Source organism: Sporomusa rhizae, assembly GCF_041428845.1.
GTDB classification, from domain to species: Bacteria; Bacillota; Negativicutes; order Sporomusales; family Sporomusaceae; genus Sporomusa; species Sporomusa rhizae.
The window spans coordinates 1,315,001-1,430,343 of sequence record NZ_CP156925.1 but is presented as its reverse complement, the minus strand read 5'-3'; the positions used below and the strand labels follow the sequence as shown (position 1 = coordinate 1,430,343).

Genomic DNA, 115,343 nt, shown 5'->3' with positions numbered 1-115,343 from the left:
ATAGCCTGGCGGTAGCTTTAGCATTAGCCATTGTAATCAACGCGTTTGTCTTTCAACCTACCCGGGTGGTAGGCAGCTCCATGGAACCTAACTTACACAATAATGATTATGTAATTGTATCTAAGCTTAACCATACATTTGCCGGCACTCCCGACTATAATAACGTAGTAATTATCGACAGCCGGGTTTTCCGGGATCGCAGCATAAAGGATGATATTGCCGATCCGGTATCCACGTATTTAAGTGTCTTAAAACTGGCTGAAGTTGATAATCATATCTGGATTAAACGCGTTATCGGCAAACCAGGTGATACCATTGAAATTAAAGAAGGTAAAGTCTATCGCAATGATACCCTCCTTGAGGAACCATATATTAAAGAAGCGATGCGGCCAACCACGCCGAAAAAAGTTGTAGTACCGCCTAATCAGGTGTATGTAATGGGAGATAACCGTAATAACTCCAGTGACAGCCGGTATATCGGCCCGGTCCCTGTCAGCCATGTCCTCGGAAAAGTAGTTGTAACATTATAAACAAAACTAAAAAAACAAACGGGTAAGAAGCGTATGCTTCTACCCGTATTTTTATTTTGCAATCTATTTCAATATAAGACCAGGAGCTCCTACATACGGAGTTAATCCCTAACCTTTATCATAGTCCACACTCCAACACCAAGCAGCACAAAAGTATAAACAGCTAAAATTCCAACCGACAGCCACGGTGTTTCCAAACCGCTGCCGATAGCCCGCAAGGCATAGGTAGCATGGGTTAACGGCAACAAATCAATAAACCACCGCAAAAGCAGCGGCAAGCGGTCGGTCGAGAAAAACGTAGCACATAAAAATGACATCGGCAAAAGTACATAGGTATTGAAACTAGCCATATCTTCGTGGGAATTAATCAGCATAGCGGCTACCAGCCCCATAGCTGCAAACAGCAGACACGTCAGCGCTAACGTCAGGAGAAACCCGATGCTCACTGCCAGCTTCGCACCAAATAAATAGGCCAGTATAAAAATTACAGCACAGGAAATGAGACCCCTGAGTGCTCCGGCCAACACTTTACCGGTTACAAAAGAACCCGGACTGATCGGTGCAATCAGGTATTCTTCCAGTGTTTTATGATATAAGCGGCTCATATTGAGAGGCGAACCAACCGCGCTAAAGCTGATATTCATAGCATTAAGCGCCATAATACCTGGCAAAATAAAATCCAAATAGCTGCCGCCATTTACGGCCATACCCCGGCCCAAGCCCCAGCCAAAAGCCACCAAATATAAAACCGGACTAATCATGCGTGATAGAACAAATTTAACAAGCCTCCTGTTTAATACAACCCAGTCCCGCCAAAAAACCGTACATATATCTTCCAATCGCAACTCTCTTCCAGCCCTTTCCTTCTTGTCTAAGCATTAAATATCTTTTCTATTACTATTGTTTAACAACTCTTAGGATTCGCCCAGAAATACTAAATATCCTGTGTTAAAGTTTGCTTTATGCAAAAATAAACTTGCCGCAGAGATTTCTCTCTTTGGCAAGTTTGTTTATTATTATTTTGTTGCTGCCAGCGCTTGCTCCAAATCAGCAATTAAATCGGCTGCATCTTCAATGCCAATAGAAAGACGAACCATATCATCGGAAACTCCGGCTCCGGTCCTTTGCTCACTGCTTAATTGCGAGTGAGTTGTGCTCGCCGGATGGATTACTAAAGATTTTGCATCACCAACATTCGCCAGGAGTGAGAATAGGCGAAGAGTGTTAATGAACTTGCGGCCCGCCTCCAGGCCGCCCTTGACGCCAAATGTCAGAATAGCGCCTGCACCTTTCGGAAGATACTTCTTAGCCAAAGCATAATCACTGTGGCTTTCTAAACCGGGATAACTGACCCAGGATACCAATTCGTGACTTTCCAGATACTTAGCAACTGCCAAAGCATTCTGGCTATGACGTTCCATTCTTAAATGCAGTGTTTCCAACCCTTGCAGAAACATAAAGCTGTTAAACGGACTTAAGCAAGCTCCCATATCTCTTAATACCTGCACTCTTAGCCTGATGATATAAGCAAGCTTGCCAAGCGCTTCGGTATACCGAAGGTCATGGTAGCTGGGATCCGGTTCTGACAGCAGTGGGAACTTGCCGTTTCCCCAGTCAAACTTGCCGCCGTCAATTACTACCCCACCCATTGAAGTTCCATGACCGCCAATAAATTTAGTGGCCGAATGTACGACAATATCTGCGCCAAATTCCAGCGGCCGGCAAAGATATGGTGACGCAAACGTGCTGTCAATAATCAGCGGTAATCCATGCTGATGGGCGACAGCGGCTACATTTTCAATGTCCAGCACGTCAATCTTGGGGTTACCGATAATTTCTGCATATAGTGCTTTGGTATTGGGTGTGATAGCAGCCGCGAAGTTTTCCGGTTTAACAGGGTCTACAAACTTGACCTTAATCCCTAGTCGCGGCAGAGTATGGGCAAACATGTTATAAGTACCGCCATACAAGGTCGATGAGCTGACTATCTCATCACCGGCTTGGGCAATATTAATAATAGCGGCTGTAATTGCAGCATGGCCGGAAGCAAACGCCAAAGCGCCAACGCCTCCTTCTAAGGCGGCGATACGCTGTTCAAATACATCACTTGTCGGATTCATTATCCGGGAGTAAATATTGCCACTCTCTTTTAAGCCGAACAAATCGGCAGCATGGTCGGCATCCCGGAAATTGTAAGCGGTGGTCATATATAAAGGAACCGCACGTGAGCCTGTTGCCGGGTCAGGCTGCTGCCCGGCATGCACAGCTAAAGTATCAAAACGTAAGTTTTCAGGTAATGTCATGTCAAATCCCCCTTAAATTTTAATAAGAAATTATTTTACTTTTGCCGAACGCTGTAAAATTAGATATAATAGGCCTCCTTGCAGTAAACATCCGGCACTAACCGGGCACCCAGATACGCTAAACTGGACGCGCGGAATTTGAACCATTGTCTAAACGGCTCCGATGCAGGAGCAGGCAACACCTTATTGATAAATCTTGTTAGTAACGGCCGCAATAGCTGAAAGTCAATCAGAAACCCGTCATGGCCGTGAGGACTGTCAATAATGGCAAAGTCGGTACAAACCCCTACGCTTTTCAGAATTTTAGCCAACTCCTGCTGTTGATAGGCCGGGTATAAGATGTCTGAGCTGACCCCTACCACCAGTACCTTGGCGTCGATTCTCGCCAAGGCCTCTTCACACGAGGAATATCCAGCGCTAATATCAAACAAATCCAGTGCCCGCAGTAAGTATAAATACGAGTTGGCATCAAACCGTTTAGCAATACTTTCTCCCTGATAATCAAGATAGTTTTCTACTTCAAACTGCCCCTCGCGGGTACGGCGGCCAAACTTGTAAGCCATAGACATTTCGCTTTGATAAGTAATCATTCCTAATGCCCTGGCGGCCGCAAACCCTCTGACTGGTCCAGGCCCACCGTAATAATCACCGTTTTTCCAATCAGGATCAAGGGTAACTGCCTGACGCCCCACCCGGTTATAAGCAATGGCTTGCGGTGCGGAATAGCCCGGAGCGGCAATAACAACAGCAGCATCGATAAACCCCGGGTAATCAACCGCCCATTGCAAAGTCTGCATGCCGCCCATGGAACCGCCAATTACCATCGCTAAATGGTCAATACCCAAAACCTCTAACAATCGTTTTTGCACACGAACGATGTCCCTGACAGTAATCTCCGGGAAACGCATACCATACGGGTTACCGCTGGCAGGGTCAATGGAAGCCGGTCCGGTAGTACCCTGGCAGCCGCCCAGGACGTTAGCGCAAATAATGTAAAAGCGATTAGTATCAAGCGGCCGGTCCGGCCCAATTAACGGTTCCCACCAACCTTTTTCATCATACAGATCATGGGCTGCCGGATGACTGTCACCTGTAAGTGCATGTGCCAGTAAAATTACATTGTCACGGGCTTCCGACATGTTGCCATAAGTTTCATAGGCAACTGTTATTTCTGACAAACTGTCTCCCTGCACTAAATCCATAGGATTTTCCGGTGTGGCAACCTGCGCCAGCTTGAGTTGCGGTCGCCATTTAAAACCGGGAAAACAAGTAACTACCATAGGGCATCCTCCTTTAAACTAACAAATATAAACCAAAAGCCCCCTCAATAAGAGGGGGCCTACTATTATACGCCTAATCCCTCTCATCTCCCAGGATGTTTATCCTGCTGGAATTAGCACCACTGCGTTGTACGCCGGTTGCCGGGTGTCATCGGGCCAGTCCCTCGACCTCTCTGGATAAGAGTTAAGTATTTAATTATTTGGTAGATGTATACATGATACCTAAACAAAATACATTTGTCAAGTATATCTTACTTGCATTTTACAAATTAGCCCATCATTTCAAGAAATGCTTGAACTCTTGTTTTAATTTGTTCTACGTCGCCTTGCGAATAGTCAGTTTCTATCTGCATAAACGGAGTATCTCCGTTCTGTTTTAAAAACTCCTTCACAACCCGGCTTTCAACATTATAGGTATGACAGCCTTGCCAGGTAATATCAACAATTCCATCTGCCTTGTAATCCTTAACAAGTTGGGCAAGGATTTGCAAGCGGGTAGGATTAGGACTCATACAGGAACAAGGAGTTGCCAGATACTTTTCTGCAATAGCCTCAAGCGGTGGTTTGTTTTCATCAACAAGCGTTACAAACTGTTTCATGCCTGAGCAGTTCTCGATATAAACAACAGCCGCGCCGCAGTCCTCAATAATCTTAATCACTTTTTCGGAACCTATGCCGGTAGGTACACCGGTTACTATAATCCGTTTAGCGCCTTTTGGCATAGCAGCTTCGCCTTTGGCAACGGAGTCAGCTACATCACTGATAACCGACTTCAGTTGTTCCGCAAACTCGGCCCGGTCGGTTACGAAGTTTCGCCCCCACATTAATTTCAAAAAGTCTTGTCCGGTTAGAGGAACCGGGTCGTGTTTCATGTATTCGGCCAGTTGCTGCATGAGTAACCGCTCCTTATTAAGAACCTTAATTGCTTCACGCAATTTATCTTCAGTTATCTCTGCATCAAGCTCTTTTTCCAAAACATCTTTTAAAACTTTTACCTCGCTTAACCAGTAGGCTTTATCATTATCGTCCAGGTAGCTCTGCGGCAGTTTCATGACATGTACAGGTTTAAATTCCTTCATTAGTTCAAACATTTTCTTCTTACCGTCGCAAGTTGTCTCACCAATGATGAGGTCAGAATACAAAAAGTACGGACACTTGTCGGTTACAGCGAAGCCATAGGACGACTTGATAAGCGGACAAAAATTCCGTGGCAGCGTTTTTTCACCGGCCGGGATAGCCTCTTCTTTGGTAGCACACAAAGCAAATCCCAGTGCATCGGCTGCTAAAACCAGCTCCTGCGGGGCAAAGACACAATAAAAGCCTACTACTTTTTTACCTGTTTCTTTAATCTCTTTCAACATTGTAAAAGCATCTGACATAGCTTTACTCCCCCCACTTTTAAAATCATCATTTCACATTATCCCAGGCAAACAGTGCGGCCCCTATAGAGCCGGCAAATACCGCTTGCTCATGTGTAACCATCTCCAAACCCAGTTTGGCAGCCAGTTGTCGCCGCAAAGCCTTATTCTGGGCCAAACCGCCCGTAAACATAACTGGTGATGATGGCTGGATACCTGATGTCATTACCGCTACCCGTCCGGCAATAGAACGATATAACGCCGCAATAATTGCTTGACGGGAAACGCCCCGGTTTACCATGCCAATTACCTCAGACTCGGCAAACACTGTACACATAGAATTTATTGTGCATTCTTCCCCAGCAGCATCTGCCTCAATATCACCAATTCTTGTTATATCAAGTCCCAGCGCATTAGCCATGACCTGCAAAAACCGGCCTGTGCCGGCAGCACACTTGTCATTCATGACGAAATCCTGAACTTTTCCCTGCTCATCCACCCGGATGGCTTTGGCATCCTGGCCGCCGATGTCAATAATACTCCTGGTTTCCGGCACTAAATAAACCGCACCGCGGCCATGACAGGTTATCTCCGTCATGGCTTTAGTAACACAAGGCAGATTTAACCGTCCGTAACCGGTTCCTACAATAAAGGCCGCATTGCTAGCGCCATAACTCTTTAGCGCCGTTTTAAGCAACCCGTCGGCCTGCTCCCGTGGATTCCAGCCAGAAGGGCAAATAAAATTTTCATTCCTTTTTCCATCATATAAGGTGAGCTTAACCGCGGAAGAGCCAGCGTCAATACCCACAACAACTTTACCGTCCATACTTCACCTGTTAAAAGTTTATTAAAGAATAATTTTATCACTCTAGTATAAATATTCTATCATTATATTCGCTGCCGCCTTTTTTATTCCTGCTGCAAAAAAAAGGTATTTTAACTATGTCTCCATAGTTAAAATACCTTTTAAATTAATTGCCTTTAAAATTTTATTCTTCCCCAAACAGAGCGGTGGATAAATACCGTTCACCGGTGTCCGGCAGGATAACAATAATATTTTTACCCTTGTTTTCCGGGCGTTTGGCCAGTTCTGTTGCAGCGTGAAGCGCCGCTCCGCTCGAAATACCCACAAGCAGCCCTTCCGTAGCAGCTACTTCCCGCGAAGCATTAAAAGCTTCCTCTGTTTTGACAGTGATAATCTCATCAATAATATCGCGATTAAGGACCGCAGGCACAAAGCCGGCGCCAATCCCCTGCAGTTTATGTGGTCCGGGTTTGCCGCCCGAAAGAACCGGCGAATCGGTTGGTTCAACAGCTACTGCCTTTATGCTGCCTTTGCGTTGTTTAAGCACTTCGGCAATCCCGGTAATGGTTCCACCTGTTCCAACACCGGATACGATAATATCCACTTGTCCGTCGGTATCAGTCCAAATTTCTTCGGCAGTAGTTTGGCGATGGATTGCAGAGTTAGCAGGATTGGTAAACTGTTGAGGTATCCAGGCATTAGGCATTGTTGCCAAAAGTTCCTCAGCCCGTTCAATTGCGCCTTTCATACCTTTTTCACCAGGAGTAAGTTCTACCTGCACTCCAAGTGCTTTCACCAGTTTGCGGCGCTCAACACTCATGGTCTCAGGCATGGTCAAAATTAGTTTGTAGCCACGGGCGGCAGCAACAAACGCCAAGCCAACACCGGTATTACCGCTAGTCGGCTCAACAATAACCGTATCTTTATTGATGATACCTCTGTCTTCGGCGTCCTTTATCATAGCATAGCCAACGCGGTCTTTGACGCTGCCCAGCGGGTTAAAGTATTCCAATTTGGCAATAACCTTACCGCCTAAATTGTTTTTACCCGAATATCTTTTAAGTTCGATAAGCGGTGTGTTTCCGATGAGTTCTGTCAGACTTCCGTAAATTTTTGCCATTGTAATCATCCTCTCATTTTTTATTATTAGTATTTTATCCGATGACTAACCCTCTCTAAACGCCCTCTTCGCCAAGCGTTAAAGAGCGGCTAAGTCCCTGGATAAGGGCGACTAACCTTCAGATGAGGTTAAAACCCCTTCTGAAACTAAGTCTACTTTATCCTTTTTCTTATCAGAACAAGTAAATATTCTGTCAAGCCAGAAAAATAAAAGGAGGCAACCGCGACTGTGCCAGCCGCCGATTGCCTCCGGTTTTCCGGTCAGCAACAATATTTATGTTAGTATCATGGTAGCATATATTTTATCTGACTGTCAACCGTTTAACTTAATAATTATAGCTTAGGAGTAATTTTTTCTTTAAACATTTGTTTGCCGTCTTTCATTTCAATAACAACGGCACTCTTTATTGGATTATGGTTGGTGTCAACAGACATTATACCTGTTGTGAGCTGCAGATTTTGAGTTTGTTCTAACGCTTGGCGAATCTTCTCCGGTTCAGTGCTATTTGCCCGCTTGATAGCGTCAATCAACAACAGACCAGCGTCATAACCCAGAGCGGAAAACACGCTAGGCTCTTGGTTGTACTCTTTTTTATAGGCTTCGATGAATTTTACTACATTGGGATCAGTATCCTGTGAGGAATAGTGGCTGCTGAAGTATGTATTGTTGAGCGGAGCAGCACCGGCAATTTCTACCACCTTGGAATCATCCCAGCCGTCGGTTCCCAGGAACGGCATGTTCATTCCCATTTCCCGGGCCTGCTTTAGAATTTTACCCACTTCCTCGTAATAGGCCGGTAAAAATACTACATCGGGGTTCATTGCTTTAATCTTAGTAAGAGTAGATTTAAAATCCTGGTCTTTTTGCAGGAAAGCTTCTTTTCCTATCACTTGACCGCCGTTTTGCGTAAATACGTTTTCAAAAGACTGAGAAAGTCCTTTAGAATAATCGGAGCTGCTGTCAATAAAAATGGCAGCTGTTTTAGCTTTTAATGTATTGCTGGCAAAGTTAGCCATAATTGTTCCTTGCAGCGGATCAATGAAACAAGACCGGAATGCATAAGGCCTGGTTTTACCATTATCAACAGTAATTTTTTCATTTGTTCCTGTGGGAGTGATGATTGGCACTTTGTTGTCCTGAGATACTTGCACTGCAGCCAGCGTATTGGAGCTGGTTGCCGGTCCTAAAACTGCTACAACTTTATCTTGGGTTATCAGCTTGGTAATAGCATTGGTTGCCTCGGCAGCCTCGGACTTATTATCAGCCAAGACTAAAGTAATTTGTTTACCCAATACACCACCTGACGCATTGGCTTGTTTAATGGCTAGTTGAATACCATTAACTGCCTGTTTGCCATAGTTGGCAACACCGCCGGTCAGCTCAAAGTCCCCGCCGATCTTAATTTCGTTGGTTGCCTGCTTAGTACCGCCACAACCGGCCAGCGCACCAGCCATCAGCAATGTGCTCATAGCTATCGCTATAAATTTTTTCTGCATTTTTTCTCCTATCCTTTCTGTTTCCCCTAGTACCTACCATCGGTGTTACATGAATTATAATGACAGTTTCCGCCCGGAATTTTTTTTGCACTGAGGAATTTGTATTTTGTGTTCATATCAAACTATACATCTTTACAAATTTATTGTCAATATGTTATTTAATGTATTTTATATAGGTACATATGTACATAGTATTGTGACATTTCTATTGTTTTCACACATAAAAAGCCGCTTCCTTAAAACCTGAAGAATAGTTACCCATCACTCGCCGTTGCGTATCCTAAACGCACTCAATAAGAAAAATCGTTTTGGGGCAATGCCAAAAGTAAGACCCCCTCACCATTCCTCCTGCTCAGCCTCTGAAAACTTATACTTTCTTATCTTATAAATAAAGAGATGAACCAATTGGTTCATCTCTTTATTTTAAATACCATCACCGTTAAGTCCGGTCAGCTTACCTACCCGGTATTTTTCCGTTCTTTCTACCTGAGTGATTTTACCAGACTGAATCTGGATAACGACTTTCCCATATTCCAAACCACTTACTGATTGTACAATCCGCGTTCTAATTCCATTACCCGGCCCTGTTTTGTTCTCCGGTTTAGGCAGCTCAGTCAGCCTGATTTTCTCCAGTTTTTCCATTTGAATTAGCCGAAAATCCTGGACTATCAAAGTTATCGAGCCAAAGCTTATATCCCGTACAGCCTGTTCAATATAAGCAAGTATTTGCTCTGAGATATTTGCCCCCATTTATCCAACTCCTTCACCGCCGCTACGCGCGCTTAATCCGAAATCCATGCGTTTCAGCTACTTTACGGCCAATTCCCCGAATCTTACCGGTTATACAGGAACGGCAGTGCGCCGGGGTGTCATTGATACAGATTTTCCCGGGATATATCAGATACATCTGACGATAGTCGCCTTCAGTAACGTTAGGCATTACTACATTAGCGCCTCGCTGCAATGCCAGTATCCTGCCCTGCGGGTTTAGGGTTTCCATAGCTGTGGTCGCCGGTATATTAATATCCGGCAACAATAACCGCGTCATCGCCATAACTTTAGTACTTAGGTCAAATGTGCCGCCGGCTTCCTCAGCCAGCGGGGTGTCCGGATTGGGAATAAACGGACCTACCCCGATCATATCGGCATCAATACTCTTAAAGAAAAGAATATCATCGGCCAAAGACTCCAGCGATTGCCCCGGTATCTCAACAAGACAGCCTGTTCCCAATTCAAAACCCAGCTCTTTCAAGTCCTTTAAGCATCTCACCCTATTATCCCAGCTCATGCCTGGATCGAGCTGTTCATATAACGCTTTGTCAGTTGTCTCAATTCTTAATAAGTAGCGATCGGCGCCGGCATCGCGGTAGGCCTGATATACTTCACGGGTTTTCTCGCCCACGCTGAGAGTTATTGCTAAACCAAGTTCTTTGATCTTTTTTATTATGTCGACCATGGTATCTACACTAAACCATTCATCCTCACCCGACTGCAGTACTACGGTACGATAACCATAAGATTTAGCCTTAACCGCAAAATCTAAGACAGTGTCGGGTTCCAACCGGTAACGGTTTACTTTTTTATTATCTCGCCTAAGACCACAGTACAGACAGTTTTGCTTACAAATGTTAGAGAACTCGATTAATCCCCGCAGATGGACTTCATCGCCCACATACTTCTGCCGTACCCTGTCAGCGGCTGCAAAAAACTCGTCTTGGTATTGGGTATCTGCCAGCAGCGTGACAATTTCATCTTTAGAAAGTATATGTGTTGCTTCGGCTTTTTCAATCAACGCCCTAATATCCTTATTGTCAGTCATGATATCACTGCCTCTCCAATAATAAAACAGTTGTTCTTTGAAATCATCATAAATGGTTTTTTTACTATCGTCAACAAAAAAGAATATAGATACGTATTTCTTATTAGCCGATATTATCTTTACTTTGCAGAATGGTTTAAATAGGAAAAGCGCCGCAATGGGCGCTAAGTCTTAATGTCTATTTTGGACTTCTGACATAACTCTTTGTCTAATTTATCTTTAAAAGACTTATCAGGCTTATTTCGTAAGGAATACGGATCAATATACTTTTCATGTAAAAAGCCTTTCGCAACAGGGTATACCGGGCTAACCTTAGTAACCTTCATAGCAATCACCCTTCGAAAAAAAATTGCCTTGGCTTTTATATTATATGCATTTATTCCTAAGAAAAGCACAACACTGAAACCAGAAGCCAATGGCTTGTTTATCCCCTGTGTTTCTGGATAAATCTAACCATCGGATTCAAGTTGATTTTTACGCTTCCGGCGGAAAAACTACGCTAAAGGAGGTGATTTAATGCGTAAAGAAGAAACTGAGATGAAAAAATTTCTCGATGAGTATGCAATGAGTGCCGGTGACAATGCGTTATCCCGCGAGCATATCAATAACTCTATTGTTTCGGAAGCCATGACTAATGAACATAAACACCGGGAAGCATTTGAAGAGTTTTTTAAAGACATGGAAAGTAAATAAATTAAACCGGCGGCTTTCGTCGCCCACAAAATAAACTACAGGGTTCGCAATTAACTGCAAACCCTGTAGTTTATTTTAGAGTGATTCTTTGTTATCGTAAAAATTTTATTGTAATATCCGGCAAGTATTTAACAAGCGTATTTAACATATCTGTATTAAAACCTTCGTCGCTAATCATTTTTTCAATAACACTCTTTTCGATAACACCGTAGGGCTTAACAATGCCCAAAAAAGGGTGATTGATTCCCGAATCAAGTTTTCCCATATCCACGTTTTCAACGTGAATACCTTCCAGATGAAAGGTATACTCCCCTACAACCTTACCATTATCAGATACTTGCAGCCCGGCCATGTTTTTGCGACCCGTAAGCATGTTATTAGCGATTGAGTAAAAATATGGATGTTTCTCTTTTAGTACACCAAGTATCTTCTCACGAAATGGTAAAACCTGCTCTTTAATAAGCCTATCGGTATCAGTCATATTTTTTACCTCCACTTATTTAGTCACGATAGTATTATATCCTCATCACTGATAGATAATCATGTATCGTAGTCCCTGACCACCAGTTTTAATTGAAGCAATCATTCTCATGTCTTTGTTTACTACTGTACAAGAGCCTTATAATTCAGGGATTTTTGACATAAGATAACATTAGAAATTTGGTGTTAAGCTGCTTACGCCGGGGCATTGCCTTATATATTAATCTGCCATAAGGAGATACTAAATTGGAGTGAACTCATGAGGATACTTTTCACGGTTACATAGATATGGGCGGCTGGGCGGTGGTCAGATCGGAGAAATTGAGAGAGGTACGTATGAACGGTTTTCCAAGTGATGAACAAATCGCGGAGATGACGAAAGAACTGACAAAGGCGCGTATTGAGAACTGGCTGGCAACCGACCTGTTTACATGGCAATGGTGGCTTATTCTCGCTGTATTTGTAATTCCCTGGGTTGTCTTTTACTATAAAGTAGATAGAAAACAGTTACCCAAGTTGTTATTATAGGGTACCCTTATTATGCTATTAACAATCACTATTGATCTTAGGTTTTGAAGATGGACTTTGGTACTATCCTTTTAAAATACTGCCGTTTGGTCCTCTGATTGCTTATATTGATGTTAGTCCGCTGCCAATTATATATATGCTAGAATATCAGTATTTCCCAAAATGGAAGGACTTTATTAAGGTATCGCTTGTAACTGGTTTTGTATTTGCTTTCTGTTTTGAACCTATTTTTGAAGCATTAGGGCTATATATCCCCGTTCGATGGACACACTTCTATAGCTTACCCGTCTACGTCCTTATGCCTATCCTAATAAGACTGATAGTTGAAAAAATATATTTATCTTCAAAGACACAGTAAAAAAAGATAATCAAGAAAAAAATTGAAAGTAGTCATATGGTAATTGAATATAAAAATTTAAAAGGCTTCCAGTACTCTGGAAGCCTTAAGTTTACTATGGTGACCCACCACAGAATCGAACTGTGAACCTATTGATTAAGAGTCAATTGCTCTGCCAGTTGAGCTAGTGGGTCGACATATAGGAAGTTCCGCGCTGTCGCTTGGAACTAAGCGATTCGCACAAGTTTCCGCGTCGCTATAGCTCCTAAAAACTTGGCTCTCTGCTTATCTGCTTATGCTTATATGGCTGGGGCGCTAGGACTCGAACCTAGGAATGCGGGAGTCAGAGTCCCGTGCCTTACCAGCTTGGCGACGCCCCAATCTAATAGACAAAATCTTTGGATACAATAATTATTATATATATCAATTAAAGATTTGTCAAATTTTTTAGGCCGTAATTGCTTTTTCTTCTAGTTTTACTTCTGAATTTTTGATCCATTTACCACAGTGTTTGCAATAGACGACTGCATCAGGCAACGTCCATGCCAATAGTTTTCCACACTTTTCGCAGATAAAAGGAACTAACATTGCTTGTATTTGATTATCCGTAGAAAACCCTCCTTTGTATCAATTGTTCCCATTACCTTTTATTTCCATGCAAATTTTAATTTTCCTGCAATTTAACGTAAATACACTGCAACTTATGAAAACTAGATTTGGGGAATATATAAAAAACAGCCGGCAAATACCAGTTGGTACTTGTCGACCGCTGAAAAACCATTATATTATATTTCTTTAAATATCTCTAAAATATAAAGATGCTCCTGATTTTCATATTATCAGGCAGTGTACTAGTATCGCCACCACTCAACCAATCCAGAGGCATCGCATCGGAACTAATATCTAATTCATAACGCATCTTAGTATCACGAACAATTGCATATAGTGAATCAGTATATTGAATTGAGCTTATTTTTTCCGAGTTTTTTAACTCCCCTAAAGTAGCGCCAACCCCAATTCCACTGGCCGTTTTATACCGGGAATCATACACCCGGATGGCAGATATAACTTTATCCTGTCCCTGTTTGCTGTTCGCAAAAAAAACAGTAAGTGAGGGCAAACCATTTCCTTTTTCGTATGCCCTTACAACCGGATATGTCCGTCCGGCAAAAAATTCTTCTCCATCCGCAACGGACTGATTACCAAAACGCTGGTACAGACTATTAATTGGCTTCCCCACTCCGATTGCACCTGCATATCCGGTCGCTAGAGTAAACTCGCCAGCCGGTTGAACCGCTGGCGATGAAGTCCTAAAATTACCTGAAGTTGCAGCAGGTGCCGAAACTGATTTAGAAGCTTGCACCTTGGCATCGTTTGCATTGGGGGCCTTAGCTGTCTTACCGGGAGCAGAAAGTGCTTTATCCAAGGCTTCTTTAAGCTCATTAATTCCGGCTTTTACTAAGGCATCAAGTACTCGCTTGTCATTTTTGGTCTTGGCCATACTTATAACATTATTGCCCTTGATATCACTAACGGTAAAGGTTGCACCTCGTTGCAGCAGGGTCGAAACGACATCCGCATGATTATTCCAAACAGCTTTCATCAAAGCTGTTTGTCCGTCTTTATCACGGGCATTAATATCGGCACCTTTATCTAAAAGCTGCCGCACCACAGATGCCTTACCATAAGCGGCGGCGGCATGAAGTGGCGTAAACCCGTCATTTTGCCGGTAAGAATCAGGAGACATACCGGCTTCCATAAATAGCGCCGTAATTTCTTTTTCTCCCCGCCCTGCATATTTGACAAAATCGTCGGCATTAAAGTTCACACCCATACGGATCAATTGGTTTTCCGGAAGATTGACAGCCTCCAATTTTGCTTTACTGTCCGCTATTCCGCAAAAAACGCCTAAACCTACGATAGCAGGTAAAAGAATTAACGCGAAATATATTAAATGTTTCGCTTCAATGTGCTTGACAAACCGTCCTAACACATCTTTTGTATCTAAAGATACTTTTGCCAAATCCGGTTTAGGAACCGCTGACAACTTTACTTGCTTGACTTGTCCTGTGAACTCAGTCATTTTATTTTTAAAGTTCGCCCACATATTACACTCCGCAAATAAATTAATTAATTCTTACTTAATATATTCGTCGAATAAGTACTTTTTCCCTTTTATCATTACAATTAACAAGAGAAACTTACCATATTTCATTAATAAACCTGTCGAATCATGTACATAAATATCGAAAAAGCTGAAGATAGCCATTGGTGAAATGTTAATATATAACCTTTTAATGTAAACGAATAGCTTGTGTAATGATGGCACATACTATACACATGCTCTTAAAAAAACAATTGCTGGAGGTGGCTAATATATGGGTAAGGTTATGTCAGAAGAAACGAAAAATAAATTAGCTCACGATCTTGGCTTCGGCGACAAGGTCGAAGACGGTGATTGGTCCGATGTAACCACGGGCGAAGTTGGTTCCATGGTCAGAGAGGCGATCAAACGTGGAGAACAGGCAATAGCCAACGACACGACAATGAATGGAGAGGCTCATCAACACGCTAAATAAACATGACCCCCGAAAATATCAAGTGATATTTCGGGGTCATTTTTTTCTATAGATCTATTATATGACAGTGGTGCCAGGTTCATATAGTACGTGCCGCTGGCTGTTTTAATGAGTTCCTAATTTTGTTTTAATCTACTAAAGATTTCATTATAGCCGCTTAGCGCCTCTTAGCTTAAGCGTAACCTTACTTTTTGTTCTTAAATTTTGCCCGATAAACTCTGCGCGCTTGCGTTCATTTGATATTCAATTAATTCCTTATATTTCTGCCCAATATCCGATATTGGGTTGACAAATACCTGTGAAGGCTTCCCTTCCTCTACGATCTTCCCTTTATCCATAAGCACAATTCTATCTGCAACCCGTAATGCAAAAGATAGCTCATGAGTTACCACTATCATAGTGCTGGCCCGATACCGTGCCAGTTCTTCCATAACGACCAATACTTCCCGAACCAAAATCGGGTCTAGCGATGCTGTCGGTTCGTCCCACATCATTAATTCCGGTTCATAAGCCAATGCTCTGGCAATGCCCACACGCTGCTGTTGACCGCCTGACAACTGAGCTGGCTTATGGTCTAAATGTCCTTCCATGCCAACCTTAGCTAGCGCATCGTTCGCTTTATTTTGAGCAGTTTCACGATCCATTCCGCTCATTACCAAACCAAACATTACGTTTTCCAAAGCAGTTAATCGACTAATCAAATTAAAATGCTGAAAAACAAAGCCGATACGCTTTCGCAGTTTTTGCAGCTCATCCGGTTCCATTGAAAGAATATTCGTGTCATGAAACAGAATTGTACCCTGATCTGGTTCTATCAGCCGATTTATCGTTCGAATCGTTGTAGATTTGCCGCAGCCTGACGGCCCCATCAAAACAAGAATTTCCCCGGTGTTAACTGACAAACTTAACCCATCAATAGCTCTTAAATTACCGAATTGTTTATGTAAGTCTTGTATGACAAGCATGTTAGCACCTGCTTATTTAAACTTGAGTTTTCGGCGGTTTAGCTTTTGCAGTAGGCCGGGACGGGCGTTAGGAATTACAATTTCACGCATAATTTCATCAAAAGATAATCCTAATGCTTCACCCGCACTAACTTCTTCACTGGCAATGGGGTTAATTTTTTCTGCATTATTCGCGATAAATAAACCCAGTGCTGCTCCCAGCATAGGTACTCCTATCCATGGCACATACGGAATACCTCCACCCGATAAAGCAAACATTGCCGTGAGAAGCAATGCACCAATGCCCATACCGTATAGGCATTCCGGGGCTGCAAAAACATTTTTAATACCATGCATTAGTCTTTTCCAGCCTTTGACTGGCTGCTTTCGAATTACTGTGCGCTGCCTCCGAATAACAGTTGCGACAGCAGTGTGGTCTAAGGTTAAGAAAGCAACTGTTGCAACCAACGAGACCAACGCGGCTAGAACGGCTTTTACCTGAGTCAAAATCATCATAACTTCGGCACGGGGATCAGGTTCTATGATCCCCAGTGGTGATGTATACAACGATGCGTTCGTATGTCCAATTACTCGATAGATTATTGGTGCTGCCAATTCGGTGGTGACATTACTCTTGGTTAGTATTTGCAGGCGCTGACTGGGTATAACCTGTCCGGCAATGAACCGATCCATAAGCTGGATAGACCGGCTAATCTCTTCATCACTTAAATTAGGTACGGCAGCACCAAGATACTGTAGCTGCGCCTCCACAAGCGGTGTATTAAACTGTTGCAATTGCCCCAGACGCCCCCCAGTTGTATTTAGGGTCTGCCGCGCCCCTGCGGTATCAAAATTACGTAAGCTTGCAACTGTACTATTACCGTTAGCCACGATACTGTCTATGGCAGTCCGAGCCCGCCGGGCATCAGCAGCGACACTATCCAGCGCACGCAGCCGTGTTTGAAGATTAGTAAGATTTTGCTGCATAGTACTCAATTCATTAATAGAAGACGCTACATCAGGACTTACCAGTCGAACCACTTGCAACGTTTTCACCAGACTCCCCATAGCCTGGGCTGAAGTGCCTACCTGCAATTGTATTGCACTGGTATCTAAACCCGCTAAACCGCTGGTCGCTGCCTGGATAGTAGCTCCGGCATTGTCTAAACTGGTTAAAGTCTGTTCAACTGCTCCCAAACTGGTGTTATAGTTATCAAGCGATGTATTGGCGATTCCAATCATACTTTTCGCATCTTGTGCAAATCCCGGTATTTGAGCGACTAGCTTGGATGTCTCTCCTAACGCATTGCCGAGATCACTCCGGGGATTACGAAAACTGGCGGTTCCAACAAGTGCTCCAATAGCAGAGTTGCTAACCAAAAATCCCTGGCTTCCGGACGACTGTCTTGTGTCGCCCTGAACGACCATGCCTTCTGCTGTTCCATCGCCCTTTACAGCCGTTACTTGCACCAAAACATTAGCCGGATCAACTGCTGCCCCAGGGACGACACCACTTGGTGCAGTTCCCTGAAATGCAATTACATCACCAGTATGCAAGGTCACCCCTGCAGCTAATCGAATTACAGTTTTTGTTGCATAAGCAGTCAGAAACTTTTTTAGTTCAATCATAGTACTTACAAAATAAGCCGTATCATTGCGTTTGGTATCCGCGGACACACTTTGGGCAAAACCAACTGCCCTATCGCCCCGAAGTGTATCAGCAAGCTGTTCCCCTAAACGGATGGGATTGTCTGGTTCACTGCCTACAGGAAAGGCTATATCAATTAACTGATATTGGGCTAGAAGACGCCCTATATCAGCATTTACGGTAGATGCTTGTTCCAACGACTGTACCAAGACAGTGACCGAACCCCCGTCCCGGAAAGCAAATAGAACCCCATTTATTTGCATGACCTGATCAATGACCAAGTCTTTGGCTCCATCGGGTACAGCTTTTAGGGTTATCCGTGGTTCAGTCATAATACTAATCCCTGCCCGCCCGGGAACGCTGCCAAAAATTTGATCAAGGGTCTCATAAGTTTGTTTTGTTTTGTATTCAGCAGGTATGCCAACCAAAAAACTTGTCAGTCCCGTTAAGGTTGGGCCTTCCTTTAGCCGGGCCCCGGGAAACACCTGATTAATGATGTTTTCAATCTGTGCCCGTCCGTCTTCTTTTACCTCCTCCCTCACATTAATCAGAAGATCAAATTCTCCGTATTTACCCACAAGGGAAGTTATGGTTTCCGAAAAATAGGTATTCGCCGTCATGGCCAGAGCTCCAGCCATTGCCCCTCCGATAGCAATGCTAACTATCAAGAGTATCACGACATCACGATTAAAAGAGTTTCGAAAAAAGGTACGAACAACCTGTTTTGGTAAAGAAGCGAAGGCTTTCGGCATAAGTACTAAACTCCTCCCAATGCAAATAAAACAGTCCTGCAATTACTTCTAAGTATCTGCAGGACTGCTTATTTTAGTCATCTAGTTCAACCTGAGCTTCCAAAACGAAGCCCTCTTCTTGTAATTTCTTCTACTGTGTTAGCGCTTTTCCAGTCTCTTTTGCTTTTTTGCCTGTTTTAAAAAGCTTGATTTTGCCGTTTTGAAGATCATCAAAGATTGTATAGACAACAGGTACCACAACCAGTGTCAAAACGGTCGAGGTGATCAGTCCGCCAATAATGGCATGTGCCATGGGAGCGCGAGCTTCAGCGCCGGGTCCAATCCCCAAAGCCAGCGGAATCATACCCGCAATCATCGCTACTGTTGTCATAATAATAGGACGCATCCGCTGAATGGCTGCCTGAACAAGCGCTTCTGTGCGTTCCAGTCCTTCGGCGCGCCGCTGCTTGGTAAAGTCGATCAGCAAGATCGCGTTCTTCGTTACCAGACCCATCAACATGATGATCCCAATCAACGACATTATGCTCAAATCACTGCCCATCAGCAGCAGGCCACCGATGGCGCCAATAACAGCCAAGGGCAAGGCAATCATAATCGCAAAAGGTTCCAAGTAGCTTTCAAACTGAGCAGCGAGAACGAAGAATACAAACAGTACCGCCATGCCTAATGCAAGGATCATACTACTGAAAGCCTCGTTCATAGACTTAGCTTGACCGGTAGCTATAAATTTATAGCCATCAGGCATTTTTATTTCTGCTGCTTTTTTATTAAACTCTTTGTTAAACTCACCAATCGTAATACCTTTTAAGTTTGCCGAAACCGTGATTTGCTGCTGACCGTCATAGCGCTTAATCTGAGCCGGACTGGTAGCATATACCGTATCTGTTATCTGCGACAGAGGAATCATTACGGCTTGCCCAGTCTTACTGCGAGCAGTACTTGCCAAATACACATTGCTTACATCGCTCAAAGCACGACGGTCATTGGGATCCTGGATGACTCGTACATCATAGGAGTCGTTACCTTCCTTGTATTGCGTAACGAGTTTTCCGTTAAACATCGTTTGAAGTGTATCGGCAATGCTGGCGGCAGAAATGCCAAGGTCGGCAGCCCGATCACGATTTACAATAATTTGAGCGTCCGGGTTACCTGCTTCATAACTGGAACTAACTTCTATCGCTCCGGGAACGCTAGCTACTGCTGAATGGACTTGCTCGGCAATGTCACTCAAGGCTTCCAGCGATGGACCTTGAATTACTAGTGAGACTGGCTTATTGCCTGAAAGACCTGATTCTTTAGAAACACTAATAGCAGCCCCCGGAATATCACTCAGTTTTTGACGCACTTGCTCAACGATCGCAGTATCACTTATAGTACGTTGATTTTTAGGTGTCAGTTTAGTAAAGATTGTAATATTCTTGGCATCTGCAACACTGTAAGTCATAGTAACGTTCGGGATGCTATGGATAATTTGTTCCATCTCATCTGCGAGGCTATCTACTGCGGCTACATTCATACCAGGGTCCACAATGGCTGATACAGTAAATTCCCCATTATCCGCGTCAGGGACAAAGGTTGAACCAAGGAGAGGCAGAAGCCCTAAGCTGCCGACGAATAATAGGACAGCTACCAAAACTACTGTACGGCGCTTTGCCAAGGCGATACGCAGAAAATTACCATATCGCAACGTCCATTCATCAAACTTGGCATTAAACGTGTTCCAGGCTTTGCCGAATTTACTGTCACTTTTCACTTCTTCATGCCCCAGATACTTTGCTGACATCATCGGCGTCAACGTAAGAGCAACGAATAAGGAAACAAGCACACTGGCTGCTACTGTTAGGCCAAATTCCTTGAAAAATTGTCCAACCATACCATTCATCATGCCTACTGGTACGAAAACGGCAACTAAAGTAAAGGTCGTAGCCATAACTGCCAAACCAATTTCCGACGTGCCTTCTAACGCCGCGGTAACCTTATCTTTTCCCATTTCCAGATGGCGAACGATATTCTCAATAACCACGATGGCATCGTCAATTAATAGACCTACAGCGAGGGACAACGCCAGCAAGGACAGGGTATTGAGGCTGAAGTTTAGCAACTTCATTGCTGCAAATGCAGTAATAACAGAAACAGGGATGGCGATACCGGCGATGACAGTGCTGCGCCAGTTACCTAAGAATAGGAATATGACGGCAATTGCCAGCACGCCACCAACAATGAGGTTAAATTCAACATCATCTACAGATTCTTGGATGTTTTTCGAGTTATCGCGGACCACTACCAAGTCAACGCCGGAAGGCAAGTCTTTCTTAATAGATTCCATCTGGCGCTTAATGTCTTCCGCTACTTTAACAGTATTGCTGCCCGATTGCTTCATGATATCCACACCAAGAGCTGCTTGACCATTTACTTTCGTGATGGTGCTTACTTCTTGAGTCGTATCTTTAACCGCAGCAATATTTTTCACGTATAGCTGAACGCCATCACGTTGGCCAACGGGAATATTCAGAAACTGGTTTACTGTAGGCACACTAGCAGCAGTCCTTAAGTTAGTATCCCGCTGACCATCCGTCACTTTGCCCCCTGGTGCGTCAATGTTTTCATTACGGAGACTATTTAGTACTTCTGGTATCGTCAAACTGTAGGCGGACATTTGCCGACTATCCAGTAAAATTTGAATTTCCCGATCCAATCCACCTTTAATATCTGCCGCAGCTACTCCATTCACGGCCTTAAGACGCTTAACAAGCACGTCTTCTGCTAGTACAGTTAAGTCACGCTGGCTCATATTCCCGGTTAGCGCAACGGACATTATGGGTGTATCAGACGGGTCAAAACGGGAAATTACAGGTGATTTTGCGTCTTCTGGCAGCGTTGCCTGGAGACCGCCTAACTTGTCACGTACTTCCTGAGCGGCAGTGTCGGAGTTGGTCTCCGCAGTGAATTGAATTACAGTGGAAGACACACCTTCACTAACGGTGGAGGTAACGTGTTCTACACCAGATACAACACTTACGGCATCTTCCACCTTTTGCGTAACTTTAGATTCTACCTGGTCAGGAGATGCTCCCGGATATATGACAGTTACAGCTACAACAGGTATTTCCACACTTGGGTATTGGTCTACATTAAGCTTTGTGTAACTCACGAAGCCCAGGACTACTAAGGCCAAAATAATGACCGTCGCAAAAACCGGACGTTTGATACTAATTTCCGTAAGCTTCATGCTTTATCCTCCAAACTCAGGCACTACCTTAACAGCAACGCCATCATTTAACCGGTTCACACTAGTTGCAATGACCTGTGCTCCGGTTTCTAATCCAGCTTTTACTTCAATTATACTGCCTGTTACTTGCCCAACTTCAATTTGCTTGCGAACTGCTTTGCCATCTTGAACTTGGAAAACGTAATATTGTCCTTGCTTTTGAACAACTGCCGACTGCGGTACTGTCAAGACTTTTACGCTCTCTCCGGTGAGCAAGGCTATATTAGCAAACATACCTGGCTTTAATTCGTGAGTAGTGTTATCCAATTTAATTTTAGTACGGAACATACGGCTGCTTGATTCGGCTTCCGGGTTCATCACTTCCACGGTTCCTTCAAATATCTTATCTGGATAAGCATCGATAGTTACCTGTGCTTTCTGTCCTTCCTTCACAACCCCTAAGTTCTTTTGTTCCACATTGATAACGGCATACATTTGACTTATATTTTGAACCGTTAGCAGCGATGATCCAGGCGATACTACCTGACCGATGGTGGCCGTTTTGTTTGCGACTATGCCATCCACAGGGGCAGTAATCACAGTATTAGCTAGTTGCTGTTCCGCATTGCCCTGGCTTGCGGCAGCACTGGACAAATCGGCCTCAGCAATTTGGAATTTACCAAGTGCATCTTCTAACTGCTGTGCTGATATAGCTCCTTTTTGATACAAAGAGTGATAACGATCATAATTATTCTTTGCTATGTCATAAGTGATCTGAGCTTTCCGTACCGCTTCACTGGCCTGGCGAGCCGAGTTCGATAATTCAACAGTCTCCAGGCGAATTAGCGAATCCCCTGCCCTGACCTGCTGACCTTCCTGCACCAGCACTTCGGCGATGCGGCCTGAAATTTTAGCACTTATCGCTGCCGATGTCTGGCCTTCTAAGGAGCCGTTAAACGATAAACTAGGTGTCGAGTCAGTATATTGTACTGGCGCAACCTTTACACTGATTGCAGTTCCAGCTGTAGCCTGCGTGTTATCCTCGGCCGATATACCAGAGCGAAATACCATCGTCAAACCAACTAGAAGTAGTATAGGGATAGCTAGGTATTTCCACTTTTGCTTCTTCATTGAATAACCCCCAATTTGTTAATCAACACATACCTACCGGTAGGTATGTAAATATCAAAAGAAAATGCGCTCTCGCGCTAGACCCGAATTAAGCTCCAGATGCTGTCCACCATCCGTTGTTTCATGCTTACAGACTGATAACCTTGCCCGTTCAGCAAAGCGATTATAATAGCGGCGAAAGCATCAACATCCGTGTCCTCCCGGATCTCTTCTTTTTCAACTGCCTGTTGTATCTTTACTGCAATGGCCTCACACAACAATTCTTGGTTTTCCCGAATCCTTTTGCTTATCTCAGGAAAAAGCTGCATAACTTCAATGGTAAAGTGAACATGATATGTGCAATCCGCACTATTTCCACCTAGCAGCTCCATTACGTAGGTTGCTAATGCATCTTCGACTAAAATAGCCTGGAGCACATCCCGCAAACTGGTAGAGCTGTTGAGCAGTTTTTTATACTTGGTCTCAATATGCTCAATAAGGAAATTGAAGGCGACTTGCAATAGCTCATCCTTACTTGAAAAATAATGGTAAATCCCGCCCTTGGTAACACCAACTTCAGTTGCAACATCAATAAGAGAGACTGACTTATACCCGCGCGTTAAAAATAAGCGCAAAGCGGCGGTAATAATGTTTTCCTTGGTCATACTATCATCTGCTCTCCGCTGGATTCCACCGACCTTCCGGTCGGTATGTTTATCATAGTATTTTTTCGTCTCATTGTCAATAGTAATCCTGGACAATCAATGGGCCGCTGTAATTGTGCGGGACTGCCTCTCGTAGGTGTTAAACTTATGGGAGGCAGCCCCGAAGGTTATAATTCTATATACTCTTTCAACCTGGCAGCATAGGCCCTTCCTACCGGGACTTCCGAGTTCTTTCCGGCTTTGTTTTTCTGCAGAATTAAAATATACCCTTTATTAAACCATGTGGCAATCTCTTTGATTTGATTAACATTTACTATATAGTTTCTATGGCAGCGAAAAAATTTATCGTCCGGCAGTTTAGCTTCGAAGTCATGTAATGTCAATTTGGTTCGATAGATTTCCCCGTCCAGCGTTTTAAGGTAAACAAGCCGATCTTTCGCATATACCAGCTCAATTTTATCGCTGTCAATAACCTCCATCCGATCGCCCTTTTCCACAGAAAACTTTCGGACACTAGGAGATTTTGCGCCTTCTTTACGTAAGGAAGTGCGCGGGTGGACGGCGGCCCCATCCAGCATTTTTTCGAATTTTCCCATGACCCGCTGAATATCGGCTTCATCGTAAGGCTTCAAAATATAATCCATCGCGTTTACTGAAAATGCTTTTAGCGCGTATTCATCATAGGCAGTAGCAAACACAATGGCCGGCGGCTCTTCGCAGCCAATCAGTTTTTTAGCCACTTCCAGCCCCGTCAGCCCGGGCATCTGAATATCCAGAAAAGCGATATCCGGCTTATGCTGTTTTATTAGCGAGAACGCGGCTTCCCCATCCGAGGCTACGCCTATAATCTTAAGATCGGGGTAGCTTTCATGTAATAGGGTCTGCAATTCTTCCGCCATCAACCTTTCGTCATCGGCAATAATGACTTTTACACCCTTAAATCTTGTCATCACCTGCGCCCCCTTCCTGTACAGGTAAACATATGGATACACACGTACCTTCGCCGAGCTTACTCTCTATCGATAAGCCATATTGCTTCCCGAATAATCGCTGGATACGGGCATGCACATTACTGAGCCCAATACCTATGCCTCCCGACATTTGTGAAACAGTGGGCATTTCTATGAAGTCCGTCAGCCGCTCTTCGGGAATACCCACGCCATTATCCCGCACCTGAATATGAACCTGATCCTTTTCCCGCCAAACACGAATCTCCACAATACCGCCGTCTTTTTTTGGTGTCAACCCGTGTTTAATGGCATTCTCCACAAGAACTTGTACGGCGAATACCGGTACAATTTGATTATAGCTCACCGGGTCGATTACTTTAATCACTTGGATGCGATCTCCGAACCGGGCTTGTTCCAGATAAATATAGTTATCAATAAAATCAAGTTCTTCTTGTAAAGTATTAACTTCTTTGCCTGGTTTAATATGCCGCCTGATCATATCTGAGAGATGTTTGATCAAAACCCGGGCTTTTTCCGGTTCGGACCGGATAGTGGCCCGTATAGTTCCCAAAATATTAAAGATAAAGTGCGGGTGAATCTGGGCCCGTAGTGAATTATATTCGGCTTGCGACAAGAGTACCGTTTGTACTTCCAGTTCTGAGTGGAGCAACTGTAAGCTGAGGAAATCAGCAATACCTTGCACCAGTTCTGCTTCGTACGGCAAAATGACACCGTTTCCTGTCTTGTAGACTTTAATGCTCCCCTGAAAGCGATTATTAACAATCATGGGTGCATCAATAACCGCACTTAACGGACAATCCTCATGCGGGCAGCCAATTTCTTTCTTGGTATTGGCAATAAGGCTTTGCCGGGTTTGATAGGCCCGTTTTGTCGCCTCCGTTATAAACGGTTGTCCAACAATATGATGATCGTCCCCTTTGCCGATAAAGGCGAGAACTTTATCGTTATCGGTCACGGCAACGGCATCGGCATCCACTTCGGTATATATCGTGGCTGCAATTCGCTGGGCTGATTCCTGAGTTAGTCCTTGCCGTAACATATTGTTGGTTTTTTGAATAACCCGCATGGCCTGTTGGGCGGATTTCGCCTGCGCTTTGTCCTGCTCTTGGTATACATCCCGAACAATATACACAAACAGCATAACTCCAAGGCTATTAGCCACTATGGTAGGAACGGCAATGACTCGTTCAAGCTCCCAAGCAGCCTCAAAAGACGCGGAAAGAGTAAGCACCATAAATTTCAGCAAAAACTCAGCGCCAAGACCGACAAGGAACGCTTTGCCAATTCCAATCTTACGGGCGCCATAGTGAGCGTATACCAATCCACTGAGATATCCTACCAATATATTTGCACTAGCGGCGGGAATCATAGTAAACCCACCCATAAAATACCGCGGTACAGCCCCAATAAGCCCTGCTCCCAACCCTACGGCCGGTCCTCCCAGCAAACCGCCGACGACAGCGCCAACAATTCTGGTATTGGCTAGCGAACCTAATACAGGTATCCCTAAATAATTGCCTACTGCCGAAAAAAAGCCAAAAATCAAAATTAAAATAGCTTTATCCTGCCAACGGTAATGCAGCTGATTCAAAGCCCTGCGGAACGGTGGTACTTGAGTGGTTAAATAAGCGGCTACCCCTAATACAGCAATATTTTTAATAACAATTTCCATCAAGCTTATATCCACAATATCACCTCCGTGTCCATGAAAACTTCCTACTTTAATTGTATCATAAAACATATTTGAACTCATAAAAATCGATATATACTGCATAAATATTCCTTTTAAGGAAATTAACAGTAGTATATCCATATTATAGTTTAAATAAGTGCACCGAATTTTGAAGCTCTTCCGCCAACAGAGCCAGACTATGGCTTGCAGCGGATATTTCCTGCATGGAACCTGACTGTTCTGTTGTCTTGACAGATACACCGTGCACCAATTGGTTTACCTCTATGCCGGCTTGTTCAATGTCCCGCACCTTATTGACCACTTGTTCACTGCCTTCGGCCATTTCAGCAATTGAAGCAGATATTTCGGTAATCCGCTCCGAAACCTGCCCGACAAGCTGGGTTATCTCACCAAAAGAACTCCCTGCTTGATTAACCATTATAATGCCTTGTTTAACATCGCCGCTTCCAGTATGCATTAATGACACGGCATTTATTATGTTTGATTGATTTTCCCCGATTAATCCGGTAATCTGTTTGGCTGCTTCCTGGGTTTGCTCAGCAAGTTTTCTTACCTCGTCAGCGACAACGGCAAAACCCCGTCCTTGTTCACCGGCACGGGCCGCTTCGATAGCTGCGTTTAAAGCCAATAAATTGGTTTGCCCTGCGATATCGGCAATTACGTTTACAATTTCATTAATTTGCGTGGAGCTGCTAGCCAGCCTCTCTATCGCTTGCTGTACACTATGCGTAGCCTCAGCAATTTTATTCATCTGCTCTACGGATTGCCCAACCGCCTCGCTGCCGGATACAATTTTTCCTGATGTTTGATCGGCTAACCGTGAGGCTGCAGAAGCCCCGCTGCTAATTTCCTGAATCCGTGCAGAAAGCTTTTCGACACCCCCGGTAGATTCCCGCAATCCCTTATGCTGCTTTTCCGTTGTCAGCGTTATTTTACTAGCATCGTTGGCAACACGACCGGCCGCAGCCGCTGACTGCTCAGCACTGGCTGTCAGTTCTTCCGAGGCAGCGGCTACCTGCTCTGCCGACTGAATTACCTTGCGGATTATGGCTCTGGTATTTGCAGTCATTGTAGTAAAAGCGACAGCTAACACCCCCAGTTCGTCCTTGGAATTAATTCTGACTTCGGGTACAGACAAATCCCCTTGTGAAAACCGATCTGCCATTAAGCTTAATTTTTGCAGCGGTTTTGCCAACGTGCGGGCAAATAAAAAACTTATTATTCCGCCAATTCCTAATACAATAAACAAGGTTATAAAAAAGACAGTTTTAAAAGAACTAAGCTTTGCCAAAACTTCGGCCGCGGGAATATTTACCGCCAAACTCCAGGAAGTTCCGCTAACAGGTGCGTACGCTAAGTATTTGGGTGTTCCCTGGAATAGATAATCCCCCGTACCACGCTCTCCTTTCGCCATTTTTTCTGTAAGTAGCCGCAGCCGTGGATCGACATTAGTATCATTCAAAAAGTTAGCTTTCATGACCAGCTCTTTCTCAGGATGTATAATGACAAGCCCATTGTCTTGAATAACATAGGCATGACCGGTCATGCCGGCCTTTAACGTCAATATCCTGTCGATAAGTTCATCAATACTTACCGTCCCCCCCAGCATACCAATCGTCTTGCCGTTGTTTTTTAACGGAGCAGCGACTACCACTACCATTTTTCCGTCGACCTTAGAAATAACCGGATTGGCAACAAAAGTTTCTCCCGTTGCCATAACCTTTTGGTAAAAGTCCCGGTCACTTACATTGGCCTGTGTATGGTTTGTGTAAATAGCGTTGCCTTTATCATCCACCAGAAAAAAACGAGAATATATTTTGTTTTTACTGCTCTCTTCCATCAGGTAGCTGATAGCCCTGTCCCGCTCTCCTTGTAAAAGGGGCGAATTGGCTAACATAATTATTTCGGCACGACGGGCCTCAAACCATAAACCTACTTCATTGGCCGCTCCCACTGCCGTTAACGTAAGTTCTTCTTCGGCGTCTTGCGTAATTAGACGGTGAACCTGTAAGTAGTTTACAGATCCTAAAATTCCTAGGGCCAAGACCAAGAGTCCACAAATTATAGTTGTCAATTTTGCCCGGATTTTCATATTTACTTTCTCCCCACCTCTATAAAATTGTCTATTTTTGAATATAACAACAACCCCTGACGTATACGAACGCCAGAGGCTGCTATTTTTCTTATTTGCTAACGGCTTGATAACCTACCTGCAAAGCTAATTTATTCATCTCTTCCGTACCCTTAGGCACTCGGGCAAGCACAGCCTTTTCCAAGGCTTCAAAAGTGACAGCACCCGTAAGCCTGGTTATTGCACCGAGAGCCACAATATTAGCGAATAATTCCCGTCCGCACTTTTCCTTGGCCAGCTGGGTTATCGGAACCGCGTACACTCTTTTAAAGCTCGGCGGCACGTCCCGGACAAAAGCCGTATCGGTAATGACAACCCCCTCCGGCTTTAAATCGGCCCCGTACTTATTGAGCGCTTCCTGGGTCATTGCCAGCAAAAGGTCCGGGGCTGTTACTTTAGGATAGTGAATACGTCCGTCGCTGATAATTACTTCCGACTTACTGGAGCCACCGCGCGCCTCAGGACCATAAGACTGGGATTGTACGGCTTCCCGTCCATCTCCAATGGCGGCTTCGGCGAGGATTATACCGGCAAGGATTAACCCTTGTCCCCCTGAGCCGCTTAATCTGACTTGCATCATATTAGCGCCCTCCTTCCATCGCTTGTTTGATTACCTTACCATATTCGACAGTATATTCAGGTGCGACTTGCTGATATAAGACACCTGTTACAAGTTTACCGGCCAACTGCTCGGGGGTCAGCTTAGCGACAGCCTCAACCGGCACGGTGTTGTCCCGCTGCCAAGCTAAGAGGGCCGCCGGTTTTCCTAACTTATTTTGCCGGCCGTAAGAAATCGGGCAACCGGTAATCGCCTCTACTACCGAAAACCCCGAATGGGCTATGGCTTTGGCCACAAGATCAGCGAGCTGCTTAGCATGATAGGTGGTCGATCTGGCTACAAAAGTGGCGCCGGCGCCTTTAGCTAACTCGGCCAAATCAAACGCCCGGTCAATATTACCGTACGGAGCGGTAGTAGCTTTGGCCATATGCGGCGTCAGGGGCGAATACTGACCGCCGGTCATGCCGTAGATATTGTTATTAAATACAATAACCGTAAGGTCAATATTGCGTCTGGCAGCATGAATAAAGTGGTTGCCGCCGATTGCCGTGGCATCCCCGTCACCTGTGATTACCAGTACTTTGTGTTCGGGTTTACTAAGCTTAATCCCGGTGGCAAACGGCAAAGCCCGTCCATGAGCTGTGTGGAGTGTATCAAAATTAAGATAACCAGGAGCCCGGGACGAACAGCCAATGCCGGAAACAATGGTTGTCTTGTCTTGATCAAGTCCAAGTTTATCAATGGCTCTGACTATTGCGGCTGTGACAATGCCGTTGCCGCAGCCAGGACACCAGATGTGCGGCAGTTTAGGCCGAAAATATTTCTCAATTAATTTTTCCATGATATTCCCTCCTCCTGTCTAACGGCTTGCCTCGGTAATAGCTGCAAGCATTTCCTGGGGTGTAATGGGATCATTGTTCCATTTGGCTAAGGAAACTACTTGTGCCTGGCCGGCAACAATGCGTTCGATTTCATCGACATACTGCCCATAATTAAGCTCTGCAACAATAATGGTTTTGACTTTCTTGGCCAAGGCCTTTATTTGTTCTTCGGGTGACGGCCAAATGGTGATGGGCCGGAACAGACCGGCTTTGATCCCTTGCCCGCGGGCCATTTCAACAGCGGCATACGCCGTACGGGCTGTCCCGCCAAAGGCAATTACGGCGACTTCAGCGTCTTCCAGACACTGTTCTTCAAAGTAAATAATCTCTGCCAGGTGATCGGTAATCTTGGTATGAAGCCTGGCAATTAGTTCATGCGAGGTACTGTTTGCGCCGCTGGGGAAACCGGTATAATCATGCGCCAGGCCGGTAACATGGAACCGGTAACCGTCCCCATAAGCAGGCATAGGCGGCACACCATCGGCATCTGGTTTATAAGGAAGAAATTCTCCCGGTGGTAATGCAGGTTTCTTACGATTAACTATAGTTAAACTTTCAGTGTCAGGAACTTCAATTTTTTCCCGCATATGACCAATGATTTCATCAAGCAAGAGTACTACTGGTGTACGGTACTTCTCGGCAAGATTAAAGGCTTCTACCGTAAGACTGAAGCACTCCGGTACACTAGACGGACTCAGGGCAATCACTCCCCGGTCACCGTGAGAACCCCAGCGGGCCTGCATGATGTCTGCCTGGGCCGGCGAAGTGGGTTGGCCGGTACTGGGACCTACCCGCTGCACGTTTACGATTACGCAAGGTACCTCGGCCATGGAAGCATAGCCAATAAGTTCTTGTTTTAGAGAAAAACCGGGTCCGCTTGTGGCTGTCAGAGATTTAACACCTGTCAGGGCCGCGCCAATCGTTGCCGCCATGCCGGCGATTTCATCTTCCATCTGGATAAAGGTTCCACCAACTTGCGGTAAGCGTTTGGCTAACAGCTCCGCAACCTCGGTAGACGGAGTTATCGGATAACCGGCAAAAAACCGGGCTCCGGCAGCAAGCGCGCCTTCCGCGCAAGCATGATTTCCCTGCATTAGTACTGCTTTTGCCATGATACATTCCTCCGTTCATTAACTTCCTAATCTGCAGTCACAAAGATAGCATAGTCTGGACAGCGCAATTCACACAGCCCACAGGCCACACAGGCTTCGGCGTCGGCAATCTGAACCTTGCCAAGGTCATCCAGCTCGAGTACCTTTTTAGGACAAAACTCTATACAAATTCCACAACCCTTACAAAGTTCTTTACAAAGCTTAGGACTGGTTTTTAGCATCTTTTTTCCTCCTCCAATGTAATAACAGAAACTTTGGCCTTAGTGCAGCGGTAACCGGAACCGGTTTTCGGAATCAAATTCCATTGGCTCAGGCTCTCCGACAATACTGATTTCCTCCCGGGAGGTCAGTTCCTTAGCCACAGCTTCCGATACCATGCATTCTGTCAAAAATAAAGTATTGGGAATTACTACTACCCTTAGTTCTTCCGGCGGGATGCTGCTTAGGCTGTACTGTATGGCTTCAAAAAGTTTGCGGTCATCCTCATAATAAATCGGCGTAGCCGCTCGCATAACAAAGGTGCTTGTCAAACAGTTAAGATACGTGGCCTGCCGGTCCATCTTATCAACCAGTCGTTGGGTGACAAAGTCCGCCAGTCCGATTCCGGTAGCATTGCCATGGGATTCTTCCGATAAATCCAGCACAGCAATTCGTTTTACTGCCGGCCGGGAAGGTTCCGGCACCCCTTGAATGCGTATCCTTCCGATAATATTGGTATCAATCCCCGTACCGCTGAAATTCTTTCCCATCTGGCCAATGATAAGGATATCGATATTATCAATCGGCAGCGAGGGCATCAGTGATTTAGAGTACACTAACAGCTCGCTTTCCTCCTGAATAAAATCATTTTTGGTTACCCCTTTAATAAGTGCAGTTTCTTCATAAGCATTTTCGATGATGGCCAGGCCACCCAGGATAGGCAGCTTTGATAAAATTACCTCACCAATCTCAACAAGCAGGCGGGGCAATTCTTCACTGCCAAAACCGTGAAACTGCTGGGCTCCCTGCGGCCCGCCCAGGCCTACAACCAGCTTTTTAACCAAGCCGCTTTCCACCTTGCCTTTAAAAGAAGTATGAGTCTTGACTCGGTTAACCACCAGAATGCCGTCTAGCGTCAATGCTGACTTTACAATATAGGCCGGAATACCTTCCCGGGTTTTCCCGATAACCTCACTTTCGGCACAGGTTATAACCGGAGCACCTACCTGCTCTTCGGTAAGGCCTAAACTGTCCAGCACTTCTTTTTGCCCGTCCGCCGTCCCGCCGCCATGACTGCCCATGGCCGCCAACAAAAAGGGCTCTCCACCATGCTGTCTAACATATTGCACTACTTGCCGAAGTATTGTTACGATATTTTGAATACCCCGGCTTCCGGCAGTAATCCCGATACGTTTACCGGCTACTTGTCCCGATAAATTCAACTTTTCCAGTTCAGCCAGGACCGAGCCCTCTACATCACTGACAAGCGGCCGGGAAAAAGTTTGCTTAATTCTTACCAGTTTGGGAAAAGCCATACCACATCCCCCTTATATTCAAGCTAATGCTAACTGATTTAGAGTAAACCGATCCACTTCCACCAGGTTAAGGCTGTGATAATCCACAATCCCCAGATAATCAGCCCCAGGATAATGGACGACTTCAACTGCTCAGTTACCGTATAATAGCCTGTTCCAAACATAATGATATTTCCCATGGTATTGAAAGGCAGAAACAGTGCGTAGGCCATCATAATCGCCAGCGGCATAACAAATGCAACAATATCGAAACCGAGAGTTTTGGCTAACCCGATATAGATTGGAATCATTACTCCGGTCATAGCGGTGGTTGTTGACCAAATGACATGACTGAATATACTAAAGCCCATCAAAATAATCAGCAAAGGCAGCAATGCTACGCTTTTCAACCCGAGTACGCCAAGCAGCGCCTTAATAATCCATTCAAAAGCTTTTGTTTTCATTAAAGCATCACTTAATGTCAGCACTCCGCCAAAGTACACAAACAGTTCCCAGGGCAGTGATTTTTCGGTCTCTTTCCAGTCCATAACACCGATACGGGGCATAAATATCAATAGGGAAACAAAGAAGGCAACCATTGTAGAATTGAATTTATGCAGCGCATCTGTTGACCAAAGAACAAGAGCTAACACAAAGTACAGAATAGCCTTTTTTTCGCGGTCTGACATCGGCCCCATTGCCAAGAGTTCCTGTTTGATATACTCAACTCCGCCCGGTAAGGCCTTAACCTCAGAAGGATATAGCTTTAGCAGCAGCCAACCGGTTATGGCGAGAATGATCACGTTGGTCGGAAGTGCTGCCAAAGCCCAGTAACTCCAGGTCGTATAAACCGAAAGTCCGGCTGCAGCGGCAATCATACCGATAGAAACGGGATTAGGAATAGTTCCGGTTAAAAAAGCCGAACCTGTGATATTTGAAGTAAAGGTACTGGCCAGCATAAGCGCTTTTCCGAAGTTACTCTGCCCCGGCTTAGCCTTATACGCTTCGGCAATACCTTCCACAATGGGCAGCATAGCTGCCGTCCGGGCTGTGTTCGAAGGTGTCAGGGGAGCAATGATAAAATTGGCTAACATGGAAGCGTATATAGCCCCTGAGGGTGTCCGCCCGAGTATTTTCATCATTTGCAAGGCCAGCCGTTTGGCTACCCCGGATTTAGTCATAGCAATCGATAAGACGAAACCGGTAACCAATAACCACAATGAAGCCGAGGAAAAACCACCTACAGCAAAATCGGCGCTGCGGATTAACTGCCCAAATTGATCTACCTTGCCGTCAGGATTCCCTACCCAGAAATATAAGAGTGTTACTACAAAGAAGGTGCTTACAGCGAAATTAATCCCAATTGTTATCCACGCGATCACGGCGCCACCAAAGATGGCCAAAAGCTTGTGTTGCGTTACTGTCATAGTTTCGGGGGTGGGCATTGCCCAGATGACTATACCGGTAAGAATCGCCAAAAGTAAACCGTATTTTCTTCCCCATTCTTCAATCATGCTTGTATTCGCCTTAGAATTGACAGCTACGTTTGGGTTTGCCACAGCATTCACTCCCTCTCTATAAATCAAACATTTTTCCTGGGTTTAGTATCCCTTGTTGATCCACTGTATCTTTCAATTTTTTCCCAACGGCGAAACCTATTTCACCTGTCTCCCATTTTAGAAAAGGGGCTTTCATATACCCGATACCATGTTCGCCGGACAATGTTCCACCAAGATCCAGAGCAGCTTGGAAAAGTTCTTCTACCGCTTGCTCTACCCGGGCCATTTCTTCCTGGTTATGCTTATTGCTTAAAATGTTAGGATGAAGGTTTCCGTCACCGGCATGTCCAAAAATAACCATCTTTAAATCATACTTTTTGGCAATTTCCCGCAGGCGGCGAACCATAGCGGGAATCTGGCTGCGGGGAACCGTGGCGTCTTCCGAAATTTTCGTCGGATTGATCTTGCCGCAAGCCGGCGAAATAGCCTTGCGGGCCCGCCACAATTTATCAATGTCTTCCGGTGTGGAAGCAGCCTGGATTGCGGTTGCTCCACACTTTTTGCATACCCGCATAACATGCTCGGCCTGTTTGCCGATCGAAGCCATACTTCCGTCAACTTCAATCAAGAGAATTGCCTCTGCTGTAACAGGCAGCCCGACTTTGAGGAATTCTTCTACTGCCCGGATAGTGAGATTATCCATAATCTCAAGCGTAGTGGGAATTGTGCCGGAAGCTATCATATCACTGACTGTTTGCGCGGCATCATCCAAGCTGCTAAAAATGGCAAGCAAGGTTTGTTTAGCGTTCGGTTTATCAATGAGTTTCAGATAGACTTTGGTGACGATTCCCAGCGTTCCTTCCGATCCGACCAGCAGCATTCCCCAGTCCGGGCCGGCCATCTCGCTGTCAAACTTATTCCCCAGTTCCACTACGCTGCCGTCTGGCAAAACTACTTCCATGCCCAGCACATAGTCACGGGTAATACCATACTTTACACCCCTGGGTCCGCCGGCACATTCGGCTACATTGCCGCCAATTGTGGAAGTTTTGGCACTCGCCGGGTCAGGAGGAAAAAACAGCCCGGCCTGATTTACGGCAGTAACAAGATCTTCGGTAATTACCCCGGTCTCGACAATAGCCAGCCGGTTGGCCGTATCTATTTCAATGATCTTGTTCAGGCGGGTTAACACCAGGCTGATTCCCCCCTTTACCGGAACTGCGCCGCCGGATAAGCCGGTTGCCGCCCCCCGGGCGGTTACCGGAACCTGGTAACGATTGGCCAGCTTAACGATAGCTGCCACTTCCCCGACACTGCCGGGTTTGACAACCACATCAGGCGGAAAGTCCCGGAAGGTTGCGTCAAAGGAATAACATATCCGATCTTCCAATCCATCCATAACATAAGAGGAACCCACGATCTGTCTCAACTCTGCTACCATTTGCTGCTTCATTTGTCTCACCCCCTAATCCAGGCCATAAGCCTTGGCTATTACTTCCGCAGTATGCAATACCTTCATAGAACTGCCTTTTTGTCCCAACCCATCGGTAATATGCATCCGGCAGGCAGAGCAGCCTGTTGCCAGTATGTCGGCTCCGGTTTTTTCGGCATTATCCAGCTTCCAATCGTTAATGGTCCGGGAGATGTCGTAGTAGACCATGCTAAAGGTTCCGCCGGCGCCGCAGCATTTGGCGGCATCCTTCATTTCCACATATTTCAATCCCGGAATAGCTTTCAATATTTGTCTGGGTTCTTTCGTAATCCCCATGCCGCGGACCATGTGGCAAGGATCGTGATACGTAAGCGTTGCCTTTACTTCCCGTAAATTATCTTTCAGGCCTAAACCAACCAGGAACTGGGTGATATCCTTTACTTTTCCGGACAACTCTTCCCACATTTTCTTCACCTTATCGTCTTCGATGATTGTCCCATATTCGTGCTGCAGGGCAGCGCCGCAGGAAGCACATCCGGTTATGATGGCGTCATAATTTCCCGCTGCCAGCACCCTGACGTTCTCTTCGGCTAAGTACCGCCCTACCTGATAATCACCGGAAGTAAAAGCCGGTGTACCACAGCAGCTCTGCCGTGAAGGTATAATTACTTCGATGTCATGCGCTTTAAGAATTTTTACAATGGCTTCACCGGCTTCCGGGTAAATATAATTCAGCATACAGCCTGTATAAAAGGCCACTCTGCCCTTTGGCGAAGCCACCTGGTTTCTCTCCGGCAGCCTACTTCTGAGCGGAGATGACGCCAATGGCGGTATGATTCTTCTTTGACTGAGTCCGGCACCAGGCAAGGGAAAACGAGCCAGCTTGCCTCTGCCGTTTGGGGCGTCCTTAAATACCATGCCCTGGAAGGTTGCCCCCATTTTTAATCCCAAATCAAACAACCGGCGATAGGTTAATCCGGTAAAAGCCAATTTCTTAGCTAGCGGTAAACCGTTCTTAGCCGCTAATTCACGCCTTGCACTTAAAAACAATTCATCGGTCCTCACACCGGAAGGACAGCCTGGCACACACGCTTTGCACAGCAAGCATTTTGACATTCTGGTCTGAAGTTCAGGGGTTAGCGCCAATTTGCCTTCGGTCACCGACTCCAGCAATTTCACCTTGCCCCTGGCGGTGGTATTTTCGTTATCGGCCGCTTGAAATACCGGGCAGACAGAGCGGCAAGTACCACAGCGAATACACTTTACCAATTGCTTTTGCCATTCGGCATATGATTTTTCCACTTTACTTCACCTCCCTTGGTCAGCGGTTTAGTATCATTTTAGGATCAAGCGCGATTTTAGCACGGTGTTCCAATTCTGCCAGTATCCCGGCCGGCCGCTTACCTGTAAGCCGTCCATACTTTCCGGAACTGACTCCCCCAGCCTGTTCCACAGCTTCGATAATATTCTCTATAAACGTATCCTGCGGATAGTTCTCGGCAAAAACTATATTTAACTTACCCTCGGCCAGTTGGCCGAATAGACTGGCCTTAACCCGGCTAGCTTTGGCTTTTTCGTAAAATATCTTGTAAAACTCTCCTTGCGCGGTAAACGGCATTTTGATTTCCTCGGTAAGCACATACTTATCGGTAGTCCGGTATAAACAGCTCCACTTACTTGCCATCTCACTGCATCCGTCACTAACCTCGTAAATAGCTCCTTTGTACTTCTTGATGAAGATCTCGGTATTTTTCCATTGCTCAGAAACTTCTTCACTTAAGCCGTCAAACTCCATCATGACCAGCTGACCGGAAGAGTCTGTGCGAAAAACACTTTGCTCACCTAGATCAACCCATAATAAATACGCAGGAACAATATGACTGGCTTTCAAATCTTTGATAAACGCCAGCAATTCTGCTATGCCTTTGAACGAAACGCTAACTGATTTCCGAGTTTCAGGCACCGGCAGCAGCTTAAGCAAATACTTCGCGGTAATACCAAAATCCGTGTACGGGGCATTAAAGAAGCGGGTAAAATCGTAGCCGGTCACATTTTTAACCGTTTTACCACCTGTTTTGAGGATTTCGCCGGAAGGTAACACAACTTCCGAACCCATAAGAAAATGCTTGGTACACCCGTACTTTAAACTGGAAATGGTAGAACAGCCCTCATAAAACAGTTCGCCTACGGTCTTATCCTGATAAAACAACGTATCAGCCGGAATAAACCTAAGTCCCTGTTCCGCTAATTTCTTAGCAAGTGCCCCAAGTTTTACTCCGGGTTCCACTGTCGCAACCAGGTTAGCTGGATCGATTTCGATAATTTCATTGAGCTTCGACAAATCAATAATTACTCCATCCTGTGGACCCTCGCGGTATACATACACCGGGTAATCAGAATCCGCTGCCGTCCAAAGCAAATGCTGCAATTCCTTGATGGACTGAGGCAATACCGATTGACTCACGTCACGCCCTCCTCCATTTACTATTTATACCGCTATACTAACTTCTCTCTGTGGGGTTACACATGCACTTTACGACCAAACGCAGGAATTGACTGACGAACCTGCGGAAATTGAATACGAAATTAAAAATCATCAGTATTATCTGAAAAAATAAAACCAATAGATAAACGAGCTACAATATTCGAGCTCGTTTATCTATTGGTTGACTATAAAAAGTTGATTGTAACTATCCCCCTTGGAAAATAATCGCAATAGAGCAAAGCAATAAAATATGTATGGTACACGGGAGCAAAGGATACGCTAAATTCAAGCACACCCGATTTAAGCAGGGAGGAATTTATATGGACGAAAACAAACAAAGTTCGGGAAGCATCATGACAAAAAATGCGGAAACAACTACCCCCGCCGACTATCAAGAAGGTACCGATATTGATAATGCGGGTGCCTTATATCAGGAAAGCGGTCTTGACGCTACGCAAGATACCCTCCGCAGAAGTGACCTTAAAGCTGGCAATAAGCATGCAACCAATAGCTTGGTTGCCAGAATGTTGTGGGGACACGAAGAAAAAGTCAGTCTAAATGCCCGGGTATCTGATGAGGGTACCTTGGACTTGAATGATGATGTACGCTAAATCAGGCCGCTCAGGCCTGTTTTTTATCAGGATAAAAAACTGTGACCTCTGTCACAGCGTAATGTGTAGTTACTTGGTAAACTTATACTAAAAAGGGAGGGTTACTCATGGAAAAACAATTTATAAAGAATATTGAGTTCAGTAAAGCTCTGGATTTGGTTAATTTAGTAGATTATCAACCGGGAAAAGTGGTAAGTCTGACTTTATCTCAAAATAAAACTTTAAGTATGACCCTGTTTGCTTTTGCCAAAGGCGAAGCTATCAGCAGTCACTCTGCTCCCGGTGATGCAATGGTGTATATCCTGGATGGCAAAGCAGAAATTACCATTGGCAACGAAACGATTACTGCAACCACCGGACAAGTGGTTGTCATGCCTGCCGATGTGTCGCATGCACTTGACGCCGTAGAAAATTTCAAAATGCTGCTTATACTTGTTATGTAACCTTAAAATGTATTTTCTGTATAAAATCCGATGATTAGACAAAATCCCGCATTATTTCCCTGGAAATAATGCGGGATTTCTTTCAACACGCTTGCAAGACGGCTGATGTTACTTAGATAATACGTCAGCCAACCGGTATAGTTCAGGATCAATTTCTTTTTTCTTGCCAACCGCATCGGCAATAGGAACCTCGACACACTGGTTATTACGGAACCCGATCATAATATCTGTTTTTCCCGCCATAAGAGCTCTAACAGCGGTCTCTGCCAGGCGGCTTGCGAGTAGCCGGTCAAAAGCTGTCGGTGCTCCCCCCCGTTGGATATGACCAAGAACGGAAACCCGTGTTTCCAACCCGGAATTGGCCCGAATATACTGGCCCAGCTCCAAAGCACTGCCTGCACCTTCGGCGACCACAATAATACTGTATTGCTTCCCCTTCGCCCTTGATTCCAACAGTTTTTTGCTGATATCTTCCTGATTAAAAGGTTCTTCGGGGACAAGAATAATCTCCGCGCCGCCGGCCAGTCCGGCTGTAAGAGCAATCCAGCCGCAATGCCTGCCCATGACTTCCACTAGAATGACACGCCCATGGGAAGATGCCGTATCCCTTAGCTTATTGATGGCATCAAGTGCAGTATTAACTGCTGTATCAAAACCGATTGTGAAATCAGTACCCCAAATGTCATTATCAATCGTTCCTGGTAAACCCACAAATTTAATACCTAATTCGCTTAACAGCTTGGCACCCGTAAGAGAGCCGTCACCACCGGTAACAATCAGACCTTCAATGCCACGGGAGTGCAAATTTTCGGCAGCTTTCTGCCTTCCGGTTAAGGTCTTAAACTCTTCACTGCGGGCCGTCCCTAAAAAAGTGCCGCCTTTTTGAATAATATCCCCGACTGAACGCGAATCCAACCTTATCATGTCGTCGGCAATCATGCCGGCATAACCATTTCTAATTCCCCAAACTTCAACCCCCTGGGCTAAAGCGACACGTACCGCCGCCCGGATAGCAGCATTCATCCCGGGAGAATCGCCACCGCTGGTAATAACCGCAATCTTTTTCACACTACCCCTGCCTCTCTACGCAAAAGTATATATATCAAGTTAGGAATTTTGTACTATTTCGGCAAATAATTCTAATTGCCTGCTAACTATTTTGGAAAATTATATACTGGATATTTACTAGAATTCCACCTGAAGCCAGTCTACTTTATATTAAAAACATCGCAACAAGGGTAGTTACCACAAGTCCCGATAATACCGGAATCAAATTACGGCGGGCAAGTTCAAACGGACTTACCCCGCAAATCGCGGCAGCCGGAATAAGCGCCCAAGGCACAAGCGTTCCGCCGCCAACCCAAATAGCCGCTATTTGTCCTAATGCCGTTAAAGTAGCAATTCCAGATCCAAGAGCCGCAGCAAACAAACGAGCAATCGATCCGGCCAAAGATATTCCCGAGAATCCTGATCCATCCAGCCCTGTTACCGCGCCAACAATTGCTAGTGTTGCCGCACTGACTCCGGCATTAAGCGGTACTACTCCGGCAATAGCCAAGCCAATGTCGTTAACCAGCCCCTGAGAGCCTTGAGGCAAAACATTACCCATAATTTGATTAATGCCTACATCGCCTAAATAAAAGAAAGCGGCAATAGGAATAACCGGTCCGAAGACAGTGAAACCAAACTTAAAGCCTTCTATTGAGTACGAAGTAATCTTTTCCAGCCCTTGGGTTTTATGGGCCAATAAAGCAATCAAAGCCAATATAAGTACAGCAGTTCCTCCGACTAAGGCAGTTGCGTCACCGCCTTGCAAGCCGGCAGCATACATAACTCCCACATCCGCCAGGAATAAGCATGGCACTGCTATCGCCATAAACTTCTTCATAGTATCCGGCAGTATATTCTCTATTTGCTCACAGCTTGCCTGATCATACAGCGAAACGGTATCACTGACAATCGCGGCTTCCAAGTTAGTATTACCCGTTTTTGCATTTAGCTCCCGTAGTAACAGCCAATAAGCTGTTACTGTAGCAACAAGCCCCATAACAAATACCAGCGGCATGCTGGCGCTAACAACATCATGCACGGGAATCCCGGCTGCAGCTGCCGTGAGTTTCGGCGCTCCCTGAATAACAAAATCTCCGGACAGCGCAATCCCATGTCCAAATAGATTCATAGCCACTGCCACACCAATGGCTGGTAATCCTGCTCTGATGGCTACCGGTACAAGTACGGCGCCAATCAAAGCAACCGCGGGGGAAGGCCAAAAAAACCAAGAAATAACCATCATTAATAGGCCTGTAATCCAATAGGCCTGCGATGGTGTACGTATAAGTTTGGCTACCGGTGAAACCATGGCTTCATTAATACCGGTAACCAAAAGAACCCGGCTCATAGCAACAATAATCGAGATAATCAAAATAGTTCCAAGTAATTCCGTAATCGCAAAAATAAAGCTGTTAAAAATACTGCTGATAGCCTGATATATTGAGCCCTTAACCATAAGACCAATAACAAAAATGCCGATAATGCATACAAGCGAGGTATCCCGCCGCAGCAACATTACTCCTAAAATCAAGAAAATAAATAATAAGTATACGTAGTGCAACGCAATAAGCTCTACTCCCATGCCACTTCCCCCTATCCTCAGGTTTGCTACAGGATATGCAGAAGCGTATTCGTTAGGCACTATGACTTCAATATTTACATCACTTCCCATTATAATGATCCCACAACTCCATTTGCCGCGGCGCTTTTTGCTTTTGCCTGCGGTTCTTTTTTTAACTCATTTTTGCATATTTATCTACAGCAGGGTTCGTAGAAATGGGGAATGGAATCATGTTCTTGATTTATGCTTTGGCCGGTGTTTTCTGTTTAGGATTGGCTCCCCTATTTGGAAAAGCAGTTTTAAACAGTGTAAATCCTATTACCGCCTTTGTATTACGTACAATGATTGCAGCCCTTATTATGGGGACCTGGTTTCTTAGCTCCCGAGGCTATGACGAATTTCTAACAATATCCCCTACGCTATGGATCATCATCACCATTGAAGCTGTATTGGCAGCCTTACTCGGAGACTTAGCCTACTTTTGTGCGTTAAAAGACGGCAACATTAATGAAGTTTCCCTTATCATGTCATGTGCGCCATTAATAACGGTAATTTTAAGTTATTTTATTTTTAACGAAATTGTCACAAGCTATCAGATTCTTGGCGCCTTTTTTATAACCCTCGGGTTGGTGCTTATCAGTTTATAATAGCAGCAGGTGTCAGTGAAATGGAAAAATGCGCGGCAAATGTCGCGCATTTTTCATTTCTAGATTGTTATGACTTGCCTGCACCGTTCATGAACCAGCAGTATTGAACTAAAAAGCAGGAACTGGCAACTTCCAATCCCTGCTTTCTGTAATCATTACCGTATTTTAAACCTATTTACTTGAGTAGTTAACTGTTCGGCAAGGTTAGATAACGCCAGGCAAGAAGACGCAATTTCTTGTACCGAAGCCGATTGTTCTTGTACGGCCGCGGATACATTCTGCAACTCACCGGTTGTCTCCTGACACGTTGTTTCCACCGCATTGACCGACAGGACAATTTGCTGGCTGCCTGCTGCCAACTGCTCTAAGGTTTGGGAAATAACTTCAACATATCTGGCAACTTCAGAGACAAAACCTGTTATTTGGGAAAACTCTGCATCAGCGGAATTTACCACGGCAACACCGTCATTAACATTCGTGATAGCAGTCTCTATAGAGGAAACTACATTATTTATGCCTTGATTATTTTGACGAATTAATTCAGTAATTTGTTGTGCCGCCTGGTCTGACTGCTCTGCCAGCCTTCTTACTTCTTCGGCCACTACTGCAAACCCGCGTCCCTGTTCTCCCGCTCTGGCCGCCTCAATCGCTGCATTGAGCGCCAAAAGATTTGTCTGTCCGGCAATGTTCGAAATAAGTTCTACGATTTCGCCAATCTGCTTAGACCCTCTTTCCATTTCACCGGAAGTTTCCTTAGCCTTATTGGCAGCATCGACCATATTATCCATTTGTGTTACCGCTTTGTGGACGGCGTCTCGTCCACTCGCTGTTGCGGCGGTGGCACTTTCCGTAACGTTAGCCATATTATTGGCAGTTGCTACAAGTTCTTCAATATTTGCCGACATTTTTTCGACTACGGCGGAAACTTGTTTCAGCGCAGTAACCTGTGCTTCTGCCCCCTGCGTTACTGTAGAGATAGACGCGGCTACACTGCAAGCCGTTTGCGCCGATTGCTGAGAGTTTTCGCTAAACTGTTCCGCTGAATCAGCCACTTGTTTGGCAGAACGCTGCACATGCGAAATCAGATTACACAAATTATTCGTCATATCCCGGAATTTTTGCTGCAAACTGCCAATTTCATCGCCGACGCCGGCCTTTATATTACCACCGGCGGCTACCGTCAAGTCACCATTGGCAATTCTTCCGGCCATGTCGTCCAATTCCCTGATTCGTTTAACGATGGCAAGCGTGCTTAACAGAATAATAAGCCCTAATATTACTAAACCGGTTATACCGGAAATAAGCGAGTTTCTTCCCAGTATATTTACTTGTTCAAACAGTTCGGCTTTGGGCACGAAAACAAGGAACGTCCAGCCACTCTTACCAATTGGAGTTGACGCTATCAGGGTTTCAACCCCGCCTACCATCCCTGTTTGCACAAGAGTCCTGCTTTCCCGGATGCCTTTTACATATTCTGCGAACATGCCATTTTCGACTTGGGAGATATTATCTTTTAAACCGTAGCTGGGATGAGACAAAAAGTTCCCCTTCTCATCCAGTATAACCGCAAAACCGCTCTTACCAATTTTAAATTCTTGCGCTAGCTGCTGTATGGGTTTTATATCCATATCAATCCCGGCTACCCCGGTAAGTTTGCCACTATGCATGATTTTCTTAGTCACACTGACAGATAATTCTTTCGTCAGAGAAGCTTCATACACTTCGGTATAACCAACCCCATCGGAGGCAACACCGGTCTTGTACCAGCCGCGGCTGCGCGGATCATACCCTTTGGCTTTCTCCTTTTCGGTAACTCCCTGCGAGTCGGCACAAGTCAAGTTTTCATGTCCGGTAAAAGCCGACTTGACCCCCGGCGTGGAAGCCTTTATCTGTTTAAGAAATTCGACTTCTTCCGGTTGTGCTATCTCTTTGGCTCCCAGAACTTCAGCAACCACAGCTACTAATACTTCCTTTTCCTTTAGCGAAGAGTAAATGGTATTGCTTTTGCTTTCTACTATGTAACTTGCTGTTTCCAGTATCTGATCATTAAGCATATTGTGCGATCTGTAATATGAATACAAATTGGTGCCGGCAAGAATAATCAGCATTGGGATTATAAGCATGATCAGCATTTTCGTCCGCAGCTGTAATGATTTCCACATAGTACCTCCCCCGCACTCTAAACATAACTCCCTAGAACGCTTCCTTATAGCAGCTGATTTAGACAGTAATAATTTCTTTAACGGTTTGTAGCAAAGAATGCTCTCCGTTCACTACCCATTCTTGATGCAGACGTTTTACGCTTACTTGTGAAAACAAATAATTACGGAAGGCGTTAAACGGCTTACTTTTAAGATCAGCTTCAGACATTTTATACTCTTGTTTGGCAATCTCGCCGAGTTTGGCTGCCATCCATTGGGCAGCCGGGGCGGTAAGTACATAGTCATGGTCACCCAAATGGACAATAAATCCTTCTTGTCGCCGCGGCAACGGCAAGGTTTTGCCATCTGCGGCCAATAAGCCGAGTTTGACGGGATCCTTATTATCGGCCAGGATACAAGCCGCTTTAATCCAGCCGATCACCTGGGCCTCATCGGCGGCAAAACCGGGATGATTGTGGGAGCAGGCAATAGCAACAATTAATTCAGGCGGCATCTCCCGGTAAATACTTTCAGCAATAGCTAACGTATGATGTACCCCCGTACCGGCAACACCTACTTCCGGCAAACAGGTCCCATCTTCCTTCCACTGGAATACCCACGGCTTATGAGTATCATGAATGAGTATCGCTGCCATAAGTAAATCTTTATCCATATGGTATCCATAAATATCGTAATAGGAATCGTAAATCCCCAAGGCGGTCTGCATATCAACAGCAACATGCGTTACCAGTCCGCCAGGATAGGCATGGTGGCTCGACCAACCGCTGCCGGGAGCCGACCAAAAAGGCTGGACATTTTTGTTAGGGCTGATGCAGGGAGGCAAGAACTGGTCATAGGCAGCGTCGGCCTTCAAATAACCGGCATCTACCAGTCTCTGTCTGGCAATCTCCTTTTCAGCATTGGAAGGATACAGTTCCATAAGCCTGGGTACAGGATTTTTTACACTTTCATAAGCAAAACTGCGATAACTGCTGTTAGAAATCTGGTTTGCACATTTTAAAAGGTAATTGTACCCTTTTTTGACCATCGCGGACTTTTCGGCCATAGCGGCCGGAGTAAGTTTTATACATTCATTCAGTGAGATTTTGTTTGCACCGTCAGACGCCGCTTTCGCTGCGGCGGTAGCCGGCAGCAGGGGGCTTACCGTCAACGTAGCCGCAGCCCCTGCAGACATGCGTAAAAAATCTCTGCGGTCAAATTCCTTTTCAAATAAACTGTTCTTCCCCATTTACCTCACCCATCCAACTACTATTTTTTATACTTGACTAACCATGAATCACATCACTAAATTCGTCAAAAATAGTTAACCTGTCTAACGGCTCAAAGCCGACAGCTCCCTCATAATGTCCGCGTTCCCAGTCAACGCGGGTTGCCCAGCCAAACTCGGCCATAGCATACTCAGCAGTCGCCTTAATGCTATATTCGTGCAATTCCGGTATATCGGTTGCGTCTGGTGTAATAGCAGCAGCAAATTCGCTTACGATACGGATATATTGCGCTTGCGGCAAACCGGTGATGTCAATCGACTGGGTTCCATTTTGCAAGCGAACTCGCTTAATACCCTTTATAGTTTCACCGTCATCGGAAACCTCTACCATAGCTTGTATGGAAGCCGAACCAGGAATAGTAGCTTTGGCCGTTAACACGTTAAAACTCCAACGCCGTTTTTCCGCTTTATAGGCAGGTTTAAAATCGACAGGCCGCCGCCATTCGGTCTTATGGATGCCCCGCGTTTCAATATCCCTGAAATCAAGCCAGACCAGTAGATCTTGCTCGTGCGAACCCTTTGCCTCCGGGTGTTCATAAATATACGCGAGTTCTTCCTGACTGAGTTTTGCTTTGTAAAAGCGTACCTGTCCAATTTGCGCCGGCAGATGGGTAAAATATTTCGGCCTGCCGATTTCCGGAATAACATGTCCAATATACGAATAGCCGACAAACAGCGGAAACCCTTCCCAATTACGCAGCACTTCATTTTCTGCTATCCCGGCAATTTGGGCTACCTGTTGACAGTCGACGTAGGATGCACCGCCGGTCTGTTTATCAAAGACTGACGTATATTGGGCCCAATCTCCCTGTTTGATTTTTCCCCCTTGCCAAGTATATTCATTACTGCCATGGCAAGTACCCCATTTCAAGCCGCCACTTCTTTCCACAGCCATCCGCAAAAGATACGTTGCCCCCCAGCCGATGGAAGCACCTTTTAACAAAAGAGGGTTATGCCCCATCTCCTCTTCGGTTGCCAGCCGGGTAATATTAGCCCAGACCACCCCGGTGTAACCGTCAGTTACCCGCAGGTTTTCACTGTCCGGAATCTCAATATAATCACCGTAGTCAGCCAAGGTTACGGTTACTCCATCCTTACCGCTGGCTATTCGCGGTGCTCCGCGTAACCAGGCATGGTTGCCTCTGCCTGATTTGTCCCGAATGACCGGGCATCCTTTTAACGTACCCTGTATTTTTACTTCCCGTGGTTCTAAATGTGCAACTCGCAGTTGATAAACGCCACCCCGGCAAAACTGGTAAACAAACTGTATAACCCGTTTTTCATAGGGTAGTAATTCTAACTTTTTACAATCGGCCCTGTTATCATCAATATAAAGATCGATTTCCGCCATCGTTACCGTATTATGGTTATTTGTCACAACTGCCGAGACAAACACACAATCACTATGCGGCCCCTGACCGACTTTGACCTTGCAATTTTCTAAGAAAAATGGTTCCAGACGCTTAACCTCGATGGTTTTCGTTACGCCGCCAACAGAGATTGTATGCTTCCCGGCGCCGGTAAAGTTATACCCGGTTTGCACCCTTTTTTCTTCCCCGGGATTTAGAACAACAACACGTTCTTTACCGCTAACCCCAAACAGATTCTGGACGGTAACCTTATCATTATCCCTAATCGCAAGCGTAACGGCAGCCAATCCCTGTCCTTGGTTGCTTGCTGTTCCCTCAATCAGGACAGTATTACTTTGTTCATCAGCCGAATTTCGGATCGCAATATCTGTAAACACCACTTGCGGCTCTTGTTTGACAAGTATAACCTCATCAACAAGTTTACTTTCATGCGTAGCAGTAAAACCGTACGTTTTAAATACAAGTTTTTCTCCCGAAATGCAAATACTGCCGTAGTTGGTGGTTCCGGTAGCTACTATTTCGGGGAAATCGGGCAATATCCGTTCACCCGCGGTACCGTAGTCAATCGTACACCCGGGATCGTGCGGGCTTCCCTGCGTAATATAGACAGTTTTTGCACCAACGTCCGGATTAACAGATATATTTTTTATATAATAATGGAGATGACCGGCCACAACTAAATCGACATTATGCTCTTCCACCACGCTGACAATCCGTTTGTTAGTGAACTCGTCTGTATAAGGGTGATGCAGAACAACAATCCGCCAGGTTGAATTTTGCGCATCCACGGACTGTAAATCCTCGTGCAACCAAGTAATGGTGTCGTCAATAATACTCTGCGTCACTTCACCCACCGGATAGTTGGAACCAATTGCATTCATTTCATAAAAGCCCCACGGATTACTGTTAAGCATCGTAATATGGGTATTACCATACGTGAAGGAAAAATTGCGCCCTGTTCTATCGGTATGGTAGGTGTCTTTTTGGGGCTTTAGCAGCATGTCATCAAAATAAGGCCCTTCATCATGATTTCCGTAAATATATACAACAGGTATGTGCTTTAAAAAGTTGGCGCCTTTTTGAAACCAATTGTTGTTATATTGTTCTTTTTGAAAACCAGTACCCATGGAAATGTCACCCGAATGGACGATAAAATCCGGCTGATACTCTATAGCGGCCCTGGTGAAATCCTCACAGGTAGTGAACAAATGCGAATCGCTCAAGGTAACTATCCGTATTTCGCCCGGATTTTCCTGTAATGTTTTAAAACTTCCTATCCGGCTTTCTCCCGACTCTAATTCGATTTTATAGGAATAGGATGTAGCCGGCAGTAAATTGGTAAGAGTTGCCCGGTACATGGCTATTCCGGCAGGACTGTCTTTCCAGTGAGCCCCTTGCTGACACGGCACGGTCATCTCATTACTAAAACTTTCCTGTACCCCGTATAATAGTTTGGCTCTAACAGGTATATTGGTTTCCCAGGTTATGGTTAAACCCGTGGCAGTAGGTGCTAATAAATAGGGCCCGTTCACTATTGCGGATAAGCTATTCACTGCTACTCCTCCATTTAAAAAAAGCAAGATAAACTCATACTTAATGGCATTAATGAGTTTTAATAGTCATGTTTTTTAGCCCAATCTGACCAGCTCATAGGTAAATTGTCCGGGCTTTGTCTTACGTAATCATAAAAATGCTTGATAAATTGGGCACGTTCAATATACGCTTTGCGTTTCCAATTCTTTTTAGTTGGCGAAACTTCACGCAAATCGACAATACCAATCAGTGCCTGCCGCTTCATAATATCGTCAAAACTGACTTTTTTGGCATTTTTCAATATATCAGCCATAGCCATAAAAATAGTGGTACGGCCCATGCCGGCATAGCAGTGGAAATGCAGCCACGTATCTTTAGGTAATTGTTTATAAAACTGCAAAAACTTATCTACTTCCGCATCGTCCGGACGAAAATGATCCGCTAATGCCAGGCGGTAATAACCTGCCCCATGCGCTCTGACCACTTCTTCTTCTGTACGGACGCTGTTCACAGTCAGTTGAAAGGGTTCTCCCAATTTATCAGTGGAATCATTATATTTGTAAATAGATACCGGCGAATTAGCCAGGGCCTCCTGTAATAAAGCCCGCTCAATGGGTATGACCTGTTCCAGCGTTTTGCCGTCATTTCCCCAGTTGTTATCGGCAAACCAACTTACTGCCATCCCATCTAAATAGCCGTGAGATTCTTGCCGCAAATCGACTACGATCACTTTTTTACTGGGGATCTTCGCTAACAGTTGTGTTAATTCCAATTCGGAAAATATACTGCTGCCGGAGATATGTAAGTCGGCTAAGCCTTCCTGGGAAGGCAGTTTAGTCTCTTTCGTCGTGACTTTAAAAGGATCAGCGGATGTTCTAAAGTTTCTTGGTAACTGTAAAATATCTTCGCGGTCAACTTTTAAAACAGGAGCTTTCGACATTTCGTTGGCCATCGCTGCTAACGAAACCTGACAAAGTAAAATACCTGTCAAAAACAAGGTACAAAGCAAGGTTTTGAATGACACTCTTCGCATAATTCTCTTCCCCCTTAAAGCGGCTCATTACCGGTTATTGCTACGCATGCTTACAGCTTCCATACAGCGAATGGTTATTCGCAGTATGGAAGCTATAATTTAGTCTAGGAATTCCGGTTCAAATGGGCCATAATCTTTTCCATTGAACTGTTAATTACGTTTTCTAGCGGATACCCGCATTCTGCCAACATCTCGCAGGCATAATCAAACCGTCCTACCACCATATGATAGTGCGCATCTGAACCTACAGCCAGCTTAGCCCCCCAGCGCTTGGCATAGTGGATAATTTCAGCACAAATTTCGCGGCTGCCCGGGCGGGCCGCCGGTGAACTGTTGTTAATCTCCAAAGCAACTCTATATTCGGCTGCGGCTCTCACAACCTCTTCCACATCGATGGGATACAGCGGCGCATCCGGATGCCCAATGATATCCACATGCGGATTAATAATGGCTCCGATATACATTGCCGTATTTTGATCAATAGTGCCTACCGGTGTGCATTCTTTGTGGCAGCTGGCAATGACCACATCCAGCTGAGCCAGCCGGCTTTGCTCCATATCCAGCTCACCACGAAAGTTCATGATATTAGCCTCCGCACCCTTTAACACTGTTATCCCAAACATCTCAGAGGGAATATCGCGGTAGGTATTAAAATAAGCGTCTTTCACACTGCCGGGATAGCCAGGTCCGTGTTCTGTTAAAGCTACTGCCTGCAGCTTACTATCAGCGGCAGCCCGGATTACCTCGGTAACTGTGCTAAATCCATGTCCACAACTCAAAGTATGTGTATGCAAATCAGCAACAAAACCCATATACCTCACTCCAAATTAGTGTCCGCAGCTAACAGACTGCTCAGCAGTTTTTTCTTTTTTCTTCGCCCATAAGGTGGGGATAAGTAAAACAATCATAATAGCAACCGAGCCCATCCAGAACATCATAATGTTATCAAAATTATATACTGCCTTGCCATTTACTATCGTTTTGCTGGCGTCCATCAGCCAGCCGTTAGCAATGTCCTGGATTGCTGCTCCGGCATAAGCCAGTAAACCTACTGTCCCCATAGCTGCCCCGGCTGCTTTTTGTGAGCAAAGGTCAACGGCCAGCATACCGCCAACAAAGCAGAGGATAACACCTAACCCAAACCCGAAGGTCGCAACCCAAACGGTATCCAGCAAGTGGTTCCCGGGAGGAGTTAAACAGAAGCCGACAATGCCGGCCAGCATAACAAAGCCGAAGAATATGGTTGTTAACGCATGGTATGATTTGAAAATCTTGTCAGAGATAAAACCGGAGGCAAAGGATCCCAAGCCACCCATCAGTGGTGTTACAGCCAATACACTGCCTGCGGCCACTAAGTCATAACCCTTACACTCTTGCAGGAAGATTACGCCCCAGCTGTTAATCGAGTAACGGGCAACACCCATAAAGGCAGCGCTCAATGCAATTAACCAAATATACGGATTTTTGATTACTTCGAGCTGCGCATCTCTTGTAGTCTTAACTTTTTCTTTCTTTACCTCTGCAACTTCACCCTTGAACTCATTAGCGGTAGGCAAACCATAGGCCTCAGGGCGGTCCCACATGAATTTATACATGAGGTAAGAAAGGAATATGCAAGCTAGTCCAGGATACAAGAAGGCCGATTGCCAACCAAAGTGAACGATTAGCATGGCGGAAAAGATAAAGGTTGCTCCTTCGCCAATATAGTGGGCAATACTAAATACCCCGTATTGCGTTGCTACTTCTTTCTTAGAAAACCATTGGGTTATGGAAACAATACACGGCGCCGAACCCATCGACTGAAACCAACCATTAACAAACCACAGAACTAAAAATGCATAGAAATAAGGGGTAAACCCAAGGATAACATTCACTATCGCACAGCCTAACAGACCAACCGGCACTAACTTTTTAACATTACAACGGTCACCAATAAATCCATGAAAAAACTTACCAAAAGCATAAGCAATAAGTAGTCCGGCACCGATTTGACCGAGCTCCGTGGCAGTAAAACCTGCTTGAATCATTGGTTTCTTAGCAACACCTAAGGTCATTTTCACTACATAATACATGCCATAACCGATAATCATGGCCGTCATTGCCTGCCATCGCGCCTTGGTAAACATCTGTTTAATTGTTTCGGGATCTTCAATGCGCGGTTTGGCTTCGCCAGTTAAAAACCACTTGAAAATGTTCATACCGTACTCTCCTCTTGAGATATATTTTCGGCCCAATAAGTATTTATTGTATGTTGTTCACAGAATTTTCCAAAAATACTCATTGTGCTGAATTCCCTGTCAGTCAGTCTTTTCCGAAAATTTCTCTTAAACCATAGCCAGTATAGACAATCTTTTATTGGGAGTACCATCCGGACGCAGCGTCCGGATGGTACCGCCACAGTTAGCTTAATTATGCGCAGGCTATTCTTGTAATGTAACGGGTCTGCCTTCTTCATATGACTTCTTGGCAGCAAGGCCGATAAGTACCGGTTTTAAACCGTCAATACCGGAAACCACGGTATCTTTGTCGTTAACCACACTATTAAAGAATTCTTTCATTTCAGTTTCAAAAGACTCCATATATCTTTCCAGGAAGAAATACTTAGGTTTGTCGGCAGTTACCGCAGTTTCTGTGCTCAACACAACAGTAGTGGGGGCATCATTGGATACGGAGATACCGCCTTTAGTTCCCAGTATTTCTACGCGTTGGTCATAGCCATATACCGCTTGCCGGCAATTATCAATTACACCAATCGCCCCATTCTTGAATTTAAGGCTGATCAGGGCCGTGTCCACGTCACCGGCTTCTCCAATGGCTTTGTCAACAAGTACGGCAGCATTGGTATACACTTCGGTAACTTCGCTGCCAGTCAGATATCTGACCATATCAAAGTCATGGATGGTCATATCGAGGAACATACCGCCCGAAACTTTGACATATTCAGCAGGGGGCGGAGCCGGATCGCGGGAGATCACTTTGACAATTTGCAGTTCACCAATGGAACCGTTCTGAATAAGTTCTCTAACTTTTTTGAAGTTATGGTCAAACCGCCGGTTAAAGCCGACCTGGAACTTAACCCCGGCTTTCTTAACTGCGTCAAGGGCTTGATGGATGCGGTCAACATCGTAGTCGATCGGCTTTTCGCAGAATATATGCTTGCCGGCCTGAGCGGCTTCGATCGTAATTTGAGAATGGGTGTCGGTGGAAGAACAAATAATTACAGCATCAATCTCTTTATCCTCAATAATCTTTTTATAATCGCTGTACACATGCTGAATTCCTAAGCCGGCCGCCCAGTCTTTGACCTGCTCGGCATAAATATCCGCAACGGCTTTGACCTCGACATCCGGGAAGTTCTTAACAATGTTGCTTGCGTGAATTTTACCGATTCTACCGGCTCCAATCACACCTACCTGAATTTTTTTCTTCATATTCCGGCCTCCTTATAGACTTGTTTTTTCTTTGATATATTGTCTTGCTTTGATCGCATATTCAAGCGGATTGGCAACAGCCGGATCCTGCTCTGCTTCTACGATAAACCAGCCTTTATAATTGTGTTTACCAAGTTCGGCAAATAGCGGGGCAAAATCAATCATGCCATCCCCCGGTACTGTAAAGACACCGGCTTTTACCGCTTGCAGGAAGCTCATTTTCTCCGTTTTTACTTTGGCTAACACTGCTTGGCGGATATCTTTTAAATGAACATGTTTAATGCGTGCAGCGTATTTTTTAAGCACAGTCTCCGGATTTTCGCCGGAAAAAGTTAAGTGGCCGGTATCAAATAACAGATACACAAGAGTAGGGTTGGTTAATTCCATCAGCTTATCAATTTCAGCGGTCGTTTGCACCCCGGTACCCATATGATGATGGTAAACAATGTTCATTCCTTTTTCTTGCGCCAGTTTCCCCAGCTTTTCCAAGCCTTCGGCCAGCTTCTTCCATTCTTCTTCCGTAAAGACCGGCTTAGCGTCGAACACCGGAGTATCCATCATGCCCTGAATGCTGTGGCCTTGTTCCGCAACTACAATAACTTTTGCCCCCATAGCATTGAGGAAATCACGGTGCTGAATAAAGGCGGCTGCGGTCTCTTCAAAGGGCCTAGTAGTCAGGAAGGAGCTGAACCAAGCGCTGGCAATGCGAATCCCGCGTAATTCTAACGCTTTTTTCAATACAGCAGTGTCTTTGGGATACTTGTTGCCAACCTCGCTGCCGGTAAATCCGGCGAGTGCCATCTCGCTTACGCATTGTTCAAAGGTGTTTTCTCCTCCAAGTTCGGGCAAATCATCATTGGTCCAGGCAATCGGGGCAATACCTAAATGTACTTCGGCTTTATCAAACATCTACTTGTCCTCCTGACTAAAATTTTCTGGTCTTAGCAATTTCTTGCACTAATTCAGCATGGGCTTTTACCACAGCCAGGTTCTCCGAAACTTCCGGCACTCCAACCCGCCACCACGCTTCGTAGCCTCCGGTCATGGTTTTAGGCAGTACCTTAATGTCAATAATGGTAGATACCGTATCTTTTTTCGCATTTTCCAGCGCCTCAGCCAATTCAGCTGCTGTTCTCGCCGTATAGCCTTTGGCACCATACCCTTTGGCCAAAGCCGCATAATCTACTGGTACATCCGGTCCTGTCAGCCGTCCGGTGGCAGCATCCCGGAACTTAGTTTGGGTGCAAAAAGAAGGAATGCCTTGTGAGTTCTGCAGGTTTTCGATACAACCGAAACCGCAGTTATCAAATAAAAGAATGTTAATTTTATGACCTTCCTGAATACTGGTTACTAATTCGGAGTGCAGCATTTGGAAACTGCCGTCCCCCACCATGGAGTAGACTTCCCGTGACGGTTCAGCCATCTTGACCCCTAACGCGGCGTTAACCTCGTAACCCATGCAGGAGAAACCGTATTCCATATGATAAGTCTTGGGCTTCACCGGGCGCCAGAGCCGCTGCAAATCACCAGGCAGACTGCCTGAGGCACCCACTACCACAGCATCGTCACCAATCCTTTTGGCGATTTCCCCCAAGGCCCGTGTCTGAGATAGTCCCTCCGCCTCAAGGCAGAACAAACGGTCAACTTCTTTGTCCCATTCAGCCTTAGCAGCCGCTGCTTCTCCGGCATAGCCCGACTTATAACCGGTTTTCTCCAGTTGCGCACCAAGGGCTTGGAACGTTACTTTTGCGTCGGCAATAACTGTTGCGGCATTCATCTTATATGCGTCAAAAGAATTGACGTTAATCGCCAGTAACTCGGCCTCCTGGTTTTGGAACAACCATTTGGATGATGTGGTAAAGTCGGATAGTCTTGTACCAACCGCGATAATTAGATCAGCCTCGGCCGCAAGTTTGTTGGCAGCTAAGCCGCCGGTAACCCCCACTCCGCCGAGGTTTAAACGGTGATTCCAGGGAACAGCGCCCTTACCGGCTTGGGTTTCACAAATAGGTATGTTAAACTTTTCGGCAAATTGGATAAGTTCGTTGCCGGCTTCCGAATATACAACACCGCCGCCGCAGATGATAATAGGCTTTTTCTTGCGGGTAAGCTTGGCAGCGGCCCGTTCAATTTCGCCCCGTGAGGGCAGACGGCGCTCTATATAGTGAATCCGTTTGGCAAAGAATTCAACCGGATAATCGTAGGCTTCGCCCTCTACATCCTGGGGCAGGCAAATAGTTACAGCCCCCGTTTCGGCCGGATCTGTCAGCACCCTCATCGCGTTCAGCATGGCCGTCATCAATTGCTCCGGCCGGGAAACTCTGTCCCAATAACGGGATACCGGCTTAAACGCATCATTAGCGGTAATAGACAGGCTGGCCGGATTCTCCAGCTGCTGCAATACGGGATCCGGTTGTCTGCAGGCAAACGTATCGCCTGGCAATAACAACAGCGGAATACGGTTTACAGTTGCGGTACCGGCGGCAGTAACCATATTTAGAGCACCAGGCCCAATCGAAGAAGAGCAGGCGATGATTTCCCGGCGATTCTTTTGCTTAGCAAAACCAGTCGCTGCATGAGCCATACCCTGTTCATTTTTGCCCTGGTAAATCACCATGTCGCCCTGGTACTGTTCCAGTGCCTCACCAAACCCCACGACAATGCCATGACCAAAAATAGTAAACACGCCTTTTACAAACTTGTTGACTACCCCGTCAAATTCCACATATTGATTATCAAGAAACCTTAGTAGTGCTTGCCCCATGGTAAGCCGAACTGTTTTCATCACGCGATCCTCCTTGCCGGGTTATTTATCTGGCCACATTTTCGCATTTTTATCGGTAACCCACAGATGTTCCGGTACAAACACGGGGTATTCCGGATTTTTATAGGGATTGCCGTCAAGATGGCGGATGACCCAAATGTAGTACATGGCATAACCAGGTGCGGTTGTTTGCGGGTGTGTAGCATTATCCAATATTTTGGTAGTATCGTTATGCTTGACTTTTACTACATCCTCACCCAATTCACAGAAACCGTAGCCGTTTTCCGGATTAAATTTATAGAAATAAATTTCGGGCTGAGGGTGATAATGCGGCGGATAACTCGACCATTTTCCCGGAAAATCAACGACTTCACCAACTACCAGATTGGAATAAGGTGCATTGCTGTAATCAAATACCGTACGGACAATCCGGGTAGAGCATTCCTTAAGCGTTCCTTTGCCGCGTTCCTCGGACCGGCATTCTTCCGGCGTATAGAGTTTAGCTGTAAACGTATTTGCATTAGTTGTTTTGGTAATATTCAATTCTGAATCAGGGGCTACGCCAGTGATCGTAACCGTTACATTTTTCGGCACATGCAGCACCCAAGGATCAGCGTCAAAACAGGAGCTTCTGGCAATCGTTTTTTCCTGCCCGTTCCAGCCCAGCGTAACTTCGCCCTGCAGCAGCAATATGGCGCTTTCTTTTTCGGCCTCAAAGAGAGTTTCGACCTGTCCTTGTGCCATACGTAATATCCCAAAATCCATCATTGTATTTGCCTGGGTTTCATCCATCGTAGTGATTGGATTATAACCATATTTGAATTCTTGCTCTTGCCTGATTCTTAACATTTGCCGCCCTCCAAACCACTTACCTTTTCTTTTCTTGCCAGACCCGCTAAGCTCTGGCTACCATTTCCCCGAATTCGGCTTTTTTCTGCCGGATGAATTCCTGTATTTCCTCCACCCTGGGCATGGCATCCGAGCAACTGTGACTGGATACTAGCATCGAAGCTGCGCCGCTGCCAAATTCCAGGCAGTCAACAATCGGCCATCCGGCCATTAATCCGTAGAGAAAGGCCGAAGCATAGGCATCGCCGCCGCCAAAAGATTTTAATGACTGTACAGGGAAAGGCTTAATTTTGTATACACCGCCATCATGAGAATAGGCAGTTGAACCGGCCTTACCATGTTTGATTACAATAATCTTATTGCCACAGGCCAGCCATCTGTCAGCCGTTTGCTGATCTGTGCTGCCTGGATTACTTTCCATAAAATCAAATTCTTCCCGTGATCCCAGGATGATATCACTGGAACGAGCCACCATAGAATAATAAACAAGCAGTTCTTCTGTGGCCTTCCAGGTATAGCTGCGATAATCGATATCAAAAATTACTACCGTTTTATGACGTTTGGCATATTCCAAAGCGAGCAGCGCCGCTTCGCGTGATGGGCTGGCAGCTAAGGCCGTGCCTGAAATGATAATAGCCTTAGCATTTTTTATATACTCTTCCTGAATATCTTCCGTCGCAAGCGCCAGATCGGCTACACCATTTCTATACATAAGAATGCTGCTCTCGCTTGGACTGAGGATTTCTGTAAACGTCAGCCCCAATGATTCCCCGTTTTGGGCAACGGCAATATTGGAAGTATCTATGCCTTCTTTTTTAAAATAGTTAGTAACAAATCTTCCAAACTGGTCATCAGACACTTTGCCAATAAACCCTACCCGTTTACCAAGTCTGGCCATGCCGACCGCAATATTAGCCGGTGATCCTCCCAGATATTTTTTAAAAGTAGTACTCTCTTCCAGCGGTTTATTCAAATCTACCGGATTAAAATCAATGGCAACCCTGCCAAGAGGGATGATATCCAACCTTCTCGTATTATCAAACTCAATGACCGCCACTAAAGTCACTTCCTTTACGCGTGATTATTGCTCTGAAATGCTTCAATATGATGTTTTACACTTACATAGGCTGCATCTATTATGGAATGATGATATGTAAAATAGTCTACTTGTTTATTTAGCTGTAAAAGTTGTTTTACCTGTTCGACTATGTTAGTTAAAGTGGCCGTTTGCACATTTATCTTTTTTATGCCGCATTGTATGCATTGTCGAAAGTCATCAACTGTTATTCCCGATCCTCCATGCAATACCAAGGGCGCTGCTACTACACCATCAATTTCCCTTATTCTTTGAAATTGCAACCGTGGTTTGCTTTTGTATATACCATGAACATTGCCGATGGCAATGGCCAGCGCGTCTACCCCGGTGCCCTCGTAGAATTGTTGCGCATCACACACTTGGGTTGTCACCATTTCAATATCTTCGGAGTTATCTTCACTGCCGCCAACTCTACCAATCTCAGCTTCTACCGAAGCACCGTAATTTCTGGCTAGTTTGACCACTTTTAGCGTCTCCGCGATATTTTTCTCCAGTGGCAGGTGTGAACCGTCAAACATGACTGAAGTAAAGCCAAGATCTAACGCTTGTTTTATGACTGCCAAATCTGTACCGTGATCAAGATGAACAGCTACCGGTACCAGCGCCCGTTTGGCCGCTTCCAGCATCATGGGACCAAGCAGATGCAGCGGCGAATGCTTTAATCGTACTTGTGCCGCTTGCATAATTATAGGGGATCTGGTTTCTTCAGCCGCCTTGATTGTTCCGATTATCGTTTCCATATTAACAACATTAAAAGATCCTACCCCATAACCTGACTGGTCTGCTTCTTGCAAAATTTGTTTTAACGTAACCAATGCCACCGGACCTACACCCCTTTAAAAAGCTTCTATTTCCAAAGTTTTTTATAAATCTCAATAATATCTTCTTTACTTACATCTCTCTGGGTATTCGCCGGACTGCCACTGACCAGAGCGTCGTTAGCCATTTTGTCTATATTCTCAAAAAACGCTGCGCGGTCAACTCCGAACTCAGCTAAGGTGGGTATATGAATATCAGCACACAACTTAACCACTTGGGCTACCAAAGTTTCAGCAGCCGCCATTTCACTCGTGCCCTCCTGACAAAGGCCAACCTCTTTCGCAATAACCGCAAATCTTTCCGGTGCACCGGGCGCTGCAAACTGTAAGCACTCTCCCATAAGCATTGCATTCGAAACCCCGTGCGGTACATGAAACAATGCTCCTATTGGCCGGCTCATGCCATGAATGATAGTTACCGACGAATTATTGAAGGCAATTCCTGCTTCTAATGATGCGATTGACATTTGCTGTCTGGCCTCCAAGTCACTGCCGTCAGAATAAGCTTTCTGCAAATTAGCAAAGATTCGCTTGCAAGCGGAAAGAGCAAAAGTATCTGACAGGGGCTGCGCTTTTTTGGAAGTATACGCTTCAATAGCGTGGGTCAACGCATCAATACCTGTGGCCGCAGTTACTTTCGGCGGAGCGGATACTGTGAGCTCCGGGTCGACTACAGCCAAAGCCGGCAGCAATACTGCGCCCTTTAACAACATTTTTACATTTTGTTTCGTGTCCGAAATTATGGTAAATTGGGTAGCTTCCGAACCGGTACCTGCCGTTGTCGGAATTGCTACCATGCCAGGGAGAGGATTCTTTATTTCTTTTCCCATGTATTCATTAAGCTGTCCCTGATTTGTTGTCATAGCTCCGATTGCTTTCATAGCATCAATGGGACTGCCTCCGCCCAAAGCGATCAAAAAGTCACAATTAGCTTGGGTGTAAAGTATTACTCCCTGATAAACCATTTCGTCGGTAGGTTCATTATTTATTTCAGAAAATAATTCATAGTTAACTTCGTGTTTGTCTAATACGTCAGTTAACTTTTTTACATTTCCGGTGCCTACCATCACAGCATCTGTTACAATTAAAGCTTTCTTACCAAGTTCTCTTATGTAACTGCCTGATTTATCCAGTGAATTGATTCCCGTGATGATTTTCTGAGGAGTCAGAAATAAATTTGCCAAAAACAACACATCCTCCCTAATTTATAGTTTACGATATAACCATATCTTTCATATCATGGTTACATTTTGGAGATTTTTTGATTATGTTTTGCTTACATTTTTATTATATTACGCTTTTCTGATAATTTCAATATTGTTTTTTTCAAAATCGCAATAATTTTATATACATTTTATTGCGTTTTGGTCATATTACTTGTATGTCTTGGCACATGTTACTTATTTTTTAGATACATATTATATTTTTTTGATTATTTGATTTGTTATTTACTTGTATTTATTATATAATATAACTATTCATAGCCTGGATAACTTAAAAATAACATGTATTGCTAACCAAAAAATATATAGTAGGTGAAAATTTGAAAGAAGATAGAATTCAAAAATTAAAGAACTATATACTCTCCAACGAGCGAGCATCCATAGAAGAATTATGTAATGTATTTACTGTTTCAAAAAACACCATGCGCCGCGATATTAATGAGCTGGAAAAGCAAGGAACGATAAAGAAGGTCTATGGCGGTATTGTCCTGAACGACAAAAAAACAACCGAACCTTTTGAGTCCAGAGAAGAAAAAAACACCAGCGCCAAACAGGTCATAGCTAAACTAGCCTGTGATTTTGTCCAGGACGGTGACATCATTTATATAGATTCCGGTACCACGACCATGCATATGTTACCGCATCTGGCAGAGCTGAGAAATCTTACGATCATTACCAATAATCTTAATGTCATCCTTAGTTCGTTGCCTTATTTGCATCTCAATGTGTTATGTACAGGCGGGACTCTATTCCGAACAACCAACTCCTTTGTCGATATGGATGCCATTAACTTTCTAAAGAAATATAACATCGCCAAAGCTTTTATGGCGTCCACCGGTATCTCTATTTCTAAGGGAATTACCAACTCATCCTCATTTGAGTATGATATCAAAAAATATATGGTGGATAATTGCGACATGGTTGTTCTGTTAGCCGACGAGACCAAGATCGGCCGGGTTTCGTTAACAACGTATTGCGACTTAAAAGATATCAATGTATTTGTAACGAATGCTAAGCCAGACGATGAATACGTTGACTTCTTTGACAAAAATAATATTAAATTAATAACCCCTCAATAAAGAAAACACGGCTTACACCGAGCCTTTGGCGAAAGTGGAAGTCGATGTTGCCCTTATCCAGGCGAAAGTTATACTTTCTATCAGGATAAAAGATACCTGCCTTAAGTCAACCTAAGGCAGGTATATCTATTCTTCCAGCAACACTTAGGCACACCGGCTTAGTACTACGGGTCGGCACTCCCACCAATTATGGCGAAAAAAGAGGTCATCTTTGTTATAAAAACTAACAAAGAATGACCTCTTTTTTATTAAAATTACTTGCCGGTAAAAGCAGCCTTGCGTTTTACTCAGCTCTTGTTCTTTTTAAAATTTCCTGTTTGGAATGCTTTAATGCTGGCAAGTATAGCCCATAAAATCATCATAAAGCCAATTACTAAGAATGGGAATACCATGTTCATTCCGAGAATTTCTCCAAGTTGAGGATCAACATTACCTACTGTCACAACAATTATCAACGCCAATACAATCGCTATCCCCGTAATAATTGGATGCTCTAAAAAGAGTGAAAACATAGTACACCCCTCCCATTATACTATGCCGCAACATAGCAAGGATTCAAGCTTTAGTCGGTACATGCCGTTGCTTCTCCCGCCACGAAACACTATCCCTGTCCCCTGTGTTTCTATGATGCACCCTTCATTTGGTGTACAGCCTGCCCCTATGATCCCCTTATCGTTTTTTGTATCAGGAAGCAAAATTAGCGTCCCCTTTCTTCTGTAAAACCATCAAATGATAATTCCCCGTAGGAGAAACAGGCTTTCAAGAGCGCCGCGGCCTCCTTATGCTCGACATTTGCGCGCGCGCACCAATGTTGAGAACCGTCCTGCTTCGTACAAAGCAACAGCAGCTTCATCCGGCTTCGTTCTTCCGCGCGGCAGAGAAGCAACTTGGCCTTCCCCTCCGGGATTTCGATCGGCGAAAGGAATTCCAGCCCTGCCGATTCGCCCTCACGCAAAGCGTAAAGTGCCTTCTGCACGTCATCCCAGGTAAAATTCGACGTCGGCACGCCGTCCACGCTGATGAAATTGAAAGGTTGTGCGGAAGCGGCGGCCATAGCACGTGTCGGCGGCTGTACCTCAGAAAGGCACGCGAGCAACTCTTGCTCGTTCTTTGATACGAGCAATGGGAGATCCGTTATGTCGCCGACAAATGCGTTCGGCAGCCGCCCGGAGAGATAATCAGCCGCATCGTCGAGATCAGACTCATATGTCATTAGATTGCACTGCAAATTGTTGTCTTGATCCATAAGATACAAATGATAGATGCTACGCGGTGAAGAACCGACTAAAAAAATCGTCTCCCTAAAAATCCCGCATACGCGGTCAAGACGCATCGCCTCATCGCCCATGACCCATACGCTTCCAACGCGCAGTTTACCGAACGCCACAACGTTTTGCGCGAGATCGGCGTCGATTTCGGCGAAAAGTTCTTCGGCCTTTTGTTTGCGGTCGGTTCGCTGTGAAAGCACCGATTGCGTCAGTTTGCCGCTCTCACTGAAAAAAGCGCGGTAAAACGACAATGCGGCACGCCAACCACCCCCGATACACATCAGTACCAGCAGAGTGGTAATTCCAATGTCCATTGCTGAAAAACGTATCTTGCCGTCCAGGACTTCATACAGAGTGCCTAAGCTGCCAAAAAAGCCTATCAGCGCCAGCATTAGCCAGGCGACGCCGCGGCCGAAGTAACGCAGCCGTTCTTTTCGTATATATGCTTTTATCGTTTGCTCCATTTATACTCCTTTCCTATCGACGCGTCCACTTGCGAGAAAAGAAACTTTTTTTGAACCTGGCCCGCTGCGCTTGGGCGTAGCTGTCCCAGTCTGCGACGACGTCGTAATACGCGATCGCTTTCTCGTAGTCCTGATTCACGACAATACCATCGGCGTAGACGTCGCCGAGGTCACCGCATAAAATACCGCGTATCTCTTGTGAGAAGAGATACCGCCCCTTTTTCTCATATTCCTGCGCGTCGTGTTTTTGCGCGGTGAGTAACAAATCAAGCCCCTTCTTTTCGTCTTTCTGCGTTCCCTCGCCGCGCAGCAAAACGTGGCCGAGCAATACGTACGCCTCCTTGTCATCCCCTTCCACGACCGCACGCTGCGCCCAATAAAACACTTTAGCGGAGTCCTTTTGGACCCCCTTGCCCTGATAATAGAGCAGCGCCGTCATATATTGAGCGTCAGTGAGACCCGACCTTGCGCCGTTTTCATAGCAGCGCAACGCCGCCGCGCGATCCTCCGGAACGCCGTTTCCATTCAAATATTGGTTTCCCAATATAATCCATGCGCTCGCTTGCCCCATGCCGGCGGCGCGCTGCAAATATTTATGGGATTCCGCGTAGCATCCGTTATGATCCAAATCCCAGCCGTAATTGTACATCCATACCGGGAATCCCGCCTCGGCGCCGCGCCTCGCAATTTCAAGCTGCTGCGACTTGTTCTCTGGATAACCATTTGTGCCGTCATAAAGCGCATACCAATTGTTTACCGCACTCTCAAGACCGCCTGCGGCCGCTCGTTCGAACCACGGTTCCGCTAACTGAGCCATCGCGAGTTCCGCGTTTTCCATCGTCTGATACTTTTGGACCGCCTTCGTTCCTTCGATCTCAAAAATATCCCACCAAAAATAGGTATTACCGATGATATACTGGCAGAACGGATGCCCTGCTTCGGCTTTTTTATATACAATATCCCAGGCTTCCTTAAGCGACGCGAACGGCATCGATCGACGCTCATACAGTGTGAGTACACCGCAGCGCATCGCAATCAATACGCCGCACGCGCTGCCCCTTTGAATGCTCTCGCGCAGCAGCTTCTCCGCCCGGTCATCATCCTCGTCCAAACCGCTGTATTGCCATACGTATTGAGCACCCATATACGTACGCGCCAAAAAACAAAGCGCATCGGCGTCGCCCTCTTTGGCAGCCTCTGTCAAAAGCTGCCGTCCCTCAAGCATTTTTTCTCTGTCATGTTGCATCCACACAAAATCAATGCCCCGTTCCGTCTTATCGGAAAAATATCTGCCCAACACAAACACCCCTTATAATATGTGCTCTCACCCACATTCTCGAACGGACCGCATCGTAAAATTTTTTCACTAATTATTTCTTTGGTTTTACAAAATTCCCTTTAAAATGCAGTCATGTAATACTTATTCCTTTTTTGTAATTATTTTCAATTTTCTGAGGAGACCACTTTAAAAAACAAACCTTCCAGTCTTTCTGTTTCTTTGATGCATTCAGGCCCCCATAGAAGAAAAGAAGCCAACGGATTTTTGTCCGTTGACTCCTTTTATTTAGACGGAGATGTTGTCTTGCCGTAGTCCGGGCACTGGTCTTGGGCCAGACGGTTCAGGTTGTCATAGGCATATTCGGGTCGAAATGAACAAGGGACAGAGAATTGACTTACCTCAATGTCATAATTGCCCGGCCATCATGGCAAACTTTAGGCCTTCATAAAAACCCTTAGTATAATTCAGATAGCTGATAGTTAGTTGTAATGTTTCTGCAGCCTCTCTAATATCATCAGCTAGCATTTGATCGGTAAGTTTATCAAGCAAAACGCCTAATTTAAAATCCTGCTTTCGATACTCACTCGATAAGCCCTGCATGACTAATTTCGTCTCTAAATTTTCCTGACGACTGAATATAAACTCTTGCCAAGCATGTTGAAAATCCCCAACCGGTAATTCCCGGCCGGTTCTTACATCAGTAATAGAACTTTGGCGCAAAAATTCTTCGATATCGCACTTATTCATATAATTCTCTCCCAGCCATCATTTATATTTTCCTTGCCGCACGACCGTTTTTCATATCAAAATACCGCCTTTTTACCATCCGGAGGCTCTCTATGCCCTCCTGCAAATACCCATGAATGGATTTTTACAGGAGGAAATTAAAAGGATCACATATGCAGGAGTTATTCACCCTACACATGCGATCCAATCGTTCGTTGTACACTATCAAGATACAGGAAAACACCCTAGAAGAACACGTCAGCGTGTCCCGCTAAACCATATCAAGATATACTCAAGCGAATAATGCATGCAGTCGCTCAGCCCCTGCCTTATACGCCAATCCTTATACCCGAATTGTAAACTTGTACTCAAGATAACAAATAGGTATAATAAAATTGTCGTCGTGGACAGTTCGCTGTTACGTGTAGGTGCCTGTTCACCTGCTCGTGCCTATAGGTGTTCCACCACCTATGTGACTCGGCGACTTTATTTTTTTAAAAATTCCATCTATTCCTAATAATAGTATCTTTTTACATGAATTGCAAGTACTTATGGTAAATATTGATTTGCTATCAAGAACACTTCTAGCATCGGTTTACAAACTAAAGAGGCAGCCGGTTAGAGGATTAATCCCCCACCGGCTGCTTCTTACTTTTGCACATACTATTTCCGGTATTAAAGAACCAAAAGACACGATATTGTTGCAGTTACCAATACTATGAAAACCTACTGAGCTATTCTTCCATACCGTGGCTCTTCTTCCACCCGCACCACCTGATCAATATAGGTAAATTGCGGCTGCGCCCCGCCCTCACGCGTTACAGCATACAAATATTGCTGGCCCCAATCGTTTATGAGTAAATACTCTTCCCCATTTTCCGTAATGAGCATTGTTAATTTGATTGGCCTAACTTCGGCACATTCAATTTCTTTATCCGCGATATGCAGCGTCACCATAATGAATACCCCTCCCTTTTTACCCTACGGAGGCTCTATGCCCCTCCTGCAAAAAACCATGAATGGGTTTTTACAGGAGGAAATTAAAAAGGATCACATACGCAGGATTATTCACCCTACACATGCGATCCATCGTTTATTGCTACAGAATCAAGATACAGGAAACACACTAGCAGAACCCGTAAACGCGTCCCGCCAGACCGGTATCAAGATATATTCAAGCGAGTAGTGCATGCAGTCGCTCAGCCCCTGCTCTATACGCCAATCTTTATATCCTATTTGCCAAAACTTGTAATCAAGATAGCAAGCAGGTATAATAAGATTGTCGTCGTGGACAGCTCGCTGTTGCGTGTAGGTGCTCGGTCACCTGCTCGTGCCTATAGGTGTGTCAGCACCTATAGGACACGGCGACTTTACTTTTTAATTTCCACCTATTCCTAATAATAGTATCTTCTTACATCAATTGCAAGTAGATAAGGCAAAAAATATTAATTTGTTATCAGGACACTTCTATATCTCTTACAAGCTATAAAAGCAGCCGTTAGGCGGAGTTAATCCCCAACCGGCTGCTTTCGCGCATACTATGCTCAGAGTGACGCGGATGGGGTAAGGAGTTACGTTGAAAAACGATCGGCGATAGGGTAGGACACTCACTTTTTTACATATTTTTTTATCGCCAGTGTCCCTCCCATCACAACACCAAAAAATACAAATGTAGCGAAGTACATAATGCCTTTCATGATAATGCTCCAAAAAGATGGTAGCATAGCAAAGCTCTTCATGGCTTTTCCTTCATAATACGCAGCCAGTCCCTGACTGATTGGAATATTCTCTTTGTAATCTACAACTGCCCCAATTGAGAACCAAATTCCATAAACAATATGAAAAAGACAGCTTGCGAAAAAAAACAGCAATAAACGCCTTTTTAAGGGAAAGCTTACTGTTACCATTGCCCCCCAGATGGTTATTACAAGCATAAAAATTTGGAATCTACTTTGCTTTGCCGGATCAGAAAATACAATCACATCATTCCAAACATCTACTCTATGTAAAACGATGAGGAAGAACCCAACGGCAATAAACAGTACAATTTTTATTATTTCTCTCATTTTCATCATACCTTAGGCAGTGCGTCATAAATATTATAGCTGTACTCAACCTGGTTGCCGTATCTTTTTTCTCCTGTGGGATCGGTGATTTCCTTTAGCTTGTTAATGAGATTGTCAGTCTTGAATTGAAAGATTATTTATGTCTATAGCAATAGCGGAATGGCAGCGCACTAACAAATGATACAGAAGAACTATGCCCTTGTATCCTACTAGTCGACATTACTACTAATACTTCTTTTGCTTTTACATATCGCATACAGCGAAACTACCATCCATATTAAAGTAAAAATAACTGCTGGTAAACATATAAAAAAGCCAAAAACATTACCTTCCATTCCGTTAAGTAATAAGACGGGTAATATGACTCCGCCAACTGATAATGGAAACAAACTCCTACTTATTTCTCCAAAGCAGTCCATTATATTTTCTTTTCTTTTGATAAGCATTCTAAACATAACACATACCCCAAGATATAGATATCCAAAAATAACTAAGACAATTAATCCAAATAACGAAATCTGATGAATATTATCACCTAAATTATTAAAAGTTCCTGGCCCATGCCCAAATAACAATGTGAAAAATGCAATTGGATTACCAATACTCGCTATCAAGCTTTTGATATAAATCATTGTTCTGCCCTCCCCTGACATGATCCCTCTAAGGCATTGGAAAAACCCATAATTTGATTATAAATACAAATTACTTTCTCATATTCCTCATTACTCATAGTTTCACCCCAACCACTATCACTTGCATTTTCTATATCCTTCTTGTTAAAAACATCATTAATGTCCGGAATTTCGACACCACTAGATTGAACTATTTTAATACATTCTAACAAAAAGCTCAAAGGCTCATCTGATAAAGCACCATACATATCAACAATGCCAACTTCAATAGCACATTCAATAAGAAGATAAAAAACATCATAGATATCTTCTGATAAAATAGCCTTTATACTATCAGGAAGCGGATCTCCCCTTCCCGGTATTTCTAAACTACACCCCTCATTTTCCCACTTTACCAGGTTTTCTTTAATTAAAATTGAAAGAAGATGTTCTATCAGTTCTTTAATTCCCTGATGAAATATTTGCTTTTTGGCACAAAAACTAGCCAAACATAATGCTGCATATGCCTGTTTTTTTCGAATAGACATATGCCGTAATAAATTTATCATTTAAATCTTTCTCCTGGATTTGTACGGATTATAATTATTGGCCTAAATTTACTATATTTCCCTTTACCTTAATGTTATATAAATTTATTGCCAATGTTAACGATTGATTTAATTGTCTAATAATATCAAAAACAGGATCAAGGTTTTCGCTAATCCCTTCACAGAATAAATCAATATGAAATCTTAAAGTATTCCCCAATTGTTTTCCATAGGGGGTTTCAGGTGGAAGAGCAAAAGGTGTTAATTGAATTTTTTTACCTCCCCTCGCACAGTCACGTATAAACCACGCTATAAACTCTAATGCTTTTAATCCATCTGTAGATTTATCTATTACAAATCTAAACTGAGCCATTAGTTCAGTTGGCTTTCCACCTTCTGTTCTTAAAAGAGCAGCAATTGGTAAGTGTGCATACTCCACCGTTGAAAGGAGTTGAGAATCTACATCTGACAAATCACAAATTCCACTTTCAACATTAGAAATGCCGACTATATTATATATAGCATCTTGAAAATTCTGAATATCTATCGGATAATCCACTTAAACAATCTCCTTTTAGGACTAGGGGAAGTGGTACTGTCTTGTTGACTCAAATCAAGATAGCACCATCAACCCCTTGTCTTTTAACTAATCTCATTTTTCTTTGCTTGTCCAAATGTCGCAAAAACAATGAACAGAGAACCTTTTTTCTTAGGATGGGACTTGGGAACACCGACCACCATCACCACATCTTCATATCAGCAACATTGCCAGTTATATTCAACTTTAGAAAAATCCAGATTTCGCAGTTCTTCTTTTGCAATTAGAAACGTGCAGTTGCCAGTATCTCCAAACATAATTCCACATTCATCCTCTATATCCAATTGCAGAAGCATTACGTCACAAACCCCATCATCGTAATAAGCCGGAGCAATTTGCGTGAAATGTGGATACCCTCCAATTCTGCTGCCAGAAGCATAGCAAAGATCATAGAGTGCGTTCCATTGTTCTTCTGGTACGATATTATAGGGAAAATGTTCTATAAACTTTCCACACTCGGTACCTACTGGCATTTCACGATTAGAAAACTGCATTTTGCCGCTACGTTCAAAAGGTTCATATCCCTGGTAGTTCTTTTGATAAGGATTTTCCGTAATAAATCCATACTCGTCCCTATGATACTGCTGAAGATAGCGCACATAGCATCCTCCGTCGCTTCCATAACAATCATCATCGACAATATAGAACTGCAAAAGTCCTTTTGACGGAAAGTCAGGAAGATGCGGCATTTCTTCGAAATTAATTTGTGCCAAGAACATCATCGGCCTGCCCTTTTCATCAAGCGGATAGTCCTTCAAATCTTCTAAATAGGGGCAACCGCCCAGTTTGCTTTCCCAAGGCTTCGTACTTTGCGCTTTGAAAATAATTTCATTGCAGGGTTTATAAGTTGATAACAAAAACTCTTCGTGCTCTTTTAGAATTACGGGTATGTCCTTGCCTTCGTTCATAAACTTAGCCTCCATATCGTTGTGGTCTATAAATCAAAGACGTAACTTGAAATTTGCATTACTTCTTGCAGGACTAGGTACGGTGGTACTGTCTTACTTAGTTACTACATTTTGCTTACAAATAAGACTTTATACGCTTCATATCTGTAACCAAGTACGGGTTATCTTTTTTCATGTTTTCATAAAGTACACTTGCTTGTGTATGGTCCTCTTTCAGTACTTCCAGTTCCCTTTGTGTAATTCCAACAAATTGCATAAACTCTACTCTGCCGTGAACAGTATCAATTCCATTGCATTCAGTATCCTTTACAACAAAAAGTGCTGTAATGGCAGATTCAATACCAATATGAATCGATGTGCCGTTACCAGCAATAAATTGCATTGGTTCAAAGAACTTTTCCTTGGTATAGGTATATCGAGCAAGATTAGATAGCATATCTATCGCCCATTTACAATTCTCCACCGAATCCTCATTCAGTTTTATAGTCATTTCATAACCCCATCGGCTCCACTCACCACCAAACGCTTCTTCGTCTACGTAAAGTTCTGTCATTCCATAAGTCAATACATGCATGTAGCCATTTGATGATTGATAAATGCTATAGCCATCAACATATTCATCTCCGCCGAATATGGCACGGCTTGTCAATACAGCACCGAAATGTGCAGGTTCCTGATCAGGATATATTTTCTCAAACTCCTCGTCAATTGCATCCCATCCCGGTGCCCAATCTTCCTCTTCTGACGCACGCTTTTTATATTCGTCTAAAGTCATATGTGCCCCCATAACCTTGTTATTTGTTCAATAGCTGTCGAGTCAGGTTGATACATCCACATCATCCCAATCGTCATTCCCACTGCCGATGAGCCAGTTAAGGCATTTATGCCGCTCCATTACCACGCCGCCCTCTAGATTCCGCGGCATGGGGAGGCCCTTAATTCGAGCGTCCACACAGCCCCAATCCATCCGGTAGATCAGATCGGCTTCGTCCAGCAGTTCTTCATGGGTACGAAGGATAGAGGCTCCCACCAGCTTATCCATTGAGTCATATTGCCTAATAATCCGCACAGCAGCTCCCACATCGCAGATTTGGTCGGGGAAGGAGAGCTTGTCAATATGCCCCAGCGCCCACAACATGACATACAGGCATTCATACTGCCAGGAGAAGTGGATGCCCTCCTTTTGCTCCGGTGCATTGTTTTCCAGAAAAGCCTTCTCTTGGGGTGAAAAGGCTTCCCCGCAGCCGTAGGTTTCGATCACGCTATCACTGTAGGAGCGTGCCTCCAGGACATCCATGTTTTGGGTCATGAGCACCTCGGCGTGCAAGGACACTGCCAGTAAAGCGGCGGCACGCAGCGCCACTTCTTCCACACTGCGGAAATTTGCTTCCGCCTCGCCTTCAATAAGTGGCAGCCATCCGGTCACATAGATACCCTGTTGGCGTAGAAAGCTCACGCTGCAGTTGCGGCGCTCGACCCGCTCTAGCGGTGCGCCCTCAAAGAAATCCTGGGGAAGCTTCCGCTCCGCCGGAAAGAACCTTTCCACCTCGCTATCGCCCTTATCAGAAAGGACCAGCCGTAAATCCTTATCCAATAGGTGCGTTCCATCGCCGGTGAGCAGCAGGCCATCCAGACGTCGCAATATGTCCGCCATCCGGTTCAACATAACCTTCTCTTGGGTTACGTCATCATCCGCATAGACATGGTCCACGATCACCAAGGCACCGCTTGCATGAATCTGATACAGCACATTCAGCTTATGGTCGGTAAGATCCGTCTGCACACCATAAAAATGCTCCCAGACAGATTGAAGCTGCTGCTGAAAAAAGTCCTGCGCTTCCGCCATTTCTTTGGTAGTAACTGTGACCGATACATCCAATTTGCCGTTGCCCGCCCGAATGGAATTCCCGCCTCCTCTATTTTCCAGGCCAAAGACTTCGCAGAACGCCCCGATAACAGGCTCCAGTTCTTGCTCTATAAGCAGCAAATATAGTCTCTTTTCCATCCTTATTTCCTCCCCACGGGTGACTCTATGACACCCTCATGTACATTGACTTTGGTTCGCAGGCGATCAGGGTGGACAGTTGTTATAGTCCACCGAAACAGGCTGCCGTCTCGCTGCATAAAGCTCAAATTTTCTGCGTTCTTAACGCCGTTTACCGAAAATGCGCAGGAGATAAAGAAAGAGATTGATGAAGTCCAGATAGAGGTCAAGCGCACCAAATACGGCAAACTTGCCAACTGTCTCTTCATCATCCTCCAGGCTATAGGCCATTTTCTTAAGCTGCTGCATATCATAAGCGGTTAGCCCGACAAAGATCAACACACCGGCATACGTCAGCACCCACATCATGGCAGCACTTTTCAGAAACATATTAACCAGGGAAGCTAGGATAAGACCGATTAAAGCCATAAAGAGAATATTGCCCCACTTGCTTAAGTCGGCTTTGGTCAGATAGCCGTAGGCGGCTGTTGCGCCAAATGTGCCGGCGGTGATAAAAAAGACAGCAGCAATCGATTCATGCGTGTACACCATCAAGATGGACGCCAGCGTCAACCCGTTCAACGCCGAGTAGAGAAAAAAGAGGAAGCTGGCTGCTGTCGCGCTAAGAGACTCGATCCAATGGCTGATAGCAAATACGAGCCCCAAATTGGTCAATAGCAAGCCGTAGAAAACCATTTTATCGCCAAAAATCAATTTGAGCAGAGACGGCGAATGGGCGGTATAATAGGCAATAATGCCTGTTACTAAAAGACCGAAGGTCATCCAGCTGTAAACCTGCCGGAAAAAACCTTGCGCAATCGCCGTGTTTTTGCTGTTATCCGCATACAGATTCGTGGGTGGAATAGGCTGCTCAGGGCGGCGCATGGGTTCATCTGTGGAAGATGTATTTTTCATCATTGTAAACAACTCCTATCTGTTAAAAGTAAAATTGCTCCAGGTAATTCAGCTGCTGCTGTAAGATTGCTGCCGCCAAAATTTTGTTGTTCTTGGGTGAGAACCATGTTTTCCATCGTAAACTTTTTCCACTGATTATTTCTTTGGTTTTATAAAATTCCCTTTAAAATGGATTTATGTAATAATTGTTCCTTTTTTGTAAATATTTGCAATTCTTATTAACCTGATTGTGCTAGTCCAGCTTTCGGCTGACAATCCCTTACTAATATTTAACTAAATTCCAGTTCTTCTGTTCTTCTATGCAGTTAAGACTGTCCTTAGAATAACAGAAGTCAACGGATTTTTGTCCGTTGACCTCTGTTATTTAGAAAGAGATGTTGTCCTATTCTGTCCCCTGTAACCCTTTGTAAGATATATAACTAACTCACCCAAAAATCATAATTGCCCAGCTCTCCTGGCAAACTTTACGTCTTCAATTGCCTAACTTAAAAAGTATCGAAATTATACGATATATTATGTAGACAATTCTTCTAGCTGAAGTGATACTTTGCGACAAAGAGTTAACGACAAGTCGCGAGAGAATCTGGGGCCGCTTACTGGCACAAGTTCTGGCCGTTTTTCATATGAGTTACAGTATAATGATATCAGTGTTTATCGGAAATGGGGGATACGCAATGTTCTGCAAGAAACAATCCTCGCCTAAAGAAGAAACTGTGCAAAACACCGATTCGACGGAAAGCATTCTCCGTCAGGATCTTAGTGAAAAAGCCAGCCATTCCGGCGTATACATGATGTGGCTGCTATTCCGGGAAAAGGTTCCCATGCCGTCTGCCGCTACCCTTTTGGAGAAGCTTCAGACCCGCTTCGGTGCCGTAGACGTAGTCTCCGGCAAAGGCGGCATTGCCTCCTTTGCCCTGACCAACCACCCAGTCACCTATGCGGACGGTCAACAGGTGCCCTCCCAAGTGATGCTGACCGAGTGTACTCCTGTGAAGGAGCCTTTGGGTGACACAATTGCCCGCACCCAGTTCTGGGACTGCCCCAACGGCGTAGAACTGCTGGATTCCTGCCACTGGCAGGTAATGGCCTCCGACTTTTTGGCGAGAGGGCTTCCGCCACTGGAGCGGGCGGACATCCTGGCCGACTGGCTGGAAATCGTCCTTGAACTCTATCCCCATTGTGTGGCGGTCTATTTTGCCCCCAGCGGAAAGCTGCTGACTACCGAGAGTGTCCGTGAAAATCCCTATTCCGGACCGTTACGTTTTTTTCACGGCGGAGTCAATGTACGGTTTTTCAATATTCAGGGTACCACTGACATGCTGGTGGACAGCCTGGGCATGTACGCCCTTGGTCTACCGGATGTACAGTACCACTTCCACGGTCTCGACCCCAATGAAGTAGTACTGCATGCCTACAATACAGCGTTGTATCAGTTTGAAAACGATGCACCCATTGAATCCGGGCATACCATTGGCGGCATCGAACCGGAATCCAAATGGCGGTGCCAATACGAGCGCGCTCTGATCCAGCCTGATCGGGATGTGCTGGATATTGCAGCCGGTGAATACGCCTCCGGTAACCGGGAATAGGCCAGACCTTGGACAAAATCCGCCGCCTATCTCCTTAACTTTTTCATCCTATTAAAAATAATGGAGACTACCAGTGGAATTGCTATATAAATAATCCCAAGCGTACCAAGGCATAGGATCGCACTATCCATAAATTCTTTGTTTCCAGAGTCAGTTGACACTGCAAATAAAAACAAGGCCATAAAAGGATAAAAGATATACCCGATCCCAACTGCAATTTCAAAATAACCGAAGATAATTTTCGATACTATTAAACCAACTAAAAACCAACAAATAACAACTGTATAATTGAAGTTAGTAAACACTTGCTGTCCTCCCGAAAGTTATCGACACACAACTAAAGACATCATATGGTTAAGGAGTTCATCATACCTTAGGCAGATTTTCCGCCTCCAGGGCGGCTTCGTTGCAACCATCGTCCCCTGTAAGATAGAGTCGTTCTATAATGGAACCAATACATTTTTTGAGTTAATTAGACATTTTTACTACATATTTCTTTTATATACATTAATTCCCTTTGAAAATAATATCTTCTTTTGCATAAAAAATGCTTCCCACTTATCCTGCTCCTAATAAAAATGAGACAATTTATATTGATAGCCCCAAAAAAGCCAAAACTAAAACGGGACAAGAAATCTGTCCCGCCATCATATAAATTTAATAATCCAAGATTAACACTAGCTGGCTTTGAGTGAGTCAAAGCATATCCCAAATAAGTGACTTTATTACCACAAAGTATTCACGAAAATAGTAATATATCTTCCAGTCGATTGTACTTGGTGCGCAAATCCCAATAGTAAAAGGAATTCCCGCCCGCCAAGCCAATAATTTGGCTCTAAACATATGAAAGTCGCTTGTTATAATGAGAATGTTATCTTGATCTAAATCCACTTTACGTTCTAAGATTTTTTTTGAAAATAACATATTTTCATATGTATTAGTAGACTTGTCCTCAATAATGATTTGGTTCACATCAACGCCGTTAGAGACTAAGTAACGCTTCATGGCCTCAGCCTCTGATATGGATTCATCGCGGCCTTGGCCGCCTGATACAATAATATTCGTATCAGGGTATGTTTTAAGATACTTAAGACATGTATCCAAACGGTTTCGCAAAGTTGGAGACACTTGATCCCCTTGTAACCCTGAACCTAAAACAATAATACATTTTACTCGGTAATTTTCTTTAAGGTCATCGGAATGCCATATCAAGCCTTCTATGATTAAGAATGAACATAATAGCGTGGTAAAAATGATTTTGGCAGTAGATCCTTTTAACTTCATCACTTTTATTATGTTACTCTTTAAGTACCATAATACTATTCCAATTAACGATGCTAGTACTGTCAGTATTACGATAAATGATACACCCAATAATCCAGTCCATAGACTCTGTCCTTGTTCAAAGCTAAAGAACCAACATGTCTTCTCAAAATAGTGGTACATTATGCAAGCAATAGCACCAACGGTTAATCCCGTTATCATATTTTTCTTAAATATTTCACTAGGCTTATTCTCATTGAATAACACACTGCACACATATATAGAAATATTTAACAAATATGTGTAATACCAATCAAATGTCATAGCTGTAGTAAAATTATTTACTATACTAATCAAGAACGATATCACCACTATTACAGCAATATATACAAAAAAAAGAGACTTATTTGTTCCAATCAATCAGTTCATCCCTTCATACCGCTATGAGGTCAGTGCGTCATAGATATTATAGCTGTACTCGACCTGGTTGCCGTTGCGGTCGGTGTAGAGTTTCAGCCGGCCCTCGGTGTCGTAGAGGACAGTATCTTTTTCTCCTATGGGATCGGTGATTTCCTTTAGCTTGTTAATGAGATTGTCAGTCTTGAATTGAAAGATTATTTGTGTCTATGGCAATAGCGGAATGGCGGCGCAATAATTAATAACTTTGCCCCTTCAGGATCATCAATATAAGAATCCATAAAACCTAATGCGCTCCAAAAGTTACAGCTATACTTTTCCATGATAATTTTCATTGTTAGACCTTCCACGTTAAAGTTAGACGATATTGTACGATCAACTAGATAAACATCCAATACGGGTTGCAATTTTTTACTAATTTTATTGAACCTATTGAGTTTTATTGTTATATCATCTTCTTCGTAACCATCTTCAAGAAGCATCTTTCTTACAACTTCTTTATCAAAGGTAAGCACGGCCTTCGTTTCTTTTTCCTTGGCATTATCCTGTATTTTTTGCTCGTTATCTGTTGGCGCGGACTCGCAGACAACAGGTACGGAGTTAAGCATATATACAGCCAGCAGCAGTATGATACCTGTATTTTTGAACATATCTACTCCTCCGTTTAGTCGTTTTTCTATGTTATTTATTTAGAACACTTGAGTTAACAAAAAAGCAGTGGCGTTGTATGTCTTTAAACCATGCAATACCACTGTTTTTTGTATTTCCGTAAAGATTTAATTTTACTCCATGGCATTTGTTATCATTTATATAAACAATATAGCATCAAGAATTAAGTTTTATAAATCATTTGTCCCGTACTTATCTATTACACTTGAAATTCCTGGCCCGCCACCTATTCCTCCTAATTCCCCCATACTAGAACCTTTATCAGCTTTTACCTGAGGTACTCTGTCTGCTTTCTGCCTTAAAACCAAAGCAAATTCACCAACACCTGCAGTATCAGTATATCTTTCATTATAATCAACAACAAAAGCATTAGGGAAATCTATTTTCCTAAAGATTGCACCACTAGTTTCTACCTCTACAGTCACATCACGATACGCATCTGCACTTTGCGCTGGAACTAACGCCCAGTTAAACAAACCCAAGGTATCACTACTACCAGACCCTGGTGACAAAAGTTTTCCTGTTACCCACATGGTAGCAGCAACATCAGTGGACTTAGCCTTCGAATCGCTTGGCGTGCTTACATCCACATGCACATGGGTAATAACTTCTTTACCATAACTTAAAGAATCTTGTCCTTTAACAATTAATTTAAATCCCATTAGAAAAACCTCCCTTTAAATTGTATCCTTAGCCGCTTGTCTAAACTATCACATTATTTTAACCTATCAAAATACATTCGCATCTTAATATAACCTTTCTTAGCCCCCAAAGTTATAAACATTATAGCAATGCAATAAAGAAAAGGTATTATCAGTAATGCAATGTCCCTAGGTGCAAATCCACTAGACATTTTATAAATCTCTAAAGCTTTAAGAAAAAAAGGTATACTCTCTGTTATTGGAATACGGGCATACTCTACCATGTCATAGATTATAGGCCAAATAGCAACATTAATTCCTGAGAAAACAGTTAAATTGAAAAAGAGTATTAGCCGTTCTATAAGAGATAAACGCAGAGTTGCAATAACACATAAAATAATATGGCATATTAGAAAAACATAAATTCGCGTATCTATGGATGGATCACGCATAATAATTGAACCAGTCGAAAATTCCACTTTGAGTATAACTATCAGAAAGGTACCCACTATAGTAAATAGAGTTATCCTGCCTAGACTTATCATCCACATCTTTTTATTTAGCATATATTATCACTATCAGAGTTTGACCATGTATTAGGGTATTTTGTTACTGTTACTAAAATGGAATCATTACTTTTCATGATTAAGGGAAAAAGTTCTACATCATTGTCTCCAACATCTATGCAGCCTGCTGAGCCGAAGCTTGAACCCCCATGTAAAAAGAAATCTTGTCGTGGGCCGTCGTAGCCACTAACATCAGTACCTGGATTGGGATGTAATGGCACCCTATATTTACCCCAATCCCCAAAATAACTCCATATTATGCTTCTCCCATATATTCCAACAGAGACTTCCTTAGGATATAAAGTATATTTACCCGATGGAATTGGTCCACTATTGTTATGCTTAGGATCTGTATTTCCCACTCTTCCTGTTGTCGCATTATAATAATAACTCTTTCCATCTTCATCATTAAATGTCAAAATTCCCTTATTCAATCTTAATTCTCTCCCCATTATACTCCTCCTTTAGCGTACTATTTCTAAAGCGCGGCAGATTAAGAAATTATACTAAAACAGTTCTTAAATATACTGCTAATTGTAATTCTGCATTATAAAAAAACATAAACCGAAGATCTAACTCTCAAGTATTTTGATCTCGCTTACAAAATACCATTTTGTAAGCACTCCAACTGTTTCCTCCTACTATTTTTGATAATTTAATCCACACAAGCATACACTCTTTTGGAGTATTTACACATCTTTACTATATATTTCTTTTATATACATTAATTCCCTTTGAAAATTTTATCTTCTTTTTTCCTATAATTTCGCACAAAAAAGTCCCACTCATCAGGTGGGACTCAGGGACAGTGAACCATATTGGATTACGCGGATAGAGATAATTTGCCGCTTTATAATGCAGTGAGTCGCATCAACTTTTGTAGTAACTTGGATACTACATCTAAAATTACCAATAACTCATAACATAGCCTAGGACGATGACGGCTATGTATATATATCCTTACTTTTTCAAGGTCTATAATTTTCAATTATTTTTTTTGCTTGAATATATTTATCTGCCATTTCAATATTTCCATCTTTTTTACATATCTCAATTTCAAAATCTAATGCTCCAAGCATTTCGTCTTTGCTTATTATTTTATAATTTCTTTCGAGTTCTTCATCACCTGGATAATTTACAGGAAATGTCCAATCAAGATAATATTCATTTTCCTTTGTTATGCCATAAATAATTACTTCTATTGGCCCTACACAACATTTACTTATAATTTCTCTGTTTCCATCTTCATTTGGTTCAAAATTAGGATCTCTATAGAAAAATTCTCCCATTATAAGCCTCCTATAATAATATATTTCTATGCTTTACTTATTTCCTATCATACGTATTCTATTTACCAATTTTATATGTATGATAATAATCATCATATAAACCAGTGCAATCACCGGACTAGGAGTACCATCCTATATTATTCTATAAGACACTACCTCCGTCCCTTGTCTTCTGGTTGTCCCGCTCAATTTAAAGCTCTTTAATTAGCTGGTCTAGTAAGATAAGCGTAGTCGTTATATAACGGAACCAATATATTTTTTGGGTTAATTAGCATTTTTACTATATATTTCTTTTATATACATTAATTCCCTTGGAAGATTATATCTTCTTTTGTATAAAAAAATGTGTCCCACTTATCCTGCTCCTAATAAAAATGAGACAATTTATATTGATAGCCCCAAAAAAGCCAAAACTAAAACGAGACAGAAAATCTGTCCCGTTCACTTTAAAGCTCTTTAATTAGCTGGTGTTTGTCTTTTGCAGTTAAAGCAATAAACATTCTCCGTTTTCATTAATCAATCTCTTCCTAACTTTTTATTCCACGCTCTTTCTTTTAACAGAATAGCATTATCTGATTCTGTTGGTTCTAGCTTTTCAAAAATGAGATCCCCTTTTTTATCCCATTCTTTACAACTTAAACAAATTCCGAATTCATACTCTGCTACAGATTTAATTTCTCCACTTTCATACCAGGTCTCTTCCTTGCCTCTAATTGTCCCATATTTCATATATTGTCTGCTTTTTATATTACCATTTTTGTAAAACTCAATATAATCACCATGTTTAAATCCATCCACAAAATAGCAATAATGTGTCAACATCCCATTATCATACAGTTCATACGACAGACCTGTAAATGGTTTTCCCTCATCATCTTCCGCATTATCTAAAACCTCATCGCTCTTGGATGAAAACCACAAATCTTCAAAATCAACGCCATTAGCTATTACATATTCTTTTTTATGTACATTATTTCCCATACTTCAATACCTCCGGGAAAGATCTTGCACCGTCTGTTATTTCCTCTAATGTAAGACACTTCCATCGTCCCCTGTCTTTTTTCGCATAACTCAAGCCTGACCCCCAAGCTCTCCCCTCGCCGATGGTGAGTTCTTGATAGCTTTCCACTTCGAAGTTGGTGTATTCGTTAGCGATGAGGTCTGGGTTGTATGTCCAGTCTCGATTGTAGGAGGCAATGTCTTTGCCGCTTTTGTAGTTGATATTTTCCGGCAGGGTTTTCTTACTTAATTTCGCCAACTGATAGCCAAACGATAAAATAAAAGCTAAAGCGGAACAATGTACCTGTCCCGCTGTCCCATCTGATAGCGGATTTGACCGTCTTCTTTTCTGACCGGTATTCTTTTTTCGGTCAGCCAGCCCAAGCAGTTGTATTGGTACAATATGCCGGGTCTTGTTTGGTTGGTTTGTCCTGGCTGTAGCCTTCGGCGTCGATTTCTTTGATGATGTTGCCTGTCAGGTTATAAACGTAGGCTTTTTCTACCTGGTCCTCGGGGTTGGTGATTTTCGTCAGGCGGTTCATTTCGTTCAACTTCATCTCAATTTAGTTCTTAAACCCCATAATATGGATATTAGCTTTCATTCGCGTGTCGATTATCAAGCTACATCCAGATAATCAAGCTAAACTCATTGATTAGAAGCTATTAACAGAATTTGATTCTGCTTGCAAAATTTTCTCATGTGTTTATGGTTTGTATGTCCATTGAATAATTTTTATTGCCACAAATAGTATTACTAAGATCATATCAATAAAAATAAGTATCCAAAATATCCCACCAAGGGCAATATCTATTCCAAAATACTTTTTTTCATGCTCGCTTTCCATAGACATTTGTAGATGTACTGGAATTTTCGCCGCTTCCGGCACATCTTGCAAAACATAAGCAATAACTTTATAATCTCCCTCTTCTATAAACTGTTCTGAAGAAGCGATAATTCTCTCGTAGTATTCAAACAAATTTCTTCCCTGAGTTCCTGTCACGTTTTCTTTAAGTACTACAGGCTTATGATCTGGCATGGAATACATCTCTAAGTGGATAGGGATAGATAATTGTGACTTTCGTAATTTTGTAGCTTCGTCCTTATCATCAAGAAATATAAGCCTGAACTCATAGGGCGCTTTCATACCAATATGGACAACGCTTTCCACATATCCCGGCGGCGATAGGGATATCGGCTCATCCAATCTGCATTCAAAGTTTTGCCCATATACTTCGCGTAAATCGGCAAATAGCATGTCAATCCTAAAAACACTATAAGCAGGACTGTTAGTAAGCGGTTTACTATTACCATATAACTTTTTGCCTCCATAAAGTAAGACACCTTTCTCTCCAGCTTAAACTGGCGATTAAACCTAATTATTTCGCTGCTAACTTAGGACATTAGGACACCTTACGGGCTTACCTATACTCAGAATGACGCAGATGACTCAAGCCTATCTGCTTTTTTTCATCCTATCAAATGAGACATTAGGGACAGGTTGAAACCACTGAAAAAGTCAAACTACATCCACCATATTGTATAATTAAGGAGAGAAATTTATTAAGAAAGTGGTGGTTGGGTGTGCTTAAATCTAAATCAAAACAACTAACCTTATATTCTATTCTTTATGACAAAATACCCGATAACCATATACTTAGAAATATAGAAAAAGCAGTAGATTTTAGTTTTATAAATAAGCTGTTAGAGAAATCTTATAGCAAACGCTTTGGTCGTCCAGCTAAGGAACCAGAAACGATGGCGAAACTTCTAATATTGCAATATCTGTATAATTTATCCGATGTAAAAATAATAGAAGAAGCCTCATTGAATCTAGCTTACATGTGGTTCATCGGTATAAATCCAGATGAGGATTTACCAGATCCAAGCTTGCTTGCCAAATTTAGAACACAAAGACTTAAAGATAATAGTGTTGATGATATTATCAAAGAAGTAGTACGTCAATGTATTGAACAAAATATTATTAAAGGTACAGGAGTTAGCATAGATGCTACTCATGCGGCAGCTAATACAACAAAATTAGTTCCTGAACGAATTATGGCACGCTTGGCAAAGACGATATTGAAAAATGTAGTGAAAGAGTCCGGAGAAATTCCATCTGGAATAAATTCGAACATACCTGATTATAAAGTAATTGAAGATACTAAAGAGGCTAAACGAGTTATGAAAGACTATTTAGAAGGTATGATGGCGCAACTCGAAAATACCGTCAACACTTCTAATATGCTAGAGACAGAACAAGCAATAACGGAAGCAAGAGAAATATTAGGTGACGAAAAATTTATAATACAAAAAGGAATACGCTCCCTTGTAGATAAAGATGCACGTGTGGGTTATAAATCAAAAACCGATAGCTTTTATGGTTATAAGATCGAATTTGCAATGATGCCGGAAGAACGAATTATTACGGCCATTGAAACATGTGATGGCGCTTATGTAGATGGAAATAAGTTTGACAAGTTGTATAACCGCAGTAAAGAATGCGGCGTCACAATAAAAGAAGTTTATGGTGACAAGGCTTATTTTCGTAAACCTATACTTGATATTTTAAGAACTGACAAAGTTGAAGCAATAATACCAATAAGTGCATCTGTATATAAAATTGACGAAAGTACTTTTAGCTACAATAAAGATAGCGACCAATGGTTTTGTAGGATGGGAAACTACACAATTGATAAAAAACATAAAAAGTGCGGGAAAGGTAGTTGGGCTCCAGATAATTTAAGATATATATTTGATAAAGCAATATGTATGGGATGTCCGCACAAAATGGAATGTGCCGGAAAAGCTGCATCAGCAAAACGATTAGATGTTGGAATTAATACAGCAGACTATTATGAACATAGTCAACGAGCGCAAACCCAGGAATTCAAAGAAAAGTATAAAAAGCGTGCAAGCCACGAATGGAAAAACGGCGAAATGAAGCGTTTCCATGGATTAGACCGTGCCCGAGGGTATGGTCTAAGAAGCATGAGTATGCAAGCTAAATTAACTGCTTTAGCAGTTAATTTAAAGAGGATAGCCGCCCTGGTATCCTTATATCTTAGGATTTGGGGGCGAATTTCATCAAAAGTACCATATTGGAAAATTAAACTGCCGGTATACGCTTTTTAAAAACGGTTTTTCGGGTGTATCCCTGATTTTGTGTAAACTCCAATTGGTGTAAAAAGAGCAAATTAGTTTAGGGGGCAAAACAGTCAATTAGGCTGGTTGCCCCTTTGCTTGCATTATACTAAAAAAGCACTAGCTGTCAACTTAATCCAGTCGGTCAGCAAAGAATATTTCCAACTGAGAATGAATTAGTCCCCAATCCTTGCGGCGACCTGTCCATTTTTTCGTAATATCTATCATAGCTAAGTACAACATCTTTAATAGACTATCGTCAGTTGGAAAAACAGATTTAGCCTTAGTAACTTTACGCAGTTGACGGTTGAAGTTTTCTATTGCATTTGTGGTATAAACCAGTGTCCGCACTTCCTGCGGGTACTTGAAATAGCTAGATAAATTGGTCCAATTTGCCCTCCAGGAAAGAGCAATCTTCGGATATTTTCCCCTCCACTTTTCATCATATAGGGCTGTCTGTTCATCCGCAGCAGCGTATACCATTTTAAGATCAGCCATTAGTGCTTTAATATCCTTGTATGAAACGTATTTGGTTGAGTTGCGAATCTGATGAATTACGCATTGTTGGATTTCGGTCTTAGGAAAAACAGCCTCAATGGCATTGGCAAAACCGGTAAGGCCATCTACGCAAGCAATTAAAATATCATTTACGCCTCGGTTTTTCAGGCTGTTTAAAATTCCAAGCCAGAACTTAGCACTTTCGTTTTCTCCGACCCACATACCTAGAACATCGCGAATACCGTCCATCTGAACGCCAATGGCAATATAGACAGCTTTTTTTACAATTTGTCCTTCGCTTCGGACATGAAAGTGGATAGCGTCCATGAATACAACAGCATAGATGCTCTCTAAAGGCCGTATTTGCCATTCCCTTACTACGGGAAGAATTTTATCGGTGACACGACTGATGGTACTGTCAGATACCTCAATACCGTAAATATCTCGAATATGACCTTCAATATCACTAGTGGTCATACCTTTCGCATACATGGATAAAATCTTTTCTTCGATATCGCCACTTAGCGTGGTTTGGTTTTTCTTTACGATTTGCGGCTCGAAATCCCCTTTGCGATCTCTTGGAACAGCAACTTCTATGTCGCCAAGGCTAGTCTTTAGCGTTTTTTCGCTATATCCGTTACGGCTATTATCGGTGTCCTTATTCCTATAATCGTATTTGCTATAGCCTAGCTCGTCTTCTAATTCGCCTTCTAGGCCATTTTCTAGAACAGTACCTACCATTTCCTTGAATAGTTCCTGCACTCCAGCAACATCATTAATTCCGGCTCCCTGCAGCAATTCCAGCAGTTTTTTACGTTGTTCTCTTCGTTCGGGGGTAATTTTTCTTCGTGCCATAATTAAAACCTCCAAGTTGATGCTTCTATTTTACACCAACTTGGAGGTTTACACAGTTTTTGGGATAGTCTCGTTTTTTCAGTGGTTTCTACCTGTCCCGCTGTCCCACTCGAGAACTGTCAAGATAATCTTTGTCTCCCTGCAGCAGTTTTAATAATGTCTTTGTTCTCGGCGCTCCGGGGTAATTTTTTCTTTTTGCCATAGTAAAACCTCCAAGATGCTTTACACTATCTTGGAGGTTTACACAGTTTTTGAGATAGTCTCTCCCTTTTACTTTCAACCCAATGGGGTTTTCACACGGTCTGCCGTTCCCTGACCCCCGTGCCTAAAAAAATAATTATTTTAATTTTCTCCATTTAGTCGTCCAATAAATTTTTCTACCATTTCATATATATCTCTATTGCGTGCAAGACATTGCAACCACGTATTAGGAATAGAACTAATCCCATAAAAAATACCTGACACGCCTCCAATTATTGCTGCGATTGTGTCTGTGTCTCCGCCTAGATTAATTCCTTTTAATATCGCTTCCTTATAGTCATTAGTTGTCATAAACGCCCATAATGAAGCTTCCAAGGTATCCACTACATATCCTGTAGAATTTATATCCCCTTCCCTTAATGAAGCGATATTTCCTTTTAATATTCTTCTGAAATTGTATAGTTCTTCTTTATAGTCTTCATGACAATATTTTTCTACAAAGTTTATTGTTTGCCCATAAGCATCACTTTTATTATTCCCGTTAATTAAGTTTATAGCATATTCGACATATATTATACAAGCCAATTTCGCACGACTATGTGCATGAGTTAATGAAGAAACCTCTTCAATTATTTTTTTCTTTTTCATTGGCGGCATCTTTTTTAAGTAAAATGCTAACGGTAATACTCGCATTAACGAACCATTTCCATTATCCATTTCTGTATTGCCGCCGCATTTTTCAGGAGTTTCTCCTTGTATCATTTTTTCTATTGCTACTCTAGTAGCATTTCCAATGTCAAACACTTCTCCAAATGGTGTTAAATATCCATTCATATAATACCGTATAAATTTTTCAGCTAATCGATCTAAAGAATATCCTTCCGTAATATTCTCCAACAAACATAATGTTAATGATGTATCATCTGACCACGTTCCATACGGTTGATGATACGTTCCATACGCTCTCATTTCATTAACAAAATCAATTTTTCTTTCTTCTCTCGTACAAAATTCTACTGGAACTCCCATAGCATCGCCAACTATAAAACCCAATATTCCTGCATAGACTATTTCATTTTCCTTTAAATCAAATTTGAAGGATATTGGATTTAAATGTTCAAATTCGGGGCATTCTTTTTTAGGAAAAATAACATACTCAGGTTTTTCATTAATACCTTTATACTTCTCACAGTGAAATACATTTCCTTTAATGAAATTTTTGCAAATTTCACACATGGGAGCGGATGTCAAGCTCCCTCCTTTTTTATAGGACTCTATATCATATTTCCATTTCTCACCTAACGTCAGTTGTCGTCCTTTCTGCCCCACGTATCTCTCACTCCTATTTTTTTAATCTAACACCGATATTTAATACACCATTCTGAACTTTTGCGTCAGTTATAACCATTTCTTGTCCAGCTTGCAGGAGACAAGGGGACGGTGGTAATGTCTTATTTTATTTTTTCAATACTTCCCTTGCTAACACCCGTTACTCTGGAAATTTGCCGTATTGATAACCCCTTTTCCCTCAACTTTTTAATATACTGATTCCTCTTGTTTATTTCCATACCAGCAATTTCACTACTACTTACGCTATATGTTTCTTTTATCATTCGTACCGCTTCATTATCTGTTATTCTGAAATTATCTTCGCTAATATCCAAAATGTTATCCTTAATTACCCTTTTATGTAATTCTACAAATTGTTCTTTTGTTATCATTCCTAATACAAATTCAACATTGACTAAACTACTTGGCTCCATATATTCTTCATAACTACTCCATCGATATTCTGATGCTTTTTTACTCATTCCTGCTTGGACTGGGTTATTATGAATGTAACTTAATACTGTTAATAAATAGCTTTCATCTTTAATTGGTTCACTTTTAAATCTATCCTGAAATAAGTGCCCTACTCTCTTATATTTCTGATTAAAATAATACACATACCTAGCGCCTATTCTCTTGAATATTTGCTCTAAACTTTCTTTGCCTTCTTTGATTAATAGATGAATATGATTTCCTAAAAAACAATACGCATATATTTCATATCCACATAGTTCTCTACATTCTTGTAATACTGTTTTTAGCTTTTGATTATCTTCTTCATCTTCTAAAATTAACTGCTTATTTATTCCTCTAATCATTACATGGTATATACCGCTCTCACCTTTTATCCGCGCCGCTCTTGCCACTTTTAACACCTCAAGGTAATCTTATCAGCTTATTTCCTTTAGTGCAAGACACTTCCACCGTCCCCTTGTCTTCTTCTTAACACCTCAAGGTAATCTTATCAGCTTATTTCCTTTAGTGCAAGACACTTCCACCGTCCCCTTGTCTTCTTCTTAACACCTCAAGGTAATCTTATCAGCTTATTTCCTTTAGTGCAAGACACTTCCACCGTCCCCTTGTCTTCTTCCTAGGGGACGGTGGAACTGTCAACTCTTTTCAATAAACACAACCACCGTCCCCAGTAAGATAAGTATAGTCGTTATATAATGGAAGCAATATATTTTTTGGGCTAATTACGCATTTTTACTACATATTTCTTTTTCATACATTAATTCCCTTTGAAGATAATATCTTCTCTTGCATAAAAAAATAGTTGTCACTTATCCTGCTCTTAATAAAAAATAAAAAGCCAAAACTAAAACGGGGCAAGAAATCTGTCCCGCAATTTAAAGCTCTTTAATTAGATGGTTTTTGTTTTCTGCTAGCGATGATCTCCCGTTTTTGTTGGTGAAGGAAACAGTCGGAACCGTCCCCCTTGTATCATTTATAGCTACTAGCGTTTCCTTATCATAAATGCGAATTTCGCCTATATATCCTTTTACAGTAAGAATACGGCCAGGGTAAGTAACAGGTACGGAGTACTGGTTTTTGTCAAAAGCAATGAGACTGTAGTGGTTAACCTTAGCCTCTTTGCGGGAGCAACAGTCAAACGTGTGTTTAGACAACGGCAGTAGTTTTGCTCGTTCCTCTTCGAATCGCTCCTGGAAGCTAATCTTATGTTTTCCTCTTGGTCGAGCGTTGAGAGTCTGGCAGCGAACGATTAGCCATTCATTCAAAGCCTCAATGGAGGAAAACTCGGGTACCGGGGTAAAGGCATGGGCTTTGATGTAGCGGGCGAGACCCTCGATGATTCCTTTTTCATTCCCTTTAGCGGGATTACAGAATTGGCTGTCAAAGCCGTGATGCGCTCGAAATTTGAGGAATGAAGCCTGTTCTTCTCGCTTTCGACCGACTAGAACCTTCTTAACAGCCGTTTTCAAATTGTCGTAAAGAATCTGCTCAGGGATACCATTAAAAAAGGAGAAGGCATGTTCGTGTGCGTCAAAAAATGCTTCCTGGCGCTGATGGGGATAAAACCGAACGAAGAAAACTTTGCTATGGCTGAAACGAAGGAGAAAAAGCTCCCCATGAACATCTTGACCGTCAATCCGAGCCATTGCTGGCGTCCAATCACACTGAGCATATCCTAGCGGGTCATGCTCTAACGGCATAAATGCATCGATACTTTCTAAGTCGAGCGCGCGTCTGAGGTCACGAACCCAGCCTCTAACTGTAGAGCTGCCACCGATAAAATCATATTCATCTTGCAAGCGTTCAAAAATCCGCTGGCTATTGTGCCGCTGCTTGCGGGGACTTGATTGATCATCGAGTAGCCATTGTTTAATAATCGGCTCAAACTGGTTTCGTAGTGGAGCCTGAGGCTCTGACTTACGCTTGTAACTTGTTGTTTCTTCCACAGAACCGTAGAGTATTTTTCGTATGGTTTGCCTGGAAAGTCCCACTTCACGCGATATTTGCCGAATAGATTTGCGTTCCTTTACGTGAAGGTCTTTGATATACTTATAGGTGTCCACTTTGATCATCCTTTTTTACCTGCTTTGCTTTGTCTAGTCAACTCTAGCTTAGCAGGTTTAATGATCAAGGTGGTCAACTTTTTCTCTAGCGTTTTGCTCGTTAGTGGTCAAGTTTTATGATAGCAAAATCACCCCTACTTAGGACAATATTCCTTTCTTCTTCATAGATTGGTATAAGCGAATAGAAATTGATTATTTTACCTTTAGGCGTTACAAACCTCTTCATCTCCGCTTCTTTAGGCTTACATACCATAATGCAAGAAAGCTTTGTATTCGAAGCGAAGGGCATTGGAGGCTCGCCGTTCGGTAGAATAATCTCTGCTTCCAATACCCCATCATAGAGGTGAGGGATATGGGCTGTTTGTCGTAACCACCCTAATGGCCAGTAGTTTTTCTCATCTTTCATTTTTTTTTGTTCCATCGGCCAATCTGCGGGTAACTTAATTAATAACTCGGCATATGCGGTTTCGCCTGCTTCTTCCGCCTCATCCATAGGGTAATCGCTCATGCCAGTTGTAACGAGTGTTATGTAGTTGCGCTCTTTCGACGCTGGAATAATGTGGAGATTAACTGTCACTCTACTACCTGGTACAATTTCGCTGATCGTCTGACTAATTTTACCGCAGTTTTTTGATATGTATTTTAAAATCTCATCATGTTGCCCCTGGTTATCATCTTCGATATCAACATTCTGTTGTTTTGCTATTGATCTTTGCCCCATAGCAATCCGTAGTAGGTCAGCGATCTCGTTTTGTCCTCTTTCAATTGCATAAGCAAGTGCGTCTCTACCATTATCGTATTTCACATAAATATCGATTCCAGTGTCTATCAAGAGTTTTACAATGTCTACATGTCCGTCAGTAATAGCATCAAACAAGGGATTTCTTACGGGATCACTTACATCCATCTCTGCACCACAGGACAACAAATACTTTACAATTTCGATGTGTCCATATGTAATAGCTTGATTTATGGCATAACTATCAGAAATACCACCACGTCTATTTACGTCCATTCCTGACTTTATAAGGTACTTCACAATGTTGAGCTTTCCTCTTTTTGCCGCAATATGCAACCATGTACCAAATACACTGGTAGTAAAATTCAAGCGTTCTTTATCTGAACCGATTAGTTTATCGACTTTTTCGAGATCTCCTGCCTCAACAGCTGTAAGAATTTCCTTAGCAATCTGCATATCCATTTATGTTCCTCCCCTCACGGTAAACACAACCACCGTCTCCAGTAAGATAAGTATAGTCGTTATATAACGGAACCAATATATTTTTTGGGTTAATTAGCATTTTTACTATATATTTCTTCTATATACATTAATTTCCTTGGAAGATTATATCTTCTTTTGTATAAAAAAAATGCACTTATCCTGCGCCTAATAAAAATGAGACAATTTATATTGATAGCCCCAAAAAAGCCAAAACTAAAGCGAGACAATATACCTGTCCCGCTTTCCCATTGGATGCCTACTAGTTTTTACACAATTTTTATTGAGCCGCTGTTTCTTCTTTAAATCGTTCCCTTAGTATATGAGTTTCCAAATCTGCTAATCTTACAGGTATCGGAAGTTTACTTTTATTATTTATTAAATTCATTGCGATTCTGTAACTAGATTCTAAATCAATATAATTTCCACAAGATAAAAATATTGGTTTAACATTTTTTTGTGTTCGTAACGCTCTACCATAAATTTCTCCATCAATTACTATATCAGTATAAGCTCCAACTTCATTAGCTGGCATTTTAAATTCTACTCGATTGATTTTCAAGTAGCTTTTTGCAATTCCTATCGTTGGCTTATTTAGAAAAAAGGAAGAATGGGTAGCAATCCCCATATGATTATAGTGAAGATATCCATTACCATCAAATAAAAATACATCTGGTTCCAAGCTGAGTTTCTCTGCTGCTTCGATAATTAACGGTAATTCTCTAAACGCCAAAAACCCTGCAACATATGGCACTTCTATTTTCCCAGAACTAAAAACCTTTTCTAATACCTCTGTTGTGTTATAGTCTAAAACAACAATACTACATGCGCCAAAGGTTTCACCAGCATCTTCCCAATAAGCTATATCTACGCCTGCACAAATCCTTATTTTACTTTCGTCAATATTACATAGATCAATCTTTGATTTTAATTTATTTTGTATTTGTACGAATTCGTCCTCTCCATTTAAGTTAAAGATATGAACATTCTCCGTTTTCATTAATCAATCTCTTCCTAACTTTTATTCCGCTCTTTTCCACGTAATAATCGTTTTTTTTCATTCTCAGTAGGTTCTATCTTTTCATTAATTAGCTTTCCGTCTTCATCCCATTCCTTATAATTTAAGCAAACTCCAAATTCATACTCTGCTAAGGACTTAATTTTTCCACTTTCATACCATATCTGTTCCTTACCTCTAATTCTTCCATACTTCATAGTTTGTTTACTTTTTATCTTACTATTCTTATAAAACTCTATATAATCTCCATCTTCAAATCCATATTTATAAAAACAATAATATGCCAAATTTCCATTATCATATAACTCATAAGTCAACCCTGTAAATGGTTTCCCTCCTTCATCTTCTGCATTGTCTAGAACCTCGTCACTAAAGGATGAATACCATAAATGTTCAAAATTAACGCCATTGTCTACTACATATTTTAAGTCATATGTGTTATTCTCCATACTACTGAGAGAGGACTGATTCCAATTGTCTTTACCAAATACATTCATATCCATTATCTTTGCCTCGACCTATAGGGAAAAGGTGGTGCATCAATTAAACGCTTTGCTCTCTCCGGATCATCGATATAGGAATCCATAAAACTTAATGCGTTCCAAAAGTTACAGCTATACTTTTCCATGATAATCTTCATTGTTAGACCTTCCACGTTAAAATCCGAGGATATTGTTCTATCAATTAGATAAGCATTCAATACCAGTTGTAATTTTTGGTTGATTTTACTGAATCTATTGAGCTCAATCTTGATCTCATTTTCTTTGTAGCCGTCTTCCAACAGCATCTTTCTTACGACTTCTTTATCAAAGGTAAGCACGGCCTTCGCCTCCTTTGCCTTGGCATTATCCTGTATTTTTTTCTCGTTATCTGTTGGCGCGGACTCGCAGACAACAGGCACAGAGTTAAGCAGATATACAGCTAGCAGCAATATGACACCCGTTTTTTTGAGCATATCCCGTCCTCCGCTTAGCCTTACTGGCCATCGTTTTCTACTGTTATACATCCGCAAAACTAAAGCTAAAGCGGGACAATGTACCTGTCCCGCTGTCCCATTCCTAATCAATGCAATAAGTCAAAAGCAAGCATAACTCAAGCCTGACCCTCAAGATCGTCCCAGATTAGGTGTTCATCATACCGAATTTCACTATCTTTCAGGACGGCTTTTTTATTATGCCTTTTTTACCTTATTTTAGCAACTTCCTCTTGACAATGCTTTACAGGTTTAATTAGCTTTGGTCTCTTCTTTTCTCTGACACTACTTCCTTTTTCCTACCGCCTTACGTATCAAAACCAATTACAATCCATTCATCTACAAAATCCCAAAAATTAATATTGTATTTTGGCTGAGTTTTCGCTGACCATAAAGTAGCATTATTGTTATCGCAATTGTTATAATCAATAGCCACATAAGTGCCCATTCCATTACTAAAAAAACCAAAAGATGTATTTAAATCAATCTGCATTGGCTCTTCTAAATCGTCAATGATATTCCAATCAAAATCATCCTCACCCAAATAAGTTACATTTTCTAAAGGTACTAAACCCATAGCCCCACTTGCATAATAATAAAATCCATTATGAATATTCTCATAAAATGCCTGAATCGAAGCGGGAATTTTTTTCCATGATTCTTCTAATTTTTCATTATTAAAATTTTCGTGAGGCCTTCTGCCTTCATAATAAAATACTTCACCTTTAGAATTTTTAATAGTATACAAAATCGAAAATCTGTCGTTTATTTCCATTAACTCAACATCTATTGTATACTGCCTGAGATAAGATATGGTATTGCTGAGTTCGGTAGACAGATACTTATTCCAAATCTCAAAAAGTGTATTAATTTTCTTTTTTTTATCTTTTTCTTTAAAAATTTCATACCAAGTATTAGGCAATGAATTAATTTTGGGAATTTCATCAAACGGAATAAGACGTACATAACCATTTTTTCTCATAGTATACTTTTTTAAATATTCAAGCTTTTGAAGCATATAATTAATCCTCTCTATCAATGTTATTCATTCTGTTTATTAAAATCATCAATTTGATTTTGTAATTTTCCTTCCAAGTCCTTTTCCTTTTCCATCATTCTTTTTCTGAAGGCAGGATCAACTTCAATTTCGTCTGGCTTGCCTTTCTTATAGTGTGTCCACTCTTCATAAGATTTATCTTGTTTTGAACCATTTGCCGATCTACTTAATCCTTCGATATTATCCTGATTATTTATAACTTTAAGTCTTTGCTCTGGTGTCAATTTTTCAAAACCATCCATCCGAGTTATTTTTTCATATGATACAATGTGATCCGGTTCTAACCTATTTGTAATCGTTTTGCCAGGAAGAGCTGGATCATCCATTGGCAGTTGAACACCTTCATTGACCTTATCTTGAAGTTCTTTAGTCGGTGTTTTTTGTCTTAATTCATTATATTCTTTATCTGAAATTTTTCTCTCTCCATACCTAGCCTTACCCGACCCCACATTTTTCGCCGCAGCTCCTGCTCGTCCAGGCTTAGTAATTCCTCCACCGAAAAGGCCCAGAGCCGTTGCCAATCCCATATTTTTGTAATCTATATTGCCATCATTAAATAGCACATCATTCAGCCCAGAAGAGAAAGCCCCTCCCAAACCAGATAAGCCTACATATGGCCACGTAGGTGTCCACTTCGAAGCTACTGCCAATAAGGGGCCGAATATTGCGCCGGTAATCGCCCCAACTATCGCGGCTTTAACCGCCGCTTCTACCATTTCACCTAAATCCGCAGTTTTCCCTTCCTGCAGTGCTACCGTACTCATGCCGGCTATTGTACCTACCGCAGCGCTAATGGCACCAAAAGCTGCTCCCGTAGCTGCTGCAGCAAATCCTGTTGTTAGACCTGCCATCGCAACACCTGCAGCAATATATGGCGCCGCAACTATGCATACTGCTATACCAGCAGCTACACCCACTGCCAAAGCTGCCCAGTTTACGCTACTCTCTTGCTTATTCTCCTGTTTTTGCTCTGCTGCCTTTTCCTCTTTTTGCTCCGGCTGCTCAACCTCGGGTAAGGGAGCTTCATCAGTACAGTCGATATGAGTCTGCGCCGCTCGGAAATGTGTCTCATTCTCTAAGGATATAGCAGCGGTAGGGGTCGCTATGAGTACTTGACTTGCTCCGTTTAGAGATACTGTGTTTTGGGATTTTATTATGATTTCTTGCTCGGCTTCCAGTTTCATCTCTTTATGACTGGATAATTTAACTCCCTCGTTATCATCAAAGTTTGCAACTAAGTTACTCAGTCCTGCAGTTATATATACGCCGCCGGGAGCTATTTTTAGTTCTTGTCCATATTCTGTACCTAGATAGCGGGTATTGGGGTCGCCTGTTCTTTCACATGTGCCACCGTTTGAGCGAAGATTACCTTTTATAATAGCGTTTTGTTCTTTTAGTCCGGGTATGTATAGGCTGGCATTTGTGTTTAGCTGCGGCATGAGGTACATCATATCGGTGGTTGGTGGTACGAAGGGATACCAGTAGGCGGTTCCCTCATCTTGTTCTTGGTCAATTTGAAGATGAAGCTTTATTTCTTGATTCTGTAAAGCTAAGACTTTTCCTTCCAGGCTGACTCCCTGGATTTTTTCATTATAAATGGGATTTTGCCGGATGGTCATTTGGCGAACGAGTTTGGCATGAAAAGTTAATATGCTGTTTTTTAGTCTGATGGTAACAGCACTTACATATAATTCATACCCTTGAAAAGTCACTTTATCGCCGATGGTGAGTTCCTGATAGCTTTCCACTTCGAAGTAGGTGTATTCGTTGGCGATGAGGTCTGGGTTATAGGTCCAGTCTCTATTGTAGGCGGCAATGTCTTTGCCGCTTTTGTAGTTGATATTTTCCGGCAGGGTTTTGACCCCGCCTGCCGGGTAGCCAAAGGAGAAAACTATTTCATCTAGGGTTACATCTGGTACTATGACGGCTTCTTGATACGAAGCTATGCGTTTGATGAACTGCCAGTCGGTTTCTTGATATTGAATTAATGGGCCGTTAATCTGCGTTTTGTCGGCAGTAAGTTCAATGCTTTTTCCGGAGTAGTCTGCCATTATTTTAGAAACGATGTCGTTATAGGTAAGGCTGGTATCTTGAAAGGAACGGCTTTTTTCCTGGCTGTCGAGCACCGAGGAATGGGAGAGGAAGGTTGCACTTAAGACATAGAGTCCGCCGTCCTGGTGGATGCCGACTTGGTTTAGCCGCCCTTTGAAGAGGTATTTTTTCTCGGTTTTTCCGTCGCTTGTTTCTTCTGTATAGAGTTTTACTATATCGTCTGGCGTTTCTTGTTGTCCGGCTTTTTTTCCGCCTTCTTCTGTAAGAAGCGCTGTAATTTCTAGTTTAGCATGCTGGTTTAGTGTTTTGGTTATTGTCAGGTCGTAGATCGACTGTATTTCCCAGGGGCTTTCTATTTTTAGTTTGTCATAGGTGATTGCATTTGTTGCAACTTCTTCTTTAGTTGAGGACGGGTGTGGTGTATTTATAATTCTTGCTACGTTCTTGTCTTTATTCTGTAGTTCTCTTAGCATCCGTGCCTTTTCAGCCACTTCAGCATCAATTTTTTGTAAATAGTCTTTTCCTAAGGCTGATTCAGCTGCTAACTGAAATCCCTTAGTATAGTCCTCCATTATCTGCTCATATTGAATATATATACCTTCCTCGCCAGGCATTGCTTTAAAAATGTTTCCCATTTCACTTGTTGTATAATCATATGCATCTCTTTCGAGAGCTTGAAACCTATATTTGTACAAATTTTGAGGATCTGCCTTAATATATCCAAGGTCATTTTCTCTCCACTTTTCTTCTTCAATCTTATTGGGATGTTTCCCTGGATGCTCGATTGCATAGCTCTGGTAAGCATGTCTTCCTTCATGAATAACTGTATCTATAACCTGATATCGTTTACCCGAGTCACCACTAACTAATATTTCATTATTTATTTTTAGTGTATTACTAATCGGATTAAACGAACCAGCATCGTCTAATTTGGTAAATTGGAGAATTATTGGATTTCTCCCCTGTTGTGCTGCGTAATGGTTTTCAAGATTTTGAAGTGCCTGTTTCTTATCGCCGAGAGAGGACTGATTCCAATTGTCTTTACCAAATACATTCATATCCATTATCTTTGCCTCGACCTATAGGGAAAAGGTGGTGCATCAATTAAACGCTTTGCTCTCTCCGGATCATCGATATAGGAATCCATAAAACTTAATGCGTTCCAAAAGTTACAGCTATACTTTTCCATGATAATTTTCATTGTTAGACCTTCCACGTTAAAATCCGAGGATATTGTTCTATCAATTAGATAAGCATCCAATACCATTTGTAATTTTTTATTGATTTTACTGAATCTATTGAGCTCTATCTCTATCTCATTTTCTTCGTAACCATCTTCAAGAAGCATCTTTCTTACAATTTCTTTATCAAAGGTAAGCACGGCCTTCGCCTCCTTTTCCTTGGCATTATCCTGTATTTTTTTCTCGTTATCTGTTGGCGCAGACTCGCAGACAACAGGCACAGAGTTAAGCATATATACAGCTAGCAGCAGTATGACACTTGTTTTTTTGAACATATCCCGTCCTCCGCTTAGCCTTGCTGGCCATCGTTTTCGACTGTTATACATCCGCCGACATTACAGCTTAAGGTGGAGTCGGCGATTACCGCCGGACAGCCGCTGACAAGGGTATCTATTTGGGTTCCTTTCCAAGTACCGGCTGGGGCAGGTGAACAGGGGCCATCGAGAACGCTGCATTTCCCAAAGGGCTTTATATTGGCTCCGGCTGCTGTGTCGCTATCATTGACAATGGGTTTGCCGTTAACATACTTACCATGACTTCGCGGCATGTTTAGCCGGCTTGACGAGCTTCCTGAGCTGCAGCTGAGGGTCGCGCCTCGCACTACATAGCGAATACCCATGTTAATTCCTCCTTATCTTTATTCGATTTGGATTCGTTCGAGTTTGACCCCGCGAAAGTTTCTTCTAAGTATGCTTTCGGCAGCATCCAGCCGGGCGACAATTATGGTTTCCTGGCTATGCTTTACCCGAAAGAGCCCTTTCTTGGGTATCAACGCTTTTTGAAGCACTAACTGCCTGACTATACTCTTATCAGGAGTCATTATGCTTTGTTCGGAAAGGCATTCTACATGCTCAAAGATTGGCAAGTAATAGGTTTGTTGCATTTTTTTATCTTGGTGGGTTAGGAAGACCATTTTAAATTGCAGCTTGGGCAAGTAGAGAACGAAGGTTTGTTTTAGTAATTCGGTAACTAAGAACAACTGTCTGGACAATAGGTCGATAAAATCCGGCGTTTCCTTTCCAGATAAACGAAAGACTGTATGTTCGTTAATTCGATGAGCCTCATTCGGTACGGTATAGCGCCGGTCGATTTTTTGGATAGCATCTGAAAATACTGGGGCTTCGAGAAAATCAGGATCTTGTGTTAGCCGGAAATATTGCATAAGGCCTCATCCTTTTGTTTAGCATCGCATTGCCATTCATATAGCGCCACACTGTAGTCTTGGTACTCGCCCATCAACAGAGTCATGACGGCTGCCAGATTTATGCCAGCAGTATCCAGTTGTTGGACGGCTTCGGGAATAATCGTCCCGGTTAGCAGTATAGCCGCTTGTTGATATTGCTCCGCCATTGTTTGCCTGATTTGGTTAATGTGATAGGAACGGATTTTGTTGGCGTACAGGCTATGCCGGATTGTCTCCATAAGCTGATTCATGCGCCGTTGTAATAGTTGCCAGATAAAGTCGAATTCCCAAGATTCCGTACATTCGATGGGATCTAGGTAGAATCTTTCATCATAAAGGTCTAGCCGGTATTGCCAGTTATCGTCAAGGAGGTTTGTTCTGAGAAACGAAATGCACAAATACGCTGCCGGACCTTTGTTTGTTGTTTGCTGTAATTCATAACCCTGTTGACAAATCCGGGTTAACACGCCAGCAAGGCTGGCGGTTATTTGTTCTCTGTGAAGAGGAAATTCTTGCTCAATTATTTTCAAATCTTCTTGCAGCCAATCTGTTGTTTGGTTTAGGATAAACTCCTGTATGTGCTGTTCTTGCATCATGGCTGTATCTTCACTTCGTGTCCGCTTACTTCGATATTGTCTTTAATGACGATGTTACCGCCCCCCTGGCTAAGGCTAATTTCATTCTTACCTTTTACTTCTACCCGGCTTTGACTGCTAATCGAAATATCTCCTACGGCATCCAGGATAATCTTCTTATCACTATTAATGGTCAAACCACCGTCATCTGTCAGGGTCATTAACAAATTGCCGTTGGCAATAATCTGAATACCGCCCGGGGTCAGGATTATTTGTTTGCCGTGCACGGTACTGATAATTTTAGTGTCCGGATCTGATCTTTCGCCCCGTTTGGACGGGGTAAGGTTGACGGAACTAACAGCTACGGTTTCGGCTTCTTTGCGGTTAGGGAAGTAGATACGTACGCTGTCGCCGATTTCGGGCATGCAGTACCAGCCGCTGCCGTCGGGTGAGGAGTAGATGGTAGTATAGGGGAAAAACCAGGTAGCCCCGTCATCCCATTCCTGGTCAATTTGGCAGATATGTACCCGAACCTGGTCTTTGACGACTTCTTTTACTGTGCCACTGAGTGATACTCCCGGCATTTGGGTGTTATAGAGATCGTCCTGCATTAGACCTGGCTGAGTGGTAAGGGTATAGATGTTATGGATTACTCCGTCAACCATTATGGTTTGAATTGCTCTGATATACCAAGTAAGATCGAGGAAAGATACTTTTTGCCCCAGGTGCAGGATATCCAGGGAGCGTGCTTCACAGTAAGTAAAGTCGTTTTCACTAAAGGTCTGTTGGCTGTTGCTTCGCCGGTTGCCGGTGGAAACTGCATAGGTTGCTGTCTCCCGGCGAATTCGGTAATTGGATACGCAGAGTTCCGGGCCTTTGGCTTCTTCTGTTTGGCCGTCTTGGCCGCTTTCGCTCTGGTTTCTTGGTTGTTCTGGTTGCTGTGGTTCTGGTGGCAAGCCGAAATAGATTTTGGGACTGTCAAGGGTGACGTCGGGAAATAAGCCGATGTTGAAATGAGAGGCCATCCGTTTTAAGAAGGTCCAGTCGGTTTCCCTATACTGAATGATGAGTTTTTCCGTTATTTTATTGGCTTCCGTATCCTGGGCTGACAGAGCATCACCGGTAAGTTCCGGTACATATTCACGGGCTGAATTGTTAATCCGTTCAAATATATAGCTGTATGGTTCCTGGTGCCGCTGGAAGGAGCGGCTCAATTTTTTTACGTCCAGAAGATAGCTGAAGCTATAGGCTTCGATTTCAAGGCATTTCAGTTCGGCGGTAGTTTGCTGACTGATGCTTGTGACCACACCTTGGAACAGGTACTGTTGGGCTCCTTGCTGGTCGGTGTATTGCAATGAGACGGGTGTGTATTGTCCGGTTTGTTGGATATAGTCGGGGGGCTGGCCCTCTGGCGGATCGGTAAGTGTTCCCCGAATATGCAGGCGGGCATGCTGGTTGATTTCTTGCGTGATTTTGAACTCAAGAATATCTTTAAAGGAATATGGCGAGAAGGTTAGTTTGTGCCAGGTTATGGCTTTGCCTGCATCGGCCGGCTGACTTTCTTTTCCTTGCTGAGTTTCGTTACCGGCAGGCTTTTTGTGTGATGATAAAAATCCTGCTTCTCTGGCTATTTTTACTGCCGTCACCACTTTTTCCGGAATGTTGGTATTGTTGATGCCGAGATTTTTCGCCGAATGCAATAGGGTAAGCACTTGGGAAGGGTCTTTGAGATTTTGCGCTAACGTTCCGTTGGAGCACAAGGTATTGACGATTTCGTCGACAGCTTGCATGTCGGTTTTGCCTGGCGCCAAGACTCCGGCACCGGCAGCAGTCCGGAGCACTGTCTCAAGTTTTTTCGTATCCTGCCCGGTTTCGTCTAAGAGGCCAAGGTTAACGGATGAATTAGTAAAAGAGGTTATATTGCGAATGTCATTCATCCCTTTGGTGTTTAAAAAGCTCATACCCCTTCACCTCCTGTTCCTAGGCATTCAGCGGCATTACCCTGTTGAGGAATGACTTGAATCGATTCCATAATCTGTCTGGCAATCGGCCGCCACTCCCGGTAATCTTCATAGGGACAGTTGAAAACCCCTAAGATTACATCACGGTCAAGGGTGACTACAAACATCAGGTTAAACAAGGGTTTATCAAGGGTAGGACTCTTGAACTCGAAGAAGCCCACTTGTTTTTCGTTAACTGTTTCTACTCCCTCTTCAAAAAAGAGATAAGAGGGATTTAACCGCTTTAGAATAGTTTTTAGCCCGTCTTTTACTTCGGGAATTTGATCTTCACAAACGTTATTAGTAATCCTGTTTAAGGTAATATTAATGCTGCCGGTGTCCTCGGTTCTGATAATCTGCGGGCGGTCTCCGGACGGATATTTGATCCGCGCTAAGTTTAGCGGCATATCAAAAAAGGCGGTAGGCATCTGTATTTTAAACTGATCGTCAAAAAAGGCCATTTCCTGGAACTCATAGTACCTGCCGTTTATAGTAATGCCTTCATAAATACTCTGACTGTTGATTCTCTCTTGTTCTTCCGCCTGGTTTATTACGCTACGGATTCTTTCGTCTAAATAACTTTTTCCCATGGGTTACCTCCTTTTCCCTACAACATGTGTGGTGTATGGTATCAGTCCACCAGTATCCGGCGAGCGCCGCCCCGTCCGCTTCTTGTTGCCATTTCTTTGCCGAGGCGGATGTCATCGAGGATTTTTGCAAGATGACGGTGCAAATCCTGGTTGGCGGCGCCTTTGGCGACAATCCCCAGACGGGCTGAAGTATAAGCGACTATTACGTTACGGGCTACCGGTTCGCCTTGGGCGCACAGACTGATGAAGACGTAATCAAAGGCGTGCGATGGACGGCCTGCCCAGGCTTCTTCAGCAAAACGCCGGGTCAGGATTGGGGACAAAGTGCTCTCATAGGGAGCAGCATAGGGTGCGCTGACGATGTTGACTGTATCATAGGCAGTAGAATAATCGGCAAAATCGAGATATTCGGCCCGTAGTCTGGCGCCGGTTTTTAGTTTAAAGCGGCATAATTCCAACTCGTTTTCTGCGACTTTTATCCCTGGAACGCTGATTATATCGCCGCTGGATAGAATATAGTCGCCGCTTTTCTTTTCTTTGCTAAAATGGATTTTGACTATGGTATCCTGCCCTGTGGCAGAATAGGGCACTAGAACCGGTTGGCTCAGGGTATAGAGTTTCCCCTTATGCCGAACCAGGCCGGGCGCTATCTGAATGGCTTCACTGGTTACTTCGAGGTTGCAGCCAGCCAGAACACCCTCGCTATAGTGGCTGTACATGATAGTAACGTAGTCCCGGGGATAATCCCGCAGAGCATTAAGCATATCGTATTTTAATACCCGTCCGGCAGTGAATGTAGGAAATTTGTCTAGAAACATGGTTTATATACTCCTCGATCATTTATTTCAATCCGTCAAAGAAATTAGTCTCCCATTGGTCATTTTCGAAGGCAAACAGCTCTTCCCGCCCCAGGTAAAGGTTGCCGTTTTGCCTTAGTACGGGTACAACGACAAATCCCCAGTAACTTTCCCTGGGCCAGACGAAAAACTTGACTTCATTTTCGATGATATTGTCTGTTTCATCCTGAATAATGTTGTCACCGTACTTTTCTGCAATTTGTTCATAGGTCATCTGCCGGAAATCACTATGCTGGTTTTCATACACATAGGTAAAGCGTTCGTTTCCTGTCAGATCTTTGAGATGTAGTTTCAAGGCCACCCCTTCGACAAACCGCGAGATATGCCCGCCGGTATTTTGATCGCCATGTCTGGCTATAAGCGTTTTTTCGTCGCCGAGATGGGTGGCGGCAGTGATGGTATAAGGCAGTGCGGCAGGCTGATTCCGCATGGTCACTTCGGCGTAGCCACCTTTTTTGGCTTTGAGATATTTGATAGCACCGCGAAGACAGGACAACTTGAGTTCCTGTCCATAGGTGCCTTCTTGTCCACCGAACTCAATAATTCGCCCAGGAATAAATTCTTTTAGAGAGTCTTTGAATAGGCCTATTTTACAGGACTGTCCTGTCAGTTTTATGACGCTGTAGTCCATAAGCAAACCCCGGTTATAAGGCTCTTCAACAAACTTACTGACAATTTCATAGATATCTGCTTTTAGAATTAGGTCAATATCGCTGGCTGTAAAGCAGATAAGAGGAATATCCCGCACGGTTTTCAGCACGGCACCGTCCTGGATGGACATACGCCAACGGCCGATTTGCATGACCTTGTCGTATTTGTGATGGACGCTTAGATCCTGACTGTCGAGAACTACTCTCTGAAAACGCTGGCCGGCAAACATCGCGGTTTTGATTTGCTCCGCCAGTTGAAATAGAAAATAAAAGTTATTTTTTACTTTAAAATATTCCTTGGGGCTGCCGCTTTCATAGTGCTTAAAGCGGGTGGGGATAAGCCTCTCCGCTTCTTCATAGGCTGTATCGAGCGCCGCATAGACTTTGGCAACACCCTCTTGATCCACCCGTCGATACAAGTCACTATCCAGTCCGTCTAAAATTGCCTGAACCTTATTAATTCCTTGATTTAACAGGTTTTCGGCAATGGCTATTTTGATAAGCTGCATGATGCGAAACGTCAAGTTATTGCCGCCGAAATCGGTATCACCGTTTTCATAGGTGGTTTCGATATCGATTTTGTAAGACACTCGGTGACTTTCTATGCTAAACAAGCAAGAAGACAAGTCGGTAGTACCGCCGCCACAGTCAACCACCAATGCCAGATGTTCTTCTTTGTCCATATACCGCCCCGGATTTTTCTCAATAAAGGTGTCAATGGTATTAAAGAGTACGGCTGCGCCTTCATCCAGCATGTTTTCCGTTTCCAGCTGCCACTGGGAAAGTATCTCGCCAAACAGCGCTAAGAACCGTTGTTTCTCTTTTACCGGTGAGGATAAATGCAGGGTTTTGAAGCGGCATTTAAAGCGCTGCTCGGCAATCGAAATAACATGTTCAAGAAACGCCTTGATAATCTCTTTGCGTTTTTTATAAATTCGCCGACCTGTTAGGTCAATCAGTTCTTCCTGTCGTTCATAGTCTCTAATCCATCTTTTGATATCAAAGAAAACACAGAAACCTTCATGAATATAGTTGGTATGGGCCAGTTTTACGGCCTCATGGCCAAATATATATTCGACATTATCTTCGTCGCCGTCGGAGATGTTCCATATTCCTGCAACGGTAGGAATGAGCGGGGTAAGTACCTCCCCTGCCTCTGTCTGGTTAAAAACCTCGACAAGGTTGATCTCTTCCGGTTTTAGCAGGTTCTCTTCTGCCCCGCTTTTGTCAATGCTGTTATAGAGTTCGCGATCAAGATATATTCCTGCTGTGGTATTGGCTGTGCCAAAGTCAATCGCCAGGGTCTGGGCTGTCTCCATCGGCTGGCGGATGTTGAAGTTAAGAAGCGGCAGTTTATAACATTTCAGGTTTTTAGGCAAAGGCACATCTTCCTCTTGATAAACGTGATACAGAAGCTCTGATTCCATTTTGCCAAAGTATAATAAGCTGTAATGTTTATGCTTTGACTCTCTGGCCGGTAGACTTCCTTTGCGGGTAAGATAAAAGCGACCGGGATTATTGGGGTCGGCAATCAGGTTAAAAACGGCACATAGCTCCTTAGCGCCGCTGACCAGTAGTACATTGGACTCTTCTAAGAGTCCGGGAGCTGTTACCACATAGCGGTCATATTTATCGGTATCCAAGCCGTCATAAATGACGATGCGTGAAGGATTTTTTATCGTCTTGTTATCGTCCAGGTATTTGTCAATCCGGCTGGCCAGTTTTTCCAACCGCTCTTGCCCGCCGGGAACATATTCGTTTATCAGCAAGTTTTCCGTCAAACCCCGATAGCGCATAATGAGTTCGACTAATTCATACCGTTCCAGACTTCCGAGCATGCTTTTTACTAATTTTTCTTTAATGCAAATTTCCCGCAGCTGATGGGTGGTCATAAGTTCAAGTTCTTTGCGGACATATTGTCTGGCCGGCGGGATATCTTTCTGGTCGTTTATATACAGTTTGTAGGTATAGCTTGCCATAGTTATCTCACCCTTCGTTAGTAGATCACAATGTTGTTGATGCCCATAGTCTGATCCATGCCAATAATACCGAAATGTTTTTCCCAGTATAGGCGATAAGCAAAGCCGAGTGGCAAAAAGAAGGTTAGTATGGTATCGATTTTCCGGCGGGTTGCGGCCGTCTCAGCGGTACCCAGGTATATGAGTACCTCCGACGTATCTTCACTGCGATAGTAAATAATACTGTTTACGAAGATTTGACGTATAACCAGCTTAAGCAGATGCACTGATGCCCCGGTATAGTTCAATGAAATCAGCCCGCTCAGAAAGATGTGGCGTTCATCCAGGGTAAAGACCTCTACATTCTGTTGAACCGACTGACCAAAAACACCATTTTTTATATCATTAAGGATAAATTTTCCGTAATACTCTCGTTTGCAAAGACCTTGATGGCGGTCTATGAAAAGTAAATAATGGGTAATAATATCGAAGAATACTGTTTGAATCTCTTCATGCTCTCTAAAATTGACGTCAAGAAAGTTTTTAAAAATATCACAAAAGCGATAATAAGGATTAACTTCTACTACTGTATCCGGTTCTAATAAAGCAGTATTTATGTCTTCAAAAGCCAGTTCCATATATGGACTGCACTTTTTACTGTGTACAAAGGTAATGGCTTCCGGTGTTATATCCTGACGAAGAGCTTTTATTGCCATGTCCCAAATGTAATTCATACTATAAATCCCTCGCACCTGAAGTCGGGATAGTGCAGCTGTATTTCGGAAACTACAAAGCTTATACGGTCGCAGGCAAGAAAACTGTCTTTATCGGCAACAGTAAAGTACAAAGCCAGCCGGTACTGACAATCCGCCCGGCGGATTTCATCCTGTATAAAAAAATTCATAGCGTAACTTGCTGCCGGCTCTGTATTTTCCTGACTGCAGGGCATAATCGCTATATGGGAAAGGCTAAGTTCATTTGCCGCAGCAAATGAACTTATTAGCCGTTTGAGTTCGGCTTCGGTGCGAATGACCCGCAAGCTTTTTTGCGCCAATATGTCACTAAAAGCCTGACGCTTAGCATTAGACACCAAGGGATATATGTACTTGTCCGTTTTTTTACTGGCAGGATAAATGATGCGCATGATCTCCCACACATCTTTTAATTCGGATGGAGCTACAATAACCAGCGACTGCTTGGTTCGCCGGACATAGCTAATATTTTTATTTTGAAAGGCCGCCAAGTAACCGTGTTCCACTCCCAGTGCGTCCAATGCAACGGTATGCTCAAAGTTAATTTTGTCCTCACAGGGTAACGGAAACCCTGTACTTTTAAGTTTTAGCATTTCTATATTCCACAAGGGTACTATGTCATAGTGTACATATTGCCCGTACTCAGCAAAATCCACCTTGATTTCTGTGACGGTTTCACCATCATTAAGTGACCGCTGACAGCTTTCTAACATTACTTCCGCGAAACGGAAAGCATAGGGATTGTTTACGGTTTTCCAGGGAATATTGTTGTTTATAAAGGTTTCGTACAGATTCTTTATTTGCTCTTGATACCTTATGTCTTCCCGCAACACAAAATCGGCTTCGATGCTGCCTTCGTTAGTAGTAATCGTGCCGTGAAAAGTCCTATCTTCCTTCATTAAGTAAGCAAATATCCGGTAATCACAACTGAAAAACACTTGCAGTAAAGGCTCATTTCTTGCACCTGCCATAGCGAGTTCGTCCAGACTAAATTGTTTTTCTTCCAAATCCTCCGCCCGCATCGGCCGCAGAAAATAATGCACTGGATCAACGTGCTGCCGTGGAGCTGCAGTGATGTACACATCATAACTGTCAGATACGCCGGCCGTCTCAACAAAAACCCTGTTCTCCAACTGCTGGTACATGCTCTCACTGTGATCATAGAGATTAAGAAATACATCATTCAAAATATCTTTTAATATTAATCTGTCTTCAAGACTAGTTATATTGTTTAGTTTGGCAGCGATTTGATCTTTCACGGCAGTTCTCCTCTCAGCTGGCTATACTTTACCGTTAGACAGTTTGCTTATTACTTTAATTTTTTCTTTTACTTTATTTTCTTCCGAGGTTAAGCCTAATTGGCGGTAAATATCACTGGCTAAAATAAGCAGGTATTTAGCCTGAACATACTCACCGGTTTGGACTTTACTGTCAGCTTCGGCTACATAGGAATCAGCCTTACTTTTTTGACGTTCAAATCCGGTAACTTGCACAGCAAGTAAATCTATCTTTTTCTGAATACGGGCAACTTCGGTAGATACTCCAGCCATCCCGTAAAGCTGTTGGGCACAGGTGTAGTTGTATTTGGCCTCTTCCATTTGTAATCCGGCGGCTTGCCTGTCGCCTTCCCGTTCCGCTTCCGCGGCGCGCCTTTGTAAGTCCGTTTTTTCGATGTTCTGTTTGCGTTGGTTAATATTATCGATTTTCTTTTGCAATAACGCGGCTTTCTCTTTTTTATCGCTTTCGTTATACAACCCCATGGCCAGACCATACATTTCCATGGCTCCGGCCAAGTCGCCCTGCTCGTCTGCCAATTGGTCGCCTTGTTTTTCATATTTGCTGGCTTCGCTCAGCAGTTTAGTAAACAATTCATTCTTTTCCGCCGCCGTCATACGATCTTCAATAGCACTAATTTTCTTTTGTATTCCAGGTACTTTGTCCGATTTACCACTTTGATCATACATGCCTTCGGCAATGCTTAGCATGCTAATCGCATCCTGATATTCTCCACGTTGTGCAAGCCTGTCCCCCTGCTGCTCATAGGTAGCGGCTTCCAACGCCATAGCTTTTTGCCCGTCTGCTATAGACTTTTTCCCCTCTTCTATCAGTTGGGCATCTATTTTAGCCAGTTTTTCCGCCGCCTCTTTGCGCCCATCATTATAAAAAATTCGCGCAGAGATAACTTTTGCTTCCAGATAGGATTTTTGGGCTCCAGGATAATCTTTACGTTCCAGTTTCTGATCGCCAATTTGCAGCCATTCAATAATGCTCATGTAATCTCCGGTCAATCGCTGTTGTTTAATTATATAGCCTTGACCGAGCAAATCGGATACATAGGATGATTCCAGCGCCGCTCGATACAGATCAGCGGCTTTAGCAAACTCTTTTTGTTGCAATGCCATATCAGCCGACATAATTAAACTGGCTGTCTTATACCATCTTTCTATATTTTCTTCCTGACTTTTCAATTTCAATTGTTGAGCAAGAGCCAGAGCCGCTTTGTATTCCTCTGTGGATCTGGGATAATTGCCCTCTTCGGACAGCATTTGCGCCTGCCGAAGATGTGACTCCATACTGGCCAAACGCTCTTTCCTATTGGCCTCGCTGAAATGGAAATATAGTAATAATCCGATAAGAATTATCAGTATCGGGATAGAAGCAAAAAATATTTTTTTTAGCAATGCTTTGCGCTTGCCGGGGTCAATATAGACCTTATCGACAAAAATAGTTACTAATGTATAGTTTTCTAAGACTTCCGGCTGCCGCGCCATGAGTAAGTCTTCTACATTATCAAGCGCCTCTTGTGGTTCCTTGGTATCCTTAATGGCATCCGCCATTTCCCCTTCGTCGACGTTTTCCCAGATGCCGCGGGTAAAAAGGGTAATGGTATCGCCATCCGTCAACTTGATTCGCGAAGATATTTCCGGATTGAATTCATCCGGCTGACCCAAATAACAATATAAATTATGCCGTTCTAAATGAGTGGACATTTTATCCAACGGAAGGTTGCCTTGTTCTGTAAGTTCCTTACTTAAAGATTGATCCATGCTCTTATGAATTAGCGCGCCTTCCTGGAAAAGGTTGATCCTGGTATTACCTGCCAAACCATATATCATACTGGCATAGTCGGTAACTAAAACTAAAACGGAAGCCTTGAGGCGCATGGCATGGCTGTGCTCCAAAAGTTCCTGGTTGGCTACCTTCAGCCAATTCTTTATATCGCTTTTTTTCATGGAAGGCGCATTCGTAAATTGCCTGATGATACTAGTAACCGCAAGGTTTGCGCTCTCTTTTTCCAGCTCATCATCTATACCATCAGCGATAACATAGCACGCAAAATCGTCTAATTCTACAAACGCAAAATAATCTTTATTTTGTAGGAAACTGCCTCCTTCGGATATGAAGGCGGTCCTAAATGACGCATTGTTCTTTTTCATGAATGGTTCCTCCGCACTTTATCTTCCGGTATACCGCATGACAAATAAGCTGCCATTTCCTTTGTCTTGACTTGTTGTTTTATTAAATCGCTCTATAATTTGTTCGGCCATCTTTTCGCAAGAACAGGAATCTGACAAATAATTTTCTAATTCAACCCAGGAAAGGCACTGGTACAGCCCGCGGGTCATTACTATAATGACATCGTTGCCCACTAGTTTGATGCCCTGTATATCCATCTCAATGTTTTTGAAACCGTCCCGGCCGATGTAATTGCTTCGGCATTTTTTCTGGCTGATTGCCAGCGCTTGTTCCCTGTCTAACAGTCCTTGCGCAAATCCTTTGGCCGCTGCTGTCTGCATTGTTTGCCCGTCATTTACCGGAATAAGTTCCCTGGATCTGAGTAACGCAATTTTGACATCCCCTACTGCAGCATAATAAAGGTAACCTTTAGTTACAAGAACAGCTGCAGCTACCGCGCCCCCTTTGTTGCCCTGCAAATACTCCACTATTTTCTTATTGCTCAGATTAAACGCCTGGGTAAAATAATACTGAAGATTGCCAGTAATATCACTACCAGTAAAAAGTTCTATACACGACTTAACAGTTACTTGTGATGCCATCTTACCGGAGCGCCCTTTCCCCATACCATCGGCTAAAACAGCTAGTGTACCCCATGCGGTTTCTACCGCCCCGGCAGCATCTTCCTGAGTTTCTTTGCTGCCCATAGAACATTCTTCGGCAATCTCCAGGGTAGAGTTACTAGTAATTTTTTTTTCCCAATATCGCTGGCAACTTAGCAATAGGATCACTATGCCAATTAAAAGGGTAGCCCACAAATTTTGACCAGACAGCCCTATCCATTCCATTTTTCTGCCGTTTACTCCTTATCATTATCTTTCCATTCAAAATGCTCCCCGCAAAATGGAATGAATAAGAATTTGCTTTTTCCTAATTCAATGATGTCGTAGGCTACCAGTTCCTGCGGTATATATACCGCACTACCGTTCAAATAGGCGATACCCGAGGATTCTCCCGGCAATAAAACTGAGTTACGCTTTTTGGGATCATAGACTAAGATAGCATGATTCCGCCGGGAAATTGTGTTATCACCCAATAATTGAATATCCATATCATCGCCGCGGCCAATGAAGTTTTTACCTGTATGAATCTTATAGTCCATTCCCCGCTGCGCACCTTCAATACATACTAACCAGCCACAAACAGGTTCAATTTCTTCGTAATATAAATCTTCTTCGACTTCTGCATCTTTAATTTTCAGATTCTGTCTAGCCTTGGTAGCTGTTTCAATATTACAGTAAGGGCAAACAGTTCCATATCGTCTGGAACTGAACATATGCCCGTTTTGGCACCGAATGAGGCTCAATATATCTTCACTCCCTATTTCTATTTGATCATTAACCGTGTATTCGCAATATATATAATGTCACCTGACGCCAATTTACATGGTTTGGATCCGGTTAGTCGATAACGAACCTGGTCGCCTGCTTTTCTGATACTAACATTGCTTGGTACATGCAAACCTTCTAAATACCAATTATTCCTAGCATAATTAAGAACGGCATGTTCAGAATAAATTAACGCATCATACATGCTTGCACTTAAATCGATATCTACGTCTTTATTTTTTTTGTTTTTACCAATAAGTAAGGACACTTTTCCGTGAATATCCCATTGTCTTATTACTTTTCCACTATCGTTGAGCATAAGAACAGCGCTAATATTATTGTCTTCGGCCAAGGGCTGATTGCTTATTCGCCACAATTTTGTCGAATAATATATAGCGATAATCCCAAAAACGCTTATTATAATAAATTTTTGTATGATATCTTCGTTATTTAAATACTGGTAAGCAAAAATACACAGAACCACTGCCAGAAAGGCAATACTCCCGTCTAAATACTGCAGGTACTCTCGCTGTGAAGAGACTTGTGTTGCCGGAAAATCAAATTCCTTGATTTCACTGTGATTTTTCAAAAAACCAACCCCATTAATTCTTTTTCGGCTTGAAAAAATCTTCAAAAATTCCTGAAACATCTAACGGGCCCTTCTTGCCTTGATTAGCACCAGTACTGGTTTTCCTTTTCTCACCGGTTTGGGGATCAAAGCCGAAAAATTTTTCAAACTGGATGTTGACATTGTTAATATTGAATTCTCCCGGGGAATATTGGGGCTGCTCTGTAGTTTCCCGCTTTTGGAAATTCTCATTTTTACCGGGTTCACGTAGTTTTCCATCGTAATTAGCCCGCTCCTCTGGATTTGATAATACCGAATAGGCTTCTGTGATCTCTTTAAATTTAGATTCAGTTTCTTTATTGCCAGGATGTAAATCCGGATGATACTGCTTAGATAATCTGCGGTAATTTTTCTTTATTTCCTCCTGACTTGCATCTCGTGCTACAGCCAGAATGTCATAGTAATTTTTCATGTTTAAAACCCTTTTTTAATAGTAGATGATATAGGGAAGGGGGTATCCCCCTTCCGATAATAACTATACGTTGTATCCGCCTTCAATTTTTACAGCCGGCAATTTGTCTTTTTTCTGTTTTAGCATCAATTCAAATACGCCGGTACCTTCCAGATCAGCATAATCCTCTACATAATCGACGACAAATGCGTTAGGGAAACTGTATTTTCTAACTATCTGATCTGCGGCAATTACCTCTACGTACAATTGGCGGTAGCAATCAGCTTTTTCAGCCGGAACTAATGACCATTTTGTCAGCTTCATCGTATCATCAGCGATGCCGCCATCAACGGCAGCCAATATTTTCCCTTTGATGGTGATTGTTACCCCTAAGTCAGTAGATCTGGCATTTGAATCATCAGGAGTATCAGTTTTAAACTGAACGGTTTTGATAATCGCCTTTGGTAAATCAATTGTTTCATTACCAATGATTTTTACGTTAAATCCCACTACACTCCATCCTTTCTACCTAAATTTTTAATAGTTGGCTTCATAACCGCCTTCAACTTTGACATCCGGCATTTTGTCTTTCTTTTGTTTCATGTGTAAATAAAAAGTACCTACACCTTCTACATCACCAAAAGTTTCTGTATAGTCTACTACGAATGCATTGGGGAAAGTTACTTTTCTTACTATCTGGTCGGCAGCAATTGTCTCAATCGTTAATCGACGGTAGCAATCTGCCTTTTCAGCCGGAACCAAAGACCAGGTTGCAATTTTCATCGTCCCGTCGGCTTCTTCCCCGTTTACGGCTGCCAATACCTTGCCTGTCACAATAACCGATGTCCCCAAGTCAGTTGACCGGGCGTTAGAATCTTTAGGCGTATCGGTTATGAACTTTACTGTTTCGATGCTTTTAACGCCTAAGTCAATTGTCTCCAGTCCTTCGATTTTGAGTTTAAATCCCATAAATATGCCTCCTTATTTTAGATTAGGTATTATTTTACGGCCTCAATGGCGGTTGTTTGATTGAGGCCGGATACCTCAATTAGGGTATTCTTACTATTTGCCTACTACTTTCTTGGTAATTTCTACTTCGAGGTTTTTGATATTGCCGTTGAAAGTTAAATCAATATTGCAGACTCCATTTTTTTCATCAATTGTATAGTTGATGTCATCGCCCTCTTGAATGATGGAATTAACATAGCCGCGGGAATCCAGCCACGCACTTTTCTGGCTTGTAGGGTTTTTGCTAAAGAAATAAACAATATTATCCTGTTTGAAATCATTACTAGTAAAGCGTAAAATTCTTTCAATGTAGGTACTGACTGTTGTTTTGTAAATTGCCTCAAAATCATCGCCGTCTGTGGCAAGGCTTCTAGCTTTGTATACCGTAATTTTTTTAATATCTTTGCCTTGAACCTGTGCGTTTTCTGAAGAAAATACAAAACCGAAATTCCGCTTATTAATGGCATTTTTGATGTTATTCGTAAAACCTGATATTTCTTTAGCAAGTGTAGTAGTTACCCGTAAGGAGTTGTCGGCAGCTTCCAGGTCGAAGCGTACGCCTGGGAAGAGTTTGTTGACATCTTTAAAAGCTGAACGTAAAAATTCAGGGCACTGACAGGCTGCCATAACGCCTGCAGCAACATATGAGCTGCCAATATACACGCCATCAATCCAAAGTTTCATGATATTCTCTTTTTCTTTTGATAACTCGGCTGCTCCCAGTTCGTTGATGGTCATTTTGTTGTCAAGAATAACGCCGGATTTATTTTTAGGTATAATGGTAAAATTTGGTATACACGGAATAGCAAATTCACTATAGTCTTTACGAATTAACATTGAGCATTTATCTATAAACCGCTCAATCCCGGCCGTAGCTATATAATTAAATGTTGTTTCTTCTTTGCACTCAAAACTGAAGAAAGTCTGGATTTTGTAGTCTTTAATTGCGTTTAGGAGTGTTACCAACGCTTCCATGGAATTGACGTCTTCCCGGTCATTGTCATTCTCATTTCCTTTAAACCGCTGCCGGCTAAGTTTGTTTTTTGCTGCAGCCTCCATACTGACTGAAGGAACAATCCCAAACCAAATTGTATTTGTAAAATCGTTCTTGGCATTTATGGTATTAAGGAAGGTATCCAATCGGGGAAGGTTATTACTTTTCACAATCATGTCTAGTTTGGCGTTGGTTACAAGCAAGCTGGGAGCCATTCCCTTATTTTTCACAGCATACTGGTCAAAGAACATTTTTACGCCGATAATTTTTTCCACAAGCGGTTTTACTGTTTTAATAAAATCATCTTTAGCATTCTTATAGAATTCTAGGTAGGTATTGTAATTTTGTACTTCTGTTGTCACATCTACTTCACTTTGCATTGTAGACGGCAAAGGGCAAAAAGTTCTGACAACAAGACTTCTAACATAACTCGAAGGTCCTTCGGTAATTGCCTCATAGTCTTCTTCAAAGGCTGAAATCAGACCGGTATTTACTTTATCATCTAACACAGCCAAAGCTGTGCTTTCGCTTTTTGGCGCTTCAATGATTTTTAACTCACCGGTTTCCCCCATACTAAGAACACCAATTTGCAACGGTTCATTATTGTCTTTGCCTTCGCCAACTCCTAAGAGCAACCGTGTCTTAATATCTTCTATAGCTAGCGGCAGCATGGCCATTACATTATTGTAATTTTGGCTGGCTTCTTCAAACATATAGTTTAGTTTGTCACCAACATCCAGCTTTTTGGGATCCCCTTCATCCAATGTTTCATATTGATTAAACAGATAATGGATCTCTTTTCTGGATTGCCGGATGTCATCCATTACTTTTTTAGGAGAAATCATGTCCAGTAGATTTTCAAACTTAAAGTCAACATTCGGTGTTCCCTGCGCACTTTTCGCGTCAATCAAGGTCATTAGCATTTTTAAGAAATCATTTTGTTTGGTGATAGGAATTTCGGTAATGCAGTTTTCGGGAATATTCTCCGGTTTTTTTAGCGTATACAATACTTTTTGGTTTGCAGCATTGTAAAAGGAATATATGACTGGTGAAAATTTATCTAAGAATTCATCGAAACTCCTAACCAGCAGTTTCTCGTTAATTTCTTTAATTTTCTCGTCACTTAAACTTTCCAAACCTTTCGTATCACCAACTAAGGTAATAAGATCCAGTTTTTCCGGATTGATTTCTTCAAACAGGATTGTTCGGTTTGTTTGCTCAATTGTGTCCATTTTTTCTTATCCTCACTCTCATTTATAATATCTGCCAGTTTTTTTAAAACTGACTTTCTGCATAAAGATCTTGCCTAATCATCTGGTTTCTGGGACGGCTTGGCATTTTTGTAATGTAATTCAATCTCTTCACCATACTCAGGAAAAGTCACATAGATTTTATCGCCATAATGCAAAACGTAATTCTGGTTCTTGCAAAGAACATTTTGTCCAATCAGTATTGTACAAACCGAATTATGCGATAAAATCAAGGTCTTATCGACTCCAGGCATAAACCAGATATCCTCTGCCTCTACAAGTCCTTGATCGGCATGTACTTTCTTCAACATCTCAAATAAACTAGTCTTCTTTTTGGTTCTAAAGTCACTCAATAAAACCGAAAATGGCGGTACTTCCTCTTCCGGATCATGTAACCTGAGGTAATAGCCGTTTATTTTACCAACAAAGCGAGGCTTAGCCCGTTTTTCCCGGTAAAAAATCATAGCAACTATTGACACTATCAACAAACAAATTGCTACTTTTTCCATAACAGTTCCATCACTCACACTAAACTCGAGAGCAGTAGACCCTGTGCTGAAAAACCTGTTATCAGCTTGTACACTGACTGAATATTTGCCTGTCTTCTGAAACTCATACTGTCCCTGCCACCCATTCTCGCCGGCTTGTGCAGGCAATTTAATCGTTTCCCCGGTATCCAGGTTTTTTAAGATAAACATAGCAGAAAAAGTATCATAGAGGTTCTTATCAGCAATTGGCTGGCCGGTTTTGCTCTCTATTAGCCAGGCTTTAAATACAGTTCCTTGTCCTTTCTGCGGCTGACCTTCTACCTGAATTTGACCTTTTAAATCGTAATGCACAAGCATGTTCACTTTTATAACATCTTGCGGGATACCTTTAAACAATATTTTTACATCTTGCTGCTTGGGATTCGTTATTTTTACGGACGAATAATGCTGTGTATTTTGAAAACCAATATTGTTCGAACCGTAGTATACTTGAGTCTCTTTCAGAGCTGATGACGATAAAAACATAATATTAGCTTCGGCAGCATGTATATCAGGTAACTTTATCTGAATTTCCTGGATTTCACCAGTCGCGGTAACACTGGCAACAGGGACAATGCTTGACTTAAAATTCGCGGCAAAAATATTATTGAATACTTCGATTAGATCTTGAGGAATATCAGCAATATAGCTGGCTCCGCCCGTTCTACGGGAAATATCCTCCAGCAAATCTCTATTAACGCCAGTTCGACCCATTGCAACAGTATAAATTGGTATATTACGTGCAGCGGCTTCCTTTATTACAAATTCAATATCCTTCGTTGCGTCTGCTGGTGAACGTTGACTATTGTCAAGGTTGATATCAATTTCACCATCAGTCAATAGTACCAAACAAGCTCGTCCGGCAAAACCTTGGTTTGAAATAAGTTCCCAAGCTTTTTTTAAGCCAAGTCCTGTATCTGTTCTACCAGCGCGTGCTATGGAGTCAAAACTTTTTTTGAAGACCTCTTTCCCTTGATTCGTTGTCAGCTCTGTTAACGGCTGAAACGATTCTATACTGTCATTAAAAGCCACAAAACCAATTCGCGTATGAGATAAGTAACTTATATCAGTAAAGAGCTTCAGCATTTCTATACTAATTCGTTCTTTGTCTGTCTGGTTCATAGAATAGCTGGTATCAAGCACAAACATCACATTAAGCGTATCAGCAGAAACTTTCTCATCTTGGGCTTCAGCCCCATAACTGCCGGCACTGATCCACCAGAATAACGATACCAGTAGAATCATACAGTATTTTTTTAGGCCATATTTATTAATGTTTCTCACCACCTTCCCATGACACTTTCTAGCTCGACAATATACTGTTGGGTTTTTGCCTCAGCTCCCTCCTATACAAAACTTCAATTAA

108 protein-coding genes, 2 tRNA genes and 1 riboswitch (1 of these 111 cut by a window edge) are annotated in these 115,343 nt (G+C 43.0%); of the genes, 11 read left to right on the top strand and 99 right to left on the bottom strand.

All coding sequences use genetic code 11. The features are described from left to right. A protein-coding gene (lepB, locus tag SRRS_RS06315) for a signal peptidase I (RefSeq protein WP_371367227.1) crosses the window boundary here: on the top strand, positions 1–530 show its 3' portion. It extends 34 nt beyond the left edge of the window; the window shows 530 of its 564 coding nt (coding positions 35–564); its start codon lies beyond the left edge, outside the window; its stop codon occupies positions 528–530. Between the two features lie 101 nt (positions 531–631). Here the strand turns inward: lepB and SRRS_RS06310 are convergent, their stop codons facing one another. The 10 genes from SRRS_RS06310 to SRRS_RS06265 form a co-directional block, all read right to left on the bottom strand. Continuing rightward, complete coding sequence (locus SRRS_RS06310) at positions 632–1,369, bottom strand: ABC transporter permease (RefSeq protein ID WP_371367225.1); 738 nt, start codon at positions 1,367–1,369, stop codon at positions 632–634. Between the two features lie 177 nt (positions 1,370–1,546). Further along, positions 1,547–2,833, bottom strand: coding sequence for a homocysteine synthase (locus SRRS_RS06305; protein WP_371367223.1), 1,287 nt, complete (start codon positions 2,831–2,833; stop codon positions 1,547–1,549). A gap of 59 nt (positions 2,834–2,892) precedes the next feature. Beyond that, complete coding sequence (locus tag SRRS_RS06300; protein WP_371367221.1) at positions 2,893–4,113, bottom strand: homoserine O-acetyltransferase; 1,221 nt, start codon at positions 4,111–4,113, stop codon at positions 2,893–2,895. A gap of 80 nt (positions 4,114–4,193) precedes the next feature. Beyond that, positions 4,194–4,297: riboswitch (SAM riboswitch) on the bottom strand. A gap of 85 nt (positions 4,298–4,382) precedes the next feature. Continuing rightward, the gene (locus SRRS_RS06295) at positions 4,383–5,492 is read right to left on the bottom strand and encodes a double-cubane-cluster-containing anaerobic reductase (RefSeq protein WP_371367219.1); all 1,110 of its coding nucleotides are present in this window, start codon (positions 5,490–5,492) and stop codon (positions 4,383–4,385) included. Between the two features lie 28 nt (positions 5,493–5,520). After that, positions 5,521–6,297, bottom strand: a complete 777-nt coding sequence (locus SRRS_RS06290) for an acyl-CoA dehydratase activase (protein WP_371367217.1) — start codon at positions 6,295–6,297, stop codon at positions 5,521–5,523. A 163-nt stretch (positions 6,298–6,460) separates the two neighbouring features. After that, positions 6,461–7,396 carry a cysteine synthase A gene (gene cysK / locus SRRS_RS06285; RefSeq protein ID WP_371367215.1) on the bottom strand — a complete coding sequence of 312 codons (936 nt, stop codon included), beginning with the start codon at positions 7,394–7,396 and terminating at the stop codon, positions 6,461–6,463. A 332-nt stretch (positions 7,397–7,728) separates the two neighbouring features. Then, positions 7,729–8,892 carry an ABC transporter substrate-binding protein gene (locus SRRS_RS06280; protein ID WP_371367213.1) on the bottom strand — a complete coding sequence of 388 codons (1,164 nt, stop codon included), beginning with the start codon at positions 8,890–8,892 and terminating at the stop codon, positions 7,729–7,731. A 423-nt stretch (positions 8,893–9,315) separates the two neighbouring features. Next, positions 9,316–9,642, bottom strand: coding sequence for a DUF2292 domain-containing protein (locus SRRS_RS06275; RefSeq protein WP_371367211.1), 327 nt, complete (start codon positions 9,640–9,642; stop codon positions 9,316–9,318). Positions 9,643–9,664: 22 nt separating this feature from the next. Beyond that, positions 9,665–10,711 carry a [FeFe] hydrogenase H-cluster radical SAM maturase HydE gene (hydE, locus tag SRRS_RS06270; RefSeq protein WP_371367209.1) on the bottom strand — a complete coding sequence of 349 codons (1,047 nt, stop codon included), beginning with the start codon at positions 10,709–10,711 and terminating at the stop codon, positions 9,665–9,667. A 164-nt stretch (positions 10,712–10,875) separates the two neighbouring features. Then, complete coding sequence (locus SRRS_RS06265; RefSeq protein ID WP_371367208.1) at positions 10,876–11,037, bottom strand: hypothetical protein; 162 nt, start codon at positions 11,035–11,037, stop codon at positions 10,876–10,878. 190 nt (positions 11,038–11,227) lie between these two features. On the opposite strand from SRRS_RS06265, the gene SRRS_RS06260 reads away from it, so the two are divergent. Further along, positions 11,228–11,404 (top strand): hypothetical protein, encoded by a 177-nt coding sequence (locus SRRS_RS06260; protein ID WP_371367206.1) that lies wholly within the window; start codon positions 11,228–11,230, stop codon positions 11,402–11,404. 91 nt (positions 11,405–11,495) lie between these two features. Here the strand turns inward: SRRS_RS06260 and SRRS_RS06255 are convergent, their stop codons facing one another. Then, positions 11,496–11,885, bottom strand: a complete 390-nt coding sequence (locus SRRS_RS06255; protein WP_371367204.1) for a hypothetical protein — start codon at positions 11,883–11,885, stop codon at positions 11,496–11,498. 335 nt (positions 11,886–12,220) lie between these two features. Here SRRS_RS06255 and SRRS_RS06250 point away from each other — a divergent pair, with 335 nt between their 5' ends. Next, positions 12,221–12,412 carry a hypothetical protein gene (locus SRRS_RS06250; RefSeq protein WP_371367202.1) on the top strand — a complete coding sequence of 64 codons (192 nt, stop codon included), beginning with the start codon at positions 12,221–12,223 and terminating at the stop codon, positions 12,410–12,412. A 31-nt stretch (positions 12,413–12,443) separates the two neighbouring features. Continuing rightward, positions 12,444–12,770 (top strand): CBO0543 family protein, encoded by a 327-nt coding sequence (locus SRRS_RS06245; RefSeq protein WP_371367201.1) that lies wholly within the window; start codon positions 12,444–12,446, stop codon positions 12,768–12,770. A gap of 97 nt (positions 12,771–12,867) precedes the next feature. Here the strand turns inward: SRRS_RS06245 and SRRS_RS06240 are convergent. The 3 genes from SRRS_RS06240 to SRRS_RS06230 all read right to left on the bottom strand — a co-directional run bounded on the left by SRRS_RS06240 (position 12,868) and on the right by SRRS_RS06230 (position 14,856). Beyond that, a tRNA-Lys gene (locus SRRS_RS06240) sits at positions 12,868–12,943 on the bottom strand. 110 nt (positions 12,944–13,053) lie between these two features. Then, positions 13,054–13,129: transfer RNA gene (locus tag SRRS_RS06235), tRNA-Gln, on the bottom strand. A 425-nt stretch (positions 13,130–13,554) separates the two neighbouring features. Then, on the bottom strand, positions 13,555–14,856 hold the full coding sequence (locus SRRS_RS06230; protein WP_371367199.1) for an ankyrin repeat domain-containing protein: 1,302 nt from the start codon (positions 14,854–14,856) through the stop codon (positions 13,555–13,557). A 271-nt stretch (positions 14,857–15,127) separates the two neighbouring features. On the opposite strand from SRRS_RS06230, the gene SRRS_RS06225 reads away from it, so the two are divergent. Then, positions 15,128–15,328, top strand: a complete 201-nt coding sequence (locus SRRS_RS06225) for a small, acid-soluble spore protein, alpha/beta type (RefSeq protein ID WP_371367198.1) — start codon at positions 15,128–15,130, stop codon at positions 15,326–15,328. A 197-nt stretch (positions 15,329–15,525) separates the two neighbouring features. Here SRRS_RS06225 and SRRS_RS06220 read toward each other — a convergent pair whose 3' ends face one another. The 17 genes from SRRS_RS06220 to SRRS_RS06140 form a co-directional block, all read right to left on the bottom strand. Next, on the bottom strand, positions 15,526–16,293 hold the full coding sequence (locus SRRS_RS06220; RefSeq protein ID WP_371367196.1) for an amino acid ABC transporter ATP-binding protein: 768 nt from the start codon (positions 16,291–16,293) through the stop codon (positions 15,526–15,528). Between the two features lie 12 nt (positions 16,294–16,305). After that, positions 16,306–18,672, bottom strand: a complete 2,367-nt coding sequence (locus SRRS_RS06215) for a hypothetical protein (RefSeq protein ID WP_371367194.1) — start codon at positions 18,670–18,672, stop codon at positions 16,306–16,308. 130 nt (positions 18,673–18,802) lie between these two features. Further along, positions 18,803–21,901, bottom strand: a complete 3,099-nt coding sequence (locus SRRS_RS06210; protein ID WP_371367192.1) for an efflux RND transporter permease subunit — start codon at positions 21,899–21,901, stop codon at positions 18,803–18,805. A 3-nt stretch (positions 21,902–21,904) separates the two neighbouring features. Continuing rightward, the gene (locus SRRS_RS06205; RefSeq protein ID WP_371367190.1) at positions 21,905–23,011 is read right to left on the bottom strand and encodes an efflux RND transporter periplasmic adaptor subunit; all 1,107 of its coding nucleotides are present in this window, start codon (positions 23,009–23,011) and stop codon (positions 21,905–21,907) included. A gap of 77 nt (positions 23,012–23,088) precedes the next feature. Then, on the bottom strand, positions 23,089–23,751 hold the full coding sequence (locus tag SRRS_RS06200) for a TetR/AcrR family transcriptional regulator (protein ID WP_371367189.1): 663 nt from the start codon (positions 23,749–23,751) through the stop codon (positions 23,089–23,091). A gap of 71 nt (positions 23,752–23,822) precedes the next feature. Beyond that, positions 23,823–24,605, bottom strand: coding sequence for a LytR/AlgR family response regulator transcription factor (locus SRRS_RS06195; RefSeq protein WP_371367187.1), 783 nt, complete (start codon positions 24,603–24,605; stop codon positions 23,823–23,825). After that, a complete protein-coding gene (locus SRRS_RS06190; RefSeq protein WP_371367185.1) occupies positions 24,592–26,313 on the bottom strand; it encodes a LytS/YhcK type 5TM receptor domain-containing protein in 1,722 nt (573 codons plus the stop codon). Before SRRS_RS06190 ends, SRRS_RS06195 begins: the two co-directional genes overlap by 14 nt. 127 nt (positions 26,314–26,440) lie before the next feature. Beyond that, on the bottom strand, positions 26,441–28,411 hold the full coding sequence (locus tag SRRS_RS06185; protein ID WP_371367183.1) for a methyl-accepting chemotaxis protein: 1,971 nt from the start codon (positions 28,409–28,411) through the stop codon (positions 26,441–26,443). Between the two features lie 91 nt (positions 28,412–28,502). Continuing rightward, entirely contained in the window at positions 28,503–29,030 is a 528-nt protein-coding gene (locus SRRS_RS06180; protein WP_371367181.1) for a 2-oxoacid:acceptor oxidoreductase family protein, read from the bottom strand. A 1-nt stretch (position 29,031) separates the two neighbouring features. Continuing rightward, on the bottom strand, positions 29,032–29,850 hold the full coding sequence (locus SRRS_RS06175) for a 2-oxoacid:ferredoxin oxidoreductase subunit beta (protein WP_371367179.1): 819 nt from the start codon (positions 29,848–29,850) through the stop codon (positions 29,032–29,034). A gap of 18 nt (positions 29,851–29,868) precedes the next feature. After that, positions 29,869–31,002, bottom strand: coding sequence for a 2-oxoacid:acceptor oxidoreductase subunit alpha (locus SRRS_RS06170; RefSeq protein WP_371367177.1), 1,134 nt, complete (start codon positions 31,000–31,002; stop codon positions 29,869–29,871). A gap of 26 nt (positions 31,003–31,028) precedes the next feature. Beyond that, a complete protein-coding gene (locus SRRS_RS06165; RefSeq protein ID WP_371367176.1) occupies positions 31,029–31,223 on the bottom strand; it encodes a ferredoxin family protein in 195 nt (64 codons plus the stop codon). A 39-nt stretch (positions 31,224–31,262) separates the two neighbouring features. Then, entirely contained in the window at positions 31,263–32,516 is a 1,254-nt protein-coding gene (locus SRRS_RS06160) for a DUF362 domain-containing protein (protein ID WP_371367174.1), read from the bottom strand. Positions 32,517–32,554: 38 nt separating this feature from the next. Beyond that, positions 32,555–34,054, bottom strand: coding sequence for a DASS family sodium-coupled anion symporter (locus SRRS_RS06155; RefSeq protein ID WP_371367173.1), 1,500 nt, complete (start codon positions 34,052–34,054; stop codon positions 32,555–32,557). Positions 34,055–34,070: 16 nt separating this feature from the next. After that, positions 34,071–35,447, bottom strand: coding sequence for an FAD-binding oxidoreductase (locus SRRS_RS06150; RefSeq protein ID WP_371367171.1), 1,377 nt, complete (start codon positions 35,445–35,447; stop codon positions 34,071–34,073). A 12-nt stretch (positions 35,448–35,459) separates the two neighbouring features. Further along, positions 35,460–36,728, bottom strand: coding sequence for a (Fe-S)-binding protein (locus tag SRRS_RS06145; protein ID WP_371367169.1), 1,269 nt, complete (start codon positions 36,726–36,728; stop codon positions 35,460–35,462). A 19-nt stretch (positions 36,729–36,747) separates the two neighbouring features. Continuing rightward, positions 36,748–37,890, bottom strand: coding sequence for an FAD-binding oxidoreductase (locus tag SRRS_RS06140; RefSeq protein WP_371367167.1), 1,143 nt, complete (start codon positions 37,888–37,890; stop codon positions 36,748–36,750). 341 nt (positions 37,891–38,231) lie between these two features. Here SRRS_RS06140 and SRRS_RS06135 point away from each other — a divergent pair, with 341 nt between their 5' ends. Together SRRS_RS06135 and SRRS_RS06130 are read left to right on the top strand one after the other, a co-directional pair. Next, on the top strand, positions 38,232–38,522 hold the full coding sequence (locus SRRS_RS06135; RefSeq protein ID WP_371367165.1) for a hypothetical protein: 291 nt from the start codon (positions 38,232–38,234) through the stop codon (positions 38,520–38,522). 107 nt (positions 38,523–38,629) lie between these two features. Continuing rightward, positions 38,630–38,965 carry a cupin domain-containing protein gene (locus SRRS_RS06130; RefSeq protein ID WP_371367164.1) on the top strand — a complete coding sequence of 112 codons (336 nt, stop codon included), beginning with the start codon at positions 38,630–38,632 and terminating at the stop codon, positions 38,963–38,965. Between the two features lie 108 nt (positions 38,966–39,073). Here the strand turns inward: SRRS_RS06130 and pfkA are convergent, their stop codons facing one another. Beyond that, positions 39,074–40,033 (bottom strand): 6-phosphofructokinase, encoded by a 960-nt coding sequence (pfkA, locus tag SRRS_RS06125; protein WP_371367162.1) that lies wholly within the window; start codon positions 40,031–40,033, stop codon positions 39,074–39,076. A 145-nt stretch (positions 40,034–40,178) separates the two neighbouring features. Further along, entirely contained in the window at positions 40,179–41,597 is a 1,419-nt protein-coding gene (locus tag SRRS_RS06120) for a hypothetical protein (RefSeq protein WP_371367161.1), read from the bottom strand. A 194-nt stretch (positions 41,598–41,791) separates the two neighbouring features. Between SRRS_RS06120 and SRRS_RS06115 the strand changes: the two genes are divergently transcribed. Continuing rightward, on the top strand, positions 41,792–42,223 hold the full coding sequence (locus SRRS_RS06115; RefSeq protein WP_371367159.1) for an EamA family transporter: 432 nt from the start codon (positions 41,792–41,794) through the stop codon (positions 42,221–42,223). Between the two features lie 155 nt (positions 42,224–42,378). Here SRRS_RS06115 and SRRS_RS06110 read toward each other — a convergent pair whose 3' ends face one another. The 13 genes from SRRS_RS06110 to SRRS_RS06050 form a co-directional block, all read right to left on the bottom strand. Then, positions 42,379–44,385 carry a methyl-accepting chemotaxis protein gene (locus tag SRRS_RS06110; protein WP_371367157.1) on the bottom strand — a complete coding sequence of 669 codons (2,007 nt, stop codon included), beginning with the start codon at positions 44,383–44,385 and terminating at the stop codon, positions 42,379–42,381. A 58-nt stretch (positions 44,386–44,443) separates the two neighbouring features. After that, a complete protein-coding gene (locus SRRS_RS06105; RefSeq protein ID WP_371367156.1) occupies positions 44,444–45,613 on the bottom strand; it encodes a TAT (twin-arginine translocation) pathway signal sequence in 1,170 nt (389 codons plus the stop codon). 37 nt (positions 45,614–45,650) lie between these two features. Continuing rightward, entirely contained in the window at positions 45,651–48,575 is a 2,925-nt protein-coding gene (locus SRRS_RS06100) for a metallophosphoesterase (protein ID WP_371367154.1), read from the bottom strand. A 59-nt stretch (positions 48,576–48,634) separates the two neighbouring features. Continuing rightward, positions 48,635–49,588: a protein tyrosine phosphatase gene (locus tag SRRS_RS06095; RefSeq protein ID WP_371367152.1), complete on the bottom strand. Its 954-nt coding sequence runs from the start codon at positions 49,586–49,588 to the stop codon at positions 48,635–48,637. 104 nt (positions 49,589–49,692) lie between these two features. Further along, the gene (locus SRRS_RS06090; RefSeq protein ID WP_371367150.1) at positions 49,693–50,400 is read right to left on the bottom strand and encodes a phosphatase; all 708 of its coding nucleotides are present in this window, start codon (positions 50,398–50,400) and stop codon (positions 49,693–49,695) included. 15 nt (positions 50,401–50,415) lie between these two features. Continuing rightward, a complete protein-coding gene (locus SRRS_RS06085; RefSeq protein WP_371367148.1) occupies positions 50,416–51,786 on the bottom strand; it encodes an MFS transporter in 1,371 nt (456 codons plus the stop codon). A gap of 222 nt (positions 51,787–52,008) precedes the next feature. Next, entirely contained in the window at positions 52,009–53,019 is a 1,011-nt protein-coding gene (iolG, locus tag SRRS_RS06080; protein ID WP_371367146.1) for an inositol 2-dehydrogenase, read from the bottom strand. A gap of 12 nt (positions 53,020–53,031) precedes the next feature. Further along, on the bottom strand, positions 53,032–53,928 hold the full coding sequence (gene iolE / locus SRRS_RS06075) for a myo-inosose-2 dehydratase (protein WP_371367144.1): 897 nt from the start codon (positions 53,926–53,928) through the stop codon (positions 53,032–53,034). A gap of 16 nt (positions 53,929–53,944) precedes the next feature. Then, positions 53,945–55,804, bottom strand: a complete 1,860-nt coding sequence (iolD, locus tag SRRS_RS06070; protein ID WP_371367143.1) for a 3D-(3,5/4)-trihydroxycyclohexane-1,2-dione acylhydrolase (decyclizing) — start codon at positions 55,802–55,804, stop codon at positions 53,945–53,947. A gap of 21 nt (positions 55,805–55,825) precedes the next feature. Then, positions 55,826–56,632 carry a 5-deoxy-glucuronate isomerase gene (locus SRRS_RS06065; RefSeq protein ID WP_371367141.1) on the bottom strand — a complete coding sequence of 269 codons (807 nt, stop codon included), beginning with the start codon at positions 56,630–56,632 and terminating at the stop codon, positions 55,826–55,828. A gap of 46 nt (positions 56,633–56,678) precedes the next feature. Further along, positions 56,679–57,689: a 5-dehydro-2-deoxygluconokinase gene (iolC, locus tag SRRS_RS06060; protein ID WP_371367139.1), complete on the bottom strand. Its 1,011-nt coding sequence runs from the start codon at positions 57,687–57,689 to the stop codon at positions 56,679–56,681. 14 nt (positions 57,690–57,703) lie between these two features. After that, positions 57,704–58,549 carry a class II fructose-bisphosphate aldolase gene (locus tag SRRS_RS06055; protein ID WP_371367137.1) on the bottom strand — a complete coding sequence of 282 codons (846 nt, stop codon included), beginning with the start codon at positions 58,547–58,549 and terminating at the stop codon, positions 57,704–57,706. 26 nt (positions 58,550–58,575) lie between these two features. Further along, positions 58,576–59,730 (bottom strand): iron-containing alcohol dehydrogenase, encoded by a 1,155-nt coding sequence (locus tag SRRS_RS06050; RefSeq protein ID WP_371367135.1) that lies wholly within the window; start codon positions 59,728–59,730, stop codon positions 58,576–58,578. 359 nt (positions 59,731–60,089) lie between these two features. On the opposite strand from SRRS_RS06050, the gene SRRS_RS06045 reads away from it, so the two are divergent. Further along, positions 60,090–60,848 carry a DeoR/GlpR family DNA-binding transcription regulator gene (locus SRRS_RS06045; RefSeq protein WP_371367134.1) on the top strand — a complete coding sequence of 253 codons (759 nt, stop codon included), beginning with the start codon at positions 60,090–60,092 and terminating at the stop codon, positions 60,846–60,848. 287 nt (positions 60,849–61,135) lie between these two features. Here the strand turns inward: SRRS_RS06045 and SRRS_RS06040 are convergent, their stop codons facing one another. The 13 genes from SRRS_RS06040 to SRRS_RS05980 all read right to left on the bottom strand — a co-directional run bounded on the left by SRRS_RS06040 (position 61,136) and on the right by SRRS_RS05980 (position 72,218). Then, a complete protein-coding gene (locus SRRS_RS06040; protein WP_371367132.1) occupies positions 61,136–61,360 on the bottom strand; it encodes a hypothetical protein in 225 nt (74 codons plus the stop codon). A gap of 185 nt (positions 61,361–61,545) precedes the next feature. Next, positions 61,546–62,580 carry a hypothetical protein gene (locus tag SRRS_RS06035; RefSeq protein ID WP_371367130.1) on the bottom strand — a complete coding sequence of 345 codons (1,035 nt, stop codon included), beginning with the start codon at positions 62,578–62,580 and terminating at the stop codon, positions 61,546–61,548. A gap of 13 nt (positions 62,581–62,593) precedes the next feature. Continuing rightward, positions 62,594–63,877 (bottom strand): tetratricopeptide repeat protein, encoded by a 1,284-nt coding sequence (locus tag SRRS_RS06030; protein WP_371367128.1) that lies wholly within the window; start codon positions 63,875–63,877, stop codon positions 62,594–62,596. A gap of 387 nt (positions 63,878–64,264) precedes the next feature. Next, entirely contained in the window at positions 64,265–64,606 is a 342-nt protein-coding gene (locus SRRS_RS06025) for a hypothetical protein (protein WP_371367126.1), read from the bottom strand. A gap of 705 nt (positions 64,607–65,311) precedes the next feature. Continuing rightward, positions 65,312–65,542, bottom strand: coding sequence for a hypothetical protein (locus SRRS_RS06020; protein WP_371367124.1), 231 nt, complete (start codon positions 65,540–65,542; stop codon positions 65,312–65,314). Positions 65,543–66,192: 650 nt separating this feature from the next. After that, positions 66,193–66,651 carry a hypothetical protein gene (locus SRRS_RS06015; RefSeq protein ID WP_371367122.1) on the bottom strand — a complete coding sequence of 153 codons (459 nt, stop codon included), beginning with the start codon at positions 66,649–66,651 and terminating at the stop codon, positions 66,193–66,195. 209 nt (positions 66,652–66,860) lie between these two features. After that, the gene (locus SRRS_RS06010; protein WP_371367120.1) at positions 66,861–67,283 is read right to left on the bottom strand and encodes a hypothetical protein; all 423 of its coding nucleotides are present in this window, start codon (positions 67,281–67,283) and stop codon (positions 66,861–66,863) included. Further along, positions 67,280–67,831: a hypothetical protein gene (locus SRRS_RS06005; protein WP_371367119.1), complete on the bottom strand. Its 552-nt coding sequence runs from the start codon at positions 67,829–67,831 to the stop codon at positions 67,280–67,282. Before SRRS_RS06005 ends, SRRS_RS06010 begins: the two co-directional genes overlap by 4 nt. Positions 67,832–67,865: 34 nt before the next feature. After that, the gene (locus SRRS_RS06000) at positions 67,866–68,369 is read right to left on the bottom strand and encodes a hypothetical protein (protein WP_371367117.1); all 504 of its coding nucleotides are present in this window, start codon (positions 68,367–68,369) and stop codon (positions 67,866–67,868) included. Between the two features lie 197 nt (positions 68,370–68,566). Beyond that, positions 68,567–69,316: a YwqG family protein gene (locus SRRS_RS05995; protein WP_371367115.1), complete on the bottom strand. Its 750-nt coding sequence runs from the start codon at positions 69,314–69,316 to the stop codon at positions 68,567–68,569. Positions 69,317–69,431: 115 nt separating this feature from the next. Next, positions 69,432–70,091, bottom strand: a complete 660-nt coding sequence (locus SRRS_RS05990) for a suppressor of fused domain protein (RefSeq protein ID WP_371367113.1) — start codon at positions 70,089–70,091, stop codon at positions 69,432–69,434. 42 nt (positions 70,092–70,133) lie between these two features. After that, positions 70,134–71,321, bottom strand: a complete 1,188-nt coding sequence (locus tag SRRS_RS05985) for a DUF4272 domain-containing protein (RefSeq protein WP_371367111.1) — start codon at positions 71,319–71,321, stop codon at positions 70,134–70,136. 141 nt (positions 71,322–71,462) lie between these two features. Further along, positions 71,463–72,218 carry a Bax inhibitor-1/YccA family protein gene (locus SRRS_RS05980; RefSeq protein WP_371367109.1) on the bottom strand — a complete coding sequence of 252 codons (756 nt, stop codon included), beginning with the start codon at positions 72,216–72,218 and terminating at the stop codon, positions 71,463–71,465. Positions 72,219–72,889: 671 nt separating this feature from the next. Here SRRS_RS05980 and SRRS_RS05975 point away from each other — a divergent pair. Beyond that, positions 72,890–73,804, top strand: a complete 915-nt coding sequence (locus SRRS_RS05975) for a DUF4261 domain-containing protein (RefSeq protein WP_371367107.1) — start codon at positions 72,890–72,892, stop codon at positions 73,802–73,804. A 26-nt stretch (positions 73,805–73,830) separates the two neighbouring features. Here the strand turns inward: SRRS_RS05975 and SRRS_RS05970 are convergent, their stop codons facing one another. The 11 genes from SRRS_RS05970 to SRRS_RS05920 all read right to left on the bottom strand — a co-directional run bounded on the left by SRRS_RS05970 (position 73,831) and on the right by SRRS_RS05920 (position 80,904). Continuing rightward, positions 73,831–74,109, bottom strand: coding sequence for a hypothetical protein (locus SRRS_RS05970; RefSeq protein WP_371367105.1), 279 nt, complete (start codon positions 74,107–74,109; stop codon positions 73,831–73,833). Positions 74,110–74,500: 391 nt separating this feature from the next. Further along, a complete protein-coding gene (locus SRRS_RS05965; protein WP_371367104.1) occupies positions 74,501–75,424 on the bottom strand; it encodes a YdcF family protein in 924 nt (307 codons plus the stop codon). Between the two features lie 84 nt (positions 75,425–75,508). Continuing rightward, on the bottom strand, positions 75,509–75,625 hold the full coding sequence (locus SRRS_RS05960) for a hypothetical protein (protein WP_371369735.1): 117 nt from the start codon (positions 75,623–75,625) through the stop codon (positions 75,509–75,511). Positions 75,626–75,681: 56 nt separating this feature from the next. Beyond that, a complete protein-coding gene (locus tag SRRS_RS05955; protein WP_371367102.1) occupies positions 75,682–76,134 on the bottom strand; it encodes a hypothetical protein in 453 nt (150 codons plus the stop codon). 189 nt (positions 76,135–76,323) lie between these two features. Then, positions 76,324–76,815 (bottom strand): membrane-associated protease 1, encoded by a 492-nt coding sequence (locus SRRS_RS05950; RefSeq protein WP_371367100.1) that lies wholly within the window; start codon positions 76,813–76,815, stop codon positions 76,324–76,326. A 538-nt stretch (positions 76,816–77,353) separates the two neighbouring features. After that, positions 77,354–77,812, bottom strand: coding sequence for a L,D-transpeptidase family protein (locus tag SRRS_RS05945; protein WP_371367099.1), 459 nt, complete (start codon positions 77,810–77,812; stop codon positions 77,354–77,356). Positions 77,813–78,328: 516 nt separating this feature from the next. After that, positions 78,329–78,649, bottom strand: coding sequence for a hypothetical protein (locus tag SRRS_RS05940; RefSeq protein WP_371367097.1), 321 nt, complete (start codon positions 78,647–78,649; stop codon positions 78,329–78,331). A gap of 516 nt (positions 78,650–79,165) precedes the next feature. Beyond that, positions 79,166–79,630 (bottom strand): toxin-antitoxin system YwqK family antitoxin, encoded by a 465-nt coding sequence (locus tag SRRS_RS05935; protein WP_371367096.1) that lies wholly within the window; start codon positions 79,628–79,630, stop codon positions 79,166–79,168. Continuing rightward, the gene (locus SRRS_RS05930) at positions 79,620–79,907 is read right to left on the bottom strand and encodes a hypothetical protein (RefSeq protein ID WP_371367095.1); all 288 of its coding nucleotides are present in this window, start codon (positions 79,905–79,907) and stop codon (positions 79,620–79,622) included. Before SRRS_RS05930 ends, SRRS_RS05935 begins: the two co-directional genes overlap by 11 nt. 112 nt (positions 79,908–80,019) lie before the next feature. Then, positions 80,020–80,205, bottom strand: coding sequence for a hypothetical protein (locus SRRS_RS05925; RefSeq protein WP_371367093.1), 186 nt, complete (start codon positions 80,203–80,205; stop codon positions 80,020–80,022). A 147-nt stretch (positions 80,206–80,352) separates the two neighbouring features. Further along, on the bottom strand, positions 80,353–80,904 hold the full coding sequence (locus SRRS_RS05920) for a hypothetical protein (protein ID WP_371367091.1): 552 nt from the start codon (positions 80,902–80,904) through the stop codon (positions 80,353–80,355). A gap of 326 nt (positions 80,905–81,230) precedes the next feature. Here SRRS_RS05920 and SRRS_RS05915 point away from each other — a divergent pair, with 326 nt between their 5' ends. After that, positions 81,231–82,781 carry an IS1182 family transposase gene (locus SRRS_RS05915; protein WP_371367090.1) on the top strand — a complete coding sequence of 517 codons (1,551 nt, stop codon included), beginning with the start codon at positions 81,231–81,233 and terminating at the stop codon, positions 82,779–82,781. Between the two features lie 141 nt (positions 82,782–82,922). Here SRRS_RS05915 and SRRS_RS05910 read toward each other — a convergent pair whose 3' ends face one another. The 29 genes from SRRS_RS05910 to SRRS_RS05770 form a co-directional block, all read right to left on the bottom strand. Beyond that, the gene (locus tag SRRS_RS05910; protein ID WP_371367088.1) at positions 82,923–84,143 is read right to left on the bottom strand and encodes an IS256 family transposase; all 1,221 of its coding nucleotides are present in this window, start codon (positions 84,141–84,143) and stop codon (positions 82,923–82,925) included. A 342-nt stretch (positions 84,144–84,485) separates the two neighbouring features. Further along, positions 84,486–85,673, bottom strand: a complete 1,188-nt coding sequence (locus SRRS_RS05905; protein WP_371367086.1) for an ADP-ribosylglycohydrolase family protein — start codon at positions 85,671–85,673, stop codon at positions 84,486–84,488. 122 nt (positions 85,674–85,795) lie between these two features. Further along, entirely contained in the window at positions 85,796–86,539 is a 744-nt protein-coding gene (locus tag SRRS_RS05900; protein WP_371367084.1) for a transposase, read from the bottom strand. Positions 86,540–87,022: 483 nt separating this feature from the next. Next, positions 87,023–88,219 carry an IS21 family transposase gene (istA, locus tag SRRS_RS05895; protein WP_371367083.1) on the bottom strand — a complete coding sequence of 399 codons (1,197 nt, stop codon included), beginning with the start codon at positions 88,217–88,219 and terminating at the stop codon, positions 87,023–87,025. Positions 88,220–88,310: 91 nt separating this feature from the next. Further along, the gene (locus SRRS_RS05890) at positions 88,311–89,411 is read right to left on the bottom strand and encodes a suppressor of fused domain protein (protein ID WP_371367081.1); all 1,101 of its coding nucleotides are present in this window, start codon (positions 89,409–89,411) and stop codon (positions 88,311–88,313) included. Positions 89,412–89,709: 298 nt separating this feature from the next. Further along, positions 89,710–90,429: an endonuclease V gene (locus tag SRRS_RS05885; RefSeq protein WP_371367079.1), complete on the bottom strand. Its 720-nt coding sequence runs from the start codon at positions 90,427–90,429 to the stop codon at positions 89,710–89,712. A 14-nt stretch (positions 90,430–90,443) separates the two neighbouring features. Beyond that, a complete protein-coding gene (locus SRRS_RS05880; RefSeq protein WP_371367078.1) occupies positions 90,444–90,950 on the bottom strand; it encodes a toxin-antitoxin system YwqK family antitoxin in 507 nt (168 codons plus the stop codon). Further along, the gene (locus SRRS_RS05875; protein ID WP_371367076.1) at positions 90,950–91,402 is read right to left on the bottom strand and encodes a hypothetical protein; all 453 of its coding nucleotides are present in this window, start codon (positions 91,400–91,402) and stop codon (positions 90,950–90,952) included. The genes SRRS_RS05880 and SRRS_RS05875 overlap by 1 nt, the downstream gene beginning before the upstream one ends. Before the next feature lie 325 nt (positions 91,403–91,727). After that, positions 91,728–92,438, bottom strand: coding sequence for a hypothetical protein (locus SRRS_RS05870; RefSeq protein ID WP_371367074.1), 711 nt, complete (start codon positions 92,436–92,438; stop codon positions 91,728–91,730). 23 nt (positions 92,439–92,461) lie between these two features. Continuing rightward, on the bottom strand, positions 92,462–95,593 hold the full coding sequence (locus SRRS_RS05865) for a hypothetical protein (protein ID WP_371367072.1): 3,132 nt from the start codon (positions 95,591–95,593) through the stop codon (positions 92,462–92,464). Next, on the bottom strand, positions 95,593–96,045 hold the full coding sequence (locus SRRS_RS05860; RefSeq protein WP_371367070.1) for a hypothetical protein: 453 nt from the start codon (positions 96,043–96,045) through the stop codon (positions 95,593–95,595). The genes SRRS_RS05865 and SRRS_RS05860 overlap by 1 nt, the downstream gene beginning before the upstream one ends. 14 nt (positions 96,046–96,059) lie before the next feature. Then, on the bottom strand, positions 96,060–96,389 hold the full coding sequence (locus SRRS_RS05855) for a DUF4280 domain-containing protein (RefSeq protein ID WP_371367068.1): 330 nt from the start codon (positions 96,387–96,389) through the stop codon (positions 96,060–96,062). An 18-nt stretch (positions 96,390–96,407) separates the two neighbouring features. After that, a complete protein-coding gene (locus tag SRRS_RS05850) occupies positions 96,408–96,932 on the bottom strand; it encodes an imm11 family protein (RefSeq protein WP_371367067.1) in 525 nt (174 codons plus the stop codon). Beyond that, the gene (locus tag SRRS_RS05845; protein ID WP_371367066.1) at positions 96,914–97,549 is read right to left on the bottom strand and encodes a hypothetical protein; all 636 of its coding nucleotides are present in this window, start codon (positions 97,547–97,549) and stop codon (positions 96,914–96,916) included. The genes SRRS_RS05850 and SRRS_RS05845 overlap by 19 nt, the downstream gene beginning before the upstream one ends. Then, entirely contained in the window at positions 97,546–99,489 is a 1,944-nt protein-coding gene (locus SRRS_RS05840; RefSeq protein ID WP_371367064.1) for a hypothetical protein, read from the bottom strand. Before SRRS_RS05840 ends, SRRS_RS05845 begins: the two co-directional genes overlap by 4 nt. Then, positions 99,486–100,118, bottom strand: coding sequence for a hypothetical protein (locus tag SRRS_RS05835; protein WP_371367063.1), 633 nt, complete (start codon positions 100,116–100,118; stop codon positions 99,486–99,488). Before SRRS_RS05835 ends, SRRS_RS05840 begins: the two co-directional genes overlap by 4 nt. Positions 100,119–100,159: 41 nt before the next feature. Then, entirely contained in the window at positions 100,160–100,936 is a 777-nt protein-coding gene (locus SRRS_RS05830; RefSeq protein ID WP_371367061.1) for a hypothetical protein, read from the bottom strand. A gap of 22 nt (positions 100,937–100,958) precedes the next feature. Further along, positions 100,959–103,604: a molecular chaperone gene (locus SRRS_RS05825; RefSeq protein ID WP_371367059.1), complete on the bottom strand. Its 2,646-nt coding sequence runs from the start codon at positions 103,602–103,604 to the stop codon at positions 100,959–100,961. 17 nt (positions 103,605–103,621) lie between these two features. Beyond that, entirely contained in the window at positions 103,622–104,317 is a 696-nt protein-coding gene (locus SRRS_RS05820; protein WP_371367057.1) for a hypothetical protein, read from the bottom strand. Beyond that, positions 104,314–105,594, bottom strand: coding sequence for a hypothetical protein (locus SRRS_RS05815; RefSeq protein WP_371367055.1), 1,281 nt, complete (start codon positions 105,592–105,594; stop codon positions 104,314–104,316). Before SRRS_RS05815 ends, SRRS_RS05820 begins: the two co-directional genes overlap by 4 nt. A 21-nt stretch (positions 105,595–105,615) precedes the next feature. Next, positions 105,616–107,772 (bottom strand): hypothetical protein, encoded by a 2,157-nt coding sequence (locus SRRS_RS05810; protein ID WP_371367053.1) that lies wholly within the window; start codon positions 107,770–107,772, stop codon positions 105,616–105,618. Positions 107,773–107,790: 18 nt separating this feature from the next. Next, on the bottom strand, positions 107,791–108,639 hold the full coding sequence (locus SRRS_RS05805) for a PP2C family serine/threonine-protein phosphatase (protein WP_371367052.1): 849 nt from the start codon (positions 108,637–108,639) through the stop codon (positions 107,791–107,793). An 11-nt stretch (positions 108,640–108,650) separates the two neighbouring features. Beyond that, a complete protein-coding gene (locus SRRS_RS05800) occupies positions 108,651–109,157 on the bottom strand; it encodes an FHA domain-containing protein (protein ID WP_371367050.1) in 507 nt (168 codons plus the stop codon). Between the two features lie 20 nt (positions 109,158–109,177). Then, positions 109,178–109,828 (bottom strand): hypothetical protein, encoded by a 651-nt coding sequence (locus tag SRRS_RS05795; protein WP_371367049.1) that lies wholly within the window; start codon positions 109,826–109,828, stop codon positions 109,178–109,180. Further along, positions 109,782–110,219, bottom strand: a complete 438-nt coding sequence (locus tag SRRS_RS05790; RefSeq protein WP_371367047.1) for a J domain-containing protein — start codon at positions 110,217–110,219, stop codon at positions 109,782–109,784. The genes SRRS_RS05795 and SRRS_RS05790 overlap by 47 nt, the downstream gene beginning before the upstream one ends. A 63-nt stretch (positions 110,220–110,282) precedes the next feature. Continuing rightward, positions 110,283–110,708 carry a membrane-associated protease 1 gene (locus tag SRRS_RS05785; RefSeq protein ID WP_371367045.1) on the bottom strand — a complete coding sequence of 142 codons (426 nt, stop codon included), beginning with the start codon at positions 110,706–110,708 and terminating at the stop codon, positions 110,283–110,285. A 27-nt stretch (positions 110,709–110,735) separates the two neighbouring features. Beyond that, positions 110,736–111,167 carry a membrane-associated protease 1 gene (locus SRRS_RS05780; protein WP_371367043.1) on the bottom strand — a complete coding sequence of 144 codons (432 nt, stop codon included), beginning with the start codon at positions 111,165–111,167 and terminating at the stop codon, positions 110,736–110,738. A 93-nt stretch (positions 111,168–111,260) separates the two neighbouring features. Beyond that, on the bottom strand, positions 111,261–113,432 hold the full coding sequence (locus SRRS_RS05775; protein ID WP_371367041.1) for a transcriptional regulator: 2,172 nt from the start codon (positions 113,430–113,432) through the stop codon (positions 111,261–111,263). A gap of 74 nt (positions 113,433–113,506) precedes the next feature. After that, complete coding sequence (locus tag SRRS_RS05770) at positions 113,507–115,261, bottom strand: VWA domain-containing protein (protein WP_371367039.1); 1,755 nt, start codon at positions 115,259–115,261, stop codon at positions 113,507–113,509. Positions 115,262–115,343 lie beyond the last annotated feature (82 nt).

Coding starts and splice junctions, on each gene's coding strand:
- SRRS_RS06120 (WP_371367161.1), bottom strand. CDS start 41,597: ATGGGAGTAGAGCTTATTGCGTTGCACTACGTATACTTATTATTTATT.
- SRRS_RS05950 (WP_371367100.1), bottom strand. CDS start 76,815: ATGGGATTTAAATTAATTGTTAAAGGACAAGATTCTTTAAGTTATGGT.
- SRRS_RS05920 (WP_371367091.1), bottom strand. CDS start 80,904: ATGCTATTTGCCGATTTACGCGAAGTATATGGGCAAAACTTTGAATGC.
- SRRS_RS06115 (WP_371367159.1), top strand. CDS start 41,792: ATGGGGAATGGAATCATGTTCTTGATTTATGCTTTGGCCGGTGTTTTC.
- SRRS_RS05775 (WP_371367041.1), bottom strand. CDS start 113,432: ATGGACACAATTGAGCAAACAAACCGAACAATCCTGTTTGAAGAAATC.
- SRRS_RS06305 (WP_371367223.1), bottom strand. CDS start 2,833: ATGACATTACCTGAAAACTTACGTTTTGATACTTTAGCTGTGCATGCC.
- SRRS_RS05810 (WP_371367053.1), bottom strand. CDS start 107,772: ATGAAAAAGAACAATGCGTCATTTAGGACCGCCTTCATATCCGAAGGA.
- SRRS_RS06020 (WP_371367124.1), bottom strand. CDS start 65,542: ATGGTGACGCTGCATATCGCGGATAAAGAAATTGAATGTGCCGAAGTT.
- SRRS_RS06010 (WP_371367120.1), bottom strand. CDS start 67,283: ATGATTTATATCAAAAGCTTGATAGCGAGTATTGGTAATCCAATTGCA.
- SRRS_RS06210 (WP_371367192.1), bottom strand. CDS start 21,901: ATGAAGCTTACGGAAATTAGTATCAAACGTCCGGTTTTTGCGACGGTC.
- SRRS_RS06230 (WP_371367199.1), bottom strand. CDS start 14,856: ATGTGGGCGAACTTTAAAAATAAAATGACTGAGTTCACAGGACAAGTC.
- SRRS_RS06105 (WP_371367156.1), bottom strand. CDS start 45,613: ATGGGGAAGAACAGTTTATTTGAAAAGGAATTTGACCGCAGAGATTTT.
- SRRS_RS06205 (WP_371367190.1), bottom strand. CDS start 23,011: ATGAAGAAGCAAAAGTGGAAATACCTAGCTATCCCTATACTACTTCTA.
- SRRS_RS06250 (WP_371367202.1), top strand. CDS start 12,221: ATGAACGGTTTTCCAAGTGATGAACAAATCGCGGAGATGACGAAAGAA.
- SRRS_RS06135 (WP_371367165.1), top strand. CDS start 38,232: ATGGACGAAAACAAACAAAGTTCGGGAAGCATCATGACAAAAAATGCG.
- SRRS_RS06220 (WP_371367196.1), bottom strand. CDS start 16,293: ATGCTTGTCATACAAGACTTACATAAACAATTCGGTAATTTAAGAGCT.
- SRRS_RS06225 (WP_371367198.1), top strand. CDS start 15,128: ATGGGTAAGGTTATGTCAGAAGAAACGAAAAATAAATTAGCTCACGAT.
- SRRS_RS05925 (WP_371367093.1), bottom strand. CDS start 80,205: ATGAAGTTGAACGAAATGAACCGCCTGACGAAAATCACCAACCCCGAG.
- SRRS_RS05995 (WP_371367115.1), bottom strand. CDS start 69,316: ATGAACGAAGGCAAGGACATACCCGTAATTCTAAAAGAGCACGAAGAG.
- SRRS_RS05935 (WP_371367096.1), bottom strand. CDS start 79,630: ATGGGAAATAATGTACATAAAAAAGAATATGTAATAGCTAATGGCGTT.
- iolG (WP_371367146.1), bottom strand. CDS start 53,019: ATGAAGAAAAAAATTCAGGTAGGTGTGATTGGAGCCGGTAGAATCGGT.
- cysK (WP_371367215.1), bottom strand. CDS start 7,396: ATGGCAAAAATTTACGGAAGTCTGACAGAACTCATCGGAAACACACCG.
- SRRS_RS05855 (WP_371367068.1), bottom strand. CDS start 96,389: ATGGGTATTCGCTATGTAGTGCGAGGCGCGACCCTCAGCTGCAGCTCA.
- SRRS_RS06130 (WP_371367164.1), top strand. CDS start 38,630: ATGGAAAAACAATTTATAAAGAATATTGAGTTCAGTAAAGCTCTGGAT.
- SRRS_RS06265 (WP_371367208.1), bottom strand. CDS start 11,037: ATGAAGGTTACTAAGGTTAGCCCGGTATACCCTGTTGCGAAAGGCTTT.
- SRRS_RS05865 (WP_371367072.1), bottom strand. CDS start 95,593: ATGGATATGAATGTATTTGGTAAAGACAATTGGAATCAGTCCTCTCTC.
- SRRS_RS06215 (WP_371367194.1), bottom strand. CDS start 18,672: ATGCCGAAAGCCTTCGCTTCTTTACCAAAACAGGTTGTTCGTACCTTT.
- hydE (WP_371367209.1), bottom strand. CDS start 10,711: ATGACTGACAATAAGGATATTAGGGCGTTGATTGAAAAAGCCGAAGCA.
- SRRS_RS05990 (WP_371367113.1), bottom strand. CDS start 70,091: ATGACTTTAGACGAATATAAAAAGCGTGCGTCAGAAGAGGAAGATTGG.
- SRRS_RS06175 (WP_371367179.1), bottom strand. CDS start 29,850: ATGGAAAAATTAATTGAGAAATATTTTCGGCCTAAACTGCCGCACATC.
- SRRS_RS05840 (WP_371367064.1), bottom strand. CDS start 99,489: ATGAGCTTTTTAAACACCAAAGGGATGAATGACATTCGCAATATAACC.
- SRRS_RS06165 (WP_371367176.1), bottom strand. CDS start 31,223: ATGCTAAAAACCAGTCCTAAGCTTTGTAAAGAACTTTGTAAGGGTTGT.
- SRRS_RS05980 (WP_371367109.1), bottom strand. CDS start 72,218: ATGATGAAAAATACATCTTCCACAGATGAACCCATGCGCCGCCCTGAG.
- SRRS_RS06185 (WP_371367183.1), bottom strand. CDS start 28,411: ATGAAAATCCGGGCAAAATTGACAACTATAATTTGTGGACTCTTGGTC.
- SRRS_RS06275 (WP_371367211.1), bottom strand. CDS start 9,642: ATGGGGGCAAATATCTCAGAGCAAATACTTGCTTATATTGAACAGGCT.
- iolD (WP_371367143.1), bottom strand. CDS start 55,804: ATGAAAACAGTTCGGCTTACCATGGGGCAAGCACTACTAAGGTTTCTT.
- SRRS_RS06065 (WP_371367141.1), bottom strand. CDS start 56,632: ATGTTAAGAATCAGGCAAGAGCAAGAATTCAAATATGGTTATAATCCA.
- SRRS_RS05850 (WP_371367067.1), bottom strand. CDS start 96,932: ATGCAATATTTCCGGCTAACACAAGATCCTGATTTTCTCGAAGCCCCA.
- SRRS_RS05910 (WP_371367088.1), bottom strand. CDS start 84,143: ATGGCACGAAGAAAAATTACCCCCGAACGAAGAGAACAACGTAAAAAA.
- SRRS_RS06005 (WP_371367119.1), bottom strand. CDS start 67,831: ATGATAAATTTATTACGGCATATGTCTATTCGAAAAAAACAGGCATAT.
- SRRS_RS06025 (WP_371367126.1), bottom strand. CDS start 64,606: ATGAATAAGTGCGATATCGAAGAATTTTTGCGCCAAAGTTCTATTACT.
- SRRS_RS05780 (WP_371367043.1), bottom strand. CDS start 111,167: ATGGGATTTAAACTCAAAATCGAAGGACTGGAGACAATTGACTTAGGC.
- SRRS_RS05985 (WP_371367111.1), bottom strand. CDS start 71,321: ATGGAAAAGAGACTATATTTGCTGCTTATAGAGCAAGAACTGGAGCCT.
- SRRS_RS05825 (WP_371367059.1), bottom strand. CDS start 103,604: ATGGCAAGCTATACCTACAAACTGTATATAAACGACCAGAAAGATATC.
- SRRS_RS06295 (WP_371367219.1), bottom strand. CDS start 5,492: ATGTCAGATGCTTTTACAATGTTGAAAGAGATTAAAGAAACAGGTAAA.
- SRRS_RS05835 (WP_371367063.1), bottom strand. CDS start 100,118: ATGGGAAAAAGTTATTTAGACGAAAGAATCCGTAGCGTAATAAACCAG.
- SRRS_RS06160 (WP_371367174.1), bottom strand. CDS start 32,516: ATGGCTTTTCCCAAACTGGTAAGAATTAAGCAAACTTTTTCCCGGCCG.
- SRRS_RS06280 (WP_371367213.1), bottom strand. CDS start 8,892: ATGCAGAAAAAATTTATAGCGATAGCTATGAGCACATTGCTGATGGCT.
- SRRS_RS05940 (WP_371367097.1), bottom strand. CDS start 78,649: ATGGGAGAATTTTTCTATAGAGATCCTAATTTTGAACCAAATGAAGAT.
- SRRS_RS06090 (WP_371367150.1), bottom strand. CDS start 50,400: ATGGGTTTTGTTGCTGATTTGCATACACATACTTTGAGTTGTGGACAT.
- SRRS_RS05790 (WP_371367047.1), bottom strand. CDS start 110,219: ATGAAAAATTACTATGACATTCTGGCTGTAGCACGAGATGCAAGTCAG.
- iolE (WP_371367144.1), bottom strand. CDS start 53,928: ATGTTTGATAAAGCCGAAGTACATTTAGGTATTGCCCCGATTGCCTGG.
- SRRS_RS06035 (WP_371367130.1), bottom strand. CDS start 62,580: ATGGAGCAAACGATAAAAGCATATATACGAAAAGAACGGCTGCGTTAC.
- SRRS_RS05820 (WP_371367057.1), bottom strand. CDS start 104,317: ATGAATTACATTTGGGACATGGCAATAAAAGCTCTTCGTCAGGATATA.
- SRRS_RS06040 (WP_371367132.1), bottom strand. CDS start 61,360: ATGTTTTCACTCTTTTTAGAGCATCCAATTATTACGGGGATAGCGATT.
- SRRS_RS05885 (WP_371367079.1), bottom strand. CDS start 90,429: ATGAAAACGGAGAATGTTCATATCTTTAACTTAAATGGAGAGGACGAA.
- SRRS_RS06260 (WP_371367206.1), top strand. CDS start 11,228: ATGCGTAAAGAAGAAACTGAGATGAAAAAATTTCTCGATGAGTATGCA.
- SRRS_RS06170 (WP_371367177.1), bottom strand. CDS start 31,002: ATGGCAAAAGCAGTACTAATGCAGGGAAATCATGCTTGCGCGGAAGGC.
- SRRS_RS06290 (WP_371367217.1), bottom strand. CDS start 6,297: ATGGACGGTAAAGTTGTTGTGGGTATTGACGCTGGCTCTTCCGCGGTT.
- SRRS_RS05845 (WP_371367066.1), bottom strand. CDS start 97,549: ATGATGCAAGAACAGCACATACAGGAGTTTATCCTAAACCAAACAACA.
- SRRS_RS06095 (WP_371367152.1), bottom strand. CDS start 49,588: ATGCGAAGAGTGTCATTCAAAACCTTGCTTTGTACCTTGTTTTTGACA.
- SRRS_RS06110 (WP_371367157.1), bottom strand. CDS start 44,385: ATGTGGAAATCATTACAGCTGCGGACGAAAATGCTGATCATGCTTATA.
- SRRS_RS05875 (WP_371367076.1), bottom strand. CDS start 91,402: ATGCTCAAAAAAACGGGTGTCATATTGCTGCTAGCTGTATATCTGCTT.
- SRRS_RS05805 (WP_371367052.1), bottom strand. CDS start 108,639: ATGGAATGGATAGGGCTGTCTGGTCAAAATTTGTGGGCTACCCTTTTA.
- SRRS_RS05955 (WP_371367102.1), bottom strand. CDS start 76,134: ATGTTCAAAAATACAGGTATCATACTGCTGCTGGCTGTATATATGCTT.
- SRRS_RS05880 (WP_371367078.1), bottom strand. CDS start 90,950: ATGGATATGAATGTATTTGGTAAAGACAATTGGAATCAGTCCTCTCTC.
- SRRS_RS05830 (WP_371367061.1), bottom strand. CDS start 100,936: ATGTTTCTAGACAAATTTCCTACATTCACTGCCGGACGGGTATTAAAA.
- SRRS_RS06015 (WP_371367122.1), bottom strand. CDS start 66,651: ATGAGAGAAATAATAAAAATTGTACTGTTTATTGCCGTTGGGTTCTTC.
- SRRS_RS06195 (WP_371367187.1), bottom strand. CDS start 24,605: ATGACAAGATTTAAGGGTGTAAAAGTCATTATTGCCGATGACGAAAGG.
- SRRS_RS06255 (WP_371367204.1), bottom strand. CDS start 11,885: ATGACTGATACCGATAGGCTTATTAAAGAGCAGGTTTTACCATTTCGT.
- SRRS_RS05870 (WP_371367074.1), bottom strand. CDS start 92,438: ATGCTTCAAAAGCTTGAATATTTAAAAAAGTATACTATGAGAAAAAAT.
- SRRS_RS05945 (WP_371367099.1), bottom strand. CDS start 77,812: ATGGGGAGAGAATTAAGATTGAATAAGGGAATTTTGACATTTAATGAT.
- SRRS_RS05795 (WP_371367049.1), bottom strand. CDS start 109,828: ATGTTTCAGGAATTTTTGAAGATTTTTTCAAGCCGAAAAAGAATTAAT.
- SRRS_RS06150 (WP_371367171.1), bottom strand. CDS start 35,447: ATGAAGCAGCAAATGGTAGCAGAGTTGAGACAGATCGTGGGTTCCTCT.
- SRRS_RS06180 (WP_371367181.1), bottom strand. CDS start 29,030: ATGATGCAAGTCAGATTAAGCGGCTCAGGGGGACAAGGGTTAATCCTT.
- SRRS_RS06085 (WP_371367148.1), bottom strand. CDS start 51,786: ATGAACATTTTCAAGTGGTTTTTAACTGGCGAAGCCAAACCGCGCATT.
- SRRS_RS06300 (WP_371367221.1), bottom strand. CDS start 4,113: ATGGTAGTTACTTGTTTTCCCGGTTTTAAATGGCGACCGCAACTCAAG.
- istA (WP_371367083.1), bottom strand. CDS start 88,219: ATGATCAAAGTGGACACCTATAAGTATATCAAAGACCTTCACGTAAAG.
- SRRS_RS05860 (WP_371367070.1), bottom strand. CDS start 96,045: ATGTTCAAAAAAACAAGTGTCATACTGCTGCTAGCTGTATATATGCTT.
- SRRS_RS05975 (WP_371367107.1), top strand. CDS start 72,890: ATGTTCTGCAAGAAACAATCCTCGCCTAAAGAAGAAACTGTGCAAAAC.
- SRRS_RS05890 (WP_371367081.1), bottom strand. CDS start 89,411: ATGGATATGCAGATTGCTAAGGAAATTCTTACAGCTGTTGAGGCAGGA.